Here is a 115,343-nt window from a genome sequence, read left to right on the forward strand (position 1 = left end):
GTCATCGGCATTTGAAAGTGCGCAAGATTCACAGATGCGATAAGCCCTTCGCCAACCACTGGCCGATCCGCACACAACACAATGAAAGGTTACTATCGCCGGCCAGGCATCCTCAGCAAGGAGCATCCACGAAATGCCGTTCACCACCCCCCGCAAGATCCTGTTTGGCGATTGCGACCCTGCCGGGATCGTCTATACACCACGCATCAGTTACTTCGTCATCGAGGCGATCCACGAGTTTCTCTCCCATCGACTGGGCGGCGAAGGTCTGCGCAAGCTGTTCGCAATGGGGGTCATGCCGCCGGCGCGAGCATTGTCCATCGAGTTCCTCGCGCCGATGGCCTGGGATGATCTGATCCATGTGCAAGTCAGCAGCGGGCCGCTGGGGAGCACGTCGTTCAGTTTCGCCGTGGAGGCGCGCGGCGCCGGCGGCGAGGTGTGTTTCCGCGCCAGCATGACCCAGGTATGCGTCTGCCCCGAGAGCAAACAACCGGTTGCGCTACCCGATGCGCTGCGCGAGGCACTGCGCAACGACTAAGGCGAATCGCGCGAATATATTTTTTAGCAACAGACAAACGTTTCAGCATCAAACGGATATAAAGTCCAAACGTGACTGGTTATTCAGTTGCGTTTTTCCCTTCAAATGAGGTTGTGGCCACTGGTTGCTTCTGGAGAAAGCTGTTAGCTTTCGCCCCGCTGCGCAATCAAACAAGCAGGCCTGCAACGCGCCGCTTGCGCTCACCTGAATAAATAACGGGTGAGCGAACAGGGAACGATAATAAAAATCCTAGGGAGGGATAATCGGATGAATCTCTACATCCGTCTGTTGCTGGCTGTCCTGCGTGGCTTCCTCAAGCCGCCTATGGCTCTGACCGACACGTTGCAGCGCACGCTGCGGGTCTGGCCGAACGATATAGACATCAATAAACATATGAACAATGGCCGTTACATGACGATTGCCGATTTGTTCATGTTGGAACTTTGCCTGCGTGCGAAAATTCTCATTCCGGCTTTTAAGTTGGGCTGGAAACCCATGCTCGGCGGCAATCTGGTTGTCTATAAAAAGCAACTTTCCATGTTCGAACAGTACACCGCCGACTTCAGTATCTGCTGCCTCGACGAAAACTGGACGTACTTCCAGTACACCTTCTTCAATCGCGCCGGTGAAGTGGTGGTGACTGGCTATTCCAAGGGCGCTTGGGTCGGCCGTAAAGGGTTGGTCGCCAACGCGGTGATCGCCGAAAAGCTCAAGGTCGAACCCACTACCGCGCCGATGCCCGAAGCCATCAGGAAATGGCTTGAGGCTGAGGCCCACGTGCTCGGCAAGGCTTGAACCAGGCCGCGTCGCGGCCCCCTTGGCAAACACCTGATACCCACGTCATCCGTCCAATGCTCCACGGCCCCAGGCCTCTGGCCTGGCGCCGCGCGCGGCAGGCTTTGCCGTGCCCGGTATTCGCGCCTGCCCCACGTCGATCCATGAATGAGTAGGGAAACACCTCATGCCGAACACATTGTTGTTGATGCTGGCCTTTTTCGCGGCCTTCCTGCTGGTCGCCGAGCTGTTCCGGCGCTACCGCCTGGTGGGCCTGACCTTCTTCGTCCTGTCGCTGCCGGCGTTGCTGGTGCCGAACGCCAACCTGTTCATGCGCATCAAGACCATCAGCGTGCTGCTGCCGATGTGCTTCCTGGCCTATGCCCGGTACCGACCGAGGATCGAGGGCTTCATCTACAAGCTGATCTACGTGGTGATCGTGCTGAACATCATCGAAGCTTCGGTGATCGACTGGCAAACCGGCAACGTCCTCAACATCGTCGCCGCCGTGGGCCTGATCCTGTGCCTGCCGTACTCGCGCCAGCACTGGGAGATCTCTGGCCGCCACAGTGACTTCGTGGTGCGCGTCCCGGCCTACTGGCCCTTCCTGTACACCACCTGGAACCTGTGCTTCCTGTACTCGGCGCGGATCACCACCTTCGGCTACGCACTGCCGCTGTTGCTGGCGCCGGTGGCCTACGCCTTGCTCCTGCGCCGCACCGACCTGTACTTCCAGGCCCGCGCCTACACCTTCGGCTTCTACCTGTTCGTGCGCACCATCGCCGGCGACACCCCGCTGATGAACCTGCCGGCCTTCGACCTGACGACCTGGTACAGCCCCGACGCCGCGCTCGCCTGGAGCGTGGTCAACGTGATTTTCACAGGCGTCTGCCTGTACAGCTACGGCGCAAGCCGCAAGAAGAACAAAGCGATCGAACAAGGAGTTTGAAGCATGTTGGAAGTTATCCTGCTGGCGTTTTTCATCACCGCCAGCCCGGTGATCCTGTTGATGAGCAAGACCCGCGCCGAGCCATTGAAGCATGTGTACATCGGCCTGTATTACGTGAAGTTCGTGCCGTTGCTGCTGTCGTTGTACGCGATCAACCTCAGCGCCAGTTTCCTGGCCTGGAAGTGGGTGCAGCTGAAATGGCTGCTGCCTCGCTACTTTGGCTACCGCCACTACAACCGCGACTCCATCTCGATGGAGAGCACGCCGATCCCGGGCACTGACTACCACATGGGCTACATCCCCAGGAAACTGCCCGCCGAACTGGTCTATCGCTGGAGAAAAGACAAGGTCTACCACAACTACATCCAGTCGATCATCAAGGCCAACCGCGACTACTACAAAGTACCGCTGGGCCAGTTCCCGCAACCGACGGCGATTTCCGACGAGGACCTGAAAGTCTTCCTGATGTCGTCGCAGATCACCCACTACCTGCAGACGGTCGATGGTGTGTCGACCTTCGACATGCGTGATTTCACCCGCGAGATCCGCCTGTCCAGCTCGGTGTTCGACGTGGCCAGCATTTCCATCGCCCAGGACTTCGCCACCGACAGTATGCGCATCACCCTGCGCGACGGCTTCAGCGTCGGCCCGGGCGAGCCGCACTGGGACCTGGCCAAGGTGTACTTCATGTCGAACACCATGGTGTTCTTCATTCTCGGCGCGCACCTGCACCATCACCTGTTCTTCGCCGAAATGGGCGCGGCGTTCCTGTTCAACCTGGTGCCCAAGGGCTCCAACTTCCACAAGCTGATGGACCCGCACACTGCCTATATCCTGATGCTCAACCACCAGTTCAAGGAATCGCCGCTGTCGCTGCGTGAAACCACCGGTATCGCCGACAAGTTCCTCTACAGCTGCATCGGCTACTACTCGGCGCAGACCTTCTACAAGGTCGGCTATGAAAACGCCCTGAACATGTACAACAAGCGTGAAACCGAAGACCAGGCACTGACCCAGAAATTCGAGATCAAGTTCGCCATCCCGTTCGACCAGTACCTCAATGGCCAGCACGCACTCAACGCCCAGTACCGCGACTACTACGCGGCGGTGCTGAAGTTCGTCACGGCCAGTTACGACGACCTGCTGCGCGACGGCTCCGAACCCTACATCAACAACTGGGTCGCCGAGCTGTGCCGCTATGTCAACCTGCCGTGCCAGGCCAATGACAAGGCCTTCAACATCGAAGTGATCGCCACCTATATCTGGTACGTGTCGTTCGTCCACTCCCTGGAGCACTACCAGTTCCACAAGTACAAGATGAACTACTGCCTGCTGACCCGGCTGCCGTTCGCCGTCGCCAAGCACCTGCCGCCAGAGCAGGTGTTCAGCCAGTACGACATCTGGAAGTCCAAGCACATCGTGCACACCTTCGGCAAGAACCACCTCAATGCTGGTGTATCCGAAAGCTATGCCGACCTGGACTACAAGTTCCGCGACTTGCCGTTGATCGACAAGCAGGCGCAACTGAAGAAGGACGTACTCGCGCTACTGGAGAAACACCAGACGCCAAACGAGGCGATCGCCTTGTCCATTCGTTACTGAGCCTGGGCGAGGAAGGCCGGCGACGAAGGGCTCTGTTCAGTTTTTGCGGAAAGGAGTACAAATGTGCTCCATGGACAATTTATCCCCCAAACGCCGCGCCATCCTCGAATTCATCCGTGAGCGCATCACCGATCAAGGCCAGCCACCGTCGCTGGCCGACATCGCCGAGCGCTTCGGTTTTGCCTCGCGCAGCGTGGCGCGCAAGCACATCACTGCCCTGAGCCAGGGTGGCTTCATCGATGTCACGCCCAACCAGGCGCGGGGTATCCGCCTGGCCGAGCCGCTGCGTCGGCCCGAGATCCTCGAAGTGCCGGTGCTCGGCCAGGTCGCCGCCGGTGCGCCGATCGGGCCCGACCTCGACATCCACGAGCAGTTGCTGCTCGACCCCAGCCTGTTCCGGCGTACCCCCGACTACCTGCTCAAGGTGCGCGGCGACTCGATGGTCGACGACGGCATCTTCGACGGTGACCTGGTCGGCATTCGCCAGCAGGGCGAGGCCCGCGACGGGCAGATCGTGGTCGCCCGGCTCGACGGCGAGGTGACCATCAAGCGCCTGCAGCGCACCCGCGACGGCTATCGCCTGCTGCCGCGTAACCCGGCCTATGCCCCCATCGATGTGAGCCCCGAGCGCGAGTTCTTCATTGAAGGCGTGTTCTGCGGCTTGCTGAGGCGTGACTGATGGGCGCGGTGGTCGAACTCGACCGGCTGCTCGATCAGCGCCAGGTATGGCGCGGGCGGCAGGCCCAGGCGCGCCCGCAGGGCCTGCAGCCCACCGGGCATGCCGCCCTCGATGATCGGCTGCCGGAAGGCGGCTGGCCGGCGGCGTCGCTCAGCGAGCTGCTGCTGGCCAGCCCCGGCTGCGGTGAGTTGCAGTTGCTCTGGCCTACGCTTGCCCGGCTCAGCGGGGAAGGGCAGCGGGTGGTGCTGGTGGCGCCGCCGTTCATCCCTTATGCACCGGCCTGGCAGGCTGCCGGGGTCGACCTGCGCTGGCTGGTGCAGGTCGACGCCGAGGCCGGCGATGCCCTGTGGGCGGCCGAACAATGCCTGCGCTCGGGCAGTTGCGCCGCGGTGTTGTGCTGGCCGGAGCGTGCCGATGATCGGGCGCTGCGGCGTTTGCAAGTGGCCGCGGAAACCGGCAACGCGCTGGCGTTCGCCTGTCGCTCGCGACAGGCCGCGCTGAATCCTTCGCCCGCCGCCCTGCGCATCGCCCTCGACCTGCGCCCGGCACAGTGGCGCGTGCTCAAGTGCCGGGGCGGCCTGCCACCTGCCGCACCCATCGCCTGCCCAGGGCAGGAGTGATGCGCCATGCTCTGGGCCTGCATCCTGTTACCCCAGCTGGCGCTGGACACTGCCCTGCGCGAGCGCGACGACCCCGAGGCGCCGCTGGTGCTGCTTGGCGGGCCGCCCCAGCGCCGGGTGCTGCGGGCGGTCAACCCGGCGGCCAGTGCGCTGGGCCTGCGCGCCGGCCAGGCCCTGACCGCCGCCCGCGCCCTGGCCGACGGTTTCGCTTGCGTCGAGGTCGAGCCGGCGCGTATCGAGCAGTTGCAGCAGTTGCTCGCGGCCTGGGCCTACCGTTTCAGTGCCCAGGTCAGCCTGCACTATCCCCGTGCGTTGCTGCTGGAGGTGGGCTCGAGCCTGCAACTATTCGGCCCGTGGCCGTCGTTCGAGGCGCGCCTGCGCCAGGAACTGGCGGCACTCGGCTTGCGTCAGCGCATCGTGCTGGCCAGCAACCCGGTGGCGGCGAGAATGCTCGCCAATGGCCATGATGGCCTGGCGCTGACCTGCCCGCAGGCGACCCGCGCCGCCTTGCTCGAGATGCCCGTCGAGCGTGTCGGCCTGCCCGGCGAGGCAGCCGAAGCCTTCGCCCGCATGGGCCTGCGCCGCCTCGGGCAAGTGCTGGCGCTGCCCCGTGATGCCCTGGCCAGGCGTTTCAGCGCCCAGGTGCAGTTGCACCTGGACCAACTGCTCGGCCTGCGTAGCCTGGGACTGGATTTCTACCAGCCGCCCGACCGTTTCGAGGCGCGGCTGGAGCTGAACTTCGACGTCGAGTCGCACCAGGCGCTGCTGTTCCCCCTGCGTCGTCTTATCCACGACCTGGCGGCTTTCCTCGCCGGGCGTGACTGTGGCGTGCAGCGGTTCGAGTTGCACCTTGAGCATGCCGAAGGCGCCGACACCGTGCTCAAGGTCGGCCTGCTGGCCGCCGAGCGCGACGCCTCACTCTTGTTCGAGCTTGCCCGTGGCCGCCTGGAGCCGCTGCGCATCCCGGCGCCGGTGCGCAACCTGCGGCTGCTGGCCGCCGACCTGCCACCGTTCTTGCCCCAGCGCCAGGCGCTGTTCGACCCGCGTGCGCAGCAGGCCCAGCCCTGGGACCAACTGCGCGAGCGCCTGCGCGCGCGGCTGGGCGATGACGCGGTCAAGGGCTTGCGCGCCGAGGCCGATCATCGCCCCGAGTGCGCCTGGCAAGGGGGGGAGCAGGGCGGGCAGGGCCATTTGGTGATGGCCCCCGGTCGGCGCCCCGGCTGGCTGCTGCCGGTGCCTCAGGCGCTGTCCGAGACCGGCCTGCAACTGCTCGGGCAGGCCGAGCGTATCGAGTCCGGCTGGTGGGACGGTGGTGATGTGCGGCGCGACTACTACCGCATCGAAACCCGTGATGGCCTGCATGGCTGGGCCTTCCGCGACCTCGCGGCCCCTGGACCGTTGTGGCTGCAAGGCTGGTTCGCATGAGCGCCCCGGGCTACGCCGAGCTGCACTGCCTGTCGAACTTCAGCTTCCAGCGTGGCGCCTCCAGTGCCGACGAGCTGTTCCGCCGCGCCCGCGAGCAGGGTTACCAGGCCCTGGCGATCACCGACGAATGCACCCTGGCGGGCATCGTCCGGGCCTGGCAGGCGGCGAAGCAGCATCAGGTGCGGCTGATCGTCGGTAGCGAGGTGAGGGTGCATCAGGGACCGAAGCTGGTCCTGCTGGCACAGGACCTGGCCGGCTACCAGAGCCTCTGCGCCTTGATCACCCGCGCCCGGCGGCGTTCGCAGAAGGGCAGCTATCAGTTGCTCGTCGAGGACCTGGAGGCCCATCACCAGGGCTTGCTGGCGCTGTGGGTGGCCGAGCCGGGCGACAGCGCCGGGGCCTGGTTGCAGTCCCTGTTCGCCGGGCGCCTGTGGCTGGCGCTGCACCTGCACCGCGGGGCCGACGACGCCCAGCGCCTGGCCTACCTGCGCGCGCTAGGGGCGCGGCTGGATCTTCCGCTGGTGGCCTGCGGCGATGTGCACATGCACGTGCGCGGACGGCGGGCGCTGCAGGACTGCATGACCGCCATCCGCGAACATTGCGCGGTCGCTGAGGCGGGGCGGTACCTGTTCGCCAATGGCGAGCGTCACCTGAGGTCGCTTGTGCAGTTGCGCGAGCTGTACCCCGACGATCTGCTCGCGCAGACCACACAGGTCGCGGCGCGCTGCACGTTCGATCTGTCGCAGTTGCAATACCGATACCCGCGTGAGCTGGTGCCCGAGGGGCAGACCCCGGCCAGCTGGCTGCGCGAGTTGTGCCGGCGAGGGCTGCCCGAGCGTTGGCCCCAGGGCCCGAGCGACAAGGTGCGCACGGTGCTGGAGCGGGAGCTGGCGCTGATCGAGGAACTGGGCTACGAAAGCTACTTCCTCACCGTCCACGACATCGTCGCCTTCGCCCGCCGCCAGCGCATCCTCTGCCAGGGGCGCGGCTCGGCGGCCAACTCGGTGGTGTGTTTCGTTCTCGGCATCACCGAACTCGACCCGATGGAACACCGCCTGCTGTTCGAACGCTTCCTTTCCCGCGAGCGCAACGAGCCGCCGGACATCGACGTGGATTTCGAGCATGAGCGTCGCGAAGAGGTGATCCAGTACGTGTTCCAGCGCTACGGTCGGCACCGTGCGGCGCTCACCGCGGTGGTCAGCAGCTACCACGCCGCCGGCGCGGTGCGCGATGTGGCGCGGGTGCTCGGCCTCCCTCCCGACCAGGTGGACGCCCTGGCCAAGTGCTGTGGGCGCTGGAGCGACCGCATCCCGGATGCCGCTCGCCTGGCCGAGGCCGGGTTCGATGCGCACAGCCCGTCGCTGCGGCGCATCCTGGTGCTGGCGGGGGAGCTGATCGGCTTTCCCCGGCACCTGTCGCAACACCCGGGGGGCTTCGTCATTTCCGAGCAGCCGCTGGACCAGCTGGTGCCGGTAGAGAACGCGGCGATGGCCGAGCGCACGGTGATCCAGTGGGACAAGGACGACCTGGACATGGTCGGCCTGCTCAAGGTCGACGTGTTGGCGCTGGGCATGCTCAGCGCGCTGCGCCGCTGCTTCGACCTGATCGCCCGGCACCGGGGGCGCGAGTACACCCTGGCCACCCTGCCCAAGGAAGACCCGGCCACCTACGCCATGATCGGCCGGGCCGAGACCATGGGCGTGTTCCAGATCGAGTCGCGGGCGCAGATGGCCATGCTGCCCCGGCTCAAGCCGGTGAAGTTCTACGACCTGGTGATCGAGGTGGCCATCGTCCGTCCGGGGCCGATCCAGGGCGACATGGTTCATCCATATTTACGCCGCAGGTTGAAGCAGGAGCCGGTCACCTACCCATCGGAAAAGCTCAAGGCCGTTTTCGAGCGCACCCTGGGCGTGCCGCTGTTCCAGGAGCAGGTGATGGAGCTGGCCATGGTCGCCGCCGACTACAGCCCCGGCGAGGCCGACCAGCTGCGTCGCAGCATGGCCGCCTGGAAGCGCCATGGCGGCCTGGAGCCGCACCGCGAGCGGCTGATCGCGGGCATGCTGCGCAATGGCTACGAGCTGGCCTTTGCCGAGCGTATCTTCGAGCAGATCAAGGGCTTTGGCAGCTACGGCTTCCCCGAGTCCCACGCCGCCAGCTTTGCCCTTTTGTGCTACGCCAGCAGCTGGCTCAAGTGCCATGAGCCGGCAATCTTCACCTGTGCGCTGGTCAACAGCTGGCCAATGGGCTTCTACAGCCCCGACCAGTTGCTGCAGGAGGCGCGCCGCCAGGGCATCGAGGTGCGCCCGGTGGATGTGTTCCATAGCGAGTGGGATTGCACTCTGGAGGCACAGGGCGAGAACGAACTGGCCATCCGCCTGGGTCTGCGCCAGATCCGCGGCTTCAGCGAAGACGATGCCCGGCGCCTGGAGCAGGCGAGGGCGCAACGCCCCTGGCGGGATGTCGAGGACCTGTGCCTGCGCGCCGGGCTCGATAGCCGGGCCCGAGCGCGCCTGGCCGACGCCGGGGCATTGCGCGGGCTGGCCGGCGACCGCCACCAGGCGTGCTGGCAGGTGGCGGCGGTGCAGGCGCAACTGCCGTTGTTCGCCGAGGTTGAATCGACGCTCGAACAGGCGGTGGCCTTGCCTGCACCAAGCATTGCCGAAGACCTGGCCGCCGACTACGGCACCCTGGGCACCACCCTCGGGCCGCACCCCCTGACCCTGTTGCGGACACGCTTGCGCGCGCTGGGGTGTCGCAGTTCAAGGGAACTGGCAGGGGTCGAGCATGGCGACAGCATCGCCGTCGCCGGCATCGTGGTCGGGCGTCAGCGCCCGCAGACCGCCAGTGGCGTGACCTTCGTCACCCTCGAGGACGAGCATGGCATGGTCAACGTGGTGGTCTGGCGCGACCTGGCCGAGCGCCAACGGCGCGAGCTGGTAGGTTCGAAGTTGCTCAAGGTGAACGGGCGGCTGGAGCAGGAGAGCGGGGTGCGGCACCTGATCGCCCGGCGCCTGGAAGACATCAGCCCATTGTTGCAGGGGCTGGATGTGCGCAGCCGGGACTTTCACTAGTGTGGCGCTTGGCTTCGGATCGGCGCGATTACCGCGGGGACAACTGTCTTGTGTAGCTTGTAATGGCCTCATCGCTGGCAAGCCAGCTCCCACAGGGTGGACGGCGTTTGGCTTGAAGGCGGCGCGGTCGGTGTGGGAGCCGGCTTGCCGGCGATAGGGCCGCAGCGCGGCCCCTCGTGCAGGCAGCTCAGACCATCGCCAGTCGCTGCTTGCGTGTCGGAGCCGGGAACGCCTGCTCGATGGCTTGCAGGTCCTCTTCGGCAAGCACCAGGTCGGCCGCCGCCGCATTCAAGCGCACATGCTGCGGATCCACCGCCTTGGGAATCGCGATCACCCCATCATTGCGCGTGACCCAGGCCAGGCTCACCTGGGCCGGCGTGGCCCCATGGCGCTCGGCGATCTGCGTCATCACCGGGTGACGCAGCAAGCGCCCGGCCTGGGCCAACGGGCAGTAGGCCATGATCGGCAAACCCTGCTCGCGGCTCCACGGCAGCAGGTCGAACTCGATGCCACGCTCGGCCGGGTTGTACAGCACCTGGTTGGTGGCGCAGGCGCTGTTATCCAGTTCGCGCAGGTCGTCGAGGTCGAAATTGGACACGCCCCAGCGGCGGATCTTGCCCTGCTCGATCAGCAGCTCGAAGGCTTCCACCGTCTCGTCCAGCGGGTACTGGCCGCGCCAGTGCAGCAGGTACAGGTCGATGCAGTCGGTGCCCAGGCGCTGGAGGCTGCGCTCGCAGGCGGCCGGCACACCGCGTCGGCTGGCATTGTGCGGATAGACCTTGCTGACCAGGAACACCTGGTCGCGACGCCCGGCGATGGCCTGGCCGACCACCTGTTCGGCGCCGCCCTCGGCGTACATCTCAGCAGTGTCGATCAGGCCCAGGCCCAGGTCGATACCTTGTTGCAGGGCCGCCACCTCGGCGCCCCTGCGGCCCGGGTCTTCGCCCATGTACCAGGTGCCCTGGCCGATGGCCGGAACACGGGAGCCCGCCAGATTCACGTAACGCATGTCACCTCCTGTGGATGGGTATGGGTCAGCAGCACATCGAGCAGCGCCTCGGCGGCCTTGGACAGCTTGTGATCACCCAGGGCGATCACACCGATGCGCCGCTCCACGGTGGGATCGACCAGCGGCACGCAACGGGCGCCGAGTTCCTGCATCTGCTCGATGCACAGCGCCGGCACCGCGCTGACTCCCAGGCCACTGGCGACCATGCGGCCGATGGTCGACAGTTGATGGCTCTCGAAGGCCACCGCCAGCTTGCCATGGTTGGCGGCCAGGTGCTGTTCGAGCAGCAGGCGCACCGCCGATGGGCGCTGCAGGGCGATGAAGTCCTCGGCCAGCAGCTCCTGCCAGCGCACCTGGGGCTGCTGGGCAAGGGGTGAGTCGGCCGGCACTACGGCGACGAAGCGGTCCATGTACAACGGGTGGAAGCGCAGCGCCTCGCTGCTTTCAGGCTCGAAGCCGATGCCCAGTTCGACGCGGCGATGGCGCACCAGTTCCAGCACCTGCTCGTTGATCACGTCGTGCACGGTGACATTGACCTTGGGGTAGCGCTGGCGAAATACCTTCAGCGACCGTGGCAGCAGGTTGCCGGCGAACGCCGGCATTGCCGCCACCGACACCCGCCCCAGTTGCAAGGTGAAGCGCTGGCGCAGCATCTCCTCGGTATCGTCCCAGTCGGCGAGCAGGCGCCTGGCCAGGGGCAGCAGCACCTCGCCCTCGGGGGTCAGGCTGACGCTGCGGGTGGTGCGGGTGAGCAGGGCGCCGCCGAGGTTGTCCTCCAGGGCCTTGATGGTCAGGCTCAGGGCCGGTTGCGACACGTGCAGGTGCTCGCCGGCCTGGGCGAAGCTCTGGTACTTGGCCACGGTGACGAAGGCCCGCAGCTGCTTGACGTTCATGAGGGGCTGACCCTTTGTTTTGGAAAAGTTATCAATCGATGACGAAAACAAAATTAACAAATCAGTCGACTACAGTGAAGATGACCGTACGGTTCCAACAACTACAAAAGGCGACTGAGCATGGCCGGACTGGACAAGCGTGTAGCAACTTACGAAGAGGCCCTGGCGGGCCTGACCGACGACATGACCGTGCTGGCCGGCGGCTTTGGCCTGTGCGGCATCCCCGAGAACCTCATCGCCGAAATCAAGCGCCGTGGCGTCAAGGGCCTGACCGTGGTCTCCAACAACTGCGGCGTCGATGGCTTCGGCCTGGGCGTGCTGCTCGAGGACCGGCAGATCCGCAAGATGATCGCCTCCTACGTCGGCGAGAACGCCGAGTTCGAACGCCAGCTGCTCAGCGGCGAACTCGAAGTGGAGCTCACCCCGCAAGGCACCCTGGCCGAGAAAATGCGCGCCGGCGGCGCCGGCATCCCGGCCTTCTTCACCGCCACCGGCTACGGCACCCCGGTCGCCGAAGGCAAGGAAGTACGCGAGTTCAACGGCCGCAAGTACATCCTCGAAGAGTCCATCACCGGCGACTTCGCCATCGTCAAAGGCTGGAAGGCCGACCACTACGGCAACGTGGTGTACCGCAACACCGCGCAGAACTTCAACCCGCTGGCCGCCACCGCCGGCAAGATCACCGTGGTCGAGGTCGAAGAGATCGTCGAGCCCGGCGTGCTGCTGCCCAGCGAGATCCACACCCCGGGCATCTATGTCGACCGGGTCATCGTCGGCACCTTCGAGAAGCGCATCGAAAAGCGCACCGTCAAGGCCTGAGCGCCGCCCTCAAGAACAACAAAGAGATCCTGACCATGGCATTGACCCGCGAACAAATGGCGCAACGCGTCGCCCGTGAACTCAAGGACGGCTACTACGTCAACCTCGGCATCGGCATCCCCACCCTGGTGGCCAACTACGTGCCCGACGGCATGGAAGTGATGCTGCAGTCGGAGAACGGCCTGCTGGGCATGGGCGAGTTCCCCACCGAAGCCACCATCGACGCCGACATGATCAACGCCGGCAAGCAGACCGTCACCGCCCGCCGTGGCGCGTCGATCTTCGATTCGGCGCAGTCCTTCGCCATGATCCGTGGCGGCCATGTCGACCTCACCGTGCTCGGTGCCTTCGAAGTGGACGTGGAGGGCAACATCGCCTCGTGGATGATCCCCGGCAAGCTGGTCAAGGGCATGGGCGGCGCCATGGACCTGGTGGCCGGCGCCGACAACATCATCGTCACCATGACCCATGCCTCCAAGGACGGCGAGTCCAAGCTGCTGCCCAAGTGCAGCCTGCCGCTGACCGGTGCCGGCTGCATCCGCAAGGTGCTGACCGACCTGGCCTACCTGGAGATCGAAAACGGCGCCTTCATCCTGCGCGAGACCGCGCCGGGCGTGAGTGTCGAGGAGATCGTCGCGAAGACTGCCGGCAAGCTGATCGTGCCGGACGATGTCAAGGAAATGACCTTCTAATCAACATCCCCCTGAGGGGGCTTGTGGGAGCGCGCTTGCCCCGCGATGACGTCAGCCCAGGTGCCACGATCGCCTGGTCGGGCGCTGTCGCGGGGCGAGCCCGTTCCACGCTTGCGTTGCCACAGGGCTTTGCCTTGTCTGTTGCAAAATCCACCAATAAAACCAAAAAAGGAAAACATCGTGGCCGCTGATATCCAAGACAGCCGCTCCGCCCGCTTTGCCCTGCGCTGCTCCAACTGGGCCGAACGCTGGTTCCCCGATTCCTGGGTGTTCGCCGCCCTGGCCGTGATGCTGGTGGCCCTCGGCGCCCTGGCCATGGGCGGCAAGCCCACCGACACCGCCAAGGCCTTCGGTGATGGCTTCTGGAGCCTGATCCCGTTCACCATGCAGATGGCCTTCGTGGTCATCGGCGGCTATGTGGTGGCCAGCTCGCCACCCGCCGCCCGGCTGATCGACCGCCTGGCGCGCCTGCCGAAGAACGGCCGCTCGGCGGTGTGCTGGGTGGCGCTGATCTCGATGCTCGCCTCCTTGCTCAACTGGGGCCTGTCGCTGGTGTTCGGCGGCCTGCTGGTGCGCGCCCTGGCGCGCCGCACCGACCTGAAGATGGACTACCGCGCTGCCGGCGCCGCCGCCTACCTGGGCCTGGGCGCGGTGTGGGCGCTGGGCCTGTCGTCGTCGGCCGCGCAGTTGCAGGCCAACCCGGCCAGCCTGCCGCCGTCGATCCTGTCGATCACCGGGGTGATCCCGTTCACCGAGACCATCTTCCTCTGGCAGTCCGGGGTGATGCTCGCCGCGCTGGTGATCGTCTCGCTGATCGTCGCCTATGCCACCGCGCCTGGCCCGAACAGCGCCCGCAGCGCGCAGGACTGTGGTGTCGACCCCAGCTTCAGCGCACCGCCTTCGCCCCAGCGCACGCGCCCGGGTGAATGGCTGGAATACAGCCCGATCCTGATCCTGCTGCTGGTGGCCCTGGCCGCCGGCTGGCTGTACCAGGAGTTCGCCACCAAGCCGGCGATCACCGCGATTTCCGGGCTGAACACCTACAACCTGCTGTTCATCATGCTCGGCGCCTTGCTGCACTGGCGCCCGCGCAGCTTCCTCGATGCCGTGGCCCGCGCCGTGCCGACCACCACCGGGGTGCTGATCCAGTTCCCGCTGTACGGCTCGATCGCCGCCATCCTCACCCAGGTCAAGGGCGCGGACGCCCAGACCCTGGCCCACCATATCTCGCTGTTCTTCACCCAGATCGCCACCCATGACACCTACGCCTTGCTGATGGGCGTTTACTCGGCGGTGCTCGGCTTCTTCATTCCGTCCGGCGGTGGCAAGTGGATCATCGAGGCGCCGTACGTGATGCTGGTGGCCAACGACCTGCAATACCACCTGGGCTGGGCGGTGCAGATCTACAACGCCGCCGAGGCGCTGCCGAACCTGATCAACCCGTTCTACATGCTGCCGCTGCTGGGAGTGTTGGGGCTCAAGGCGCGTGACCTGATCGGCTTCTCGTTCGTGCAGTTGTTGGTGCATGTGCCCCTGGTACTGGTGTTGCTGTGGGCACTGGGCACCACGTTGCAATATGTCCCGCCTGTAATGCCCTGATCAGGCAGACCCATCAGATGCCTGCCTGGGAGGGCGTCTGAAGGGCTGCACAAGCACCATGGATCGGCGCTTGTGCAGCTTCCTACCGGAATCTCCGAAAAAGCTGAGTGATGGCAAATTGACGTCAATATGCCGGCCACTTACTATGCCCGCCACTTCGCTTTGATCACCAGGGACAGGTATGCCGGTACGTCGTCACTCAGCGCGCAATTATGCGCGCTTCGCATTTGTCGCAACGCTGTGCAGCCCTTTGGCCTGGGCCGTTTCACCGGGTGACCAGGACCTGATCCGCGAGCGCCAGAACCGCCTGCTCGAAGAGCAGCAACGGCGCCTCGAGGAACTGCGCAACCTGCCCGGCGAAAGCGCGCAACCTACCCAGCAGCAACGGCCTGAAGACACCCGCTGCTTCGATATCCACACCATCGAGCTCAAGGGCGCCGACAGCCTGTCCGCCGCCGATCGCGACAGCTTGCTGAAGCCTTTCATCGACCAGTGCCTGGGCGTCACCCAGCTCAATGCCTTGCTCAAGGCGATCACCGACCATTACCTGGGCCGTGGCCTGGTCACCAGCCGTGCCTACCTGCCGCAGCAGGACCTGTCCTCGGGCCACCTGCAGGTGCTGGTGGTGGAAGGGCGCCTGGAAGGGCTGCGCCCGGACCCGGCCAGCGGCCTGAGCGAGCGCGAGCTGGCCATGGTTTTCCCCGGCGAAGTCGAACAGCGCCTGAACCTGCGCGAAGTCGAGCAGATGGTCGACCAGCTCAACCGCCTGCCATCGAACAAGGCGCAGATGGAGCTGACCCCCGGCAAGGCCGTCGGCGGCAGCGAGGTGCTGGTGCGCAATACCCAGCAGAAACCCTGGCGCGCCTCGCTGTCGCGCAACAACGAAGGCCAGCGCAGCACCGGTGAGCAGATGCTCAACCTCGGCTTGGAATGGGACAGCCCGCTGGGCCTGGCCGACCAGTTGGTGCTGCGCGGTGGCCACGACGTGGTCAGCGACCACACCCAGGGTTCGAAGAACGGCGTGCTGTATTACAACCTGCCGTGGGGCTGGTGGAACTTCACCTACAGCTACAGCGAGAGCGAATACCGCTCCCTGGCCCAGGCCAACGGCTTCGCCTTCAAGCAGACCGGCGACAGCCAGAACCACCAGCTGCGCGCCGAGCGCGTGGTGCATCGCGATGCCACCAGCAAGACCTCGCTCAATGCCGGCATGGCCCACCTGCGCACCAACAACTACATCGAGGACAGCCGCCTGGAGGGCAGCAGCAACCGCCTGAGCGAGGCGCAGTTCGGCATCAACCACGGCCGCCGCTTGGGCAATGCCTTCGTCAACATCGACCTGGGTACCCAGCAGGGCACCGGCGCCTTCGACGCCCAGGACAACGCCCACCCGCGCCCGGGCCAACCGGTGGCGCGCTACCGCAAGTACAGCGCCACCGTCAGCTATGTACAGGGTTTTGAAGTGCTCGGCGAGCGCCTGAGCTTCACCAGCCTGGCCACCGGCCAGCGCAGCGAAGACGTATTGTTCAGCCCGCAGCGCATCAGCCTTGGCGGGCTGTCGTCGGTACGCGGCCTGAAGGACCAGTCGCTGTCCGGCGACAGCGGCGGCTACTGGCGCAACGACTTGCGCTGGACCCGCCCGGTGAGCTGGCCGCTGCTGCAGCCGCTGGTGGCCGAGTACGGCCTGGGCCTGGGCTACGACCTGGGCGTGATCCGCAACGACCGCTACAACGGCCAGTACCACGGTCGCGCCAGCAGCCACTCGCTGGAGCTGTTCGCCCGCGGCCAGCATATGGCCGCCAGCGTGACCTTCGCCCACAGCCTGGAACGCCCCGACGTGCTGACCGAAAAGGAACGCCCGGTGTATTTCCGCCTCGACTTCCTCATCTGACTCACCCGGTTCATCCCCGCCTTACCCACGAGATTTCACATGGACGTCCGTCTATTCGCCTTCCTGGCCCGCCAACGCTCGGCCCTAATTCAGCCCCGTGAACGCTTTTGCGGCCTGCCCAAGCGCGGCCTGGCGTTCCTGCTGGCCAACGCCATGTTCTGGCAGCCGCTGTGGGCCCAGGCCACCGAAGGTGTGGTGGTCAGCGGACCGGGCACCAGCCTCGGCCAGGCAGGCAACGGCGTGCCCATCGTCAACATTGCCGCGCCCAACGGCAGCGGCCTGTCGCACAACCAGTTCAGCGACTACAACGTCGGCCAGCAGGGGCTGATCCTCAACAACGCCACCGACCGTACCCAGGCCACCCAGCTGGGCGGGATCATCCTCGGTAACCCGAACCTGCGGGGGACGGCGGCCAACGTCATCCTCAACGAGGTCAACGGCGCCAACGCCAGCCAGCTGCGCGGCTATACCGAAGTGGCCGGGCGCGGGGCGCATGTCATCGTCGCCAACCCCCACGGCATCACCTGCGATGGCTGCGGCTTCATCAACACGCCACAGGCCACGCTCAGTACCGGCAAGCCGGTGCTCGAGAACGGCCAACTGAGCCGTTACCAGGTCGACCAGGGCCATATCGCCATCGAAGGGGCGGGGCTCAACGCCAGCAACGTCGACAGCTTTGAACTGATTGCCCGCAGCACGAAGATCAATGCCGAGATCCAGGCGCGCAACCTGGCCATCGTCGCCGGGCGCAACGATGTCGATGCGCGCACCCTGGCGGCCACGGCGCGCCAGGACGACGGCAGCGCGAAGCCGAGCCTGGCCATCGACTCCAGCGCGTTGGGCGGCATGTATGCCGGCGCGGTCAGGCTGGTGGGCACCGAGGCCGGGGTCGGCGTACGCCTGGACGGGCGGATGATCGCCAGCGGCGGCGATATACAGCTCGAGGCCAACGGCCAGTTGCGCATGGCCCAGGCCAGCGCCACCGGCGATGTACGCCTGCAGGCAGCGGCTATCGATGCGCAGGGCCCGGTGCATGCCGGCCAGCAATTGCAGCTGGACAGCCGCGGCGAGCTGGTTAACCGCCAGGGGCTGACTGCCGGGGGCCAGGTACAGTTGAACGCTGGCGGCCAACTGAGCAACCTTGGCGGTATCCAGGCGGGTATCAACATCGATGGCGAGCGCGTGGCCGATGCCGACCTGAAGATCAGCGCCGGTGCCGTGGACAACCGCAACCAGCGCCTGATCGCCAGCGGCGACCTTGCGCTCTCCACCGGCACCCGCCTGGACAACCAGGGCGGCAGCCTCAGTGCCGGGCGCGACCTCAGCGTCAACGCCACGACCCTGGACAACCGCCAGCAGGGCAAAGTGCTCGCCGACGGGCGCATGACCCTCACCGGTGGCCAGTTGCTCAACGGCGACCGTGGCCAGATCACCAGCCAGGGTGCGCTGAACGCCACCTGGGCCCATCTGGACAACCAGGCCGGCGAACTGTCCAGCCTCGATACCCTGGCCCTGAACCTCGGCAGCCTGGACAACCGCACTGGCAAGGTCCTGGCCAATCGCGGCATCACCGTCACCAGCCAGGGCCTGGTCGACAACCGCACCGGGCGGATCGCCAGCCAGGCCACCCTCGACCTGACCGCCCAGGCCCTGAACAACGGCCAGGGCGGCCATATCAGCGGCAACCAGGCTGTCAGTGTCAACGTGGCCCGGCTCGACCAGCACGGCGGCCACCTGAGCAGCGTCACCGCGCTGACCCTGGACCTGAACCATGGCCGGCTGGACAACCGCGACGGCAAGATCGCCGCCAACCAGCTACAGCTGCGGCAGATGGCCGATATCGACAACCAGCGCGGCGAGATCTTCGGCAAGGGCGCCTTCACCCTGGCTGGCCGCAGCCTCGACAACACGGGCGGCAAGTTCTACAGCGAACAGGGCCTGACCGTGCGCCTCGACCAGTTGCTCGACAACCTCGATGGCCTGGTGTCGGCTGATGGCCTGGATATCCGGGCCCTGACCCTGAACAACCAGGGCGGCGTGGTCACCAGCAAGTCGGGCCTGGCATTGGTCACGGGCGCAGCCATCGACAACCGCCACGGCGAGATTTCCAGCACCGGCCTCGGCCAGGTAACGGCAGGTAGCCTCGACAACCGTGAAGGTACGATCACTGGTGGGGCGCTGGCGCTGACGGTCGCTCAGGCCCTGGACAATCGCCAAGGCGTGCTGGCTGCCGACAAGGCGCTGACGTTGAACGCCGCCAGCCTCGACAACCGCGAGCAAGGCAAGCTGCTCAGCGACGGCACGCTCACCGCCAAGGTCACCGGGCTGCTGGACAACCAGGCCAAGGGTCTGCTCAACGGCGTGGGCGCTACGCGCATTGAAGCAGGGCAGTTGGACAACCGCGGTGGCCGCCTGGTGGGCAAGGACCTGTTGACCCTGCAGGGCCAGCGTTGGGACAACCGCGGCGGCAAGATCGAGGCCGACGGCGCACTGACACTGACCATCGACCACCTCGACAACCGCGACCAGGGCCTGGTCAGCGGCCAGGCCTGGGCCCGTTTCAGCGGCAGCGAGCTGTTCAATCAGCTCGGCATCTTTGGCGCCAAGGGCAACCTCGGCCTGGTCGCCACGCACCTGGACAACAGTGGCGGCAGTCTGACCAGCGGCGGCGATCTCGATGGCCAGGTCACGCGCCTGGAGCAGCTGGGCGGCAAGCTGTCCGCCGACGGCACGTTGACCCTCAAGGGCAACACACTGGTCAACCGCCAGGGCGCCGTGGTCGGCGCCGGGCAGGGTATGCGCCTGACCGTGGCCAGCGTCGACAACCGCGGCGGCGAATTGTCCGCGGCCAAGGCGCTCAGCCTCACCGGGCAGCGCCTGGACAACACCGGTGGTCAGGTCCTGGCCGACACCGACCTGGCGCTGACGGTGGCCGAGGTCATCAACCAGGCCCAGGGCCTGTTGCGCGGCAAGGGCCAACTGACCCTCGACGGCCAGACCCTGGACAACCGCGCCGGGCGTGTTTCCGCCGGGCAGGGCGCACGCCTGCGCCTGGAGCAGGCGCTGGACAACGGCAAGGGCCTGCTGACCAGCGAAGGCGACCTCGACATCGGCGCCGCCAGCCTGGACAACAGCGACGCCGAACTGAGCAGCGCCGGCAAACTGACCCTGGCCACCACCGGCAAGGTCGACAACCAGCGCGGCTCGATCACCGCCGACGGCGCCCTCGACCTGCGCAGTGCCAGCCTCGACAACCGGGCCGGCGAGGTCGGCGCCCAGGGGGCCATCGACATCGTCACCGGCACCCTCGACAACCGTGACAGCGGCCATGTGGTCGGCAACGACCGCATGACCCTCAAGGCCGGCCAGGTCAACAACGCGGGCAGCGACAGCCGCATCGACAGCGATGGCGCCATGCAACTGACCGCCAGCGGTCTTGACCAGCAGGCCGGACGCCTGCTGAGCAAGGCCTCGATCACCCTCGACCTGGGCCAGGGCGCGCTGGTCAACCACGGCCTGATCAAGGCCCCGGTGCTGGTACTGCACAACCTCGGCCGCGTCGACAACCAGAACGGCGAAATCACCAGCCCGCAAGGCTTCACCCTGGCGGCCAATACCCTGGACAACCGCCAGGGCAAGCTGCTCAGCGAGCAGGCCTTGACGGTGCGTATCGCCCAGGCGCTGGACAACACCAAGGGCCTGGTCTCGGCCAAGGGCCTGGACCTGCATGCCGCCAGCCTCGACAACCGCGAGGGCACCGTCAGCAGCCGCGCCGGCCTGGTGCTGACCGTCGACGGTCGCCTGGACAACCGACAGGGCACCCTGGTGGGCGACACCGCTCTCAACCTTGTTGCCGGGACGCTGGACAACAGCAAGGGCAAGGTCTCGGGCAAAGGCCAGGGCGAGGTCCAGGCCGACACCCTGCTCAACAACGCCGGTTCGCTGATCAGCCTCGAGCAACTGCGGATCAAGGGCGCTGAGCTGGACAACCGCGAGGCGGGCCTGCTCGGCAGCAATGGCGCGCTGACCCTGGAGGTCGACCGCATCGACAACCGTGGCGGCGAGATCACCGGCAAGGCCGCTGTCGCGGTCACCGGCACCTCGCTGGACAACAGCGACGGCGGCCTGCTGGTGGCCGGCACCGGCATGACCCTGGCGTTGCAATCGCTGCTCAACCGCAACAAGGCGCGCCTCGAGGCCCAGACCGGCCTGACCCTGACCGGGCTGACCCTGGACAACGACGGTGGCCGCCTGACCAGCCAGCGCGACATGACCCTGACCTTGACCGGCGCGGCGCTCAACCGCCTCGGCCTGATCAGCGCCGAGGGCCAGCTGGTGCTGGCCGCGCACAGCCTGGACAACAGCACCGGCAAACTGGACAGCGCCGGCAGCCTGAAACTGACCACGGGCGGCGCGCTGCTCAACCAGGGCGGCGAGCTGCTCGGCGACAGCGACATCACCCTGGCCAGCGCCAGCCTGGACAACACCGACAAGGGTGTTATTGCCAGCAAGGGCGCGCAAGCCATCACCACCGGCCACCTGGACAACAGCCGCCAGGGCAGCATCAGCAGCAATCGCACCCTCGACGTGCATGCCGGCCAGCTCGACAACCGCGACGGTGGCCGCGTGGGCAGCCGCGAAGCACTCACCGCCACGGTCACCGGCCTCGACCAGCAGGGCGGCAAGCTGTTCAGCGATACCTCGGTGAAGCTCGACCTGGGCCACGGCCACCTGGACAACCGTGGCGGCCTGATCAATGCGCCGTCGCTGCAGCTGGACAACCTCAAGACCGTGGCCAACCAGGGCGGCGAGATGTCCAGCGCCCAGGCCTTCACCGTCGCTGCCGAGCAACTGGACAACGGCAACGGCCGCCTGCTCAGCGACCAGCGCCTGCTGCTGCGGGTCAGCCAGCGCCTGGACAACCTCAAGGGCCTGATCGGCGGCCAGTCGCTGGAGATTCATGCCGGCGCGCTGAGCAACCGCGACGGCGGCCGCATCGAAGCCAAGGACGCGCTCGCCCTCACCAGCAAGGGCCTGGACAATCACGCCGGCAAGTTGCTCGGTAGCAGCCTCGCGCTGGACCTGGGTGGCGCCGACCTGGACAACGGCGCCGGCCTGATCACCACCGCCGGGCCGCTGACCCTGGTCAACCTGGCCAAACTGAACAACCAGGGCGGCGAGATTTCCACCGCCCAGGCCCTGCAGCTGGACGTCAGCGAGCTGGACAACCGTGACGGCAAGCTGATCAGCGAACAGACGCTGGCCATCACCAGCGGCGCCATCGACAACCGCAACGGCCTGGTCTCGGGCTGGCAGGGCCTGAGCGTGACCGGCCAAAGCCTGGACAACCGCCAGCAGGGCACCCTGTCGAGCCGCTCGGGCGCCGTGCAGGCGAGCGTGACCGGCGCGCTGCGCAACAGCGACGGCGGCGCGCTGGTCGCCCAGCAACGCCTGGACGTCAAGGCCGCCAGCCTGGACAACAGCGCCAAGGGCATCCTCTCCAGCGGCGGCGGCCAGCAGCTGACCATCACGGCAGCACTGGACAACCAGGACGGTGGCCTGATCGATGCCGGGGAAAAACTGCTCATCAGCAGCGGCTCCTTCGACAACCACGGCGGCCGCGTGGCCACCCGCCAGGACCTGGGCCTGACCGCCGCGAGCCTGAACAACAACGACGGCAGCCTCGCCGCCCAGGGCACCCTGACCCTCGACCTGCTCGGCGAGCTGCTCAACCGCCAGGGCAAGCTGTTCGCCGGCAAGGATCTGCTGATCCAGCGTGCCGGCCTGGTGGACAACCAAGCTGGCCAGATCGCTAGCCAGGGCCTGCTCAAGGTGCTGGCCGCCAGCCTCGACAACAGCCAGCGCGGCACCTTGGCCGCCACAGGTTTGCTCACGCTCGACAGCCGCGGCGCGCTCAACAACTCAGGCGATGGCCTGATCTACAGCCAGCAGGGCGACATAAGCCTGCAGGCGGCCAGCCTGAACAACGCCAAAGGCAGCGTGCAGGCCAAGGGCGCGATCAGCGTGCAGGCCACCGGCCTGCTCGACAACCAGGGCGGCAAGCTGATCGCCCAGGATGGCGCGCTGACCGTGAACGCCGACACCCTCGACAACCGCGGCGGCATCCTCGCCAGCCTCAAGCAGGCGCTGGGCGTGCGCACCACCGGCGTGCTGCGCAATGGCAGCGATGCCGCTGGCCAGCGCGGCATTCTGCAGGCGCTGAGCTTGGACGTGCAGAGCGCCAGCCTCGACAACCACGGCGGACGCATCGCCGCGCTGGGCGGTGATGCGCTGATCCGTACCGGGCAGCTGGACAACCGCGATGGCGGCATCTCCGCCAGTAGCCTGCTCAAAGTCACCGGCGCCAGCTTGCTCAACGGCGGCGATGCGCGCGGCGAGATGGTCGGCCAGCGTATCGAACTGGGGCTGAGCGGGGCGCTGGACAACCGCGGCGGCATTATCGAAAGCGCCAGCACCCTGGCCATCACGGCGGCCAGCCTGGACAACCAGGGCGGGCAATTGCGTGCATTGGGCAACAGCGGCACAACACGATTCCAGATCGGCGGGCTGCTGGACAACCGCAACGGGGCCCTGGAAACCGCCAACACCGATCTTGCCCTGGTCATAGGCGATCTGCTGAATGCCGGGGGCAGCATCATTCACCTCGGCAATGGCGATTTCGGTGTCAGTAGCCAGCAGGTCATGGCGGCGGGAGGCCGCCTGTTGACGCACGGCACCTTGAATCTCAGTGCCGACAGCTGGGTCAACAGCAGCGTGCTGCAAGCCGGCACGCTCAACCTCGATGTCAAAAACTTCACCCAGACCTCGAGTGGGCAACTGCTGGCGACGAAGGCGTTGCTGGGCAAGGGCGGCAACTGGCTCAATGATGGGTTGATTGCCAGCGATGGCACGCTGAGCCTGACCTTGGGCGGTGCCTATTCGGGCAATGGCCGACTGACCAGCCTGGGGAACATGACCCTGTCTGCGGCGCAGATGAGCCTGGGCACCGCCACAAGCATTGCGGGTGGCGACAGCATCGTTGTCAACGTCGGCAAGCAAATGAGCAACCTTGGGCGCTTGTCGGCGGTCAACGATCTGACGATCAACGCCGGCAGCCTGTCCAACTACGGGGCATTGGCCGCGTCGCGCAACCTGAACTTGCTCGCCCAGTCCGTCCACAACGACCAGGCAGCTGACGGAAGTCGAGGCTTCCTGTTCAGTGGCCGGGACATGTCCATCCTCTCGGCAGATTTCAGCAACCGTTATGCGGACGTCTACAGCCTGGGCCATCTGCTGGTGGCCGGCGTCGCCCCAGGCAGTTCAGCAACAACCCTCCTGAACAGCTCCGGCACTATCGAGGCGGCCGGTGACATCAATCTGCAGGCATCCAGCGTCGTCAACAAACGCGATAAGTTCAGCGCCAGCCACCAGATCACCGATGGCTACATGACCATCTACTGCGTCCAGCATTGCAAGGGATCGCGGTGGGTGAAGGGGCCGGTGCATGTCTACAAGACCTTCGAGACCGTGATTCACGAGGACTCGCCCACGGCAACGTTGGTTTCCGGGCGTGACCTGACCATTGGCGCAGGCAGTGTGCTCAATTCTCGAAGCGTCATCTCGGCGGCCAACGATCTCTCCATTACTGCCGGCAGCATTGACAACGAGGGTGAGCGTTCCAGATCGGGAACCGTTGCAAGGGAAGTGGGGCCTGGGGTCAGGGTTTCCACGGGCTACTTCTTCCAGTTGATCAACGAAGTAAATGCCTACAACCAAGCCCACCCACGTTCCGGGCCGTTCGACGAAACCGCCTTCAACAAACTGGTCGCGAAGTTTGACCCCGGGGTGTTCGACGGCATCAATGCAGAACCCGAGGTCAAGCCGGATCAGAAATTCATCGTCCCGGCGGTCATCCAGGCCGCCGGGACGGCCAAGCTCACTGCCGCAGGCAGCATCAGCAATATCGTTGTGAACAGGGCGGCAGCGGCTACCAGCAATCGCTCGTTCGATACCCAGGTATCCAGCTTGACGCAGCCCACGGTGGTCAATCTGAACGCGCAGTTGCCACCTGATCTGGCCCAGCGACAGGTAGATCCCACCAAACTGCCAGGCTTCAGCCTGCCGGCTGGGCAGAATGGCCTGTTCCGCTTGAGTGGCAAGGGCCGCGATGCGGCAACCGGGCTCAATCAGGGCTGGTCATTGGGCAACGCCACCGTCGGCACACATGAGCGCGAGCGGCTGGCCAGCTCCCGACTGGGCACGATCCAGGCAGTGGATGCAGCCACGTCCAGGGTGAGCGAGCAGGCAATCGATCGGATTGCCCATCAGCGTGTCGAGTCGGCGGCCAAAGCCAGTGCCATCGGGGTCAATGCGCCCGTGGCCGAAGCTGTGGATAGCGACGTTCGAAAGCCATACCCAGGTGCGCAGGCACTTGAATTGAGCGCGCAGGATGCCGGAGTCAGTGCCCCACCACGGATACCGGGCATCACCCGCCTGCCCGACAGCCAATATACGAACAAGCCGCACAAGTACCTGATTGAAACCAATCCGCTGCTAACCGACCTCAAGCAGTTCATGAGCTCCGACTACTTGCTCGGCAATCTGGGTTATGACCCGGACAAGAGCTGGAAGCGCCTTGGTGACGGCTTCTACGAGCAGCGCCTGATCCAGCAGGCGGTGGTGGCGCGTACCGGCCAGCAGTTTATCGATGGCCAGACCTCCGGCGAGCAGTTGTACAAGCACCTGATGGACAATGCCATCCGCAGCAAGGATGCCCTCGGCCTGAATGTTGGCGTAGGCCTGAGCTCTGCCCAGGTGGCTGCGTTGACGCACGACATCGTCTGGCTCGAAGCACGCGAGATCGATGGGGAACAGGTACTTGCGCCGGTGCTGTACCTGGCCCATGCCAACGGCCGCCTGGCACCTGACGGGGCTTTGATCGCCGGGCAGGATGTCCAACTGATAGCCGGGAAAAACCTCACCAACATTGGCACGCTGCGAGCCTCACGCAACCTCAGTGCCACTGCCGGTAAGGACTTGACGAACAGCGGCCTGATCCAGGCAGGCGGGCATCTGGACCTGCTGGCCGGCAACAGCCTGGTCAACAGCGCCGGCGGCATAGTCGCTGGACGTGACATCAGCCTGACGGCCGTCAATGGTGACCTGATCAACCGACGGGACCTCACGCGCACGGATATCGTTTACGGCAGCGTGCGTGAGCAGAGGGATCATCTTGAAAGCGCCGCGCGTATCGAAGCCGGCAACAGTCTCACCCTCAAGGCCGGGCAGAACATCAACAACGTCGGCAGCGTGATCCAGAGCGGCGGCGACTTGTCGCTCAGTGCCGGTCGTGATGTGAGCCTGCTGTCAGTCGAAGAACGTCAAGGTTTCTACACCGATCGCCAGCGCAGCAACACGGTGCAGCAACACGGCGCTACGATCACCGCCGGCCGCGATATGAGCCTCGTCGCCGGCCGCGATCTCACCGCCGTGGCCAGCCAGACCGACGCGGGCCGCAACCTCACCCTGGCCGCAGGCGAAGACCTGAACCTGAGCTCCGCCGCAAACGAAGCCCACAGCTTCAGCCGCAGCAAAAAGGTCACCCAGTCCAATGATCAGGTCACCCAGGTGTCGACCACGGTCAAGGCCGGTGGCGACGTCTCACTGTCCGCGGGCCAGGACATGGCCATCGTCGCCAGCCAGGTCAAGGGCAAGGGCGCTGTCGACATCGACGCCGAGCGCGACCTGACCATCGCCTCCGGCCAGAACGAAAGCGCCTCTTACTACCAGAAGAAGAACAAGGGCTCGTTCGGTCGCGGTAGCTCCAAGCAGCAAGAGAGCTACCACAGCACCAACGTCGCCTCGGTGATCGATGCCGGCGGCGACCTGACCGTCAACGTCAGCAAGAAGGCCGATGGTGGCATCGCCCTGGACGGTGGCCGCGATGTCGCGGTGATTGGCAGCCAACTCAAGGCCGGTGGTGATGTCATGCTCGGTGCCACTGGCGATGTGGCGGTACTGTCCGGTGTCGAGGAGCACGGCGAGTACAGCAAGAAGAGCAAGTCCGGTTTTCTTGGCCTGTCGAAAAGCGGCAAGAGCCAGTTGCAGACCCACGCCACGCAGGTGGGCAGCGAACTGGATGCCGGCAACGACATCGTTGTTGCGGCTGGCAGCGATGTGCGCCTGCGCGCCAGCGAGGCGAATGCCGGCAAGGACGTCGAATTGCGCGCGGGGTTGATGGATAAAGCGGGTGACATCAACCTGGTGTCGGCCAACGACACGGCCTACAGCCACAGCGACTCGTACAAGAAAAAGATCGGCATGTCGGTTGCCCCCGGCATCGTCGTCGTCCCGTCCGTTTCGCTGGCCTCCGCCAAGAAGGCTGGCCAGGAAGCACGCAGCAGCACCAGCGTCGGCAGCCAGGTCCTGGCCGTGCGTGATGCCGCGCTCCAGGCCGAGCGTGATATCAACGTGCTCGGCAGCGGTGTCAATGCCGGCCGCAATGTCAGCTTGAACGCGGGACGTGATGTCAACGTGGCCGCCGCCGAGAACCAGAGCGACAGCAAGACCTGGTCGAAAACCTCGAAGATCGGTTTGAGTGCCAGTGCCGACGACAACGGGATCAAGGTGTTCGCGGGCGTCGAGAAGGAATTGGCCAAGGATCGCCTGCGCGAACAGTTGGCCTCTGCCAGCCAGATCAAGGCTGGACAGGACCTGGACGTCAACGCGGGGCGTGATATCAATCAGACCGGCTCGGACTTGATGGCAGGCCACGATATCAGCCTGGGCGCGGGCCGCGACATCAACATCGACGCGGCGCGTGAAACCCGAATCCACGAGCAGGAGCGGGAGTATGCGACCCAGGGTGCCGGGGCCTCGATCAACCATAACTTTGGGCGCACCAAGGACGCGGTGAGTAACGCCGGCAAGGGCGAGAATGGCGTGAGCAAGGTCACCAGCACCCTGCAGGCCATCGACGGCATCAACCAGTTCCTTGCCGGGCCAACCGGCGACCTCAAGATCGGCAACAGCTCGCAGAAGAACCAGCAGACCAGCATCGAGCAAAGCAACCGTGGCTCCAGCCTGGAGGCCGGCAACGATATCAAGCTGCAGGCCGGCAACGACGTCAATGTCAAAGGCAGCCAGGTGCAGGCCGGGCGGGACATCGACGTCAAGGGGCGTGACATCAATATCGATGTCGCCCACGGCAGCAGCACCCAGAAGACCCGCGAGTCGCAGAACTGGGCCGGCATTCACGGTGGTACCAGTGGCGGCATCAAGGTTGGCATCGGCGCCAGCCATGGCGCTGCGGGTGCCGATGGCACCCAGGGCAACTCGACGCCGAGCCAGCTCGACGCGGGGCGCGATATCAAGCTCGACGCCAGCCATGACCTGAACATCGTCGGTTCGCAGGTCAAGGCCGGGCGTGACATCGACTTGGCCGCAGGCAATGACCTGAACATCCGCGCCGCGCAGAACGACTCGCACTACGAACAGAACCGTCGCAGCGGCGGTGGTGAAGTCGGGTTGGCGTTCGGCTCGGAAGGGGTGGGGATCTACGCCAGCGTCAACCTGGGCAAGGGCCAGCTGGAACGCGACGCACAGCGACACCAGGAAGCCTACGTCTACGCAGGCGACCAGCTGAAGTTCACCAGCGGCAAGGACACCAACATCAAAGGCGCCCAGGTACGCGGCGACGAAGTCATCGGCCGTGTGGGCGGCGACCTGAATGTGGCCTCGGCCATCGATACCGGCAAGGTCAAGGGCAAAGAGTTCGACCTGAGCGCCACCGTTACGGTAGGCCCGGGCTCGGGTATCAGCGGCTCGGTCGGCAAAGGCAAGACCACGGGCGAAACCGAGTGGGTGGAAAACCAGACCCGCATCACCGCTCGGGACAAGGTCGACATCCGCACGGAAAACCACACCCAGCTCGATGGTGCCCTGATCGCCTCCGACAACGGCAACCTCAAGCTCGATACCGGCACGCTGGGCCACAGTGATATCGCCGGCAAGGACCAGGAACGCGGCTATTACCTGAACGTCGGTGGTACCTGGAAAAAAGGGACTGCAGCAACACAGCAGGACAGCAGCCAGACGGGCAAGGGTGACAAAGGCGAGAACGGCTGGAGCGTCAGTGGCTGGAAGTACGAGAAGGACCGCGAGCAGATCGTCCGTGCCACCGTGGGGGCGGGTGATATCACTGTGCGCGAGGATGCGGAGACGGGGAAGGACTCCACTGTCGGGTTGAATCGGGATCTGGACAAGGCTTACGAGATCACGCGGGATCATGAGTCGCGCACTGATCTTTATGCGACTGGATCCTCTACCCAAGCGGTGATGAATCCCGTCCAGACGCTGCAGCAGTGGAAAGACAGCGCGGCAAAGTATGGGGAGAACAGTGAAGAGGCTCTTAACAAACTAGGTGACGTGTTCCTTGCGACCGCGGCGCTGGCTGTTGGCACTAACCCTGATTCAGTGAATTTCGGGTTAGCTACGCGCGAGATTTATCGTCAACTGGGCAGTCGCTACGAAAAGACGCGCTCGAACGTCGTCAGGTCGCTGCTCGGTCGTATTGCTGGCAATCAGAACAGCGAGGCGTTCGATACCGTTGCCCAACGCCTGACCGAGGTGGCCGGCGAGGACCCGGCCAGGGTGGCGAAGATCCTCAATGACATGGCGAAACTGAACGGGCAGAAACCTGGGCAGCAGAATTTCGTCCCGGTGGCCTATGCCGGTTATGTGTTGATGGGGGCACTGGCTACTGCCCTGGGTGTTAGCCAACTTGCACCAGAGCGTCAGGCAGAAATGCAGGCTGCAGTTTCGAGTGCGATTGATTCGATTGAGGCAAACGTCAGCGATTACAACCAGCGAGCGCGGATGGTCAGGCTCATGGTCGAGGTTGTCCTCGAAGAGCAAGGGCTGCCGATCCATGTGCTTGATCCGAGGCTCAAGCAGTACGAGGGCTCGCGGATTGAGGGGGAGGGGAGGAACCCTAGTAGTGGCGGGTATGGTGAAGGTGGGCAGGTCGTCACGACGCCACATACCGGTGGAAGCCAGCTTGATGGGCTAACGGCTAGCGGAAATTATGAGACTCCAGGGCACCAGTTGAACCCAGGGGCGATTTTTAATGAGACTTCACCACAGTCGGGAAATGAGTCGAAAAAATTTGGAGATGCTGCGATCCAGCCGTACACAGAAGGACAGCTGATCAGTCATGCTGGACGTGCTGTTACAAAGCACCCAGAATATTTTGGATTTGACTCGACCGAGGCACTTAGAAAGACTTATAGATCAGATGCTCAGCTAAATGAGGTGGGCAGTGCGGCTGTAGACGAAATACTCAAAGGGGGCGCTAGGAGTACGGGGGCGGGAGGTCGCTACCCCGCAGGTTGGGTGACTTATACGTTGCCAGACGGTAGAGCCGCAAGTTGGGGTATCGATGGTAAGTTTATTGGGTTTAGAGGAGTGAGGCCGTGACCGGTTTGGTGTTTGAGAAAGTGGGTGATGTAAATAGTGATTTTCCTTATCTGTGCGTCTACAAGGAGGGAGGTGGCGGGCCGTTTATGGAAATTTCCGTAAATTCAACTAGGGAGTTAGTGTTTGTGTTCTATTCAAATGCTAATGATGTTTCACTCACTGTCGAGGAATGGCGGGAGATCTGCGTGCGAGGAGAGAGGTTTCATCCGGAGGCATTAGAGAATGGTGATTAAACTAGCGAAGGATGAAAAATAAGGACGTGGCAGAAAAGGGAGAAGGGGAAAAAGGGGGCGGGGAAAAAGACGAAAAAGGGGGACATATGGGCCTGTCCCGTGACAACGGACGCCAAGTGCTGGGAACTGGGCGTGTCGAAATTAGAGTATGGAAAGAAATCTTTCCCCTTTATGCCTATATCACTGCGCGCGAGGATGCGGAGACGGGGAAGGACTCCACTGTCGGGTTGAATCGGGATCTGGACAAGGCCTACGAGATCACGCGGGACCATGAGTCGCGCACCGATCTGTACTTGAGTGACTCTTCGGTTAACGGCGCAATCCATCCTGTAGAGACGCTGAGCGGATGGACGAATGAGCTGCGCAACTATGACAAGGCCGCACTCAAGAACTACGAGCAGGTTGGAAATGCTGTCAATGTCCTGGTCAACCGATTTGAACGCTTGCAAGGCCGTCAGCTGGATGCCAATGCAGTAGCCGTTGGCGGGGTGAAGCTCGCAGAGGACACCTATGAAGCCTTGCTGATGGCGAACTTCAAGCCCGATGAAGCCAAGGCGCTGATGCGCACCTCGAGCTTCAGCAAGAGGTGCTGGCACGACTGAATCAGATCGAGCATGTGTTCGATAAACATCAGGAGTCCACGAAAGAGCTTGTACGTGTGCTGGGGGAGCTTGATCCCTCGCATATCAGTGAGTTACGTGGTCCGGTCCAGATGGCGCTCAGCTATGCCTCGCTCATCAATGAGTATCTGGAGTCGGACCCAGAGCGAGGTCAGAAAGTGGCTTTGGCGCTGGCGATGATCCAGGGGCCCAAGGCAGTCATGCAGCTAGCGGTATCGACAGCCATTGGGCAGACGGAGCTTGGTCAAGACCTCAATGAACAGTACGACCGTGCCATGACCCGAGTCGGCACGATGCTTGCCGAGCACATGGAAGGCGGCGGTGTTGTTCTGAATGAGAAATCTGAGAGCGACAAGTTCCTGGTGGGGGGCGGCAAGCTCATCAGCAGCATGATTCTGGGGGTTGCTTCGGGGCGCAAAGGGGGTGGTGGGAATGAGGCCAATAAGCCTGCGACTACTCCTGTGGAGTTGCCAGGGGGCGGGAAGGGTGTCATAGATGGTGCAAAAGCGACAAGCGAAGCTGTCACTCAGGTTCCTGGCCGGGTACAGTCTCGGATAAATATTGCCAATGGTCGCACGGAAACCACTCCGCTCCGTGAGACCGGTAAGCCAGTATCTGCGGGCTTCGATCATGTGCTGATAGGTCATTTCGACGTAGAAGTCTCCAACTCCCGTTCTGTGTTTACTATTAGTCCAAATGAGTTGAAGAGAGTTCTTCAGAGTGGTTCAGTAGTTAAATCACCAGTTACTGCGTTACCAGATGGTCAGTTTGTAAGGACTGTTGATACGGGCAGAGTCATTGGCACTACTACACTAAAAGATGGAGGTATTCCTACTTCAGTGATAAAAGTGTTTACCGATAGGGCTGGCAATCTGATAACCACCTTCCCAGTTAAGGCGATAAATTGATGCGATCTCTTCCTGTGCAAGTGTGGCGTGAACTTCAGTTGGCTGTGATGCCACTTAGTGAAGAATCATCACTAAAAGATGTTCTTGTGGTGATTCTTTCGTGGCTTAGGGGTAATTATAAGTGGTTTACTGTTGAGCCATTTTCTATCTACGGGTTCGATGAGTTTTTACATGTAAATGAAGATATAATGCCTGTTGATTACTCGTCGTTTTTACCCAGTGATATAGGGCACTTCAAAAAAGTCGTCTTGAAATATCAGGCTAAGGAGGCTGAATCTATTGCGCGGTTTCTACGCGACACAATGGAGGCGTTGATAACTATCGAAATTGATAAGCAATGCCCTAGGTGTGAATCCGATGGGATGCGCGTTTTTATAGGTAGACATAACGGCCTGTTGGCTTGTCAGTGTAACGTTTGTGGAAACTCCCATTACATAGACGGCTCTAAGGTAGAAGTTGGTGGGTTAGAGTTTGCAAGTGAGGTCATTTTGCGAGGTGCTGGTCTGATTTGATTGTGTAAAATGGACTATGACAGCTCTACTCTAAAAGTCCCCATTAAAGACCACTATGATCACCAGAAAAGGGATAGATTTATTTTTCTATTCTAATTGCTACCTTTTTATGGCCAAGACGGCGACGAAGCTTGAGAAGTCAGTGAGCACGTCTAGCGCTGCAAGCGGAGCAAGTCGAAATTAGAGTGTGAAAAATAAATCTGTCCCCTTTTTCGAATAAGGAAGGTTTGACAGAGGCTGCTAGAGCGCTCACAAAACATGCTTCTGGTCAGCGAGATACTGGAACGTTCCCAAAACTCTCAGGTGGAATTGAAAAGCAAAATACAACTGCACTTGGAATCATTGATGAGATCCTCAAGAATCCGAACTCAACATTCTCTAATTTGAGTCGCGGTGGGTTAGAGGTTCGAACGCCTGATGGGAGAGGTTTGCGCTACAATAGTGATGGTTCATTCTCAGGATTTTTGGACCCTAAGGTACAACCATGAAGCTTGAAAGTAATTTGGAATTTGAGGTTTTGGGATTTAGTGATTCTCGCTATGAGAAACTGACGGTCGAAGTTAAATATAAAGGTGAATCTATTGCTCAAATTAATCAAGATAAAGGAATGGAGCTTCTAGAGATAGAGGTTTTTGCTGACTTAAATAGCGCGATTTTGAAAGTTCCATTTTCTGGCTTCTTGGGGGCAATGAATCTGGCGAGGGGCTTTATTGTCGAATCGGGATAATAATTTCAATTCAGTCGAAAACCTCTATCTATAATTTGGTGCAAAGGTATTGCTTCAGATATTGAACCGATAATTACCCAGCAGGTGGGTAGGCGTGGCTGGACCAAAGAGTCCCTTGAAGCCGTGATCGAAAATCCAAGTAAGACGGTTACGGAAAAGGGGTGGATCTATTTTTCCTGCTCTAATTTCGATCTCTTTAGACGAGCGTGTCTAGCGGTTACGTAAGGAAGTAAATTTAGAGTGTGGGAAATAAATTTGTCCCCTTTATGTTTCTAGGAAAAAATTGGGTAGATTTATTTTTCTACTCTAATTTCAGTCTTTGCATGACCAAGGCGACGTTGAAGCCCGCTGCTTAAGATGTCGGTGAGGAAGTCATGTGGTGGAAGCCGGGGGCGTGAAAATTAGAGTATGGAAAATAAATCTATCCCCTTTTTTGTGGTCCCCTTTTTTGTGGTCCCCTTTTTCGTGAGCGCCACCGTCACGGTAGGCCCGGGCTCGGGTATCAGCGGCTCGGTCGGCAAAGGCAAGACCACGGGCGAGACCGAGTGGGTGGAAAACCAGACCCGCATCACCGCTCGGGACAAGGTCGACATCCGTACCGAAACCACACCCAGCTCGATGGTGCCTTGATCGCCGCTGACAACGGCAACCTCAAGCTCGACACCGGCACGCTGGGCCACAGTGATATCGCCGGCAAGGACCAGGAGCGCGGCTATTACCTGAACGTAGGTGGTACCTGGAAAAAAGGGACTGCCGCAACACAGCAGGACAGCAGCCAGACGGGTAAGGGTGACAAAGGCGAGAACGGCTGGAGCGTCAGTGGCTGGAAGTACGAGAAGGACCGCGAGCAGATCGTCCGTGCCACCGTGGGGGCGGGTGATATCACGGTGCGCAAGGATGCGGAGACGGGGAAGGACTCCACTGTCGGGTTGAATTGGGATCTGGACAAGGCTTACGAGATCACGCGGGATCATGAGTCGCGCACCGATCTGTACTTGAGTGACTCTTCGGTTAACGGCGCAATCCATCCTGTAGAGACGCTGAGCGGATGGACAAATGAGCTGCGTAACTATGACGAGTCCGCACTCAAGAACTACGAGCAGGTTGGAAATGCCGTCAATGTCTTGGTCAACCGATTCGAACGCTTGCAAGGCCGTCAGCTGGATGCCAATGCGGTAGCCGTTGGCGGGGTGAAGCTCGCAGAGGACACCTATGAAGCCTTGCTGATGGCGAACTTCAAGCCCGATGAAGCCAAGGCGCTGATGCGCACCCCGAGCTTCCAGCAAGAGGTGCTGGCACGACTGAATCAGATCGAACATGTGTTCGATAAACATCAGGAGTCCACGAAAGAGCTTGTACGTGTGCTGGGGGAGCTTGATCCCTCGCATATAGTGAGTCACGTGGTCCGGTCCAGATGGCGCTCAGCTATGCCTCGCTCATCAATGAGTACTTGGAGTCGGACCCAGAGCGAGGTCAGAAAGTGGCTTTGGCGCTGGCGATGATCCAGGTGCCCAAGGCAGTCATGCAGCTAGCGGTATCGACAGCCATTGGGCAGACGGAGCTTGGTCAAGACCTCAATGAACAGTACGACCGTGCCATGACCCGAGTCGGCACGATGCTTGCCGAGCACATGGAAGGCGGCGGTGTTGTCCTGAATGGGGAATCTGAGAGCGACAAATTCCTGGTGGGGGGCGGCTAGCTCATCAGCAGCATGATTCTGGGGGTTGCTTCGGGGCGCAAAGGGGGTGGTGGGAATGAGGCCAAAAAGCCTGCGACTACTCCTGTAGAGTTGCCAGGGGGCGGGAAGGGTGTCATAGATGGTGCGAAGGGGATTTCTTCAGTTATTGAGCCGAAAATTGCCCAGCAGATGGGGAAGCGCGGCTGGACCACCGAATCTCTTGAAGCCGTGATCGCAAATCCAAGTAAGACGGTTGTGACTAAAGATACTAGGTTCGACCCGGTTTCAGGCACGCGTCTCAATGATCCGGCAACTGGATATATAGCAAAAGATGGTTCTTACGTTGTGCGGAATGACAGGGCAGGTGCAATCGTGCAGGTGTCAGATAAGAATGATAAAAATTGGGTAGCCCCTTGGGATTAGTGATGCAGGAGTTCATGTTTGTGGGTGTGGGGCCAGAACCTACTAGGATGTGGGGTGATACACCTCTATTCAATTTAGAAGATGGCGGTAAGTTGCTAGATTTTTGTGAGGTGCACGATGCGGCTGTGCTCGGAGTCGAGGGATTTAAAATTGTGGGCGATAAACGAATTCCTGACTTGGATTGTATCGCAGACTTTTCTTCCTTGGCGGTATCCGCTGGAAAGAGATTTCCTGCTGCGTCGAGAGAGTCAGCCAGGTATTTTCTTGATACGATTTCAGGTTCTGATGTTCTTCTGGAGTTCGTTATAGTTAGAGTTTGATGGTGCAAATGCGCAGGCTAGTTGAGCCGGATGTTATAGGTGGAGGTACGCAGAGGGGTAGAAGAGGGGCAGATTTATTTGTCTACTCTAAACTTTACTTTTGCATGGCCAAGATGACGGTGAAGTCCGCTGCTTAAGGTGTCGGTAGGACGCCGAGTGCTAGGCGCGGGGTGCGTTAAAATTATTGTATGGAAATAAATTTGCCCCCTTATGCTCCCGGGTTTTTTGATCTAATCAAATCAGTAATCAAGGGCTTTGAAATGTGAAATTTATTGATATGGAACGGCAGTTAAATCAAAATTTTTCACCAAGTGATAGGCCATCCCCGTTGAGCGATTGGTATGTGTCTGTGCGCGAAATTTCCATTGTTGAATTGAGTGTTGGTGACATATGTCATGCACTGAGGCAGAAGGTTTTTGTTGCTGAAGTTTTACCTGTGGCAATATCAATGTTAAGCGAGGATGTTCTTGCTGGTGATAGATATGATGGAGAGTTGATCTGCGCGCTAATCGATGCTTTTAAAAATGATTGGGGCGCCAGATCGGATTTTGGTGAAAAAGTAATAAACGTCCTTGCCGATATCGATTGTTTGATGAAGGATTCGGAGCTTCTGGCGGAAGTGAGGAAATTTCGAGCTCTGCTGCGTGACCAAGGAGACGCAAAGCCTCGTGCTTGAATAAAAAGTAAAAAAAAGGGGCAAAAAGAGCAAAAAAACGAAAAAGGGGACAGATTTGAATGGCACTTACTTAGCCATCAACCCTTTGATCTATAAGAAAAAAATGAAGAAAGGCTGGCCTTGGTCTACGGTGATAGTTGCGAACACACACCATTAAGCCAAGGACGCAGCCCAGAATGGATCGTAGACGTCAAATCCTTCAGCATCAACAGCAGCGCTTTCGCCACCATGCTTCGACCAGTGACGCCCAGGTATTTTTCAATCTCCTCATGGCCCCCGAACTACTGGAACATGTCGAGTCCTCGTTGCCAGCGCATCGAGAGCGCCTGTTTCCACCCACCGAAACGCTCTCGATGTTCCTGACTCAAGCAATGAGTGCTGACCGCTCCTGCCAGCACGCCGTCAATGACTTTTCCATCAAGCGATCCTGCAACGGTGTGAAGCCCAGCAGCACTCGTACAGGCGCTTTCTGCAAAGCGAGACAACGCTTACCGGTGGAGATGGTGTCAACACTGGTGCGTCACACGGCGTCATCGATCAGCGATCATGCCCCCTCGTCGTGGCGTTGGATGGGGCGGCCCGTACGTCTTGTCGATGGAACAACCGTTTCGATGCCCGACACAGCAGCCAATCAGGTTGCTTATCCCCAATCACGGGGCCAGAAGATTGGCCTGGGTTTCCCACTCTGCCGAATGGTTGGCATCGTTTGTCTATCCAGTGGCGCCGTTCTGGATGCAGCACTGGGCCGTTTCAGGGGCAAAGGCGGCGATGAACAAACCTTGCTCAGGTCAATGCTCAATGTGCTGAAAACAGGCGATATTCTGTTGGGCGATGCCTATTACGCCACTTACTTTCTGTTGTGTGAGCTGCAACGAAGGGGGGTCGATGGCGTGTTCGAGCAGTACGGAGCCAGACGGCGCAGTACGGATTTTGCTTTGGGGCAACGTCTCGGTCCGGAAGACCATTTGATCGAGCTGAAAAGGCCTGGGTGCAGGCCGCCATGGATGAGCATGGCGCAGTATGAGCAGGCGCCGGAGAGGCTGACGGTGAGAGAGTTGAAGGCCGGTGGAAAGATCCTGGTGACAACGTTGCAATGCCCAAAACAAACACCCAAGTCAGCCCTCAGTCGCTCTACAAAGGACGCTGGCATGTCGAACTGGATTTGCGAAACCTGAAGGCAACATTGGGATTGGGGAAACTGAGCTGCAAAACCCCTGGAATGGCCGTCAAGGAGCTATGGGTCTATCTGCTGGCGCACAATCTGATCCGAATGCTCATGTCACAATCGGCATTAATGGCCGATTGCTTGCCCCGCGAACTGAGTTTCAAGCACAGCCTCCAGCTATGGCTGGCGCTACGACAGCGCAGCTACGGTGATGGAGAGGTTCGGTTGGCAGATTTGCTGATGTTGATTGCTCAAAGGCGTGTGGGCAACCGGCCTGGTCGTGTCGAGCCTCGGGCCATAAAACGAAGGCCTCAGGCCTACCCCTTGCTGACCAAGCCGCGTCGATGAGCAAGGGCTGAGATCAGAAAATATGGGCATCCGAAGCATGTTAAGTAAGTGCCATTCGGGACAGATTTATTTTTCCCACTCTAATTTCTGCCTTCGCATGGCCAAGACGACGATGAGCCTTGATGCTTAAGATGTCAGTGAGGACGTCTAGCGCTGGAAGCGGTGCAAGTCGAAATTAGAGTTTGAAGAATAAATCTGTCCACTTTTTTGTCATATGTTAAGTTTGATGGGAATAACTCTAGGGGTGCGGCAAAATTTGGGTTTGTTGGGGTAAATTCTGACGGAAAAATAACAACAATACATGTTAGAAGTGGTAAGGATATTTGGAAAACCCTGAACGGTAGTGCTACGGATAAGGTTGTAAGGGAGGTTCTGGAATGATAGCTGAAGCTCAGGTGGTAAAGTGGCCTTGCGAAACTGAAGGTGAGGTTCTACTACGTCTCGGACGATGGGAGATTTTATGTTTTGGGTATTGCAGTTTGTCAGCAGAAGTAGAAAGCGGCAAGGTTTACAAGGTTGACATTACGCCAAATGTCATGGGTGATTATGATGTGGTAAGGCTGGAAGGTGGAAGTGAGCATGGTTTTTGTTCACTAAATGGATATGCTTATTTATTGAAGAGAAAGCTTTCTAAGGGTGGGCTTGAGATTGAGGGGGTTGTGTTTAATGATGATGTGTTTAAAAATGAATTTTTTATTTGGATGGTTGTGATGTTGGTTGGGTGGTGGATAGGTTGGAAGTTGAGTTTTTAGAGCGGATTATGTAGTTTTTAGGTAAAAGGATATTTATTTTCTCTGTATTTACATGGCCAAGACGACGTTAAAGCCGCTGTTTAAGATGTCGGTGAGGAAATCACGTGCTGGAATCCGGGGGCGTCAAAACTAGAGTATGGAAAATAAATATGTCCCCTTTTGGGAGCCCTTAGGCACCTGGCAAAACGTGACCTGTCAGGTACGGTGACACCCTTGATAACAGTGGCAAGAAGAGAACACCAACCGAGCAAGAGCTGAGTTGGTTCTTGGGATACGTGCAAAGTAAATCGGGTTGAGTTTGTGGTGGTGAACGATGAGGTAAAAAATGATTGACTGCATTACTAAAGAGCGAGTTCAGGTTCTTATTGATCCTCGTTATGGGCCTTATATAAGGATTTTTTCCTTTCAGGACAGTGGGGCGCTCAGGGATCTGTTTGATGATGAGCTCAATGTGCTCTATTGGCTGGGGCCGTGCCCAGACCTTAGTGTTCATGGTGGGACCGAGTACTATTTTGGTATCGTTGCTGATCCGATCAAGCTTCAAGAGCTGCTCGATAGTATCGAATTGTAGGTGGTTTTCGAGATGTTTGTATAACGAAGGTGGTTATGATTGATACAATAATCGGTGAAAGAATTCAAGTTTGTTTGGATCCGGAGCAGGGGCCTTTCGTACATATTGCAGGGCTTGAAGACTGCAAGAGATTGGAGTATTTATTGGATGCTGAGTATTTTGTCCCTTATCTGAAGATGAAGTCGCCGGGTTTTTCGGCGACTGGGGGAGTCTACTACTTCGGTACTGTTGCTGACCCGCTAAAGCTCCAGGTGCTTCTGGATGGTATATGATTGCTAAATATATAGCTGAGTTGGTGCGAAAAGGAGCAGTTTTATTTGATTTGCTCTGCTCTTTGCTGTTGCATGGAGCGAGACGACGGCTATGGGCTGCTCCGTTAGTTAAAGCAATATCCTTGCTCGGCTTCAAGAGCTTCGAGGTGGTATCAAACTGCCCGGTTTAAATCCGTGATTAGAGAGTAATATGGAAAAGAGTGAGTTGATTCGTGCTTTGATTCAAGCGGGAAGGGCAGATGATCTTCTCGCTTTCGTCGAGGGGGAGTCGGTGTACCTGACCGATGCTTCACAAGGGGTACCCGAATCACCTGCGCTGAGACGAATCTGGGTGCTTGTTGTGACGCATCTCAGATTTGTCGCCAAGTATGGAGCAGTGGCGGAGCATCAGGTCGCCGGTGGCCAAGTATTGTCACCTTACCCCGCAGAGTTCCAGCTATGGTTGGCATCAGGCGCGCCGGGTATAGCACTCGAGGATTTGCGGGCCTATGTCAGCGAGCATCCACTGGGTTGATGGAACTGTAGTAGTTGAAAAAGCGGGGGCAATATTGTTTTGCTACATTGCTGATTCACTAGAGTTTCAGGCGCTTCTGGACGGCATGGCGTGTGCCGATAGATAAAAATTCGGAAAATCAGGATGCCAAAATTCTTGTGTAGGTGTGGGTGCGTCATGAACTTGTCGCATGGCTGGTCAGATCATGAGATGACACTAATACCTGAGTCAGTTATCGAACAGGTTGCAGAGCGCTTGGATGTAGAGTCAATGTCTTCGGAGCAGTTTTACGAGGCGATTGAAATAACTGCCATCACAGTTTACCGTTGCCCCCAATGCCAGCGATTGCACTTGGAGGAAGGTGCAAATAGTTTCACGACTTATGCTGTGGAGCAGATAATTGATTAGGGTCTGTACGAAATGTGTCTGCGTGAAGGCCAGACAAAGAGAAAAGGGGGGAGGAAGCGCAGTGTACTGGAGTATATGAGCATTCCGAGCGTTTCAATGCATTATGGGCGAGTCCAGATAGATTTCGTACAGCGCCTAAGTTGTATGGGTAGGGCTCAGGTAAGCGGGTTGGGCGGAAAGTGGATGATCTACATAACCTACTCTGATTTCGGATTTTTACAGTGCCTAGCAAAAAAGAGGGCAGATTTATTTTCCTACTCTAATTTCTGTCTTTGTATGGTCGAGACGACATTGAAACCCGTTGCTTAAGATATTTGTGAGGAAATCACGTGCTGGAAGCCGGGGCGTCAAAATTAGAGTATGGAAAATAAATCTGTCCCCTTTTTGCTGCAGAAAATGATTGGTATTGGCTCAGGTGCGCGGGGTATTGTGTATGGGTCGTATGGACCTGGTCAGCCTGGACATGTGTTCAATGTCGTAAACCAGAATGGTACTATCAGATTCTTAGATGGGCAGACAGGCAAGGTTGCTGATCTCAGTAAGTTCACATCGTTTAAGTTTTTGAGGACCAACTAGTGATAAGTTTTGAAGAATCCCTGGAGATGGTTGTTAATCATTTGAGTAAGTCTCCAGTGCCGCTAGTTATAACATATTCTGAAGGGTTTCCTGATGGATGGCTATTTTGCTTCAACTCTAAACAGTATGTTGAGACAGGTGATTTTTCATTTCAACTGGTTGGGAATGGGCCGATTTTTGTTGATAAAGATACTGGCGAACTGCATTTTTTTGGCACGGCATTGCCGCCAAAGGAGTATGTGGAAGAGTACTCTCTGAGGAAGCGTGATAAGAAATAATATAGGTAATTGGTGCAAAAGGGGCTGTACTTCCCAAAGGTTTTTCAAGTACAGATGATTTTGCACGCTTTGGCGCGGATGCTCGAGATGGTTTGGCCCGTGCTGGCTATGGCAATGTAGAGCCAATTCTTCAAGGAAGTGCTGTAACTGGCCAGAGCTTTAAAACTGGCAAGCATTTGACGTTGGTAGGGTGAGTGATTTTGATATTGCCTTGGCTGGCTCAGAGCTTCTACAACGTGCCCGATCCCTGGGGATAGGTTTGAGGAGTGGCGGAACCCGTACAGGGCCGTTGAGTTCGAGAGACTTGCAGGCACTCGGTCTAAAGGATTTGTCGAGTAAGCTTAGCGCCCAGGCTGGGCGTGATGTTAATTTCATGATTTATGACTCTGCGGCAACAGCCTCGAGTCATGCACCGAGTGTGAGCTTACCAAAATGACTGTTGCGTATGATCTATATGGTGTGAGGAATTTAGGTATTCTCTCGGCGAAAGTTAATGTAGAACGAGCCTTGGGGGAAGCTTTCGAGGAAAGGGAAAGTTTTTATCAGGGAGGTATTTATTATATGTTGGGTGGGGGTGATGCAGAGAATTTTGTTCTAAAGCTGAATGTTGATCCTTTTGATAGTGATGCTGTAGAGCAAAATTATTCGGACTATACGGTCCTGCTTTATATAAATGCTACAGATCGCTCATCTGCTTTGGAGAGAGTTATGAGGCAGGCGGGGTTTAAGCTGCTTAGGCATGAAGTGTTTTAAGGATCTCCATGGTTATTTAACAGCAAAGGACCAGCAAGGTGTAGATATATTTTTCTACTCTAAATTCTATCTTTGCATAAGAGAGAGGAAGAGAAAAGGAAGAAAAGATGGGCAGATTTATTTTCTTGCTCTAACTTCTGTCTTTGCATGGCTGGGGCGAAATTGAAGCCCGTTGTTTAAGGTATCTGTGAGGAAGTTACGTGCTGGAAGTCGGGGCGTCAAAATTAGAGTGTGGAAAATAAATCTGTCCCCTTTATGTTCTTTTTCAAAAAAGGCCTGAAACGCTTGCGTGAAACAGGAAACATGTGATGGATACGAAGTTTTTGATTGTGAGCCCACTTCGTGACAGTTTGCCTCCACGGGAGGACGTGCTTACCCAGGCATGGGGAGAGCTGCCGGTCTCATATGTACTGGATGAAGCAGATCTGAACGAAGCCTCTTATATGGACGTCAAGGTGAACAAGTGGGAGGTGAACCCTATTTGGAGCGAGCGCTACGGCCTAGAGCCGTTGATTGGGGTCGAGTTTCTCAAAGGAGAGAGCTTGAAGGCCTACTTGCAAGAGACCGACCTTGCTCCGGCGGTTGACGTGCGAACACAGAGGCTGATTGTTGTCACATTGGATGAGGAAGGCCGCAGCGAAATCGATGGACTTTTAACGAAAGCGCTTGTTCGGGTGCTCGCCAAGAGTGGTCAGTGCTACCTGGTTGCGGAAGACCTGACCCCAGTCGATGAGCATTATTTTTTGTCGCTACCCTCAGCAGGGGCGCTCAAACGACAGCTGGAACAAGGCTATTGAGCACCTGCCTCACTTTACTTTATCGGGTCGTCAAAGCCAGGGCGCCCGGCTGTGTCTAGTCCTGAAGTAGGTTTACACCCGTTCAGGTAGGCCGACAGGGCTCAAAACGCCCGATGCACCGCATCGGGCGTTTTGTTTTTCAGCGCCATATGGGGCCGTTCTGTGTTCAACCGAGACAGCTTCGCAGGCGATTTTGCCGTGGCAGCCTCACCGTTCTGGTTTTTTGTATCTGGAGCAAGGATAAGAATCGGAATTTCCTTATTCCTTGTAGTCCATTTCCGGGGTGCGTGTGGGCACCCCGTGTGCGCCGAGTGCCAACGTCTCGGTCTGTCAACCCGCGTACAGCTGCCACCCTCTTGTTTGACAGCAAAGTTTGGCGGCTCCATTTCACACGTTGGAGTCAAGACATGCTGAAGATTGTCCCCGACCCACCTTCCCCCAAGACCACGCCCACTTCCTCGAAGACACCCTGGTACGCGCCATCGAGTACGCCTTCTGCGCGCTCACGGTGGCGAACCAGGCCGTGCAGCTCAAGCCCAGGTCGCCCGGCGCGATCCTGATGCTGGCCGCCGCCCACGAGATGGAAGCAGTGCGCACGTTGCTCGAATCTGCCCTGACCCAGGTACAGCACTCGGCCCAAGCGCCGGGCGAGCCCCGCACGCTGCACTAGCCGACGACGTTTCAGGGAGATCAATCATGACCACAGACGATGGCAAGACCCAGCTCACACCGGGCAAGACCCGCTTCTACCAGGGCGAGGGCAAGGATGCCCAACCGCTGTTCTGCATCGAGCCTGGCATCCCTTGCCAGCATGCCCGCGAACAGGCGTCGGAGCTGATGGACTACGTGCGGCACCTGACCTTGGTCGGGGTGATGGATGAAGACCCGCGAATGGTCTGGGCCGCGCACTACCTCAGTGCCTTGGCCAAGGCGCTGATGGATGATGCGGAGCTGGGGATGGCGCATTAGCCCACGGATTTCCGCGTCCGCCGGCAGGTGCGGCGCAAGGCCGTTCCCTGCCGGCTTATTCTTCTGCCTGGCGTGACAGATATACCGGCGGCACCTGGTCTACCAGCCAGACACCGTTGTCGGCTTGATAGAACACCGCTCCCGCTGCGCACATGGCCCGCGTATCGACCGTGAGCAGCACCGGCTGGCCATAGCGCTTGCCCACCGTCAACGCAGTCTGCGGATCCTCGCTCAGGTGCACATGGTGACGGCTGCCCGGGATCAGGCCCTGTGTTTCGATGGAGGCCAGGAAGCGGCTGGCTGTGCCGTGATAGAGCAGGGCGGGTGGCGCCTTGGCGACGTGTCGCACTTCGACCTGGGCGCTGCTGTGGCCTTGGGCGGCGCGGATGCGGCGGCCATCGTCGGAGAGGGTGAAACGGCGCTTGTCATTGGTCTCGACCACTTCATGCAAGGTGTGCAGGTCGAAGGTATGACCTTGGCGGCCGGCGCCGTGGATCAGCGCGTCGACATTGGCCCAGCCGTCGCGGTCGAGGGTCAGGTCGATGGATTCGGGGGCGTGGCGCAGGACGTAGCTGAGGAACTTGCTGAGGGCGTCGCGTTGTTTCTGGTTCACTGGAAAGGTCCTTTTCCATGGCTTCTGGTCGTTTGGGTCGGGGGCATTCTCCGGGTTTGGGATGGGCTTCTCAAGTGTGTGCAATGACCTGTGGAAGCGAACCTCCACAGGTGCGTTTGTTACATCAACCCTGACGCAAAGCGTCGAGCAGCGTCTTCAGTTTGTCGCGGCCCTCGGCATCCAGCCCGAACACCGGTCGCCGTGGCTCGCCTACCGGTAGCCCGGTCATCTCAAGGCCAGCCTTGATGGTCGCGGGCAAGCCGCCCTTGAGGATGAAGTCGAGCAACGGCAACTGGCGGTAGAACAGCGCCTTGGCCTGTTCCAGCTCACCAGCCTGCACCGCTTGGTACAGTCGCAGGTTCAGTTCGGGAATCAGGTTGGCCGCCGCCGTGCACCAGCCCGTGGCCCCGGCCACGAAGGCCTCCAGTGCCAGTGGGTTGCAGCCGTTGTAGAACGGCACCTGGCCCTCGCCGAGCAGTTGCAGCTTGTGCATGCGCTGGATGTCGCCGGTGCTCTCCTTGACCATGGTCACGTTGTCCACCTCGCGGACAATACGCAGGATCAGTTCCACCGGCATGTCGGTGCCGCTGGTGGCCGGGTTGTTGTAGAGCATGATCGGCAGATCGATGGCCGCGCCGATGGCGCGGTAGTGCTGGACGATCTCGGCTTCGCTGAGTTTCCAGTAGGCCGCCGGTAGCACCATCACCGCGTCGGCGCCGTGCTGCTGGGCGAAGCGGGCGCGGCGCACGGCGCCGGCGGTGGTCAGGTCGGAGACGCTGACGATGCTCGGCACGCGCTTGCCGATGCGCTCCAGGCTGTACTGGGCGACCTGCTGCCATTCGCTGTCGCTCAGATAAGCCCCTTCGCCGGTGCTGCCCAGCGGGGCGATGGCGTGGACGCCGCCTGCGATCAGGCGGTCGATGGACTGGCCCAGCGCGGGCAGGTCGAGCTGCTCGCCGTCGGCGCTGAACGGGGTGATGGTGTAGCCGATGATGCCGTGAAATTGATTAGTCATTGTGCAAGGCTCCGCAAGCAAGGCGTAAAGGGGTCAGTTCAGGCAATCGGCGTGGCTGCGCAGGGCCTGCCGGGCGTAGTAGTTGAAGGCGGCGCCATGGCGCTTGGGCCGGTCGATCCAGTCGTGGGCGTCGCGGCCCAGCTCCGGGGCGATCGGCTTGATGGTGCCGGCGGCCATCGCCAGCAGTTGCAGGCGCGCGGCGCGCTCAATCAGCTGGGCATAGACGCAGGCCTGCTCGATGCTGGTACCGGTGGACAACTGGCCGTGGTGCGAGAGCAGGATGGCGCGCTTGTCGCCCAGGGCGGCGCTGATGATCTCGCCTTCTTCGTTACCCACTGGCACGCCCGGCCACGCTTCGAGGAATGCACAGTCTTCGTACAGCGGGCAGAGGTCCATGTGCGAGACCTGCAGCGGCACTTCCAGCATCGACAGCGCGGCGACGTGGGTAGGGTGGGTGTGGATGATGCAGTTGACGTCGGGGCGGGCGCGGTACACCCAGCTGTGGAAGCGGTTGGCCGGGTTGGGCATGCCTTCGCCTTCCAGCACTTCGAGGTCTTCGTTGACCAACAGCAGGTTGCTGGCGGTGATTTCGTCGAAACCCAGGCCCAGTTGCTGGGTGTAGAAGGTGCCCGGTTGCTCGCCACGGGCGCTGATCTGCCCGGCCAGGCCCGAGTCGTGGCCGTTATCGAAGAGAATTCGGCAGGTCAGGGCCAGCTTTTCGCGCACAGTCCACGTATTATCGGCAAGCGAGCCTTGCATCTGTGTCAGTGCCTTTTGCACCAGCTGGTCTTTGCTGAGGGTAAGGGTATTGGCCATGGGGATCTTTCCTCTGTGGCGTGATGACGGATGTCAGGGTTGGCTCGCCCCCGAGCTTTGGACGGTGAGGGGGCGAACCATCAGATGACACAAATAATCCTATATGACACAAAGTGTCATGCGCAAGTGCGTTTGTTCGGGAAACCCGCGTCACATGTCTATCCGACTGAAACTGCTGAGAAAGAAACTGGGCATCACCCTCGAGCTGCTGGCCGATAAGTCCGGCCTGACCAAAAGCTACCTGTCCAAGGTCGAGCGCGGCCTCAACACGCCGTCGATCGCCGCCGCGCTGAAGCTGGCGCGGGCATTGAACGTCAATGTCGAGGAGCTGTTCGATGGCGAGCACGACGGCCAGGCGCGCTACAGTCTGGTGCGCCGCAGTGAGCGCCAGGCGTTGGTGGGTGGTGGCGAGGGGCCGGGGTATGCGGTGCTGACCTCGCAGGTCGGCCAGCGCAACCTGTTGCCGTTTCTGATCCAGCCGCCGACCGAGTTCAGCGACCCGACCTTCAAGGAACACGAGGGCGAGGAGTTCCTGTTCGTCCACGAGGGGCAGGTGGAGGTGGACTTTATGAGCGAGCGGGTGCTGCTGGAGGCCGGCGATGCCCTGCATTTCAACGCCCAGACCCCGCACCGCCTACGTTCGGTCGGCGAGCGCCAGGCGCAGTTGCTGGTGGTGGTGCAAGGCGGCGAAGGATGAGGGCGGGGCGATGATCGAGGTCTCGCGGTTCTGGCGCGATCCGGCATTGCCCTTTGTCGAAGCCCGGCGCGTGGGGGACGGGCGGCAGGTGTGCTACGCCGCCCATTCCCACGAGAGTTTCTCCATTGGCGTGATCACACGTGGGCGCAGCACTTACCAGACCGGCAATACCCGGTACGAGGTGGCGGCGGGGACCACGGTGCTGATGAACCCCGGCGCGGTGCATGCCTGCAACCCTATCCAGGGCGAGCCTTGGTCTTATCTGATGCTGTTCGTCGACATGCCGTGGTTGCAAGCCAGAGGTTTCATGCTGCCGGCGGCCACCTCGAGCACTTCACCCGACTTGTATGGACGCCTGCTGGCGTTGTTCGCCGGGTTGTTCGAGCCGCAAAGCGATGACCGTGAAGCGCAACTGGAGGCGTTCTTCGAGGTATTGCCGTATTGCCTGGATGCCACTGCCGCTCGTCGTCCGATGCAGCACCCGCGTCTGGAGATGGCTGCCGCCTTCATCCGCGCCCATCGCCTGGATCCGTTGACACTGGAGGACATCTGCGTTGCGGCAGGCTTGTCACGGGGCTACCTGATCCGTGCATTCGGCAAACGTTTCGGGCTATCGCCGCACGCCTACCTGCTTGACCAGCGGGTGCAGCACGCCCGGGCGCAGTTGCGGGCAGGCAGGCCAATCGCCGAAGTAGCGTTGGAAGCCGGCTTCGCCGACCAGGCGCACCTGCAACGGGCGTTCAAGCGACATCTGGCGACGACGCCGGGGCACTATCGTGAGGCAAGCGCCTCACACCATCAGATAGACCGCACTGGCCACTAACAGTAGCGCCAATCCCCGGTTGAACAGGCGCATCCGCCTCGGCTCCCCCAGGTACTGGCGAATCACGCTCCCCGCCCAAGCCCAACTGGCCACCGAAACAAAGCAGATCGGCGCATAGATCCAGGTGAACAGCCACAACAGTTGCTGCTCGCCTGCGGTATAGGCGCCGATTCCGGCCACGGCCGCCAGCCAGGCCTTGGGACTGAGCCACTGCATGGCCGCTCCCTGCCAGGCGCCGGGCGCCCGCTGCGAGTCGTCGGCGCCTAGCCCGCCATCGTCGCTGGCCAGTTTCCATGCCATGTAGAGCAGAAACAGCACGCCGCCCCAATGCAGCAGTCGCGCCAATAGCGGCCAGCGCGAGAGCAACTCGTGAACGCCCAGGCCCACCAGTACCAGCAACAGGCAGAAGCCCAGGGTGGCGCCGGCGGCATGTCCGATGCTGGCGCGCAGGCCGTGGCGCGCGCCGCTGCCTAGGGCGACGATATTGACCGGGCCTGGGGAGATGGAGGCGGCCAGGGCGAAGGCCGCCATGGACAGGGTCAGGCTCATCGGGCGTTTCCTTGTGTGAGTGGTGGAGCGGCTATCCTGGCTTGGGCGGCGGGGGCGGGTATTGAACAAAAATGCCCATCGAGATCTGTTACAGCTTTTGTAATAGTTTTGCGCTATCAGATATTTCTGCTTCGATTGTAGGATCGCCTTCCCTATTTTCTATCAAGGTCTATATGAGCACCTTCGCGGAGCCCCCCAGTCCCTGGCCGTCCCGGCCTTCCTTCCTCCGTCCTCGTGACGCATCCCCTGTGAGTACCCGCTAATGGAATGGCTAGCCGACCCCACGGCCTGGCTGGGCCTGTTGACGCTTATCGTCCTCGAGCTGGTGCTGGGTATCGACAACCTGGTGTTCATCGCCATCCTCGCCGACAAACTGCCGCCGCACCAGCGCGACCGCGCTCGGGTAATTGGCCTGTCGCTGGCGCTGATCATGCGCCTGGGCCTGTTGGCCAGTATTTCGTGGATGGTGACCCTCACCGCACCGTTGATCGAGCTGTTCGGCAAGACCTTCTCCGGCCGTGACCTGATCATGCTGTTCGGTGGTGTGTTCCTGTTGTTCAAGGCCACCATGGAACTGCACGAACGTCTCGAGGGCCATGTCGCCCAGACCGGCGGCGTCACCCGTCATGCCGCGTTCTGGCCGATCGTGGCGCAGATCGTCGTGCTTGACGCGGTGTTCTCGCTGGATGCGGTGATCACGGCCGTGGGCATGGTCGAGCAGTTGTCGGTGATGATGATCGCGGTGATCTTCTCCATCGGCATCATGATCGTCGCCAGCAAGCCGTTGACCCGTTTCGTCAACGCCCACCCAACAGTGATCATGCTGTGCCTGGGCTTCCTGATGATGATCGGCTTCAGCCTTACCGCCGAAGGCCTGGGCTTCCATATCCCCAAAGGCTACCTGTACGCGGCCATCGGCTTCTCGTTGCTGATCGAGCTGTTCAACCAGCTGGCCCGTGCCCGTCGCAAGCGCAGCGTGCAGCAGCACCGTCCGTTGCGTGAGCGTACCGCCCATGCCGTGCTGCGCCTTATGGGCGGGCGCCGGGTGGAGGCCGACGAGGTGGGCGAGGAAATCGCCGACCTGGTCGAGGGTGGCGAAGAACAGGTGGTGTTCGACCGTCGTGAGCGGGTGATGATCAGCGGTGTGCTGAACCTGGCCGAGCGACCGATCCGCACGGTGATGACAGCGCGGGCCAAGGTCGATGCCATCGACCTGTCGCAGCCAGCCGATAGCATCACCCAGGCGCTGGTCAACTCACCGTATTCGCGCCTGCCGCTGATCCGTGACGGTCGTATCGAGGAACCGCTGGGCTTCGTGCATAAGAAGGAGCTGCTCAAGGAGCTGCTGTCCGGCAGTCAGCCCGACCTGGAAGCCCTGGCCCGTGCGCCGCTGAATCTGCTGGAGAGCTTCAGCATCCTCAACGCCCTGGAGCAGATGCGCGGGCAGTCGACGCACATTGCCTTCGTGGTCAACGAGTTCGGTGACTTCACCGGCGTGTTGACCATGACCGACATTCTCGAGTCGATTGCCGGCGAGCTGCCGGACGCGAGCGAGGTCGAAGGGCCGGGGGTGATCGAGGAGGCGGATGGTTTCGTCGTCAGCGGCGCCTTGAACCTGGCCCAGGTCCAGGCGCGCACCGGTTTTGCCGCCCGTGCCACCGAGGACTACCAGACCCTGGCCGGCCTGGTGATGAGCCTGCTGGATCGCTTGCCGGTGGTGGGCGATCACCTGGCCTGGAATGGCTGGACCATGACCGTGGTGGCGGTGGAGGAGCGCCGGGTGCGCCAGGTACGCCTTACACCGAACGCCGACGCTGGCGCAGCAGGTGCTTGAAGCCTTCGAGCACCAGCACCAGTACGGCGGCCCAGATCGGCAGGTAGGTCAGCCACTGGTCGGGGCCTATGGTCTCGCCCAGCAACAGGGCCACGCCCACCAGCAGCACCGGCTCGACGTAACTGAGTAGGCCGAACAGGCTGAACGGCAGCAAACGGCTGGCCAGCACGTAGGCGATCAGGGCACAGGCGCTGATCGCCCCGAGCAGCGGGATCAGGCCGTACAGGCCCGGATGCTCGGCCAGGTCGGTTGCCGACAGCGGGCCCTGGATGACGAAGTACAGGGCCCAAGGCAGTAACAGGCACATGTCGCACCACAGGCCGCCCAGGTGGTCGGTGCGGCAACGCCGCCTCAGTACGAAGTAGATCGGATAGCCGATCATCACCAGCAGGGTTTCCCAGGCAAAACTGCCATGCTGGTACAACTCATGGCCGACCCCGAGCACCGCGAAGCTCACCGCGACCTTCTGCAGGCGCGACAGGCGCTCGCCGTAGACCAGTCGCCCGGTCAGCACCATGGCCAGCGGCAACAGGAAGTAGCCCATCGACACCTCCAGGCTGCGCCCGTGCAGCGGCGCCCAGAGGAACAACCACAACTGCACGCCCATCAACCACGAGGTGCCGATCATGCCGAGCAACAGCAACGGTGTGCGGCGCACCCGCCCGAGCAGCTCGCCGACCCGTTTCCAGTCCCTGGACGCCAGCATGAACAGTGTCAGGCAGGGCAGGGTCAGCAGGGTGCGCCAGCCGAAGATCTCCTCACCGTCCAGTGGTTTGAGGAAAGAGGTATAGAAGTACATCACGGCGAACAGACAGGACGCCATGACCGACGAAAGAATGCCTTTTGACACGAATGCCTCGGTAAACGGGAGGTGAGCGGGTGATTCAGCCGCGCATGATCTCAGGGGTACTGCCTTGCGGCAACTGCGAGCTGCCCGGGCGGGCGGCCAGGGCCAGTAGCAGCTCGTTGGCAGGCATGGGCCGGGCGAACAGATAGCCTTGCTGGAAGTCCACGCCATGGCGCGCCAGGTAGTCGCGCTGCACCTCGGTTTCCACACCTTCGGCGACGATGCCCAGGGCCAGCTTGCCCGACAGCTCGATGATGGTGTCGAGAATGTGCAGGGACAGTGCGTCACCACCGATCATGGCGACGAAGCTCTGGTCGATTTTCAGGTAGTCGACGTTGAACTGGCGCAGGTAGTTGAGGCTGGATTGGCCAGTGCCGAAATCGTCCAGGGCGATCATCACGCCCATGGCGTGGAGTTTTTCGAACAGCTCAAGGGTAATCGGCGTCGGTTCGATCAGCTTGCGCTCGGTGAGCTCCAGGGTGAGGACCACGCGCCCGGGCGGGAAGTGCTGGAGGAAGGTCTGGCAGTCGTCGAGCAGACCCAGGTCGCGGCAGTGGTCTGCGGTGATGTTGACGCCAATGTGAAAGCCGTCCTCCAGCAGGGCCGCATGTGGGGCCAGAGCCTGGGCCGTGTGCAGCATCAGGGAGCGGGTCATGGCGACGATCTGGCCGCTGTGCTCGGCGTAGGGAATGAACAGGTCGGGACGCACCAGGCCTTCGCGGGGGTGCTGCCAGCGCATCAGCACCTCGACCCCAGCCCAGCGGTAGTCGCCCTTGCGCACCACAGGTTGGAAATACGGCACGAACTCGTCGGCGTCCAGGGCGCGGTCCAGCTCGTTACGCGATGAACTGGCGCGGCGGATCTGCCAGCGGCAGGCCGCCCCGGCCACCACGCCCAGCATCAGCAACAGACTCAGCAGGGCGGGGTAGCGAGAGCGCATCAGTGCTGCCCGCTTGCCCTCGCTGTAGCCGGTATGCACATGGAAGGGATAACGGGTAGAGGCATACTGGATGGCGGCGATGGCCGCGGTTGGCGGGTCGCCGTCGTGAACCTGACCATCGCTGCCCATCCAATGATTGCCGACATGCAACTTAACCAGGTTGCCGGCACCGATCAGGCGCAGCGCGGTGAGCAGGTGGCGGCCATCCACCGTGGTGATCGCGCCTCGGTCGTTATGTTCCGGTTGGTTGACCCGGTAGGCCAGCAGGGCCTGTCCCGGGGTGACCGAGTTGCCGTTCATCAACCACAGCTGCCCGCTGGTGTAGTCGCTGGCTTTTACCGGTTCGTCGAAGTCACCGTACAGCGAGGTGCAATACAGCCGGTGGTGATCGAACAGGTTGGTCGAACGCACGAAGGCGTTACGGGTAAGCTCGATGCGCAGCTCGAGTTGCACCTGGTCGCAGGGTTGCCCGGCTTTTGGCAACAGCCGATGGGCGGCCGCGTCCAGGCTGTCCAGAATATCTTCGATATGGCGGGCGACTTCTTTGGCCGTGGCGCGGCTGTTTGCCTGCAGCTCCTGTTCGGTCTGCCAGCGCATCACCGCCAGCCCGCACAGCAGCGGCAACACGCCCACGCCCCAGGGCAGCAGGGTGCGCCAACTCCAGCGGGAGGGGCGTTTGGCGGTCAGGGGCATACGGGGGCGAACCTTCTGCGAGCTGAGTTGATGATGCAGAGAATAGCCGTTTGTCGGATCAACCTGAGAACTAAAACGCGACAAACAAATTTACGCACTGTAGAATCGGTTTACGAATACAACAATAAGGTTCTCCGCCTCCCGGGGAATCAAGCCCGCCGAGAATGGGTCCATATGACATACCATGGGTTCAAGCTGATCATTGGTGACTTCCTGGCCCGCAGCGTGCGCGGGATCCCGTGTTCACCACCACGCCATCTCCACATCGCAAGCCTGTAATCAACCGTTTTTCGCTGCAGATGAGGACACGAACATGGCAGATATCTTCGAAAACCCGATGGGCCTGGAAGGCTTCGAATTCATCGAGCTCGCCTCGCCGACCCCTGGCGTGCTGGAGCCGGTATTCCAGATACTCGGTTTCACCAAAGTGGCTACCCACCGCTCCAAGGATGTCCACCTGTATCGCCAGGGCGGCATCAACCTGATCCTGAACAACGAACCCAAGAGCGCCGCCTCTTACTTCGCCGCCGAGCATGGTCCTTCGGTTTGCGGCATGGCCTTCCGCGTGCGCAACGCCCATGAAGCCTATGCCCGCGCCCTGGAACTGGGAGCTCAGCCGGTGGAGATCGAGACCGGCCCGATGGAGCTGCGCCTGCCGGCGATCAAGGGTATCGGTGGCGCGCCGCTGTACCTGATCGACCGTTACGAAGAAGGCAGCTCGATCTACGACATCGACTTCAAGTTCATCGAAGGCGTGGACCGCAACCCGGTCGGCGCGGGCCTGAAGATCATCGACCACCTCACCCACAACGTCTATCGCGGGCGCATGGCCTACTGGGCCGGTTTCTACGAGAAGCTGTTCAACTTCCGCGAGATCCGTTACTTCGACATCAAGGGCGAGTACACCGGCCTGACCTCCAAGGCCATGACCGCGCCGGACGGCATGATCCGCATTCCGCTCAACGAAGAATCGTCCAAAGGGGCGGGGCAGATCGAAGAGTTCCTGATGCAGTTCAACGGTGAAGGCATCCAGCACGTGGCCTTCCTCACCGACGACCTGCTCAAGACTTGGGATGCCCTCAAGGGCTTTGGCATGCGCTTCATGACCGCGCCGCCGCAAACCTACTACGAGATGCTCGAGGAGCGCCTGCCAGGGCATGGCGAGCCGGTCGATCAGTTGCAAGCCCGTGGCATCCTGCTGGACGGTGCCTCCGAGGCTGGCGACAAGCGCCTGCTGCTGCAAATCTTCTCGGAGACCCTGCTGGGCCCGGTGTTCTTCGAATTCATCCAGCGCAAGGGTGACGACGGCTTCGGCGAAGGCAACTTCAAGGCGCTGTTCGAGTCGATCGAGCGTGACCAGGTGCGTCGTGGTGTGTTGAGCGTCGAGTAACACCTGTCGTGAGGTCGCGGGGCAGCCCGCTCCCAGGTCGTCAAGACTGAAGGAGCGGGCTGCCCCGCGATGCTTTTGCAAACGCTACCGGTTTTTCAGAAAGCGAATGACGGCCTCTGCAACCCCGGCGCTGGATGCTGGGTTCTGCCCAGTGATCAAGCTGCCGTCCTCTACCACGTATGCCGCCCACGGGTCATCCGCCTTGCTGTACTCGCCACCGCGAGCGCCCAGCTCGTTCTCGGTCAGGAACGGCACCTCCTTGTCCAGTTCGGCCAGTTTCTCCTCGATGTTGGAGAAGCCGGTAACTCTGCGCCCCTTGAGCAGCAGGCTGTTGTCGCTGAGCTTGATATTGAGCAGGCCCACCACGCCATGGCATACCGCGGCAACCGCGCCGCCCCGTTCATGGATACGCCGCGCCAGCTCCTGCAGCGGCTGGTTGTCGGGGAAGTCCCACATCACGCCGTGGCCACCGGTGTAGTAGATCGCGCTGTACTGGTCGGCCTTGACCTGGCCGGGGCTCATGGTGGCGCCAAGGCGGTTCATGAACGCCTTGTCGTTGTACCACTGCCAGTCCAGCTCCGGCGCCATCTGCAGGCTGTGGGGGTCGATCGGCACATAGCCACCCGCCGGGCTGACATAGTCGACGGTAAAACCCGCTTTTTGCACCTCGTCGACAAAGTGCACGGCCTCACCCAGCCACAACCCTGTGGCGCGCTTGATATCGGGATACTTGGCGGTATTGGTCAGTACGACCAGGAGCTTCTTGTTCATGTGCGCATGCCCGTCGAATCCATGAGAAAACGTTTGGCCAGCAAGATCAAAAGCCATTTGAGCATAGACCCCGCCACGCAATGCGCCATGGGAACGGGGGCTGTGCTAGGCTGCTGCAAAATCGATGCATTACCGGGGAAACGCCATGGAACAGGACACCTCCACATTCATGCAGGCCGCCATCGACGAAGCCCGCAAAGGGCTCGAGGAGGGCGGTATTCCGATAGGCTCGGTACTGGTGCATGAGGGCAGGATCATCGGTCGTGGGCACAATCGCCGTGTGCAACAGGGCAGTGCCATCCTGCATGGCGAGATGGATGCCCTGGAGAGTGCCGGCCGGCAGCCGGCTCGGGTTTATCAGGAGGCTACCCTCTATACCACCTTGTCGCCCTGCGCCATGTGCAGTGGCGCCATTCTGCTTTATGGCATCAAGCACGTGGTCATAGGCGAGAACGTCACCTTCATGGGCGAAGAGCAGTTGCTCGGTGAACGGGGCGTACGCCTGGAGGTGCATGACGATGAAACCTGCAAAGCGCTGATGCGCCAGTTCATCGAAGCCAACCCCGAGCTGTGGAACGAAGATATTGGCCACTGACCTGCACGCCCAGGGGGCGGATATCCAGGTAATCCACCTGGCGCCTCCGGCCCCCCCGTTGCTCGGGGTGGACTCGCCGATCGCCTGCTTCGACTGGAGCATGACGCCACTGGGTGATCTGACGTCCTGGCCGCCCACTTTACGCATCGCTGTCGACATGCTGCTGCTATCGCCGTTTCCCTGTACGTTGGTCTGGGGCGCGGCGCTGACGGTCATACACAACGATGCCTACCGAGTAATGCTGGGTCTCGAGAGCGACCGCCAGGGGCATGCTTTCGACGCACTCTGGGAACAGCATTGGGAGAGTATGGGAACGTTCGTGTTCAAGGTGCTGGAGGGACAGGGCAGCCTGGTCGAGGATATGCCATTGCCCGTGCATCGAGGGGGCGCCACGACGACAGCCTGGGTCACGGGGTGCTTTTCTCCCATCCGCAATGATCAGGGCATGGTCGCCGGTTTTCTGCACGCCTTGATCGAGACCACGACGAGTGTCGAGGCCAGCCGTGAATGGCGTGAACAGGCCCAGTCCTTCGAGGGGCGCCTGACGCGCTACCTCGCTGACCCTGAACATACCTGGCAGTTGTCGCCCGACGTGATGCTGATGCTCGACGCCGACCTGCGCGTGCGCACGGCCAATCCTGCCTGGCAACGACTGCTGGGCTGGGGTGAGGCATCGCAACTGCGAGCGACCTTGCCTGAACTGTTCCACCCTGTCGATCGCACTGAAGTGCGTCTGGTGTTGATGGCGCTTGTGCAGGGGCGCGACACGGCGCCCTTCGAGGGGCGGGTTCGTCACAGCGATGGCCATTATCGCTGGTTCCGTTGGGTCGGCATCGCCAACCAGGCATTGCCGGCGCTGGTGGGGCGGGATATCACCGAAGACCGCGATGCTGTCCAGCGTCTGGCCGAGGCGGCGGTGCGTGAAAGCCAACGTATGGAGAGCGTGGTGAAGGTGGCGGGCGGGCTTGCGCACGAAATGAACAATGTACTGTCTGGTGTCGGCAGCAGCCTGGAGCTGCTCGAGCGACGCATCGCCCAGGGGCGAATGGAGCGTGTGGAGGAATATGTAAAGATGGCCCGGGAATGTGCCCAGCGAGCCATCGGACTGACCCAGAACCTGCTTGCGTTCGCTCGTAGCCAACCCCTGTCGCCCAACCCGCTGAACATCAACCGCTTGTTGCAGGAGGCGCTGCCGATGCTGCGCCAGACTTTGGGCACAGAGATGCGCCTGGACGTGCAACTGGACGTGGCGCCCTGGCCGTTGCAGGTCGACCCGGACCCGTTGCGCAATGCCCTCCTGCACTTGTGCAGCAATGCCCGCGATGCCTGCCTGGGCAATGGCAATCTGACGATTCGTACCGCCAACGAGCGGCTGGCGATGGCCAGTGCGGGGCCGGTAGCCTTGCCGCCGGGGGACTATGTCACCTTGCAGGTAGAAGATGATGGCCATGGCATGAGTCGCGAAGATGTGGCAAGAGCGTTCGAGCCGTTTTTCACCACCAAGCCCCTGGGGCAGGGCGCCGGCTTGGGGCTGCCCATGGTCCACGGCTTCGTGCAGCAGTCGGGTGGCCAGGTGTGGATCGAGTCGATGCCGGAGAAGGGTACCCGGGTCGTGTTGATGTTTCCGCGCGCTCTGGGGCCGTTGCCCGAGCGCGCGTACCTGGATGTGCTGTCGCAACAGGCTTGGGGTCAGCGGTTGTTGCTGGTCGATGATGAAGACAACTTGCGCGGCTTGATGAAGGAAGCGCTGGTCGATTGTGGCTTCGAGGTATGTGAGGCGGCCGATGCCAACAGTGCGCTGGGACAGTTCAGGCATGGCGCCCCGTTCGACCTGGTGGTCACGGATATCGGTCTGCCCGGGGGCTTCAGCGGCCGTCAGATGGCCAAGGCGCTGCGCATGATCAAACCAGAGCAGAAGATTCTGTTCATCACCGGTTACACCAGCGACCCGGTGGAGCAGGCGTTGCTCGACGAGCCGGGTACGGCGTTGATGTTCAAGCCGTTCTCGCTGCAAACGCTGGTCGAGCAGGTCCAGCGCATGCTGCAAGCCTGATTCCGGGGTCAGAGCCCCTGCTGCAGGTATGGATCATCCGGGTTCTGCCGCTCCAGCTCGGCGAGCAGGACCTGGACATTCTGCAATTGGCCGGTTTCCTTCCAGTACTCGATCAGCAACACCCGGGCCCGGCGATTGGCGGGTTGGCGGTTGAGCACGGTCTCCAGCTGCTTCTGCGCGGCATCGAGCTGTTCCAGCTCATGCAGGGTGATGGCCAAGGTATAGCGATAATCGTTGTTTTCCGGTTCCAGCTCGACAGCCCGGGAGAGGGCGAGCAGGGCGTATTCCTGCTGTTCATGGCGGGTCAGCCACAGCCCCAGTTCGTATTGCAGGAAGGCGGAATCCGGGCGCAGTGCCAGGGCCTTGGCAAGTACTTCGCGGGAGGCATCGTGCAGGCCCTGTCGCTCCAGCAGGCGCACTTGGGTGGCCAGGGCGTCCAGACCTTCGGGGGCCACGGCCAGGCTGCGCTGCAAGGCCCTGGAGGCTGCGTCGTAGGCTTGCTCATGCATGTACAGCCGGGCCAGGTGGACCTGAGCAGCAGCGTCGTCGGGCTGTTGTTCCAGGGTCTGCTCATAGTGTTCCAGGGCATCCTGCAAGGGCCCGAAGTACAGGCCGATGGCATCGGGATCGAGGCCCAGCAGGGCGTCTACCGCGGCGAAGCGCACGCTTTGTTCGTCATCCTCCAACAGTGGGCCCAGCACCAGGCTGCGCTGAGCGTCCGGCAGCAGGCGCTGGATGCTGGCGATGGCGGCGCGGCGTACCAGCGGGTCGGTGTGTTCGAGGTCTTGCCTGGCCTGCTTCAGCGCCTGTGGCGATGGGTAGTTGGGCAGTTCGGCATACAGCGCGGCGCGACGGATCGGTGGCAGGTCGTCGCGCTGTAGTTGCTGATAAAGGACGCGGGCGGCGCCCGGCAGGCCATCGTGTGCCTGACGCAGCGCCTTGGCGTAGCTGTGGGGCGGTAGGCTGGGCGGTGCGGGTTGCCGGTCACGCCACAGGTAACTGATCGCGGCGGGCAGTACAAGCAGGAGCAGCAGGGCGATCAGCAGAAGGTGACGTCTGGGCATCTCACGGTCCGTAATGGCGGTATGGCAGAGCTTGGGGCAGGCGGGTGGTAATTGCAACGCTCAGCCCCACAGCGACCGGGTGCTGGGCGGTGGTTGTACAGCGCCCATCAGATCGGGCGCGAGCACATCCCGTCTTTTCTGCAAAGTTCCCTGGCGGTCCTGCCGTTGTCCCCACTTCCCATGTCAGCCCGCCTACCCGCGATCCTTTAGCGTTCCGAGCATTTCCGACTGGCTAAAGCAGGATGCTTACCAATGCTCTTCAGCGAACTCATGGCAGTGCTCTCCACCCGTGCAATCCGACTCCTGCGCGAGGAGGCCGACCTGATCGTCGAGGGCGATGACGGCACCCTCGATGACGCGCTGTGGGACGCACTGGCGGCTCACAAGCCAGCGCTGCTGGAGATGCTCGCGGGACTGGAGGACGGTTGGCTGAGTCCGGCGTTTCGCATCACCCCCGACATGTTGCCCCTGGCCGGGCTCGATCAGGCTGCCATCGACCGTATCGTCGCCACCGTGCCTGGGGGCGCGGCGAATCTGCAGGACATCTACCCGTTGGCGCCGCTGCAGGAGGGCATGCTCTACCACCACCTCACGGCCGCGGAGGGCGACCCCTATGTGCTGCAGGCCCAGCTGCGCTTCGCCAGCCCGGCGCACCTGCAGGCGTTCGCCGAGGCGCTCGACTGGGTGATCCAGCGCCATGACATCCTGCGCACGGCACTGGCCTGGGAATACCTGGACCAGCCGCTGCAGGTGGTGTGGCGCAAGGCGCCGCTGGCGTGCGAGGCAGTCGGGATCCTGGACAGTGACGAGCCGCTGGAGCAACTGCGCGCCCGTTTCGACTCGCGCCATTACCGCATGGACCTGGCCCAGGCCCCCTTGCTGCGCCTGGTGCATGGCCAGGGTCGCGATGGCCGGGTGCAGGGCTTGCTGCTGTTCCACCACACAGTTATGGATCACACCGGCCTGGACATCGTGCGCCGGGAGATCCACGCCTATCTCGCCGGTGACAGCGAGCGACTGCCAGCCCCGGTACCGTTCCGTGATCTGCTGGCCAGGAGCCGCCAGGCGCAGGACGAACAGGCCCACGAAGCGTTCTTTGGCGCCATGCTGGCCGATATCGACGCACCGACCCTGGCCTTCGGCGTCCAGGAGGTGGCCGGCCAGCCCATGGAGGAAGCCCGGATCACCCTGGCGCCCGGCCTCAGCCAACGTCTGCGCGCCCAGGCCCGGTCGCTCGGGGTCAGCCCGGCCAGCATCATGCATCTGGGGCTGGCGCGTCTGTTGGGGGCGTGGTCCGGGCGCGAGTCGGTGGTGTTCGGCAGCGTGCTGCTGGGGCGCATGGCGGCGGGCGAGGGCGGCGAACACGCCCTCGGGATGTTCATCAATACCTTGCCGCTGCGTGTCGATCTGCAGGGGCAGGGTGTGCGGGATGCACTGTTGCTGACCCACCGCCAGCTGACGACATTGCTCGACCATGAACAGGCGCCGCTGGCCCTGGCTCAGCGTTGCAGCGCTGTGGTGGCGCCGATGCCACTGTTCAACAGCATGCTCAACTATCGCCACAGCGCCGCAGGCGACGCCGCTGCGGTTATCGCGGTAGCTCCGGGCATCGATGTGGTCGGCACCGAGGAGCGCACCAACTATCCCTTCAACCTGGCGGTCGATGACCTGGGTGAAGACCTGCGCCTGACGGTCCAGGCCCTCGCCGAATGGGGTGCCGAACGACTTTGCGGGCAACTGCGACAGGTGTTCGAGGGGCTGGTGGAGGCGCTCGAGCGCACCCCCGATCTGCCCGTGCTGGCGCTGCCGGTGCTGCCGCCCGAGGAGCGTCATCGACTGCTGACCGGCTGCAACAATACGGCCACCGAACACGACCTCGATCAGCCGCTGCACGCATTGTTCGAGCGCCAGGCGCTGCTGCATCCGCAGGCGGTGGCCGTGGAGGCGGAAGGTGAACGGTTGTCCTATCGCCAGCTCAACGAACAGGCCAACCGCCTGGCCCATCATTTGATCGCGCTGGGTGTGCGCCCCGACGACCGGGTGGCGATCTGCCTCGAGCGTGGCCCGTCGATGGTGGTCGGCCTGCTGGCCATCCTCAAGGCCGGTGGCGCCTATGTGCCGGTGGACCCAAGCTACCCCGCCGAGCGCATCCGCCACATGCTCGCCGACAGCGCGCCGCTGGCGGTGCTGGTGCATGCCGCCACCCGCGAGGTGCCAGGCCAGTTGGCCGTGCCGCGGGTCGACCTTGACCGACCTGACTGGGAAACCCTGCCAGCGACCGATCCCCGGGTGTCGGAACTGACCCCGCGGCATCTGGCCTATGTAATCTACACCTCCGGTTCCACCGGCCAGCCCAAGGGGGTGATGGTCGAGCACCGCAGCGTGGTCAACCTGGTGCAGTGGAGTGCCGGGCTATGTCCAGCGACTGCGGACGGCGCGGTGTTGCACAAGACCCCGATCAGTTTCGACGCCTCGGTGTGGGAGCTGTTCTGGCCGCTGGGCAGCGGCCTGCGCCTGGTGCTGGCGCGGCCGGACGGCCAGCGTGACGCGGACTATGTGGCGCGGCGGATCATCGAGTCCAGGGTCAGCGTGGTGCAGTTCGTGCCGGCGCTGCTGCAACAGTTCCTCGAGCAGGCGCGCAGCGCGCAGTGCAGCAGCCTCACCGACATCGTCTGCGGCGGTGGCGAGCTGACCGAAGCCCTGGTGCGCCAGGTACGCGAGCGCCTGCCGCAGGTGCGCCTGCACAACGTCTACGGCCCCACCGAAACCACGGTCGATTGCAGCGTCTGCACCCTGGAGCCCGATCAGCCCGTGCCGGAAGGCGCGCTGCCGATAGGCCGGCCGATCGACAACACTCGCCTGTACGTACTGGACGGCGCGGACCAGCCGCTGCCCTGGGGCGTGGCCGGGCACCTGCACATCGGTGGCGTGGGGGTAGCGCGTGGCTACCTGGGCTTGGCCGAGCAACAGGCCGAACGCTTCATCGACAGCCCGTTCGTGCGCGGCGAGCGCCTGTACCGCAGCGGTGACCTGGTGCGCCAGCGCGCTGACGGTTCGTTGCAGTTCCTCGGTCGCAACGACCACCAGGTCAAGCTGCGCGGCCTGCGTATCGAACCGGGCGAGATCGAAGCCTGCCTGAACCGCGTGGACGGCGTGCGCGAGGCGCTGGTGCTGGTCCACGAACACCCGCACAGCGGCCAGCGGCTGGTGGCCTACCACACTGGCCAGGATCACGCCGCGCAGTACCTGCGCGAGCGTCTGCTGGAGCAGCTGCCGGAATACATGGTGCCGGCACTGTTCATCCACCTCGATGGCATGCCGCTGACGCCCAACGGCAAGGTCGACCGCAAGGCCCTGCCGACCCCCGAAGCGCCGGTGCGCCAGTACCAGGCGCCCCAGGGCCCGATCGAGACTGCCCTGGCGACGATCTGGGCGGACCTGCTGGGTGTCGGGCCAGTGGGGCGTGACGACAACTTCTTCGAGTTGGGCGGCCATTCGCTGCTGGCGGTACGCTTGGTGGAGCGCATGCGCCAGCAGGCGCTGGCGGCCGATGTGCGGGTGCTGTTCAGCCAGCCCACGCTGGCCGCGTTGGCGGCGTCTGTGGGTGGCCAGGCCGCCGTCGAGGTGCCGGCCAACCGTATCCCGGCAGGCTGCACGCGGATCACCGCGGACATGCTGCCCCTGGCCGGCCTCGACCAGGACGCCATCGACACACTGGCGCGGCAGATCCCCGGTGGCGCGGCCAATATCCAGGACATCTACGGTCTGGCGCCGTTGCAGCAGGGCATTCTCTATCATCACCTGGCCAGCGAAGGCGCCGACCCCTATGTGGTGCAGGCGCGTTTCGCCTTTGCCGGGCAGGCCGAGCTGGACGCCTTCGTCGCCGCGCTGAACCAGGTCATCGCCCGTCACGATATCCTGCGCACCAGCCTGCATTGGCAGGGCCTTGACGAGGCGGTGCAGGTGGTCTGGCGCGAGGCGCCGCTGCTGCTGAGCCCGGCGCTGGAAACGCCACGGCTCGACCTCGGCCAGGCACCCTTGCTGCGCCTGAGCAGCCAGCGCCAGGCCGGACGCCTGGAGGCGACCCTGCTGCTGCATCATATTCTTGTCGACCACACCGCCGTGGAGCAGCTGATGCTCGAGGTGGGGGCACTACTGCAAGGCTCCGCAGAGCTGCCGGCCAGTATCCCGTATCGCAACTACGTGGCCCAGGCACGCCTTGGCGCGGACCCTCAGGCCGACGAAGCACTGTTCCGCGAGCTGCTGGGCGATATCGACGAACCGACCGAAGCATTCGGCCTGCGCGAGGCGATGGCCGAGGTACATTCGCTGGGTGAAAGCCGCTGGCCATTGGAGCCGGCGCTGGTCGCACGCCTGCGCGGGCAGGCCAGGGCGCTGGGGGTCAGTGTCGCCAGCCTGGTACACCAGGCCTGGGGCCAGGTGCTGGCGCAGATGTCCGGACGCGAAGAGGTGGTGTTCGGCACCGTGCTGCTCGGTCGCCTGCAGGGCGGCGAGGGCGCCGACCGGGCGCTGGGCATGTTCATCAATACCTTGCCGCTGCGAGTCAGCGTGGGGGCTGCAGGCGTGGCCGAGGGCGTGCGCCTGACCCACCAGCGTCTGGCGCGCCTGCTGGCCCATGAACAGGCCTCCCTGGCCCTGGCCCAGCGCTGCAGCGGCGTGCCGGCCTCGCAGGCGCTGTTCAGCAGCCTGCTGAACTATCGCCACAGTGCTGGCCAGCCTGCGCAGGGGCCGGTCTGGGCGGGGATCGAACTGCTGGCCGCGCAGGAGCGCAGCAACTACCCGCTGGTGGTCAGCGTCGATGACTATGGGGATGATTTGCGGTTGACGGTGCAGGCCGTGGCGTCGGTTGATGGCGAGCGCGTGTGCCGCTTGCTGCAGTGGGCCTTGACGCAGTTGGTCACGGCGCTGGAACAGGCGCCGCAGGTCGCGCTGCACAGCCTGCATGGGTTGCCCACGGTCGAGCGCGATTGCGTGCTGGGTCGCTTCAATGCCACGGCACGCGACTACCCGCGCGACCTGGCCGCCCACCGGCTGTTCGAAGCCCACGCCACGAGCACGCCCGAGGCACTCGCGGTGATCCACGGTGAACACCAGTGGAGCTATGCCCAGCTCGATGACCAGGCCAATCGCCTGGCAGTCTACCTGCTCGAGCAGGGCATGCGTGCCGGTGATCGCGTGGCCTTGCTGCTGCCACGCTCCTTCGACCTGTTGGCGTCCCAGTTGGCGGTGAGCAAGTGTGCGGCAGTGTTCGTGCCGCTGGACGGCAATGCCCCGGTCGAACGTCAGGCGTTCATGGTCGCCGACAGCGGGGCGGCGTTGCTGCTCACCCACAGCGACCAGCCCGAAGTGGCGGGCGCGCGCCGGATCGAACTCGACCGGCTCGACCTGAGCACCTATGCGGCTGCGCCGCTGGGGTTGGCGGTGGACGCCGGCAGCGCGGCGTACATCATGTACACCTCCGGCTCCACCGGCACGCCGAAGGGCGTGCAGGTGCCGCACCGGGCTATCGTGCGCCTGGTGATCAACAACGGTTTTGCCGACTTCAACCACCAGGACCGGGTGGCGTTCGCCTCCAACCCGGCGTTCGACGCCAGCACCCTGGAAGTCTGGGCGCCGCTGCTCAACGGCGGCGCGGTGGTAGTGATCGACCAGGACACGGTGCTGTCGCGCCAGGGCCTGCGCGAAGTGCTGCTGGATCAGGGCGTCACCGTGCTGTGGCTGACCGCAGGCCTGTTCCACCAGTTCGCTGACGACCTGCTGCCGGCGTTGCGTGGCCTGCGTTACCTGATGGTCGGTGGCGACGTGCTGGACCCGGCAGTGATCGCCCGGGTGCTGCGCGATGGCGCGCCGCAACACCTGCTCAATGGCTACGGCCCGACCGAGGCCACCACCTTCAGCACCACCCACGAAATCACTGCGGTGGGTGAGGGCAGCATTCCCATCGGCAAACCGATCGGCAACAGCCGCTGCTACGTGCTCGATGCCCGCCAGCAACTGCTGCCGGTAGGAGCGGTGGGCGAGCTGTACATCGCTGGCGACGGCGTGGCCCTGGGTTACCTGGGCCAGCCAGAGCTGACGGCCGAGCGCTTCCTGCCCGATCCGTTCAACGGCGGCACCATGTACCGCAGTGGTGACCTGGTCAGTTGGCAGGCCGACGGCACCCTGCGTTACCTGGGCCGTGCCGACCAGCAAATCAAGCTGCGCGGCTTCCGCATCGAACTGGGCGAAATCGAGGCGCGCCTGGGCGAATGCCCGGGCGTGCGCGACGCGGCGTTGATCGTGCGCGAAGACGCGCCGGGAGACAAACGCCTGGTGGCGTACTTCACCGGCGAGATCCCGGCCATCGGCGAACTGCACGAGCGTCTGCAAGGTGTGCTGCCGGACTACATGCTGCCGTCGGCTTATGTGCGACTTGAAGCCTTGCCATTGACCGCCAACGGCAAGCTCGACCGCCGTGCGCTGCCGCAGCCGGGCAGCGAAGCCGTGGTCAGCCGCGCCTTCGAGGCGCCGCAGGGCGAGGTGGAGACGGCACTGGCCACGATCTGGGCCGAGGTGCTCAAGGTCGAGCAGATCGGTCGCCAAGATCACTTCTTCGAACTGGGCGGCCACTCGCTGCTGGCGGTGAGCCTGGTCGAGCGCATGCGCAAGGCCGGCCTGGCTGCCGATGTGCGCGTGCTGTTCGCCCAGCCGACCCTAGCCGCGCTGGCGGCGGCGGTGGGCTCTGGACGAGAGGTGGCCGTACCCGAAAACCGTGTCCCCCACGATGCGATCCGGATTACGCCAGAGATGCTCAGCCTGATCGAACTGGACCAGGCCAGCATCGACCGCATCGTCGCCAGCGTGCCGGGCGGCGCTGCCAATGTGCAGGAGATCTACCCGCTGGCGCCGTTGCAGGCGGGCATCCTCTATCACCACCTGAGCGCCGAGCAGGGCGACCCGTACCTGCTGCAGTCGCGCCTGGCCTTTGACAGCCTCGAGCGCCTGCGTAGCTGGGCAGCGGCCTTGCAACAGGTCATCGACCGCCACGACATCCTGCGCACTTCGGTGGTCTGGGAAGGCCTGGCGGAACCAGTGCAGGTGGTCTGGCGCCAGGCCAACCTGGCGGTAAGCGAAGTCACCGGCCTGGGTGAGGAGTTCGTGATCGAGCAGTTGCTGGCGCGTTTCGATGCCCGCCAGCAGCGTCTGGACCTGACCCGGGCGCCCTTGCTGCGGCTGGTCTATGCCGAGGATCCGCGCCAGGGCGAGTGGGTGGCGCTGTTGCAGTTCCACCACCTGACCCTCGACCACGCCGCCATGGCCGTGGTCGGCGAGGAGATGCAGGCGCTGCTGGATGGGCGTGGCGCCACGCTGCCTGCCGCGGTGCCGTATCGCAATTATGTCGCCCAGGTCTGCCTGGGCGCCGATCAGGCCAGCCATGAGGCGTTCTTCCGCGCCCAGTTGGGGGATGTCGACGAACCGACCCTGCCCTTTGGCCTGGCCGATGTGCAGGGCGATGGCGGGCGGGTCGAGCATGCCGCCCTGATGCTGCCTGACGCCCTGGCCCAAGGCCTGCGCGAGCAGGCCCGGCAGCGCGGCGTCAGCGCCGCGAGCCTGGTGCATCTGGCCTGGGCCCGGGTGGTGGGCGTGCTGGCAGGGCGTCGCGATGTGGTGTTCGGCACCGTATTGATGGGCCGCCTGCAAGCCGGCGAGGGCGCCGACCGCGCCCTGGGCATGTTCATCAACACCCTGCCACTGCGGGTGGACACCGCGCTGCCGCTGGAGCAGGCCGTGCGCGTCACTCATCAGCGCTTGTCGGCCCTGCTCGGTCACGAGCATGCGCCCTTGGCGCTGGCCCAGCGTTGCAGTGGGGTGGCAGCCTCGTCGCCACTGTTCAGCGCTTTGCTCAACTACCGGCACAGCGCCGAGGCAGCGGCCCGGGACGGTGAAGGTATCTGGCAGGGTGTGCGCCTGCTGGGCGGCGAGGAGCGCAGCAACTACCCGCTGACCCTGAGCGTCGATGACCTGGGCGAGGGTTTCTCGCTGAGCGTGCTGGCCGCCGAGGGGTTGCCCGCGGCGCAGGTCGGCACGTGGATGGTCAATACGCTAGGCCAGCTGTTGCAGGCGCTGGAGCGGGCGCCGGGCCAGGGACTCGATCATCTGCCGATGCTGGATGACGAGGCTTTGCGCCAGATTGTGGAGGGCTTCAACGCCACTGCCGTCAATTATCCGCAAGGGCACACCGTGCATGCGCTGGTCGAGGCCCAGGCGCCCGAGGCGCTGGCCGTGGTGCAGGGCGAGGAGGGCTTGAGCTATGGCGAGTTGAACCTGCGCGCCAATCGCCTGGCTCATCACCTGATCGAGCGTGGCGTGGTGCTGGGCGACCGCGTTGCGCTGTGCCTGCCGCGCGGTCCGCAGCGGCTGGTGGCGATGCTGGCCGTGCTCAAGGCCGGCGCGGCCTATGTGCCGGTCGATCCGGGCTATCCGGCGGAGCGCATTGCCTATTTGCTCAGTGACAGCGCGCCGACGCTGGTGCTGGTCGAATCGAGTACTGAGTCGCTGGTGGGCGAGGTGGCCAAGGTTGTGCTGGATGGCGATGACTGGGCTCATGAAGCCGACAGCAACCCTGTCGTCACCGGTCTGGATGCGGACCAGCTGGCCTATGTGATCTACACCTCCGGTTCCACCGGCCAGCCCAAGGGGGTGATGGTCGAGCATCGCACCTTGGCCAACCTGGTCCACTGGCATTGCCAGGCCTTCGATCTGGGCGCCGGCAGCCACACCTCCAGTGTCGCCGGCTTCGGCTTCGACGCCATGGCCTGGGAGGCCTGGCCGGCGCTGTGCGCCGGGGCGGTGCTACACCTGCCGCCGGCGCAGATCGGCGGTGAACATGTCGATGAGCTGCTCGACTGGTGGCTGCAGCAGCCGCTGCAGGTCAGCTTCCTGCCGACCCCGGTGGCCGAGCAGGCGCTGCGCCGCGAACGCCAGCACCCGACCCTGCGCACCTTACTGGTCGGTGGTGATCGCTTGCGCCAGTTCGACCGCGATCCGGGCTTCGTGCTGGTCAACAACTACGGCCCGACCGAGACCACGGTGGTCGCGACGTCCGGTCAACTGCAACCGGGCGGCGCACTGCATATCGGCAAGCCGACCGCCAATACCCGTGTCTATGTGCTGGATGAGCAGCACCAGCCGGTGCCGGTCGGTGTGACCGGCGAGCTGTACATCGGTGGCGCGCAGGTCGCCCGTGGCTACTTCAACCGCCCCGACCTTACCGCCGAGCGTTTCCTCGACGACCCGTTCGCCGCAGGCCGGATGTACCGTACCGGCGACCTGGTGCGCTGGAACGCCGACGGCACCCTGGACTACCAGGGGCGCAACGACGACCAGGTGAAGATCCGCGGCGTGCGGGTCGAACTGGGCGAGATCGAGGCCGCGCTCAAGGCCCAGCCGGGCATCGCCGATGCCGTGGTGCTGGTACGCGACGAGCGCCTGCTGGCGTGGTTTACCGAAGCGGCAACGGTCGATATCGAGCGCCTGCGCGAGGGCTTGCAGGCCAGCCTGCCGGCGCATCTGCTGCCGCAAGCCTTGGTGCGCCTGAACGCACTGCCACTGACCAGCCACGGCAAGCTAGACCGCAAGGCGCTGCCGCAACCGGCCATGCTTGCCGCTCAGGACTACGTTATGCCGCAAGGTCCTGTGGAAACCGCCATCGCCGCGCTCTGGGCCGAGGTGCTGGGTATCGAGCAGGTTGGTCGCCACGACAACTTCTTCGAACTGGGCGGCCACTCGCTGCTGGCGGTGACCCTCACCGCGCGCCTGCGCCAGGCCGGCCTGCAGGCCGACGTGCGCACCCTGTTCGGCCAGCCGACGGTGGCGGCGCTGGCGGCGACCCTGGGCCAGGGCCATCAGGTCGAGGTCCCGGCCAACCGGATCCCGGCCGGCTGCACCCGGATCACCCCGGACATGCTGCCCCTGGTGGAGCTGGAACCGGCCGCCATCGAGCGCATCGTCGCCACGGTGCCGGGCGGCGCGGCCAACGTGCAGGACATCTACCCGTTGGCGCCGTTGCAGGAGGGCATCCTCTACCACCACCTCAGCTCGCCGGAGCGCGACCCCTATGTGCTGCAATCGGCCATAGCCTTCGACAGCCTGGCGCGGCTCGAAGCCTTCGCCGGTGCGCTGCGCCGGGCCATTGCCCGCTACGACGTGCTGCGTACCGCCGTGCTCTGGGAGGGCCTGGCGCAACCGCTGCAGGTGGTTTGGCGCGAGGCGCCGTTGCTGGTCGCACCGCTCGAAGGGCAGGACCTGCAACGCCTGGACCTGAGCCAGGCACCGCTGATTCGCCTGCTGTACAGCGCCGATGCCGGCAGCCAACGGGTCGAGGCACTGCTGCAGTTCCACCATATCGTCCTCGACCACACCGCCCTGGAGATCATCGGCGCGGAACTGCTGGGCTACCTGCAAGGCACCACGGCACCGCTGCAGGCCCCGGTGCCTTACCGCAACTACGTGGCCCAGGCGCGCCTGGGCGTGAGCCAGGCCGAGCACGAGGCGTTCTTCCGTGAACTGCTGGGTGATATCGACGAGCCGACGCTGCCCTATGGCCTGAGCGACGTGCAGGGCGATGGCCAGGCTATCGAGGAAGCCCAGCTGTGGCTCGACGAGACGCTGGCCGCGCGGCTGCGCCAGCAGGCCCGGCAACTGGGCACCAGCCCCGCGAGCCTGTTCCACCTGGCCTTCGCCCGCCTGCTGGCCGCCACCAGTGGCCGCGACAGCGTGGTGTTCGGCACCGTGCTGCTGGGCCGGCTGGAGGCCGGCGAGGGTGCCGAGCGGGCGCTGGGCATGTTCATCAATACCCTGCCGCTGCGCCTGGACCTGCAGGGCGCGGCCCTGCCCGAAGCGGTGCGCCAGACCCAGCAGCGCCTGAGCGCATTGCTGGTCCACGAGCACGCGTCGCTGGCCTTGGCCCAGCGTTGCAGCGGCGTACCGGCGCCGGCGCCGCTGTTCAGCGCCATGCTCAACTACCGCCACGGCCAGGAGGCCAGCGAAGCCCGGCGCCTGGACTGGCAGGGCATCGAGTTCCTCGACGGCCAGGAGCGCAGCAACTACCCGCTGAGCCTCAGCGTGGACGACATGGGCCAAGGGTTCCGCCTGGTGGCCATGACCCCGGCGGCGGTTGGCGCCCAGCGGGTCTGCGGGCAGCTGCGGCAGGTACTGCTGGCGTTGGTCGAAGGCCTGGAGGCACAAGCCGGGCAGACGGTGCTACAACTGCCGGTGCTGCAGGACGAGGAACGCGCCTACCTGTTGCAGGGCTGCAACGCCACGGCGCGGGCCAATGATTCCGAGCAGCCGATCCAGGCGCTGTTCGAGCGGCAGGCAGCACGCGTCCCCGAAGCGATTGCCGTGCATGCTGAAGCGGGGCAACTGAGCTACCGCGAGCTCAACGCCCAGGCCAACCGCCTGGCGCATCACCTGATCGCGCTGGGCGTGCAGCCCGATGACCGGGTGGCGATCTGCGTCGAGCGCGGCCTGTCATTGGTGATCGGCCTGCTGGCGATCCTCAAGGCCGGTGGCGCCTATGTACCGCTCGACCCGGACTATCCGGCTGAGCGCCTCGGCCACATGCTCGCCGACAGCCAGCCGCGGGCATTGCTGGTGCAACAGGCGACCCGCGCCCTGGTGGGTTCGTCGGCGACGTTGGTCGACCTCGATCAGTCGACTTGGGGCGACCTGCCGGACAGCAATCCGCAGGTGCCTGGCCTGATTTCGCAGCACCTGGCTTACGTGATCTACACCTCTGGCTCTACTGGCGTGCCCAAGGGGGTGATGGTCGAGCACCGCAACGTGGTCAACCTGGTGCATTGGAGCGCCGGGCTGTTCCCGAGCGAAGGCGCGGTGCTGCACAAGACCCCGGTGAGCTTCGACGCCTCGGTGTGGGAGCTGTTCTGGCCGCTGTGCAGCGGGCTGCGCCTGGTGCTGGCGCGTCCGGATGGCCAGCGCGACCCGCAGTACCTGGTGGGGCTGATCGAACGGCAGCAGGTGAAGGTGGTGCAGTTCGTGCCGGCCTTGCTGCAGCAATTCCTCGACGAGGACGCCAGCGCCGCCTGCGCCAGCCTTACCGACATCGTCTGCGGTGGTGGCGAGCTGACCGAAGCCCTGGCCCGCCAGGTACGCGAGCGCTTGCCGCAGGTGTCCCTGCACAACGTCTATGGCCCGACCGAAACCACGGTCGACTGCAGCGTCTGGACCCTGAAAGCGCGGGATCCGCTGCCGTCCGGCGCGCTGCCGATCGGCCGGCCGATCGACAACACCCGCCTGTACGTCCTCGACGCCCACGACCAGCCCGTACCGTTCGGCGTTGCCGGTCAGTTGCACATCGGCGGGGCCGGAGTGACGCGAGGCTACCTGGGCTTGCCGGAACAACAGGCCGAGCGTTTCATCGCCAGCCCGTTCGTCGACGGTGAGCGTCTGTACCGCAGCGGCGACCTGGTACGCCAGCGCCAGGACGGCGTGCTGGAGTTCCTCGGCCGCACCGATCACCAAATCAAGCTGCGCGGCCTGCGTATCGAACCGGGCGAGATCGAGACCTGCCTGAACCGGATCGCGGGTGTGCGTGAGGCGCTGGTGCTGGTGCATGAGCATCCGCACAGCGGTGCGCGCCTGGTCGCCTATCACCGAGGTGAACCGCAACAGGCCGACGTGCTGCGCCGGGCCTTGCTGGCACAGCTGCCGGAGTACATGGTGCCGGCGCTGTTCATCCATCTCGACAATTGGCCACTGACCCCGAACGGCAAGCTGGAGCGCAAGGCATTGCCGCTGCCGGATCTGCAGGCGGGCGGCTACGAAGCGCCACAGGGCGACACGGAAACCCTGCTGGCCGAGATCTGGGCGCAGTTGCTGGGTGTCGAGCGCGTAGGGCGTCACGACAACTTCTTCGAACTGGGCGGCCATTCGCTGCTGGCCGTAAGCCTGACCGCACGGCTGCGCCAAGTCGGCCTGCAAGCCGATGTGCGCACGCTGTTCGGCCAGCCGACGGTGGCGGCGCTGGCTACCACCCTGGGGCACAGCCGCCAGGTGCCGGTTGCGGCCAACCTGATCCCGGCCAATTGCACCCGCATCACCCCGGACATGCTGCCCCTGGTGACGTTGGAGCAGGCCGCCATCGAACGCATCGTCGCCACGGTGCCGGGCGGTGCGGCCAACGTGCAGGACATCTACCCGCTGGCACCGTTGCAGGAAGGCATCCTCTACCTGCACCTGAGCAGCGCGGACGCCGACCCGTATGCCTTGCGCGCGCAATTGCGCTTTGACAGCCCGGCGCGCCTGCAGGCGTTCGCCGAGGCCCTGGAGCGGGTCATCGCCCGGCATGACATCCTGCGCACCGCGGTGCTCTGGGAAGGCCTGGCGCAACCGGTGCAGGTGGTCTGGCGCCGAGCGCCGCTGCAACTGGCAGCGCTCGACGCGCAGCACCTGGCACGCCTGGACCTGGGCCAGGCGCCGCTGATCAGGCTGCTGCACCGCGCCCTGCCGGGCAGCCAGCGGATCGAGGCGGTGCTGCAGTTCCACCATATCGTGCTCGACCACATCGCCATGCAGGCGGTGCAGGCCGAGCTGCGCGGCTATCTGTCGGGCAACGACGAGCCGCTGCCGCCGTCGGTGCCGTACCGCAATTACGTGGTGCAGGCGCGCCAGGGCGTCAGCGAGGCCGAGCATGAAGCGTTCTTCCGCGCCCGCCTGGGCGATATCGACGAGCCGAGCCTGCCGTTCGGCCTGCGCGAGGTGCAAGGCGAGGGGCTGGCCCTCGATGAGGCAGAGGTCGAGTTCGAAGGGGCCCGCTATGGCCGCCTGCGTGACCAGGCCCGCCAGCTGGGGGTGAGCACCGCGAGCCTGGTGCATCTGGCCTGGGCGCGCTTGCTGGGCAGTGCCTGCGGCAAGGACCAGGTGGTGTTCGGTACCGTGCTGTTGGGCCGTCTGCAGGGCGGCGAGGGCAGCGAACGGGCGCTGGGCATGTTCATCAACACCTTGCCGCTGCGGGTCGAGCTGGGTGGGCTCGGCGTGCGCGAAGGCGTGCTGGCCACGCACCGCGAGCTTTCGGCGCTGTTGCTCCACGAGCACGCCTCGCTGGCCCTGGCCCAGCGCTGCAGCCAGGTGGCGGCGCCGCTGCCGCTGTTCAGCGCTTTGCTCAACTACCGCCAGAGCAGCCGGGCCGCGCCGCAGGCGCAAGCCTGGGAAGGTATCGAGGCGCTGGGCAGCGAGGGGCGCACCAACTATCCACTGAGCCTGAACGTGGATGATTTCGGCGACGGCCTGCGCCTGGGCGTGCAGGTGTCTGCCCAGGTCGGCGCGCAAAGAGTCTGCGCGCAGATGCTGCAGGTGCTCGACGGTCTGCTGCTGGCGCTTGAACAGCACCCCGAGGAGCAACTGGAGCGCCTACCCGTGCTGAGCACCGATGAACGGCGCCAGGTGCTGGGCGATTTCAACGACACGACCCAGGCCTACGACCTCGACCAGACCCTGCACGGGATGGTCGAGGCCCAGGTGCGGCGCACCCCTGATGCCGTGGCGGTAAAGGCAGAGGAGGGCGAGCTGAGCTATCGCCAGCTGGATGACCAGGCCAACCGCCTGGCCCATCACCTGATCGCCCTGGGCGTGAAGCCCGACGACCGCGTGGCGATCTGCGTCGAGCGGGGCCTGGCGATGGTGGTCGGCCTGCTGGCCATCCTCAAGGCCGGCGGCGCCTATGTGCCGGTGGACCCGGAGTACCCGGCCGAGCGCATCCGCCACATGCTTGGCGACAGCGCCCCGCTGGCGGTGCTGGTGCATGCGGCCACGCGCCATGTGCCGCAGGCCGGCGCGGTGCCGGTGATCGACCTCGACCTGCCGACCTGGCTGGAGCAACCGGCACAGGCGCCGCTGGTGGCCGGATTGACCCCGCGCCACCTGGCCTACGTGATCTACACCTCCGGCTCCACCGGCCTGCCCAAGGGGGTGATGAACGAGCACGCCGGGGTGGTCAACCGCCTGCTGTGGATGCAGGACGCCTATCGCCTGGGTGCCGACGACGTGGTGCTGCAGAAGACCCCGTTCAGTTTCGACGTGTCGGTGTGGGAGTTCCTCTGGCCGCTGCAGACCGGGGCACGGCTGGTGATGGCGCGCCCTGGCGGGCACCGCGCCCCCGAGTACCTGCGCGAGGTGATCCGCGCCGAGCAGGTCAGCACCTTGCACTTCGTGCCGTCGATGCTCGATGTGTTCCTCGCCCATGGCGATGTCCTGCCGCACCGCCTCAAGCGCGTGCTGTGCAGTGGCGAAGCCTTGCCGGGTAGCCTGGTGCGGCGCTTCCAGGCACAACTGCCGACGGTCGAGCTGCACAACCTGTACGGCCCGACCGAAGCGGCGGTGGACGTCAGTGCCTGGCACTGTGTGACGGCGCCGGACAACACGCCGATCGGCAAGCCGATCGCCAATACCACGCTGTACGTGCTTGATGCCCACGGCCAGCCCGTGCCGCGGGGCGTGGCCGGCGAGCTGTACATCGGCGGCGTTCAGGTGGCGCGTGGCTACCTCAACCGCGAGCAACTGACGGCCGAGCGCTTCCTCGACGACCCGTTCGGCACCCGCCCGGGCGGGCGTCTGTACCGCACCGGCGACCTGGCGCGGCACCTGGCCGACGGCAACCTGGAGTACCTGGGGCGCAACGACGACCAGGTGAAGCTGCGTGGCCTGCGCATCGAGCTGGGCGAAATCCAGGCTTGCCTGACCCGTGTCGAAGGGGTCAAGGAAGCCGTGGTGCTGGCTCGCGAGCAGCGCCTGCTGGCCTACTACACCGGTACACGGCAGGCGCCGGAGGCCTTGCGCGCGGCACTGCTCGGCCAATTGCCGGAGTTCATGGTGCCTGCCTCGTTCACCTACCTCGAGGCGCTGCCGCTGAGCCCCAACGGCAAGCTGGACCGCAAGGCGCTGCCGCAGCCAGAGGCGCCGCAGCAGGTCTACGAGGCGCCGCAAGGCGAGGTCGAGACGCTGTTGGCGCACCTCTGGCGTGAGTTGCTGGGTGTCGAACAGGTCGGTCGCCACGACAACTTCTTCGAGCTCGGCGGCCATTCGCTGCTGGCCGTGACCCTGACCGCGCGCATGCGCCAGGCGGGCCTGGCGGCGGATGTGAGGGTGCTGTTCGGCCAGCCGACCCTGGCGGCGCTGGCGGCGGCGGTGGGCGGCGAAGTGATGGTGGAAGTGCCGGCCAATCGCATCCCGGCCGACTGCCAGCGCATCACCGTCGATATGCTGCCACTGGCGAAACTGGACCAGGCGGCGCTCGACCAGGTCGTGCGGCAGATCCCCGGCGGCGCGGCGAATGTCCAGGACCTCTATGCCCTGGCGCCGTTGCAGCAGGGCATTCTCTACCACCACCTGGCCAGCGCCGAGGTCGACCCCTATGTGCTGCAACTGGGCTTCGCCTTCGCTGGCCAGGCCGAGCTGGACGCCTTCGTCGCCGCGCTGAACCAGGTCATCGCCCGTCACGACATCCTGCGCACCAGCGTGCATTGGCAGGGGCTCGATGAGGCCGTGCAGGTGGTCTGGCGCGAAGCGCGCCTGGACATCCAGCCGGCACTGGACAGCGTGCGCCTGGACCTGGGGCGCGCGCCCCTGATGCACCTGAGCAGCAGTGTGGAGCATGGCCGCCTGCAGGCGACCCTGCTGCTGCACCATATCCTCCTCGACCACGCCGCCATGGAGCTGCTGGTGGCGGAGGTCGGCGATGTGCTGCTGGGTCGCGAGGCTCAGGGCGACAGCGTGCCGTACCGTAACTATGTGGCCCATGCGCGACTGCGCGACGACAGTCAGGCGCAGGAGGCGATGTTCCGCCAGCTGCTGGGCGATATCGATGCGCCGACCGAGGTATTCGGCCTGCGTGACGCGCTGGGCGATGGCAGCCATGTGCTCGATCATCGCCAGTACCTGGACGACAGCCTGGCGCAACGCTTGCGCGGTCAGGCGCGGGCGCTGGGGATCAGTGTCGCCAGCCTGGTGCACCAGGCCTGGGGGCAGGTGCTGGCGCAGTTGTCCGGCCGCGAGGAGGTGGTCTTCGGCACCGTGCTGCTCGGCCGCCTGCAAGGCGGCGAGGGTGCCGAACGGGCGCTGGGCATGTTCATCAACACCCTGCCGTTGCGGGTCAGCGTGGGTGACATGGACGTGGTCGAGGGCGTGCGCCTGACCCATCAGCGCCTGGCGCGGCTGCTGGCCCATGAGCAGGCCTCCCTGGCCCTGGCCCAGCGCTGCAGCGGTGTACCGGCCTCACAGGCTTTGTTCACCAGCCTGCTGAACTACCGCCACAGTGCGGCTGGCGGCACGGAGCAGGCCCAGGCCTGGCAGGGGATCGAACTGCTGGCCGCCCATGAGCGCAGCAACTACCCGCTGGTGGTCAGCGTCGACGACCTGGGGGATGGCTTCGCCCTCACCGTGCAAGCGGTGTCGGCTGTGGACGGCGGCTTGGTCTGCCAGCTGTTGCAGGAGGCCCTGGCGCGCTTGGTCGAGGCGCTGGCGGATACGCCGGCAACGCCACTGAGCCGGCTGCATGGCTTGCCGGCAGCCGAGCGCGAGCGGGTGCTGCGCCAATTCAACGTCACCGCGCGCGATTATCCACGCGATCTGCCCGTGCATGTGTTGTTCGAGGCGCACGCCAAGGCCAGCCCGGACGCACTGGCGGTGGCCCATGGCACAAGGCGCTGGAGTTACCAGGCCCTCGACCGGCAGGCCAATCGGCTGGCCGGGTATCTGCTGGAACTGGGCGTGCGTGCCGGTGATCGCGTGGCCTTGCTGCTGCCACGCTCCTTCGACCTGTTGGCGGCCCAACTGGCGGTGAGCAAGTGCGCGGCAGTGTTCGTGCCGCTGGACGGCAATGCCCCGGTCGAACGTCAGGCGTTCATGGTCGGTGACAGCGGAGCGGCGTTGCTGCTGACCCACAGCGACCAGCCCGAAGTGGCGGGCGCGCGCCGGGTCGAACTCGACCGGCTCGACCTGAGCACCTATGCCGCTGCGCCGCTGGGCCTGGCGGTGGACGCCGGCAGCGCGGCGTACATCATGTACACCTCCGGCTCCACCGGTACGCCGAAGGGCGTGCAGGTGCCGCACCGCGCCATCGTGCGGTTGGTGGTCAACAACGGCTTCGCCGATTTCAACAACCAGGACCGCGTGGCTTTCGCCTCCAACCCGGCGTTCGACGCCAGCACCCTGGAGGTCTGGGCGCCGTTGCTCAACGGCGGCGCGGTGGTGGTGATCGACCAGGACCAGGTGCTGTCGCGCCAGGGCCTGCGCGAGGTGCTGCTGGAGCAGGGCGTGACGGTGCTGTGGCTGACCGCAGGCCTGTTCCACCAGTTCGCTGACGACCTGCTGCCAGCGTTGCGTGGCCTGCGTTACCTGATGGTCGGTGGCGATGTGCTGGACCCGGCGGTGATCGCCCGGGTGCTGCGCGATGGCGCGCCGCAACACCTGCTCAATGGCTACGGCCCGACCGAGGCCACCACCTTCAGCACCACCCACGAAATCACCGCGGTGGGTGAGGGCAGCATTCCCATCGGCAAACCGATCGGCAACAGCCGCTGCTACGTGCTCGATGCCCGCCAGCAACTGCTGCCGGTAGGGGCGGTGGGCGAGTTGTACATCGCCGGCGACGGCGTGGCCCTGGGTTACCTGGGCCAGCCGGAGCTGACGGCCGAGCGCTTCCTGCCGGATCCGTTCAATGGCGGCACGATGTACCGCAGTGGCGACCTGGTCAGCTGGCAGGCCGACGGCACCTTGCGTTACCTGGGCCGTGCCGACCAGCAAATCAAGCTGCGCGGCTTCCGCATCGAACTGGGCGAAATCGAGGCGCGCCTGGGCGAATGCCCGGGCGTGCGCGACGCGGCGGTGATCGTGCGCGAAGACGCGCCGGGGGACAAACGCCTGGTGGCGTACTTCACCGGCGAGACCCCGGCCATCGGCGAACTGCACGAGCGTCTGCAAGGTGTGCTGCCGGACTACATGCTGCCGTCGGCTTATGTGCGACTTGAAGCCTTGCCATTGACCGCCAACGGCAAGCTCGACCGCCGTGCGCTGCCGCAGCCAGGCAGCGAGGCCGTGGTCAGCCGCGGCTTCGAGGCGCCGCAGGGCGAGGTGGAGACGGCACTGGCCGCGATCTGGGCCGAAGTGCTCAAGGTCGAGCAGATCGGTCGCCACGACCACTTCTTTGAGCTGGGCGGCCACTCGCTGCTGGCGGTGAGCCTGGTCGAGCGCATGCGCAAGGCCGGGCTGGCTGCCGACGTGCGCGTGCTGTTCGCCCAGCCGACCCTGGCCGCGCTGGCCGCGGCAGTGGGCTCTGGACGAGAGGTGGCCGTACCCGAGAACCGTGTCCCCCACGATGCGACCCGCATCACGCCAGAGATGCTCAGCCTGATCGAACTGGACCAGGCCAGCATCGACCGCATCGTCGCCAGCGTGTCGGGTGGCGCCGCCAACGTGCAGGAGATCTACCCGCTGGCGCCATTGCAGGAAGGCATCCTCTATCACCACCTGAGCGCGGAGCAGGGTGACCCCTATCTGCTGCAGACCCGCCTGGCCTTCGACAGCCTGGAACGGCTGCAAGCCTGTGCCGGTGCCTTGCAACAGGTTATCGACCGCCACGACATCCTGCGCACTTCGGTGGTCTGGGAAGGTTTGGCGGAGCCGGTGCAGGTGGTCTGGCGCCAGGCCCGCCTGGCGGTCAGCGAGGTCACTGGGCTGGGCGAGGAGGCGGTGATCGAGCGCCTGCACGATCATTTCGACGCACGCTCGCAGCGCCTGGACCTGACCCAGGCGCCACTGCTGCGCCTGACCTACGCCATGGACCCGGCCGGGCAGCGCGTGGTCGCGGTGCTGCACTTCCATCACCTGGCCCTGGACCACACTGCGATGGAGGTCATTGTCCATGAAATGCAGGCGTTGCTGTCCGTTCGCCAGCACCTGCTGAGCGCACCCGTGCCGTACCGCACCTACGTGGCCCAGGTACGCCTGGGCGCCGCCGAGGCGGGGCACGAGGCGTTCTTCCGCGACATGCTCGGCGATGTCGACGAGCCGACCCTGCCCATGGGCCTGGCCGATGTACAGGGCGACGGGCGTGATATCGAGGAAGCCCGCGTGCCACTGGACCCAGCCTTGTCGCGCCGGGTGCGCGAACAGGCGCGGGCGCAGGGTGTCAGCGCCGCGAGCCTGATGCACCTGGCCTGGGCCCGCGTGGTCGGCGTGCTGGCGGGGCGTCACGACGTGGTGTTCGGCACCGTGCTGATGGGCCGCCTGCAGGGCGGCGAGGGCGCCGACCGTGCGTTGGGCGTGTTCATCAATACCTTGCCGTTGCGCATCGACACGGCCAAGGGGGCCAGTGACGCGGTACGGCTCACCCACCAGCGGTTGTCGGCGCTGCTTGGGCATGAACACGCGTCGCTGGCCCTGGCCCAGCGTTGCAGTGGCGTGGCCGCCTCGTCGCCGTTGTTCAGTGCTTTGCTCAACTACCGTCACAGTCCGCTTGATGCAGCTGCAGTGGATAGCGATAGCTTCCAGGGCATGCACCAGTTGGGCGGCGAGGAACGCAGCAACTACCCACTTACCCTGAGCGTGGACGACCACGGCGAAGGCTTCACCCTGAGCGTGCTGGCCCTGTTGGGGATCGGCGCCGAGCGAGTCGCGGGCTGGATGAACGCGGCTGTGGCCGGGCTGATCCTGGCGTTGGAGCAAGGTGGCGCGGTGCAGGTCGACACATTGCCCATCCTCGATCACACAGCGCTGGGCCAAGTGCTCGAAGGCTTCAATGCCACGGCTGCGAGCTACCCGCTGGGGCACACCGTTCACGCGCTGGTCGAGGCCCAGGCGCCCGAGGCGCTGGCCGTGGTGCAGGGCGAGGAGGGCTTGAGCTATGGCGAGTTGAACCTGCGCGCCAATCGCCTGGCCCATTACCTGATCAAGCGTGGCGTGGCGCTGGGCGACCGTGTCGCGCTGTGCCTGCCGCGCGGTCCGCAGCGGCTGGTGGCGATGCTGGCCGTGCTCAAGGCCGGCGCGGCCTATGTGCCGGTCGATCCGGGCTATCCGGCGGAGCGCATTGCCTATCTGCTCAGTGACAGTGCGCCGACGCTGGTGCTGGTCGAATCGGACACTGAGTCGCTGGTGGGCGAGGTGGCCAAGGCCGCACTGGACAGCGATGAGTGGCTGGACCAAGCCGATGACAATCCGGTTGTCCAGGGCCTGGACGAGCATCAACTGGCCTATGTGATCTACACCTCCGGTTCCACCGGTCAGCCCAAGGGGGTAATGGTCGAGCATCGCACCTTGGCCAACCTGGTCCACTGGCATTGCCAGGCCTTCGACCTGGGCGCCGGCAGCCACACCTCCAGCGTCGCCGGCTTCGGCTTCGACGCCATGGCCTGGGAGGCCTGGCCGGCGCTGTGCGCCGGGGCGGTGCTGCACCTGCCGCCGGCGCAGATCGGCGGTGAACATGTCGATGAGCTGCTCGACTGGTGGCTGCAGCAGCCGCTGCAGGTCAGCTTCCTGCCGACCCCGGTGGCCGAGCAGGCGCTGCGCCGCGAACGCCAGCACCCGACCCTGCGCACGCTGCTGGTCGGTGGTGATCGCCTGCGCCAGTTCGACCGCGATCCGGGCTTCGTGCTGGTCAACAACTACGGCCCGACCGAGACCACGGTGGTCGCGACGTCCGGTCAACTTCAGCCAGGCGGCGCGTTGCATATCGGCAAGCCGACCGCCAATACCCGCGTCTATGTGCTGGATGCGCAGCGCCAACCGGTGCCGGTCGGCGTGACCGGCGAGCTGTACATCGGTGGCGCGCAGGTCGCCCGTGGCTACTTCAACCGCCCCGACCTTACCGCCGAGCGTTTCCTCGACGACCCGTTCGCCGCTGGCCGGATGTACCGCACCGGCGACTTGGTGCGCTGGAACGCCGACGGCACCCTGGACTACCAGGGGCGCAACGATGACCAGGTGAAGATCCGCGGTGTGCGGGTCGAACTGGGCGAGATCGAGGCCGCGCTCAAGGCCCAGCCGGGCATCGCCGATGCCGTGGTGCTGGTACGTAACGAGCGTTTGCTGGCGTGGTTCACCGAAACCGCGGTGGTCGATCTCGACACCTTGCGCCAAGGGTTGCAAGCCAGCCTTCCAGGGCACTTGATACCGCAGGCCTTCGTCCGCCTGGACGCGCTGCCACTGACCAGCCACGGCAAGCTGGACCGCAAGGCGCTGCCGGATCCCGATCCCTCGGCCCTGGTTCGCCAAGCCTATGTCGCGCCTAGCGGTGCTTCCGAGGTGGCAATAGCCGCGATCTGGGCCGAAGTGCTGGGTATCGAGCAGGTCGGTCGCCACGACAACTTCTTCGAACTCGGCGGCCACTCGCTGCTGGCGGTGACCCTCACCGCGCGCCTGCGCCAGGCCGGCCTGCAGGCCGACGTGCGCACCCTGTTCGGCCAGCCGACGGTGGCGGCGCTGGCGGCGACCCTGGGCCAGGGCCATCAGGTCGAGGTCCCGGCCAACCGGATCCCGGCCGGCTGCACCCGGATCACCCCGGACATGCTGCCCCTGGTGGAGCTGGAACCGGCCGCCATCGAGCGCATCGTCGCCACGGTGCCGGGCGGCGCGGCCAACGTGCAGGACATCTACCCGCTGGCGCCGTTGCAGGAGGGCATCCTCTACCACCACCTCAGCTCGCCGGAGCACGACCCCTACGTGCTGGCCTCGCGCATGGCGTTCGCCAGCCACGAACGCCTGCGCGCCTTCGTCGATGCCCTGGGCAAGGTGATCGCCCGCCACGACGTGCTACGCACCTCGGTGCTGTGGGACGGCCTGCCGCAGGCGGTGCAGGTGGTGTGGCGCCAGGCCGCTCTGGCGGTGTTCGAGGTGGCGGATGAAGCCGCGGTGCCTTACGCCCTGGCCCTGGAACAGGCCCCTTTGGTGCGTCTGTATCACTGGCCGGACGCGCAAGGTCCAGGGTTGCTGGCCGCGTTGCAGTTCCACCATATCGTCCTCGACCATACCGCCCTGGATGTACTGGGCCGCGAGTTGGTCGGTTACCTGCAGGGCGAGGTGGTGCCCGCCGGGCAGGGCGCGCCGTACCGCAACTACGTGGCCCAGGCGCGCCTGGGCGTGAGCCAGGCCGAGCACGAGGCGTTCTTCCGCGAGCAACTGGGCGATATCGACGAGCCGACCTTGCCTTACGGCCTGGGCGACGTGCAGGTCGATGGCCAGGGCATCGAAGAGGCCCAGCTATGGCTGGACGCGGCCCTGTGCGCAGACCTGCGGCAACAGGCCCGGCAGTTGGGCGTCAGCGTCGCCAGCCTGTTCCACCTGGCCTACGGCCGTCTGCTGGCCGCCACCAGCGGCCGCGACAGCGTGGTGTTCGGCACCGTGCTGCTGGGCCGACTGGAGGCTGGCGAGGGCGCCGAACAGGCCTTGGGCATGTTCATCAACACCCTGCCGCTGCGCCTGGACCTGCAGGCCGCGACCCTGCAGGAGGCGGTGCATCAGACCCAGCAGCGCCTCAGCGCCTTGCTCGCCCACGAACACGCTTCGCTGGCCCTGGCCCAGCGCTGCAGCGGCGTACCGGCACCGGCGCCACTGTTCAGCGCGATGCTCAACTACCGTCACGGCTCCCAGGCGGACGAGGCCCAGCGCCTGGCGCTGCAGGGTATCGAGACCCTGCAGAGCAACGAGCGCAGCAACTATCCGCTGAGCCTGAGCGTGGACGACATCGGTGCAAGCTTCCGTTTGGTGGCCCTGGCCCCGGCGGCGGTCGGCGCCGCGCGGGTCTGCGAGCAGCTGCGGCAGGTGCTGCAGGCCATGGTCGAAGCGCTGGCACGCGAGCCACGCCACGCGTTGCTGCAACTGCCGGTACTGTCGCTCGATGAGCGCCGTCAGCTGCTGCACGACTGCAACCGCACGGCGCGGCCTCACGACCTGACTCAGACCCTCCAGGCGCTGTTCGAGGCCCAGGCCCTGCGTACGCCCGAGGCCGTGGCCATCTGCGCGGAGCAGGGTGAGCTGAGTTATATCCAGCTCAATGCCGAGGCCAACCGCCTGGCGCATCACCTGATCACACTGGGCGTGCAGCCCGATGACCGGGTGGCGATCTGCGTCGAGCGCGGCATGCCGCTGCTGGTCGGCCTGCTGGCGATCCTCAAGGCCGGTGGCGCCTACGTGCCGCTCGACCCGGACTATCCGGCCGAGCGCCTCGGCCACATGCTTGCCGACAGCCAGCCGCGGGCGCTGTTGGTGCATCAGGCCACCCGGGCCCTGGTGGGTTCGTCGGCGACGTTGGTCGACCTCGATCAGCCGACTTGGGGCGACCTGCCGGACAGCAATCCGCAGGTGCCTGGCCTGACCTCGGAGCACCTGGCCTATGTGATCTATACCTCCGGCTCTACTGGCGTGCCCAAGGGGGTGATGGTCGAGCACCGCAACGTGGTCAACCTGGTGCACTGGAGCGCCGGGCTGTTCCCGAGCGAAGGCGCGGTGCTGCACAAGACCCCGGTGAGCTTCGACGCTTCGGTGTGGGAGCTGTTCTGGCCGCTGTGCAACGGGCTGCGCCTGGTGCTGGCGCGCCCGGATGGCCAGCGCGACCCGCATTACCTGGCCGAGCTGATCGAGCGGCAACAAGTCGGCGTCGTGCAGTTCGTGCCGGCGTTGCTGCAGCAATTCCTCGACGAGGACGCCAGCGCCGCCTGCGCCAGCCTTACCGACATCGTCTGCGGTGGTGGCGAGCTGACCGAAGCCCTGGCCCGCCAGGTACGCGAGCGCTTGCCGCAGGTGTACCTGCACAACGTCTATGGCCCGACCGAAACCACGGTCGACTGCAGCGTCTGGACCCTGAAAGCGCGGGATCCGCTGCCGTCCGGAGCGCTGCCGATCGGCCGGCCGATCGACAACACCCGCCTGTACGTCCTCGACGCCCATGACCAGCCCGTGCCGTTCGGCGTTGCCGGTCAGTTGCACATCGGCGGGGCCGGGGTGACGCGGGGCTACCTGGGCTTGCCGGAGCAACAGGCCGAGCGTTTCATCGCCAGCCCGTTCGTTGGCGGTGAGCGTCTGTACCGCAGTGGCGACCTGGTGCGCCAGCGCCAGGACGGCGTGCTGGAGTTCCTCGGCCGCACCGACCACCAGATCAAGCTGCGCGGCCTGCGTATCGAGCCGGGCGAGATCGAAGCCTGCCTCACCCATGTGGCCGGGGTGCGCGAAGCCGTGGTGCTGGTGCATGACGCCCAGCCGGCCGGCCCGCGCCTGGTGGCCTATGTCACCGGCGAAGTGCCGCCGGCCGAGGCCCTGCGTGAGGCGTTGCTCGGGCAGCTGCCGGAATACATGGTGCCCGCATTGTTCATTCCGCTGCCGGCCCTGCCGCTGACCGCCAACGGCAAGCTCGACCGCAAGGCGCTGCCGGCAATTGACCTGCCGACCCGCGACTACGAGGCGCCAGCCGGCGATACCGAACAGCTGCTGGCGCGGATCTGGAGCGAGCTGCTGGGCGTGGAGCGGGTAGGGCGCCATGACAACTTCTTCGAACTGGGCGGCCACTCGCTGCTGGCGGTGACCCTCACCTCGCGCCTGCGCGAAGCAGGCCTGGAGGCCGACGTGCGCAGCCTGTTCGAACACCCGACGCTGGCAGGCTATGCCGCCATCACAGACAGAATGGAGATCGTCCTGTGAGCATCAACCAACTACTGGCGACACTGACCGCCAACAATGTCCAGCTGGCCCTCAAGGATGGCCAGCTGGTGGTCCAGGGCAATCGCCAGGCCTTGACCGACGCGGCCTTGGTGGCACGCTTGCGCGAGCACAAGCCGGCGCTGGTCGCCCTGCTGGAGCGCGGCGAATACGTGGCGGCGCGCCAGGGCAGCGTCGAAGTGCCGGAAAACCGCATCCCCGCCGATTGCGAGCGCATCACCTGCGCCATGCTCAGCCTGGCCGAACTCGACCAGGACAGCCTCGACCAGCTGGTCGCGGCCATCCCCGGCGGGGCGGCCAACGTGCAGGACATCTACCCGCTGGTGCCGCTGCAACAGGGCATGCTGTTCCACCACGCCAGTGCCGGCGAGCATGATCCCTATGTGATGCAGGCGCGCTTCGTGTTTGCCGACAGCAGCCGGGTCGAGGCCTTCGCCCAGGCGCTGCAAGGGGTGATCGAACGCCACGACATCCTGCGCACCTCGGTGCATTGGAAGACCCTGGAAACGCCGCTGCAGGTGGTCTGGCGCAAGGCCCGGCTGCGTGTCGTGCAACTGGCTCCCGGCGCATTGCCCGACACCGGCTTCGACCTGACCCAGGCCCCGCTGATCCGCCTGCAGTGCCAGGCGCCGGGGCCCGGCGGGCAGGTCCACGCCACCCTGCAGTTCCACCACGTGGCCATGGACCACAGCGCCCTGGAAGTGGTGCGCCACGAGATGCTCGCCTTCCTGCTCGGCGAGAGTACACATCTGGGCCGGCCGGTGCCGTTTCGCAACCATGTGGCCCAGGCCCTGCTGGGCGTGAGCGAGGCCGAGCACGAGGCGTTCTTCCGCGACATGCTCGGTGCCGTCGACGGGCCGACCCTGGCCTATGGCCTGGGCGATGTGCAGGGCGACGGCGCGGCGCTGAACGAGCACGCCCTGGATCTCGACCTGCCGTTGTGCCGCGACCTGCGCAGCCAGGCGCGCAGCCAGGGGGTGAGCGTCGCCAGCCTGTTCCACCTGGCCTGGGCGCGGGTGCTGGGCGGCCTGACCGGGCGCGAGCAGGTGGTGTTCGGCACCGTGCTGATGGGGCGCCTGCAAGGCGCCGAGGCCACCGACCGGGCGCTGGGCATCTTCATCAATACCTTGCCGCTGCGGGTCGACCTGGATGCCGCCGACCTGGCCACGGCGATCAAGGCCACCCACCAGCGTCTGAGCACGCTGATGCGCCACGAGCATGCGCCCCTGGCCCTGGCCCAGCGCTGCAGCGGCGTGGCGGCGCCGACCCCGCTGTTCAACGCCTTGCTCAACTACCGCCACAGCGCGCCCTCAGGCTCCGAGGCGGTGCGCCGGGCAGGCTGGGCAGGTATCGAGATCGTGCATGCCGCCGAGGCCACCAACTACCCGCTGACCTTGAGTGTCGACGACTTCGGCGAAGCCTTCCGCCTGACCTTGCTGGCCAGCCCAGAAGTGCCGGCGCAACGCGTCTGCGCCTATCTGCAGCAGACCCTGCGCAGCCTGCTTGCAGCCTTGAACCAGGCACCCGCGGTTGCAGTCCGCGCGTTGCCGATGCTGCCGGACGAAGAGCGCGAACACATACTGCAAACCTTCAACCAGACCCCTGGCACCACGGATGCTCATGGGCCGTTGCACCAGCGTATCGAAGCCGTGGCCCAGGCCCATCCGCAGGCCCTGGCCGCCTCCTGCGACGACCAGTCGCTGAGCTACCTGCAGTTGAATCAGCTCGCCAACGCCCTGGCCCATAAGCTGATCGGCCTGGGCGTGCGCCCCGACGACCGGGTGGCGGTGTTCGCCCGGCGCGGCCTGGACACCTTGGTCGGCCTGCTCGCGGTGCTCAAGGCCGGCGCCGCCTACGTGCCGGTGGACCCGGCACACCCCGACGAGCGCGTGCGCTACCTGCTGGATGACAGCGCGCCAGTGGCCGTGCTGACCCAACAAGCGCTGCGCGGCCGCCTGGGCACGCGCGCGGCGCCGGTGCTGGCACTCGACCAGCCGGACTGGCCGGCGCGCCACGATGATCCCCAGGTGAGCGGTCTCGGCCCGGCGCACCTGGCCTATGTGATCTATACCTCAGGCTCCACCGGCCAGCCCAAGGGGGTGATGGTCGAACACCGCAACCTGAACAACCTGGTGGACTGGCACTGCCGCGCGTTCGACCTGTGCCAGGGGCGCCACACCTCGAGCCTGGCCGGCTTCGGTTTCGACGCCATGGCCTGGGAAGTCTGGCCGGCGCTGTGCGCGGGGGCGACCCTGCACCTGGCCCCGTCCAGCGAAGGCCATGAAGACCTCGACGCGCTGCTGGCCTGGTGGCGCGCCCAGCCGCTGGATGTCAGTTTCCTGCCCACGCCGGTGGCCGAGTATGCCTTCAGCCACCAGCTCGAGCACCCGACCCTGCGTACCTTGCTGATCGGCGGCGATCGCCTGCGCCAGTTCAACCGCACCCAGACCTTCGTCGTGGTCAACAACTACGGCCCCACCGAGACCACCGTGGTAGCCAGCTCCGGCGTGGTGGAGGCGGGCGGCGCCCTGCACATCGGTGGAGCTGTCGACAACGCCCGCCTGTATGTGCTCGATGCGTACCTGCAGCCCGTGCCCCTGGGTGTGCCCGGCGAGCTCTACATCGGCGGCGCCGGGGTCGCCCGCGGCTACCTGGACCGCGCGCAACTGACCCGCGAACGCTTCCTCGACGACCCGTTCAGCACGACACCCGGTGCACGCATGTACCGCACCGGCGACCTGGTGCGGTGGCTGGCCGACGGCACCCTCGATTACCTGGGCCGCAACGACGACCAGGTGAAGATTCGCGGCGTGCGCATCGAGCTGGGCGAGATCGAAAGCCGCCTGAACGGCCTGCCGGGCATCGGCGAGGCGGTGGTGGTGGCCCGCGAGGACCAGCCCGGCCAACCACGGCTGGTGGCCTACTTCACCGCCCAGTCGGGCCTGGAACCGGCCCAGCCTGAGCAGTTGCGCGCGCAGTTGCTGGCCCATCTGCCGGAGTACATGGTGCCGGTGGCGTATGTGTCGCTGGACGCACTGCCCCTGACCGCCAACGGCAAGCTCGACCGCCGTGCGCTACCAGCGCCGGAACGCTCGGCCCTGTTCGAGCGTACCTACGTGGCCCCCGAGGGTGAGCTGGAACAGGCCCTGGCCCAGGTGTGGGGCGAGCTGCTGCACGTGGAGCGGGTTGGTCGGCATGACCACTTCTTCTCGCTGGGCGGGCATTCGCTGCTGGCCATGCGCATGGTTTCCCAGGTGCGCTTGCGCCTCGGCGTGGAACTGGCCCTGGCCGACCTGTTCGCCAATCCCGAGCTGGCGGCGGTGGCCCAGGTGCTGGCCGGCGCCGGGCGCAGCGAGCTGCCAGCGCTGGTCGCGGTGTCCCGTGAGCAACCCTTGCCGCTGTCGTTTGCCCAGCAGCGCCTGTGGTTCCTCGCGCAACTGGAAGGCGGCAGCCAGGCCTACAATGTGCCGCTGGCGCTGGGCCTGCGCGGAGCACTGGATGCCGATGCGCTGGAGGCCGCCTTGCTGCGCATCGTCGCGCGCCATGAGAGCCTGCGCAGTCGCTTCGTGCCCTGCGGCGACAGTGCCGAGGTGATCATCGCCGCGACCCCGCAACCCGGCTGGCTGCAGCGCCGGACGCTGGCGCCGCAGGCATTGGCCGTGTACCTGCGCGACGAGGCCGCCGCGCCCTTCGACCTGACAACGGGGCCGTTGCTGCGGGCCAGCCTGCTGCGCCTGGGTGAGGCGCACCATGTGCTGCTGCTCACCCTGCACCATATCGTTGCCGATGGCTGGTCCCTCGGCGTGCTGACCCGCGAATTGAGCGCGCTGTATCCGGCGCTGCGCGAGGGCAGGGACGACCCGTTGCCGGCGCTGGCCATCCAGTACGCCGACTACGCCGTGTGGCAGCGGCGCTGGCTGGCCGGTGAGCAACTGCAACGCCAGGCCGACTATTGGCGCCAGGCCCTGGACGGCGCGCCGACCCTGCTAAGCCTGCCCAGCGACCGGCCACGACCGGCGCGCCAGGATTTCAGTGGCGCCAGCCTGGCGCTGCAGCTGGATGCGCGCCTGGGGGCCGGCCTGCGGGCCCTGGCCCAACGGCACCAGGTGACCCTGTACATGGTTCTGCTCGGCGCCTGGGCCGCCACCCTGGCCCGGCTTTGCGGGCAGTCCGAGGTGGTGGTGGGCTGCCCGGTGGCCGGGCGCGGGCGCGCCGAACTGGAGCCGTTGGTCGGCCTGTTCGTCAATACCCTGGCCCTGCGTATCGATACCGCCGGCGCGCCAAGCACCGAGCGCCTGCTGGCGCAAGTCAAGGCGCGCCTGCTCGACGCCCAGGCGCACCAGGACCTGCCTTTCGAACAGGTGGTGGAGATCGTCCGGCCGGCGCGCAGCCTCGGCCATACCCCGTTGTTCCAGACCACCCTCAACTGGCTGGCCACCGAGGGCGCCGCGCCGACCCTGGCGGGGCTGCAGCTGGAAGGCGTGGCACAGGTCGGCCAGGTGGCCAAGTTCGACCTGTCGCTGAGCATGGGCGAGCAGGGCGAGGCACTGGTCGGCAGCCTCGAGTACGCCACAGCGTTGTTCGACGAAAGCACCGTGCGCCGCTTCGCCGGTTATTTCGACAGTATGCTGCGCGCCATGCTGGCCAATGACCAGGCGCCGCTGGCCGAGGTCGAACTGGTGGGCGAGGCCGAGCGCAAGCGCCTGCTGGACACCTTCAATCGCAGTGCCCTGGCGTTCCCGAACGGGCAGACCGTGCATGGCCTGGTCGAGGCCCAGGCGGTCCGCACACCGCAGGCACTGGCCGCCAGCCAAGACGACATGACCCTGTCCTATGGCGAGTTGAACCAGCGCGCCAACGCACTGGCCCATTACCTGCTCGGGCAGGGTGTCGGCCCCGACGAGCGGGTGGCGGTGGTGGCCCGCCGAGGCCTAGACACCCTGGTGGCGTTGCTGGCGGTGCTCAAGGCCGGCGGCGCCTACGTGCCGGTGGACCCGGCGCACCCGGACGAGCGGCTGCGCTATCTGCTCGAGGACAGCGCCCCGGTGGTGGTGCTGGCGCAGCAGGCATTGCTGGCGCGTCTTGCAGGACTGGGCGTGGCGGCGCAGGCACTGGACAGGCCGCACTGGCCGGAGCGGGTGGACAACCCCGTGGTCCATGGCCTGCAGGCCAGCCACCTGGCCTACGTGATCTACACCTCCGGCTCCACCGGCCAGCCCAAGGGCGTGATGGTCGAGCACCGCACCCTGGCCAACCTGGTGCACTGGCACTGCAAGGCCTTCGAACTCGGCGCCGGGGATCATACCGCCAGTGTCGCCGGCTTCGGTTTCGACGCCATGGCCTGGGAAGTATGGTCGGCCCTGTGCGCCGGGGCGGTGCTGCACTTGCCACCGGCGCAGTTGGGCAACGAGCAGCTCGACGGTCTGCTGGCCTGGTGGCTGGAGCAACCCCTGAAGGTGGCGTTCCTGCCGACCCCGGTCGCCGAGTACGCCTTCGCCCAGGGGCTGCGCCACCCGACCCTGCGCACCTTGCTGATCGGCGGCGACCGCCTGCGCCAGTTCAACAGCGACCCCGGCTTTGTCGTGGTCAACAACTACGGCCCTACCGAGGCGACCGTGGTCGCCACCTCGGGCCTGGTGCTGCCTGGCGGCGTGCTGGACATCGGCCGGCCGATCGCCAATGCCCGCGTGTACCTGCTGGATGAGGCGCGGCAGTTGGTGCCGTGCGGTGTGGCCGGCGAACTCTACGTGGGTGGCGCCGGCGTGGCGCGGGGCTACCTGAATCGCGCAGAGCTGAGCGCCGAGCGCTTCCTCGACGATCCGTTCAGCGAGGTGCCCGGGGCACGCATGTACCGCACCGGCGACCTGGCGCGCTGGAATGCCGACGGTACCCTGGACTACCTGGGGCGCAACGACGACCAGGTGAAAGTGCGCGGCCTGCGCATCGAACTGGGCGAAATCGAGGCGCAGTTGCTCGCCCTGGAGGGTGTCGCCGAAGCCCTGGTGCTGGCCCGCGAGGACCAGCCCGGGCAGCCGCGGCTGGTGGCCTATTACATTGCCGGCGCCGAGGCGCAGCCGGTCGGTACCCTGCGCGCTGCGTTGCAACAGCGCCTGCCGGCCTACATGGTGCCGGCGGCCTGGGTACGGCTGGATGCGTGGCCGTTGACCGCCAATGGCAAGGTCGACCGCAAGGCCCTGCCGTTACCCGAGCGCGAAGCGGACAGCCAGGCCTACGAGGCCCCGGCTGGGGCCTTGGAGGTTGCCCTGGCCGAGCTGTGGTGCGAGTTGCTGCAGTTGGAACGGGTAGGCCGTCAGGACCGCTTCTTCGAACTGGGCGGCCATTCGCTGCTGGCCATGCGCATGGTGGGCCAGGTGCGCTCGCGGCTGGGCCTTGAACTGTCGCTGGGCGAGCTGTTCGCCGACGACCGCCTGCTGGCGGTGGCGGCGACCCTGGCTGAGGATCGCCATGACGTACTGCCGGCCATCGAGCCGGCGCCGCGCGGCCAGTCCCTGCCGCTGTCGTTCGCCCAGCAACGGCTGTGGTTCCTGGCGCAGATGGATGATGCCAGCGCCGCCTACCATATTCCCCTGGGCCTGGCCTTGCGCGGCCCGCTGGACCGTGCCGCCCTGGAGCGGGCGCTGGAGCGCATCGTCGAACGCCACGAGAGCCTGCGCAGCCACTTCACCCAGGCAGGCGCCGAGGCGCGGGTGCGGGTGGCGCCCGGACGGGGCGGCTTCGCCCTGGCCTGGCACGACCTGCGCGGCGCGGCGCAGCAGTTGCCCGAACTGATGCAGGCCGAGGCGTTGCTGCCCTTCGACCTGGCGCACCAGTTGCCGGTGCGCGGCCGCCTGCTGTGCCTGGCGGCGGAGCACCATGTGCTGCTGCTGACCTTGCACCATATCGTTGCCGACGGCTGGTCGATGGGGGTGTTCACCCAGGAGCTGGCGGCGTTGTACCAGGCCTTCAGCGAAGGCCGCGACGACCCGTTGCCGGCACTGGCGATCCAGTACGGCGACTACGCCCTGTGGCAGCGTCGCTGGCTGAGTGGTGACGCCTTGCAGCGCCAGGGCGACTACTGGAGCCAGGCCCTGGCCGGCGCGCCGGTGCTGCTGACCCTGCCCACCGACCGGCCGCGACCGGCCCGTCAGGACTACCTCGGCGACCGCGTCGAAGTGCGCCTGGACCGGCGCCTGAGCGAAGACCTGCGGGCGCTGTCCCTGCGCCATGGGGTCACTCCCTTCATGCTTTTCGCCGGCGCCTGGGCGGTACTGCTGGCGCGCCTGTCCGGCCAGGCCGAGGTGGTGATCGGCACCCCGGTGGCCAATCGCCGGCAGGCCGAGGTCGAGGGGCTGATCGGCTTGTTCGTCAACTCCCTGGCGCTACGCATCGATACCGCCGGCAGCCCCGATGTCGGCGCGCTGCTGGCCCGGGTCAAGGCCTGCGTGAGCCAGGCCCAGGACCATCAGGACCTGCCCTTCGAACAGGTAGTGGAACGCTTGCACCCGCCGCGCAGCCTGGCCCACACACCGCTGTACCAGGTATCGCTGGCGTGGAACGGCGTGCCGGGCGAGGCCCTGCGCCTGGGTGAGCTGCAGCTGGAGGCGCTGGGCGGCGCGCAGACCTTCGCCAAGTTCGACCTGACCCTGAGCCTGGGCGAGACCGCCGATGGCTACGGCGGCGCCCTGGAGTTCGCCACCGCGCTGTTCGACCGGGCGACCATCGAGCGGCACCTGGGTTACCTGGAGCAACTGCTGTGGGCAATGGCGGGCAGCGACCAGGCCGTGCCGGCGAAGGTCGAGCTGCTCGGCGCCGCCGAGCGTCGCCAGGAACTGGTGGCCTGCAACGCCAGCGAGCGGATCGGCGGCCTGCAGCAACCACTGCATGCGCTGTTCGAGGCGCAGGTGACGCGTACGCCGCAGGCCATCGCGGTGCAGGCCGAGGACGGGCAACTGACCTACGCCGAACTGAATGCAGCGGCCAACCGCTTGGCGCACCGCCTGATCGAACAGGGTGTGGTCGCCGACAGCCGGGTCGCCGTGTGCCTGGCGCGGGGGCCAGGGTTGCTGGTCGGGTTGCTGGCGGTGCTCAAGGCCGGTGGCGCCTATGTGCCGCTGGATCCGGGCTACCCGGATGAGCGCCTGGCGTACATGCTCGAAGACAGCGCGCCGCTGGCGTTGCTGGTGGATGCCGCCAGCAACCGGCGCTTCAGCGACAGCCCGGTGGCGCGGTTGGACCTCGACCAGCCGGACTGGACCGAGCAGTCGCCGGACAATCCGCAGGTACCTGGTCTTGGCGCCCGCCACCTGGCCTACGTGATCTACACCTCCGGCTCCACCGGCACGCCGAAAGGGGTGATGGTCGAGCACCGCAGCCTGTGCAACCTGGTGCACTGGAGTTCGCGGCTGATCGCCCCGAGCGCCGCAGGCGCGCTGCTGCACAAGACCCCGGTGAGCTTCGATGCGTCGGTTTGGGAGCTGTTCTGGCCGTTGTGTGCTGGCCTGCGCCTGGTGCTGGCGCGCCCGGATGGCCAGCGCGACCCGGACTACCTGGCGGCGCTGATCCAGCGCCAGCGGGTCAGCGTGGTGCAGTTCGTCCCCGCGCTGCTGCAGCAGTTCCTCGCCCTGGAGGCCAGCGCGGCCTGCGCCAGCCTCACCGATGTGGTCTGTGGCGGTGGCGAGCTGACTTCGGCGTTGCTGCGCCAGTTGCGCGAGCGCCTGCCGCAGGTGCGGCTGCACAACGTCTACGGCCCTACCGAGGCCACCGTCGACTGCAGCGTCTGGACCCTCGAGCCCCAACAGCCCGTGCCCGAAGGGGCGCCACCGATCGGTCGGCCGATCGCCAACACCCGACTGTATGTGCTCGACAGCCATGGCCTGCCGGTACCGCAAGGCGTGGTGGGCGAGCTGTACATCGGTGGTGTCGGTGTGGCGCGTGGCTATCTGGGCCTGCCGGTGCTGGAGGCAGAACGTTTCGGGGCCAGCCCGTTCGTGGTCGATGAGCGCCTGTATCGCAGCGGCGACCTGGTGCGTCGTCGCGCCGATGGCGAGCTGGAGTTCCTTGGCCGCAACGATTTCCAGGTGAAACTGCACGGTCTGCGTATCGAGCTGGGCGAGATCGAGGCCTGCCTGGCCAGCCATCCGCATGTGCGCGAAGTGGCGGTGCTGCTGCGCGGCGAGCGCCTGGTCGCCTGGTTCACGGCCGACGATGGCGCGCCGGGCGTGGCGGCATTGCGCAAGCATGCCCAGGCACGTTTGCCGGACTACATGGTGCCGTCGGCCTATGTGGCACTGCCGGCCATGCCATTGACGGCCAATGGCAAGCTCGACCGCCAGCGGCTGCCCGACCCCGGTGCCGACGCGGTGCTCAGCCGTGCCTACGAGGCGCCGCAAGGCGAGGCCGAGCGCCATCTGGCGGCGCTATGGGCCGAGTTGCTCAACGTGCCGAGGGTAGGGCGCCAGGACCATTTCTTCGAGCTCGGTGGCCACTCGCTGCTGGCCGTGACCCTGATCGCCCGCTTGCGCGCCGAGGGCCTGGACGCGGACATCCGCGTGCTGTTCGCTGAACCGACCCTGGCCGCCGTGGCCGCGACCCTGGGCCAGCATGGCGGGAGCCGGGTGCCGGCCAACCGCATCGGCCCCGATTGCCGGCGCATCACGCCGGACTTGCTGCCGTTGGTGGCGCTGGAACAGTCGCACATCGAGCGGATTGTTGACCAGGTGCCTGGCGGTGCCGCCAATGTGCAAGATATCTACCCGCTGGGGCCGTTGCAGGCGGGGATTCTCTATCACCACCTGGCCAGCGAGGGTGACGACCCCTACCTGCTGCAGGCGCGTTTCGCGGTGACCGACCAGGCTCGGTTGGAGGCGTTGCGCCAGGCGCTGGACCAGGTGATTGCCCGGCACGACATCCTGCGCTCTTCGTTGTACTGGGACGGTCTAGCGCAGCCGGTGCAGGTGGTATGGCGCCAGGCGGCGTTGCCCATGCAGGAGCTGGCCGTGGATGAGCCGATCAGCTTGCGCCTGGACCTGACCCGCGCGCCGCTGCTGCGCCTGGTGCACAGCGAGGACCCGAGCAGCGGGCGTATCACCGCCACCTTGCTGTTCCACCACCTGGTAATGGACCACGTGGCCCAGGATGTGTTGCGCGCCGAATTGCAGGCCTGCCTGCTCGGCGAGCAGCTGCGCTTGCCGCCGCCGGTGCCGTACCGCAACTACATCGCCCAAGTGCTGCGGGGAGCCGGCGAGGCCGAGCATGAGGCGTACTTCCGCGAGCAGTTGGGCGATATCGACGAGCCAACCCTGGCCTACGGTCCGCATCCGCTGGCCCACGCCGACGCCGTGGCCGAAGCCCAGCACTGGCTCGACGACGGGCTGGCGCGGCAGGCCCGCGAACAGGCGCGGCTGCTGGGTGTCGGCGCGGCCAGCCTGATGCACCTGGCCTGGGGCCTGGTGTTGGGGCAGTTGTCGGGGCGTGACAGCGTGGTGTTCGGCACCGTGCTGCTCGGTCGCCTGCAGGGTGGTGAAGGCATGGAGCGGGCCTTGGGCGTGTTCATCAACACCTTGCCGCTGCGCCTGGACGTGGGCCGCCTGCCGGTGCGCGAGGCGCTGCTGGACACCCATCGCCGGCTGACCGGGCTGTTGGTGCATGAGCATGCGCAACTGGCCCTGGCCCAACGCTGCAGTGCGCTGCCGCCCGGCGCGCCGCTGTTCAGCGCCTTGCTCAACTACCGCCACAGTGCCGCCGCGCTGGCCCATGACACTGCCAGTGGGCGTGCCTGGCTGGGCATCGAGCTGCTGCATGCGCAGGAACGCAGCAACTACCCGCTGGCCCTGAGCATCGACGACCTCGGGGAGCGCTTCAGCCTGACCGCGCAGTGCGCGGCGGGCCTGGACGCCCGGCGTCTGTGCGGTTACTTCGAGCAGGCTCTCGCACACCTGGTCGAGGCCCTGTCGCATGATCCCGAGCAAGGCCTGGAGCGGCTGGACATCGTGCCGGCCGAGGAGCGTCGTCGATTGCTCGGCTACAACGCCACGCAGCGCGACTACCCCAGGTCGGTGCCCGTGCAGCGCCTGTTCGAGCAACAGGTGGCGCGCCATCCATTGGCGCTGGCGGCGCTGCATGATGAGCGTCAGCTGAGTTACGCCGAGCTCAATGAGCAGGCCAACCGCCTGGCGCACTGGCTGATCGGCGAGGGGGTGGCGGCCGGCGATCATGTGGCGATCCTGCTGCCACGCTCGCTGCCTTTGCTGGTCGCGCAGTTGGCCGTGCTCAAGTGTTCGGCGATCTACGTGCCGCTGGACATCAACGCCCCGGCCGAGCGCCAGGCGTTCATGGTCAAGGACTGCCAGGCGGTAATGCTGCTGACCCTCGGCAGCCTGGCGGTGGATTGCGAGGCGCGACGCATCGACCTGGACTGCCTGACGCTGGACGAGCAGCCCGCGCACAACCCGGGCCTGACCCTGGAGACCGACGCGGTGGCCTACGTGATGTACACCTCCGGCTCCACCGGCACACCGAAAGGCGTGCGGGTGACTCATCGCGGCATCGCCCGGCTGGTGCTGAACAACGGTTATGCCGACTTCAACGCCACGGACCGTTTCGCCTTCGTCGCCAACCCGGCGTTCGACGCCGCGACCATGGATGTCTGGGGCGGCCTGCTCAACGGCGGCCAGGTGCTGGTGATCGACCACCAGACCCTGGTCGAGCCGGCGCAGTTCGCCGCCGCCCTGCGCCAGGGCGGCGCCAGCGTGATGTTCGTCACCACGGCGCTGTTCAACCAGTATGTGCAGCTGATCCCCGAAGCCCTGGCCGGGCTGCGCATCCTGCTGTGCGGCGGCGAGCGCGGCGAGCCTGCCAGCTTCCGCGCCTTGTTGGCCCGGGCGCCGCAGTTGCGCCTGGTGCACTGCTACGGGCCTACCGAGACCACCACCTTCGCCACCGCCAGCACGGTGCGGGCGGTAGTCGACGGCGCCGAGCATGTGCCGATCGGCGGCCCGATCGGCAACACCACGGCCTATGTCCTCGATTGCCACGGGCGCTTGCTGCCCGAAGGCGTCACCGGCGAGCTGTACATCGGTGGCGACGGCGTCGCCCTCGGCTACCTGAATCGTCCGCAGTTGACCGCCGAACGCTTCCTCGACGATCCGTTCGCCGCATCTGCCGGGGCGAGGTTGTACCGCACCGGTGACCTGGCCCGCTGGCGCGAGGATGGCCAGCTGGAATGCCTGGGCCGCACCGACGACCAGGTGAAGATCCGTGGTTTCCGCATCGAGCTGGGCGAGATCGAGCAGCACCTGGCCCAGTGCCCGGGACTGGAGGAGGCCGTGGTCATGGCCTTGCGCCTGGAACAGGGGCCGTTGCGCCTGGTGGCGTGGTACACCCGTACCGACATGGACCTGGACGGTGCGGCACTGCGCGCTTTCCTGCGCGATCGGTTGCCGGAGTACATGTTGCCGGCGGCGTTCGTCGCACTCGAGGCGCTGCCGTTGACCAACAATGGCAAGGTCGACCGGCGGGCGTTGCCGCTGCCGGGCGCGCAAGACCTTGCCGTGGCGGTGTTCGAGGCGGCGGTTACGCCTGTGGAGCAGGCGTTGGCCGCGCTGTGGGCGCAGGTGCTGGAGGTCGAGCGGGTGGGGCGGCATGACAGCTTCTTCGAGCTGGGCGGGCATTCGCTGTCGGCGATTCGCCTGGTGGGCGAGATGCGCCAGGCCGGCCTGCACACGACCCTGGCCCAGCTGTTCCAGCACCCGACCATTGCCGCCCTGGCGCCGTTGCTCGACGAGGTGGCGGCCGAGGATGAGGCGCAAGGCCTGGTCACGGTGCGTGCCGCAGGCAGCCAGCCAGCACTGTTCCTGATCCATGAGTTCAGTGGCCTGGACCTGTATTTCCCGGTCCTGGGGCGGCATATCGAAGGTGATTTCCCGGTCTATGGGCTGGCCGGCGTCGCCGTCGGGCAGGCGCAACTGAATACCATGGAGTGCCTGGCGGCGCGCCTGGTGCGGCAGATTCGCGCCGTGCAGCCACACGGACCGTATCGCCTGGCCGGCTGGTCGTTCGGCGGTGTGCTGGCCTACGAGGTAGCGGCGCAATTGCTGGGCGCGGACGAGCCGGTGGCCTTCGTCGGCCTGGTCGACACCTACGTGCCGCGCCTGAGCGACCAGGGCAAGGCGCGCTGGCAAGGGCCGCACCTGGTGCAAGCGCAGTTGCTGCTGCATTGCCGCGTGCACTGGCAGGCGCAGGGCGAGGCGGGGGCTATGCAACTGGCCGAGATCGAGGCGTTGCAGCCGGGCGCATTGCCCTTCGAGGCGCTGCTTGCCCTCTGCCGTGAGCGACAGTTGCTGGTGCCGGGCCTGGCCCAGGCCAGCGATGGACAGTTGCGCCACTTCTTCGAGCGTCACCTGGCCCATGGCCATGCCCTGGCTCACTATCGCCTGGCGCCGTTGCCGGTGCCACTGCACCTGTTCATCGCCGAACAGCGCAGCGCCGGTATCGTCACCGACAGCCCGAGCCTGGGCTGGGCCGAGGCCTTGCCTGGGCAGGAGCTGAAGTGCCAGAGCGTGCCGGGCGATCACCAGAGCATGGTGCAGGACCCGCAAGCCGCCGTGCTCGGCCAGACCATCGCCCAGGCAATGCAGGCCGCGTCGGCGCTCGCGCCGGCGGCGCACCAGCCGCTACTGGCGATCCAGAGTGGCGTGCCGGGCCATGTGCCGGTGTTCTGCGTGCCGGGCGCCGGCGACAGCGTGACCAGCTTCATCGGCCTGGCCGAGGCGCTGGGGCCGGATTGGCCGGTGCATGGCCTGCAGGCGCGTGGCCTGGCTGCGGGTGAAGTGCCCCATTGCTCGGTCGAGGTGGCCGCGGCGTGCCATGTCCAGGCCATCGAGGCGTTGTACCCCGAAGGGCCGTTGAACCTGGTCGGGCACTCGTTCGGTGGCTGGGTGGCCCATGCCATGGCGATACGCCTGCAGGCCAAGGGGCGCGAGGTGCGCTCCCTGACCCTGATCGACAGCGAGGCGCCGGGCGCGGGGGGCAGTTGCGGCAAGCCGTACACCTTTACCCAAGCGTTGCAGCGGCTTGTCGAGTCGTTGCAACTGTCCACCGGCAAGACGTTGGACATCGAGCCTATAGCCTTCGCCGAAACCGACGATCAGGAGCAACTGCGCCAGTTGCACGCGGCGATGGTACGGGTCGGCCTGATGCCGTCGCGCTCTTCGCCACAGGCACTTGAAGGCGTGGTGCGTACCTTCGCCACGGCGCTGCGTACGGTGTATCGCCCCGAGGGTCGCTTCAACGGTTTGGCGCGGCTGGTGCTGGTGGCCGATCCGGGCCTGGACGCCGCCGGCAACCAGGGCGAGCAACAAGCCATGGAAGACGGCTGGCGTGAATGGCTGTCGCAGCTGGAGGTATGGCAGGGGCCGGGCAACCACTTCAGCATCCTCAAGGTGCCGGATGTGTTCAGCCTGGCCGCCTGGTGGCATGACGGGCAGGCCCTGTATCACAGCAGGGTGAAGCAGTAACACCGTCGTGGGCGTGGGTGTGCTGCGCGATGGCATCGCCTCGGTTGATGCTGTCGCAGGGCAAGCCCGCGCCCACGGGACCTCATCGGATTGTGGAAGAACGGTTTTATGGAAAAGACGAAGTTTCGCAAGATCACCCTCGGCGTCGCCGTGGCCCTGGTCGCCGGCATCGTGCTCTACGCGGTACAGGCCCCGGCCAAGCCGCCGCAGTACATCACCGCCACGGTCGAGCGTGGCGATATCGAAAACGCGGTGCTGGCCACCGGCACCCTGGAAGGTATCCGCCAGGTGGACGTCGGTGCCCAGGTTTCGGGGCAGCTCAAGTCGCTCAAGGTCAAGCTTGGCGACAAGGTCGTCGAAGGCCAGTGGCTGGCCGAAATCGACCCGCTGGTGCCGCGCAACTCGCTGCGTCAGGCCGAGGTCGACGCCGAGAAGCTGCAGGCCGAGCGGCGCTCGGTGCAGGCCAAGCTCAAGCAGGCCAAGCGGGTCTACGAACGCTACGACGTGCTCCAGGCCGACGAGTCGATCTCACGCCAGGACTTCGAGAACGCCGAGTCCGAATTCGAGGTGCAGCAGGCCAACCTGCGCTCGCTGGACGCACAGATCAAGAGCGCCCAGGTGCAGATCGATACGGCGCGGGTCAACCTCGGCTACACCCGCATCGTCGCGCCGATCGATGGCCATGTGGTGGGTATCGTCACCCAGGAAGGGCAGACGGTGATCTCCAACCAGCTGGCGCCGGTAATCCTCAAGCTCGCCGACCTCGACACCATGACCATCAAGGCCCAGGTGTCCGAAGCCGATGTGATTCATATCAGCCCCGGCCAGCAGGTGTACTTCACCATCCTTGGTGACGACAAACGTTACTACGCCAAGTTGCGCGGCACCGAGCCCGCGCCGCAGAACTACCTGGAAAGCAGCGACAAGAGCGGCGGCGCCGCCAAGCAGGCCAGCGCGGTGTTCTACAACGCGCTGTTCGAGGTGCCCAACCCTGAGCACCGGTTGCGCATCTCGATGACCGCCCAGGTGCGTATCGTCCTCGACACCGCCCTGGGCGTGCTCACCGTGCCGGTGGCGGCGCTGGGGCCGCGCGACGCCGACGGCAGCTTCCCGGTGCGGGTGCTCGACGGCAAGGGCTTCGCCCAGGTACGCAAGGTTCAGGCGGGGATCAACAACAACGTCAAGGTGCAGGTCAAGGACGGCCTGGCCGAAGGCGACCGCGTGGTGATCGGCGAGCCGGTGTCGGGCGAGGCGGGAGCGTGAGCATGAACATGAACGTGGAACTGTCGCCGGCGCGGGCGGTGTCGGCGCTCGAGGACCAGCCGCTGCTGCGCCTGGACGGAGTCAGCCGCAGCTTCATGGCGGGCGACCGCGAGTTCCTGGCGCTCAAGGGCATCGACCTGAAGATCCATGCCGGCGAGCTGGTGGCGATCATCGGCGCCTCGGGTTCGGGCAAGTCGACGCTGATGAACATCCTCGGTTGCCTGGACCATGCCAGCGCCGGCAGCTATCAGGTCAGCGGCCAGGAAACCCGCGATCTCGACGACGACGCCCTGGCCGCGCTGCGCCGTGACCACTTCGGTTTCATTTTCCAGCGCTATCACTTATTGCCGCACCTGGATGCCCTGCGCAACGTCGAGATCCCGGCGGTGTATGCCGGCGTGCCCCAGGCCGGGCGCCATGCCCGGGCGCGGGAACTGCTGGGCCGCCTGGGCCTGGGCGGACACCTGGCGCACCGGCCCAGCCAGCTGTCGGGGGGCCAGCAGCAGCGGGTCAGTATCTGCCGGGCGCTGATGAACGGCGGCGAGGTGATCCTCGCCGACGAGCCGACCGGAGCGCTCGATACCGCCAGCGGCAAGGAAGTGATGAACATCCTGCTGGAACTGCACGGCGCCGGGCACACGGTGATCCTGGTGACCCACGACCCCAAGGTCGCCGCCCATGCCGAGCGGATCATCGAGGTCAGCGACGGGCAGATCGTCAGTGACCGGCGTACCCGCACCGAGCCCCCTGCGCCGAGCGCCGAGGCGACGCCGGCCCGCGAACAGGCGCCACGGCGGCTGGTGGCCAGCCTCGGGTTGTTCCGCGAGGCCTTCAAGATGGCCTGGATCGCCCTGGTCTCGCACCGCATGCGCACCTTGCTGACCATGCTCGGGATCATCATCGGCATCACTTCCGTGGTGTCGATCTCGGCCATCGGCGAGGGCGCCAAGGGCTACGTGCTCAAGGATATCCAGGCGATCGGCAGCAACACCATCGACATCTACTCCGGCACCAGTTTCGGCGACAGCCGGGCCAAGGCCATCGAGACCTTGGTGCCGGCCGACGTGACTGCGCTCAACGAACTCTACTACGTCGACAGCGCCACCCCGGTGATAGGCCAGAGTTCGCTGGTGCGCTATCGCAACATCGACGCCGACGTACAGCTCAACGGCGTCAGCGAGCAGTACTTCCAGGTGCGCAACATCCCCCTGGCCGCGGGGATCGTGTTCAGCGCAGACGATGCCCGGCGCCAGGCCCAGGTGGTAGTGATCGACCACAATACGCGCAAGCGCCTGTTCGGCGACGGCGTCAACCCGCTGGGGCAGGTGATCCTGGTCGGCAACTTGCCATGCACGGTAATTGGCGTGACCGCCGAGAACAAAAACCTGTTCGTCGCCGGCAACACCCTGAACGTATGGATGCCCTACGAGACCGCCGCCGGACGTGTGCTTGGCCAACGCCACCTGGACAGCATCAGCGTGCGGATCAAGGACGGCATGCCGAGCAAGCGGGTGGAGGAGGAGGTCAACAAACTGATGCTGCAGCGCCACGGCACCAAGGATTTCTTTACCAACAACCTCGACAGCATCATGCAGACCGTGCAGAAGACCAGCCGCTCGCTGACCTTGCTGTTGTCGCTGATCGCAGTGATTTCGTTGGTGGTGGGGGGGATCGGGGTGATGAACATCATGCTGGTGTCGGTTACCGAGCGCACCCGCGAGATCGGCATCCGCATGGCGGTAGGGGCGCGGCAGTCGGATATCCGCCAGCAGTTCCTGGTGGAGGCGGTGATGGTCTGCCTTATTGGTGGGGTGATCGGGATCGGGCTGTCCTATGGGATCGGCTATCTGTTCGCGCTTTTCGTCAAACAGTGGGAGATGGTGTTTTCACTGGGGTCGGTGGTCACGGCGTTCGTCTGCTCGACCTTGATCGGCATCGTGTTCGGCTTCGTGCCGGCGCGCAACGCGGCGCGGCTGGACCCTATCGAGGCGCTGGCGCGGGACTAAGCCTGAAGGCGAGCGCTATATGCATGGCGCTCGCTCTCAGGAGTCCTGCGGGACTAGGCCTCGGCATACATCCAGCGCATCAGCGAGTGGCGTCCGCTGATGCCCAGCTTGATCGCCGCCCGGCGCAGGTAGCTCTCCACCGTATTGACCTTGAGCCGCAGATGCTCGGCCTGCTGCGGCGCCGTGCGCCCGGCCAGCAAGCCTTCGCACACCTGCATTTCGCGCTCGGACAGGCGGATGCCGGTCTGACGCAGGCGCTCGAGAAAACGTTGTTCGAGGCTGTCGGGGTCCGCGGGTACTGGCGCGGCAGGCTGCAGGGCATTGATGTGTTTTTCCAGCATGGGCAGCAGCAAGGGCGAAATGTCCTCCAGCCGGCTGCGATCGGTTGCTGAGAAGCCAGCGCGGGTGTCGGCCCGCAATACGGTGATTTCGTAGCGGAAACCATCCTTGCGCCGGGCCAGGTGCAGGCGCGCCGGGTCGTCGAAGCCGTCACCCGTATCGCCGGCGCTGAACACCGTCTCGCTGATCAAGGTCGCGTCTGGCTGGCTGGCGCAAGCCGGGGCGATGCGCAGCTGGCGAATATGCGTGGCGTCGATGGTCAGGTGGGTCTGGATCAGGTCGTGCAGGTGCCGGGGGAAATGGCGGCTGCCGGTACTGGCTATGACTTTGCCGATCTGCGGAAAGAGCAGGTGCGAATTCATCGTGTCATCCATGATAGGCGGTGGAACGGAGGCCCTTGCGCCAGCAACCAGCATCCTTGACTGTCGGCCGGGCCATTGGGCTGCTAGCTATCCTAGTACAACGAATCAGTGACGGTTAAATGAAGCGGCAATAATGGCATAACAATATCATTGGTGATGCCAGACGTGTGTCCAGGCACGACTCGGGTATGATGCGCATCCCATCCAACAACGAGACCGCCCCATGTCCCTGAGCGCTGAACAGATCGGCGAATTCCGCTCTTTCTCCGAGCAACTGGCCGATGCCGCCGCGGCGGCGATCCAGCCGTACTTTCGTGCCAGCCTGGATGTCGAGGACAAGGGGGGGCGCCTGTACGATCCGGTGACCATCGCCGACAAGGCCGCCGAAGAGGCGATGCGCGCGCTGATCCAGGCCCGCTATCCCACCCACGGCATACTGGGTGAAGAGCAGGGCGCGGCACTGGGCAGCAGCCCTTTGACCTGGGTGCTCGACCCGATCGATGGCACCCGCGCCTTCATCACCGGCTTGCCGCTGTGGGGCACGCTGATTGCTCTCAACGACGGCACGCGCCCGGTGCTCGGGGTGATGAACCAGCCGTTCACCGGCGAACGCTTCATCGGCACCGCGCACGGCGCCTGGCGCAATGACACGCCGCTGAAGACCCGCGCCTGCGCCGACCTGGCGTCGGCCACGCTGATGTGCACCACCCCCGACATGTTCGACACCCCGGTGCGCAAGGCGGCGTTCGAGGCGGTCGCCGGCAAGGCCCGGCTGATGCGTTATGGCGGTGATTGCTATGCCTACTGCATGCTCGCGTCCGGATTCGTCGATGTGATCGTCGAGGCCAGCCTGCAGCCCTACGACGTGCAGGCGTTGATGCCGATCATCGAAGGCGCCGGCGGCGTCATTACCAGCTGGGATGGCGGTTCGGCCCAGGACGGTGGCTGCGTGGTGGCTTGTGGGGATCCGGCGTTGCATGCGCAAGTGCTGGCGATGCTGCGCCACGCTGCCTGATCGACCCCGAACGAGGCGCTCGCCGTGGATTCAATTACCCAAGCAGTGCTCGGCGGCGCCCTGCAGGGCGCCGTGCTGGGCCGTATCCAGGGCCGCCGCTCGCTGATCTACGGCGCCGCCCTCGGGACATTGCCCGACCTGGATGTGGTGATCCGCTACGCCGACCCAGTGTCGCAGATGACCTTCCACCGTGGTTTTTCCCATTCGATCTTCGTCCTGACCGGCCTGGCCCTGTTGCTGGCCTGGCTGGTCGCCTGGCGTTGGCCAGGCCGAGGCTATACCCCTGGCAGGCTGTTCCTGGCCTTCTGGCTGGCGCTGGTCACCCACCCGGTGCTCGACGCCTTCACCGTTTATGGCACCCAGCTGTTCTGGCCTTTGCACCTGACGCCGGAGAGCTGGGCAGCGGTGTTCATCATCGACCCGGTGTATACCGTGCCGTTGCTGCTGGCGGTGGGCTATGCGGCGATCAGGGGCCTGAAGGGCAGGGCGACCGCGATGCTGTGCCTGGCACTGGGGTTCAGCACGCTGTACCTGGGCTTCGGCCTGGCCGGGCGCATGGCCGCCGAGCAACGTTTCCACCTGGCCTTGCAGGCGCAGGGGATCGAGGCCAGTGAGGTCCGCGCGGTGCCTATCGCCTTCAACAGCCTGATCTGGCGGGTGCTGGCGAAAACCCCGGATGGCGGCTACTACGAGGGCGTGAGCAGCGGGTTCGATCGCGAGCCGCCGGAAATGCTGCGCCAGTCGCTTAACCTGGACGCGGCCAAGGTACTGGCGGGCGCGCCGTTACACGAACGTCTGCGCTGGTTCACCGACGACTGGCTGCGCTACGACATCATCGGCGACTCGCTGGTGGTCACCGATCTGCGCATGGGCATGCCAGGCAACTATAGTTTCCGCTTCGAGATGGCTCGGCGTGACGCCGCAGGGCAATGGACGGTGATCCAGCCCAGGGGCTGGGTCGGTGGCGGTGCTGCCTCGTTGTTCGATGGCGAGCGGCTGAGCTTGATCTGGCGGCGTATCCTCGACCAGCAACCGCCGCTGCCACTGGCCGTGTGGGCGGGGCATTTGTAGGCCGCAAAAAAAGCCCGCCGGGTGGCGGGCTACAAGGGCTTAGGGAGCAACACACAACAAATTCGGGGGTCAGGCGACCAAGGTCTGGTCGAGCAAGCGGCCGGCCAAGGTCTCGGCGCAGCGGCGGCTGGTCAGTGGGCCGCTGATGGCTTCGCCATTGCGTATCAGGTACCAGCAGGCCAAGAGACCCTGTTGGCGCAGGCTGCTGGGGACTGCGCTACCGACAACGGACATGATCTGGATCGGGGTCATGGTGGATCTCCTCTCGAACATGGCCCTACCTTAACCAGGCGCCTTCGGGGTTTGAAATCAATGTCCTCGATAGTGGTCATTGCTTTTATCAACTATGCCGCTTACCAGCGCGGCGGGCCGTAGTACACCGGCGGTGGGCCGTAATAGCGGCGGTAGACCGGGGGCGGGGTGGGCACATAGCGCTCGACGACGTAGGGCTGGTAATACACCGGCGGTGGCGGCGCCTGCACGTAGACCGGTGGCGGTGGATAGTAGGCCGGCTGGCGTTCGACGTAGACAGTGCGGTCATGGCCGCCCGATACGGCCGCCCCGACCACCGCGCCCACCACGGCCGCGCCGATCACCGGCCCCGGGCCGTACCAGCCACCACCATGGGCCGAGGCTTGCCCGCTGATGGCCAGCGCGCCGACCAGCAGGGCGATTCCGGGGATGAAACGCTTCATGGTGACACCTCGCAAGACAACCCCACGTTCGGGGCCTGTCTACTATGACCGCAGCCTCGGTCAACTGCGCCCCGGCAAAGGGTAAAGGTTGTGTAAGGGGCGACCGGCGGTGGGGTCTGGTACGCTGGCGCAATCGATTCAGCCATGACAGAGGAACCGCGATGAGTCATTCACCGAGCAGGGACACCGTGTTGTGCATTTCCCTGGCCGGGCGCCCCGGTACGTTCGGCGTGCGCTTCCACAACCATCTGTATCAGCAGTTGGGCCTGGACTATTACTACAAGGCCATGACCACCCAGGATCTGCCGGCCGCCGTGGCTGGCATCCGCGCCCTGGGCATCCGTGGCTGCGGGGTGTCGATGCCGTACAAGGAAGCCTGCCTGGCGCTGGTGGACGAGGTCGACCTGTCCGCAGCGGCCATCGACTCGGTGAACACCCTGGTCAATACCGCAGGCCATCTGAAGGCCTACAACACCGACTACCTGGCGGTACGCCAACTGCTGGCCGAGCGGCGGGTCGATCCGGCGACCGGCTTCGCCCTGCGCGGCAGCGGTGGCATGGCCAAGGCGGTGGCCAGCGCGCTGCGCGACGCAGGCTTTGGCGACGGCATCATCGTCGCCCGCAACGAGCAGGCCGGGCGGCAATTGGCGGATGTCTGCGGCTATCGCTGGCTGCCCGAGCTGGAGGACCGCTGCCCGCCGATGTTGATCAACGTCACGCCGATCGGCATGGCTGGTGGCCCGGAGGCCGATCAGCTGGCCTTCGCCGAAACCGCCATCGCGGCGGCAGAGTGGGTGTTCGATGTGGTTGCCCTGCCGGCGCGCACGCCGCTGATTCGCGCCGCCGAAGCGTTGGGCAAGTCGGTGATCACTGGCCTCGACGTTATTGCGCTACAGGCGCTGGAGCAGTTCGTGTTGTACACCGGGGTTCGGCCGACAGCCGAGCAGGTGGCGGCGGCCGTGGCGTATGCCCGTGAAGGCTGATTGGGTGTAGAGGGGCGCCGCTGCGCGCCGCATCGCCGGCAAGCCGGCTCCCACACTGGCCGCGTCGCCTTCGAGCGAAGCGCAATCTCTGTGGGTGCTGGCTGCTGGCGTGGGGCTTTCAGAACACCCGTTGATCCTTCTCATCCAACTGCTGGTCAACCAGCGCCCGGCCATGGGCCAGGGACACGTGCTGGGCGTTCTCCAGGTCGGCGAAGAATTTCATCGGCATCGATAGTCGCCTGCTGCTGTGGCCCCTGGGGTCGGTGATCACGCAGCCTGCGGCATAGGGCAGGGGAGAGTTTGGGTGGGGCATCACGCTGGCGGTGATGGTGTGGTCGCGGTATTCACAGTGAAGGGTTTGCATCGTCCTTACCTCGCTGTGGCTTGGAACAGGAGTTACTTCCATATACCACAGCGAGGGGCCGGGAGTTCCCGGCCCGACGAGCGCGACCGGTGGGTATCAGCCCTTGAGTTCGGTCGGCTGGATGACCTCGACCCAGTAGCCGTCCGGGTCTTTGACGAAGGCCAGGTGGTTCATGCGGCCATCCTGCAGGCGCTTCTGGAACGGGACGTCCAGCGCCTCGAAACGGGCGCAGGCAACACGTACGTCCGGCACCGAGATACAGATGTGGCCGAAACCGCGCGGGTCGGTGTTGCCATTGTGGTAGGCGAACTCAGGGTCGTTCTCGGTGCCGTGGTTGTGGGTCAGCTCGAGTACGCCGGGGATCGATTTCATCCACTGATGGCGCTCGGCGTCATCGGCAGGAATCTGCGCCGGATCGACCAGGGCCAGGAAATACAGGCTGAAAGCCGCTTCCGGGAAGTCGCGTTTGTCCACCAGACGGAAGCCCAGGACGCGGGTGTAGAAGTCCAGGGACTTCTCGATGTCCTTGACCCGCAGCATGGTGTGGTTGAACACGAATTGGGCGGTGGCGGCATCGGGTTGCGCGGTAACGCCGGGGAGGGTTTGCAGATCGTGCAGGCTCATGGGTACTCCGGAATCAGGGCCTTGAATAGGTTTGCCATGATACGGAAGTCAACCAGCAGCGCAAATGAAAGCGCCCCGCACGAGTGCGGGGCGCCGAAATTAGAGGCCCGCATGTGCGGGCGCGTGATGGGGTCGCTAGTCCTTTAGCTGGTTTGATACTGAGCCTGCGGGTGTGAAAAAAGTGTGAAGCGGGTGTCGAGGTTTCATCAGCGCACCCAACTTTCCACCGTCTGCGCCCCGTATTGTTCCTTCCAGGCTTTCAACCCGCGGTGGTTGCCGCCCTTGGTCTCGATCCGCTCGCCAGTGTGGGGGTTCTGGTAGACCTTCACCACCCGTGGCCGACGCTGCTGCTTGACTGGCCCTGGGGCACGGTTCACTGCCTTGGGATCAAGAATGGCGATGATATCGCGCAGGCTCTTGTCATAGCTTTTCATCAGGCCGACTAGTTTCTGCTCGAATTCGATTTCGCGTTTAAGGCCGGCATCCTTTTTCAGCGCTTCCAGTTGTGCCATCTGTTCCTTGAGCGCTTTTTCGGCAGCACGAAACTCTGCAAGTCTGGACACTGTCATCACTCCTGTAAGTCTGCCGTGGCGGGACGTGACGAACATGAAACCAGACTGAACGCCGGCCACGTGGATGGGTAAAGCTGTTCGCTAAGCGAGAGTGTAGTAGTCGCTTGCGAGTGGGTAAACAGTAAACTTTCTATCAATTAGTCGGGAACTTTGCCGATTTTTTACGCGTTATTCGAAAAGACCCCGCCAACCACCTTAGACCATGGTCCCATGGCTCAGGCTAGAGCCCTTGGCGGAAAATTATGGATGATGGTCGAAGTGTATTCGTTCATCGCGTAGTGCCGGTGCAGATGACTGCCCGGATGGTTTTTCGCCTTTCTTCTGGATGTTCCTTCGCATGTTTGCCCCTTTCCCCCTCGCCCCCGGGCGCCGAGTTGCCGGCCTGTTCTTCCTGTGTGCCGGTGTCAACGCCCAGGCCGCCGGTTTTCTTGAAGACAGCAGTGCCAAGGTCGAAGCACGCAATGTCTATTTCAACCGGGACTTTCGTGACGGCCACACCACTTCCAAGCAAGGCGCGTCGAAGCGCGAAGAGTGGGCGCAGGGCTTTATTCTCAATGTTCAGTCCGGTTATACCCAGGGACCGGTCGGGTTCGGCGTGGATGCGCTGGGGATGCTTGGTTTCAAGCTCGATTCCAGCCCCGCCGACAGTAATAGCGGCCTGTTGCCGTCGTCCGGGCACGACCCGCGCCACTCCGCCGACCAGTACGCCAAGATGGGCGTCGCCGGCAAGGTGAAAGTATCTGAGACGGTGTTCAAGTACGGTTCGATGATGCCGGACGTGCCGCTGCTCAAGTACAACGACGGGCGTCTGCTGCCGACCATGTTCCATGGCGCCTGGTTGACCTCCGAGGAAGTGCGCGACCTCAAGTTCACCCTGGCACGTCTGAACCAGTACACCGCGCGGGACTCCACCGACCGCCAGGACATCCGCGTGCATTGCAAGAACAAGCGCTATGCCTGCGATATCGAGGCCGATCATTTCGACCTGGCCGGCGTCGACTACCGCTTCAACGACCGCGTCAGCGCCCAGTACCAGGTGTCCAAGCTGGAAAACATCTACCGCCAGCACTTCCTCGGGCTGGTCGCCAGCCAGCCACTGGAAGTCGGCACGCTGTCGGCGGACCTGCGGGTGATCAAGAGTGACGACATCGGCAATGCCCGTGCCGGGCGCATCGACCACCGCGCCTTCAGCGGCATGCTTGGCTACAGCCTGGGTGGGCACAAGCTCAGCGCCGGCTGGCAGCGCATGTACGGCGACAGCGCCATGCCGTACCTCGACGGCACCAACCCCTACCTGGTCAACTATGCCCAGGTCAACGACTTCGCCGCCGCCCAGGAGCGCTCCTGGCAGGTGCGCTACGACTATGATTTCAAGGCTCTGGGCGTGCCCGGCCTGACCTTCTTCACCCGCTACATCAATGGCGACAATGTGAAGGTCCCTGGCAGCAACGCCGAAGGCAAGGAATGGGAACGCGACAGCGAGCTGAAGTACCAGGTGCAGAGCGGCACCTTCAAGGACGTCAGCGTGCGCCTGCGCAACTCCACCTACCGCAGCAACTACGAGAAGTGGGCGCGTGACATGGACGAAACCCGGGTCATTGTCAGCTACAACTTCTCGATCTTCTGACCCGCTTTGCCAAACGGCCGGTGGTCGGTCGACAATGACCACCGGCAACCAGGCAGGGCAGGCGATGAAACAGCTTCTACTGATCGGCATTGGACCGGGCGATCCTCGCCAGGTCACCTACGAGGCGGTGGAGGCGCTGCGGCGCGCCACGGTGTTCTTCGTGCTCGACAAGGGCAGCGACAAGGACGAACTGGTGCGCCTGCGCCGGGCCATTCTCGAGCGCTACCTGCCCGAGGGCGGTTACCGCCTGGTGCAGGTCGAGGACCCGCGCCGGGACGGCCAGGCGCCGGATTATGTCGGCGCCGTGCAGGACTGGCACGCCCAGCGCGCCGCATTGTACGCCCGGCTGATCGAGGATGAGCTGGGCAGCGATGATGTCGGCGCGTTCCTGCTCTGGGGCGAGCCGGCGTTGTACGACAGCACCCTGCGAATTCTCGACCTGGTCCGCGAACGCGGCCTGGCGCTGGCCTTGCAGGTGATTCCCGGCATCAGCAGCATCCAGGCATTGGCCGCCCGTCACCAGATCCCGCTAAACCGTATCGGCGAGCCGTTGACCGTGCTACCGGGCCGACGCCTGGGCGAACAGGCGCGGATCGACAATGTGCTGGTGATGCTCGACGGCCAGTGCGCATTCGCCGCTCTGGATGATCCGCAACTGGTGATTTACTGGGGCGCCTACCTGGGAACGCCGGACGAGCTGCTGGTGAGCGGGCCGCTGCAGGCGGTGAAGGCGCGCATCCTCGAGTTGCGCGATGAGGCGCGGCGGCGCAAGGGGTGGATCATGGATACCTATCTGCTGCGCAGGGAGGGGTAGTGGTTGGTGGTTGGCGGGAGAGTTGCAACGCCTGTGAGATCGAGCGCTGTAGATCCATCGTCAGACCCATCAAGGCCGCTGTGGCACCACCGAACTGCCAAAACTGCTGCCCATGCGCGTCGAGGTCGCTGCCGGTGTCGCCAAGCCCATCTGGTTCGGTGCCCTGCGCTGCATCTGCTTGACCGGGTCGAGCTGATCGCGCAGGCCCTTGGCGGCGCGCGGATCGGTCCCTTGCAACTGTCGGGTCAGACAGTCGTAGGCCAGCGCCCGCGACTGCCCGACCTGCACGTCGATGCAGCCCTTGGGCGGTTCGGCCAGCGCCGGCAGGGCGCAGGCCAGCAGCAGTGGCAAAGTGTTCAGCGGCAGTCGAACCATGGTGCTTCTCCGTGCAGTCGTTCCTTGCGCCAGTCTATTCGCTGCTGGCCTAGGGCGGGGTGAAGCTTTGATTGCCGAAGCCTGTCACCACAGCGTCATACACAGGCCCCAGGATGACGTTTCCCCGGCGACGGCGGCCAGCAAGGAGGCCTGATCTCCCGTGCGTGCATTGCTTGTGGCCGGCGCGCTGATACTGGCCTGGTTGGTGGCGGCGCCAGGGGCGCGTGGCCAGCCGTTACTGACCTTCGACATACCGGCGCAGGCGCTGGACCGGGCGCTGGACAGCTTCGGCCGGCAGAGTGGCCTGGCGGTGCTGGTCGACCAGGCGTTGCTCGCCGGCCAGCGCTCCAGCCCGCTGCGCGGCCGCTACACGGCGCGCGAGGGTTTGCAGCGCTTGTTGCAAGGAACCGGTCTGCAGGCGCATCACGGCAGCGGTGGATTCACCCTGCAACCGTTGCGCCTGCGCACAACGCCTGGGCGTGGACGCAGTGAAGGCCCGGCGTCGGGTAGTTATGCGGTGGCATTGCAACATGCGGTGGAGCGCGCCCTGTGCGCTTGGCCGTCGACCCGCCCGGGCAGCTACCGGGCGGCCGTGCAGGTCTGGATCGATGCCAGCGGGCAACTGGTGCAGAGCCGGCTGCTGGCCTCCACGGGCGACTTCGCCCGCGATGCCGCGCTGGTCGAGCGCCTGCGGGCGGTACGCCTGGAGCAGGCGCCGCCGACTTCACTGGCACAGCCGCTGACCCTGTTGCTGCGCCCGGAACCTATGGATTGCCCTCTTTCGCAAGGAGCTGCGGCGGCATGAACAAACCTCGGGACAGTGCGCTGGTCAAGCTGTTTCTGACCTCCTACGACACCTTCAGGGTCCGCCTGAGGCGCCGGCTCGGCTCGGATGACCTGGCCAACGACGTGCTACAGGAAACCTACTTGCGGGTGGATCGCATGGACGCCGCGCACGACCTGCACAAACCCGGTGCCTACCTGTACCGCATGGCCTTGAACATTGCCGCCGACCGCCGCGAGGCCGATGCCCGGCTGCTCACTGGCGCCGAGATCGAAACGCTGCTGCAGGTGGCCGAGGACCAGGACCCGGCTCGCATCGTCGGCGGCCAGCGCGAGATCCAGAATCTGCTGGGCGCGCTCTACGAGCTGCCAGCCCGGCGCCGGCGGATTTTCATCGCCGCGCGGCTGGAGGAGGCCTCGCACCAGGAAATCTCCCAGCGTTTCGGCATTTCCACACGCACCGTGGAAAAGGAACTCAAGGCGGCACTGGGGCATTGCGCGATGCGTCTGGACAGAAAAGTGTTTCAGCGCTTCGGTCCCGGCGCGGGAAAACCGTCTTGAACGATAGTCGACCTCTTCATGTGAGCACCATGCCCCAGATTCCGCCCGATCCCGACTTGCAGCGCCAGGCCCAGGGCTGGCTGTTGCGGCTGACCTCCGGCCAGGCCACCCAGGCTGATGCCCGGGCCCTGCGCCAGTGGTGCGCACGCAGCCCCGCGCACGCCGAGGCCTTCGCCCAGGCGCGTCAGCTCTGGTGTTTGCTCGGGCCTGCGGCGCAGCAGGCCAGCCAGGCGCCATCGGCGCCGCTGCTCGGGCGTCGGGCGCTGCTGGGCGGGGCGCTGGCCGCGTCGCTGGCGGTGGTTGCCTGGCGTGGCGGCTGGCTGGACGAGGCCATGGCGCCGCCTGCGGCGTTCGCCACCCAGGTGGATGAGCAGCAACGGGTGGAGCTGGCGCCAGGGATCAAGCTGGAACTGAACGTGCGCACGCGCGTCAGCCGCGAGGCACAGGGTATCGCCCTGCTGGCGGGCGAGATCGAAGTGCATGCCCGCCAGCCCATGCAGGTGCGGGCGCAGGAGGGGGTGATCAGTACCGAGCAGGCCCGGTTCAATGTGCGCGAGGACGACGACGGCGTGTGCGTCACCTGCCTGAGTGGCGAGCTGCGCATCTTTGCCCAGGGCCGGCTCGAGGCGCTGCCGGCCGGCCGCCAGTTGCGTTATGGCGCGCAAGGGGTCGGCGTGCCCGAGGCCTTCGACATTGGCCAGGTGACGGCCTGGCGCGAGCGCATGCTGGTGTTCCGTGATGCACCATTGACCCAGGTAATCGACGAGATCAACCGCTACCGCCCCGGGCGCCTGGTACTGCTCAACCCGTCACTGGGGCGCCGCCGGGTGCAGGCGCGGTTCAGTTTCGATCAGTTGCGCCAGGCCGCCGAACTGATCCGCGTCGCCTATGGCGCACGCTGCCTGGAATTGCCCGGCGGGGTAGTGCTGGTCAGTTGAATGGCCCCAGCACCTGGCGGTAATGTTCCTCGCCCTGGGGACCGCGCCGGTTCAGGCGCACCTCGAGCCCGACGGGGTTGTCGTCGGCCTCGCTGGCCGGGGAGCGCCAGCCGCCCTTGGCCTGCCAGGTGCGCAGGCTGAATGCGCTGACGTTGTCCAGCACCGCCACCGCGGCTTTCGGCGCGGGCAATGGGAAGCCTTCGCGCAGTGGCGCGGCGGCGCGGTACAAGGTACTGCCGCGCACATACCATCGCACCCGCTGCAGGCCGCTGCCAGACACGGCACCGGCGCGCACCAGCTCCAGGCGCTCGGCGCGGGCACGCATGGCGGGTAGCAATGGCTTGCCCGGCGGCTCGTGGCCGGGCAACACCGGCTCGACCAGTTCCACCGTGGCACGCAAGGCCAGGTCGCGCTCCAGCTGCTGCAGCACACGCATCACCGCCTGATGCTCATCGCTGGCCTGGCGCAGATGCTGGTCGGCGCGGCTGACGCTGTCCAGGCCACGCCAGGCGATCAGGCTGACCACCGCCATCAGCAGGATGGCGATCATCACTTCGATCAGGGTAAAACCGCGTTGGCGGGTCATGGCTGGCTCACCCGCACCTGCCCGGCGGCGTTGCGCGCCAGTTCCAGGCGTAGCGTGCCGCTGTGCAGGCGCAGGGTCAGGGGGGCGCCGATCCACTCGCCATCGAGCCATACCGCGCCACGGGGCTCGGCCTGCACCTTCACCGCCTCGGCCTGCCAGCGCCGCGGCTTGAGTGGTCCCTCCGCCAGCACCTGGCCATCGGCGCGCACGAAGCGGTAGCCGTCGCGGTCGCTCTGCCAGCGCAGCGGCTGACCGTCGGCCTGGGCTTCGCTTTGCGCCAGCTCCAGCAAGCGCGCCAGGCGCTCGCCGTCCGCGCGCAACTGCTTGCCCGGATCGGGGCGGATGTTCAGGCTTATGGCGGCGCTGGCGATGCCGACGATCACCAGCACCACCATCAGTTCGATCAGGGTGAAACCACGTTGTCCGTTCACGGGGCGCTCCTTGTCCTGGCAAGGCAGCTTGCCCGAGCAAGATGATCGGCGTGTGAAACAAAACCGTGAGAATCAACCGGTATGCTTGGGCGCAGGCACACAAGGAGCGCGTGACCATGCGTATCGTTCGTCCCGACTTGTCACTCGGGCTGTTGTTGCAGGCGCTGGGGCTGCTGGTCGCCATGGCCGGGCTGGCGACCTGGGGGCAGTTGTTGTGGCCGCCAGCGGCGGGGCAGGCCACGGCCCGGGCGGCCGACGCCCCGGTAGTGGCCGAAACAGCAGCCGGGCGATGGTTTGCCGATATTCCCCTGCAGGTGCAGATCCAGGTCAGCGGAGTGATGGCCGGCAGCCACGGCGCCGTGGCCATCGTCAGCCTTGACGGCGGCCCGGCACGCGCCGTGCGCAGTGGCGAGGAACTGGCTCGCGGGGTGCGCCTGGTGGCCATCGAGGGGCGCGGCCTGGTGATCGAGCGCGGCGGCCAGCGCAGCCGCGTCGAGGTGCCGGTACTGGCCCAGACGGCGTTTCCGGGCGAGGCGCCTCAGCCTTCGGCGAACTGACGCAGGCGCTCGCCGTCGAGACGATAGCGGATCCACTCGTCCTGCGGCTCGGCGCCCAGAGACTGGTAGAAACCGATGGCCGGTTCGTTCCAGTCCAGCACGCTCCACTCCATTCGCCCACAGCCGTTTTCGACAGCTTCGCGGGCGATATGCCGCAGCAGCTTGCGCCCCGCGCCGTCACCGCGCTGCTGCGGGGTGACGTAGAGATCCTCCAGGTAGATACCGTTGCGCCCCAGCCAGGTGGAGTAGCTGTAGAAATACACGGCGAAGCCGATCGCCTGGCCGTCGCGTTCGCAAATCAGGCTGCGCACCGTGCTGCCTGCGTCGAACAAGCTGCGTTCGATGTCGGCGAGGGTCGCCACCACTTCGTCGCGGGCGCGTTCGTATTCGGCCAGTTCGGTGATGAAGGCCAGGATCTGGGCTGCGTCGGCCAGGGCTGCGGGGCGGATGGTCACGGGCATGGTGGGGCTTCCTTGTACGGGATAGGGTGCGAAGGTTTCAGTAGTGTCAGGTAGGACGAGGGGAGGCCGCCAGGTGTCTGGCGGAAGATTTGCCGCGCTTTGCTGCGACGATGGCGTGGAAGCACGCAAGTGAGTGAAACAGAAATGTGTATTTATTCAATTTCGCGCAACTGTACCGGTCATTTCCTACAAGCCTCCGCTACCGTGGCATTTCGATAATCAGAAAAGCCGGAAACCGCCGCCATGCTTGCCTCGCTCGATCTGCTCAGCGCGTTCGTCCTGTTCGCCTTCGTCTCTTCCATTACCCCCGGTCCGAACAACACCATGCTGCTGGCCTCGGGGGTCAACTTCGGTGTGCGCCGCACTATTCCCCATGCGCTGGGCATCAGTGTCGGGTTCATGGTGATGGTGCTGGCGGTGGGCCTCGGGCTGGGCGAGGTGTTCAAGGCCTGGCCACCGTTGTACAGC

73 protein-coding genes and 3 pseudogenes (1 of these 76 cut by a window edge) are annotated in these 115,343 nt (G+C 64.6%); 56 read left to right on the top strand and 20 right to left on the bottom strand.

From position 1 onward, the window contains the following. The first annotated feature begins 133 nt into the window (after positions 1 to 133). The 8 genes from KSS90_RS11580 (at position 134) to KSS90_RS11615 (ending at position 9,658) form a co-directional block, all read left to right on the top strand. Positions 134 to 538 (top strand): acyl-CoA thioesterase, encoded by a 405-nt coding sequence (locus KSS90_RS11580; protein ID WP_217869494.1) that lies wholly within the window; start codon positions 134 to 136, stop codon positions 536 to 538. Positions 539 to 805: 267 nt separating this feature from the next. After that, positions 806 to 1,333 carry a thioesterase family protein gene (locus tag KSS90_RS11585; protein WP_217869495.1) on the top strand — a complete coding sequence of 176 codons (528 nt, stop codon included), beginning with the start codon at positions 806 to 808 and terminating at the stop codon, positions 1,331 to 1,333. A 166-nt stretch (positions 1,334 to 1,499) separates the two neighbouring features. Further along, complete coding sequence (locus KSS90_RS11590) at positions 1,500 to 2,261, top strand: hypothetical protein (RefSeq protein ID WP_217869496.1); 762 nt, start codon at positions 1,500 to 1,502, stop codon at positions 2,259 to 2,261. 3 nt (positions 2,262 to 2,264) lie between these two features. Further along, positions 2,265 to 3,863 (top strand): hypothetical protein, encoded by a 1,599-nt coding sequence (locus KSS90_RS11595; RefSeq protein ID WP_217869497.1) that lies wholly within the window; start codon positions 2,265 to 2,267, stop codon positions 3,861 to 3,863. A gap of 70 nt (positions 3,864 to 3,933) precedes the next feature. Further along, entirely contained in the window at positions 3,934 to 4,542 is a 609-nt protein-coding gene (gene lexA, locus KSS90_RS11600; protein WP_111532881.1) for a transcriptional repressor LexA, read from the top strand. After that, entirely contained in the window at positions 4,542 to 5,162 is a 621-nt protein-coding gene (gene imuA / locus KSS90_RS11605; RefSeq protein WP_217869499.1) for a translesion DNA synthesis-associated protein ImuA, read from the top strand. The genes lexA and imuA overlap by 1 nt, the downstream gene beginning before the upstream one ends. A 6-nt stretch (positions 5,163 to 5,168) precedes the next feature. Next, the gene (locus KSS90_RS11610) at positions 5,169 to 6,587 is read left to right on the top strand and encodes a Y-family DNA polymerase (RefSeq protein WP_217869500.1); all 1,419 of its coding nucleotides are present in this window, start codon (positions 5,169 to 5,171) and stop codon (positions 6,585 to 6,587) included. Then, positions 6,584 to 9,658 (top strand): error-prone DNA polymerase, encoded by a 3,075-nt coding sequence (locus KSS90_RS11615; RefSeq protein ID WP_217869501.1) that lies wholly within the window; start codon positions 6,584 to 6,586, stop codon positions 9,656 to 9,658. The genes KSS90_RS11610 and KSS90_RS11615 overlap by 4 nt, the downstream gene beginning before the upstream one ends. A gap of 187 nt (positions 9,659 to 9,845) precedes the next feature. Here the strand turns inward: KSS90_RS11615 and KSS90_RS11620 are convergent, their stop codons facing one another. Together KSS90_RS11620 and KSS90_RS11625 are read right to left on the bottom strand one after the other, a co-directional pair. Continuing rightward, positions 9,846 to 10,667: an aldo/keto reductase gene (locus KSS90_RS11620; RefSeq protein ID WP_217869502.1), complete on the bottom strand. Its 822-nt coding sequence runs from the start codon at positions 10,665 to 10,667 to the stop codon at positions 9,846 to 9,848. Continuing rightward, a complete protein-coding gene (locus KSS90_RS11625) occupies positions 10,655 to 11,560 on the bottom strand; it encodes a LysR family transcriptional regulator (RefSeq protein ID WP_038706217.1) in 906 nt (301 codons plus the stop codon). The genes KSS90_RS11620 and KSS90_RS11625 overlap by 13 nt, the downstream gene beginning before the upstream one ends. Positions 11,561 to 11,680: 120 nt before the next feature. Here KSS90_RS11625 and KSS90_RS11630 point away from each other — a divergent pair, with 120 nt between their 5' ends. The 28 genes and pseudogenes from KSS90_RS11630 to KSS90_RS11760 all read left to right on the top strand — a co-directional run bounded on the left by KSS90_RS11630 (position 11,681) and on the right by KSS90_RS11760 (position 43,516). Next, entirely contained in the window at positions 11,681 to 12,379 is a 699-nt protein-coding gene (locus tag KSS90_RS11630) for a CoA transferase subunit A (protein WP_023632552.1), read from the top strand. Positions 12,380 to 12,414: 35 nt separating this feature from the next. Continuing rightward, entirely contained in the window at positions 12,415 to 13,071 is a 657-nt protein-coding gene (locus KSS90_RS11635) for a CoA transferase subunit B (protein ID WP_217869503.1), read from the top strand. Positions 13,072 to 13,251: 180 nt separating this feature from the next. After that, entirely contained in the window at positions 13,252 to 14,670 is a 1,419-nt protein-coding gene (locus KSS90_RS11640; protein WP_094012630.1) for a short-chain fatty acid transporter, read from the top strand. A 181-nt stretch (positions 14,671 to 14,851) separates the two neighbouring features. Continuing rightward, positions 14,852 to 16,561, top strand: a complete 1,710-nt coding sequence (locus tag KSS90_RS11645; RefSeq protein WP_217869504.1) for a ShlB/FhaC/HecB family hemolysin secretion/activation protein — start codon at positions 14,852 to 14,854, stop codon at positions 16,559 to 16,561. A gap of 39 nt (positions 16,562 to 16,600) precedes the next feature. Next, positions 16,601 to 30,037: a hemagglutinin repeat-containing protein gene (locus KSS90_RS11650; RefSeq protein ID WP_217869505.1), complete on the top strand. Its 13,437-nt coding sequence runs from the start codon at positions 16,601 to 16,603 to the stop codon at positions 30,035 to 30,037. Continuing rightward, on the top strand, positions 30,034 to 30,270 hold the full coding sequence (locus tag KSS90_RS11655; RefSeq protein ID WP_217869506.1) for a hypothetical protein: 237 nt from the start codon (positions 30,034 to 30,036) through the stop codon (positions 30,268 to 30,270). Before KSS90_RS11650 ends, KSS90_RS11655 begins: the two co-directional genes overlap by 4 nt. Positions 30,271 to 30,281: 11 nt before the next feature. Further along, entirely contained in the window at positions 30,282 to 30,872 is a 591-nt protein-coding gene (locus KSS90_RS11660; protein WP_217869507.1) for a hypothetical protein, read from the top strand. Continuing rightward, a complete protein-coding gene (locus KSS90_RS25715) occupies positions 30,857 to 31,798 on the top strand; it encodes a hypothetical protein (RefSeq protein ID WP_217869508.1) in 942 nt (313 codons plus the stop codon). Before KSS90_RS11660 ends, KSS90_RS25715 begins: the two co-directional genes overlap by 16 nt. Beyond that, entirely contained in the window at positions 31,798 to 32,310 is a 513-nt protein-coding gene (locus tag KSS90_RS11670; RefSeq protein ID WP_217869509.1) for a hypothetical protein, read from the top strand. The genes KSS90_RS25715 and KSS90_RS11670 overlap by 1 nt, the downstream gene beginning before the upstream one ends. 227 nt (positions 32,311 to 32,537) lie before the next feature. Next, positions 32,538 to 32,798 carry a tRNase toxin domain-containing protein gene (locus KSS90_RS26040; protein ID WP_496198583.1) on the top strand — a complete coding sequence of 87 codons (261 nt, stop codon included), beginning with the start codon at positions 32,538 to 32,540 and terminating at the stop codon, positions 32,796 to 32,798. Continuing rightward, entirely contained in the window at positions 32,795 to 33,037 is a 243-nt protein-coding gene (locus KSS90_RS11675) for a hypothetical protein (protein WP_217869510.1), read from the top strand. The genes KSS90_RS26040 and KSS90_RS11675 overlap by 4 nt, the downstream gene beginning before the upstream one ends. 459 nt (positions 33,038 to 33,496) lie before the next feature. Beyond that, a pseudogene (locus KSS90_RS25880) lies at positions 33,497 to 34,051 on the top strand (hemagglutinin repeat-containing protein); the annotation flags it as partial. Between the two features lie 466 nt (positions 34,052 to 34,517). Then, positions 34,518 to 34,736, top strand: coding sequence for a hypothetical protein (locus KSS90_RS11690; RefSeq protein ID WP_217869512.1), 219 nt, complete (start codon positions 34,518 to 34,520; stop codon positions 34,734 to 34,736). 12 nt (positions 34,737 to 34,748) lie between these two features. Beyond that, complete coding sequence (locus KSS90_RS11695) at positions 34,749 to 35,138, top strand: colicin E5-related ribonuclease (protein ID WP_225933155.1); 390 nt, start codon at positions 34,749 to 34,751, stop codon at positions 35,136 to 35,138. 2 nt (positions 35,139 to 35,140) lie between these two features. Then, positions 35,141 to 35,458: a hypothetical protein gene (locus KSS90_RS11700; RefSeq protein WP_217869513.1), complete on the top strand. Its 318-nt coding sequence runs from the start codon at positions 35,141 to 35,143 to the stop codon at positions 35,456 to 35,458. Positions 35,459 to 35,720: 262 nt separating this feature from the next. Then, the gene (locus tag KSS90_RS11705; RefSeq protein ID WP_217869514.1) at positions 35,721 to 36,134 is read left to right on the top strand and encodes a contact-dependent growth inhibition system immunity protein; all 414 of its coding nucleotides are present in this window, start codon (positions 35,721 to 35,723) and stop codon (positions 36,132 to 36,134) included. A 176-nt stretch (positions 36,135 to 36,310) separates the two neighbouring features. After that, positions 36,311 to 37,647 (top strand): annotated as a pseudogene (locus KSS90_RS11710) (IS4 family transposase). Positions 37,648 to 38,024: 377 nt separating this feature from the next. Then, complete coding sequence (locus tag KSS90_RS11715) at positions 38,025 to 38,399, top strand: UCP019853 family protein (RefSeq protein WP_217869515.1); 375 nt, start codon at positions 38,025 to 38,027, stop codon at positions 38,397 to 38,399. Between the two features lie 325 nt (positions 38,400 to 38,724). Continuing rightward, complete coding sequence (locus tag KSS90_RS11720; RefSeq protein WP_217869516.1) at positions 38,725 to 38,970, top strand: hypothetical protein; 246 nt, start codon at positions 38,725 to 38,727, stop codon at positions 38,968 to 38,970. Positions 38,971 to 39,005: 35 nt separating this feature from the next. Continuing rightward, positions 39,006 to 39,242, top strand: a complete 237-nt coding sequence (locus KSS90_RS11725; protein ID WP_217869517.1) for a hypothetical protein — start codon at positions 39,006 to 39,008, stop codon at positions 39,240 to 39,242. 190 nt (positions 39,243 to 39,432) lie between these two features. Continuing rightward, entirely contained in the window at positions 39,433 to 39,756 is a 324-nt protein-coding gene (locus KSS90_RS11730; RefSeq protein WP_217869518.1) for a hypothetical protein, read from the top strand. A 123-nt stretch (positions 39,757 to 39,879) separates the two neighbouring features. Then, a complete protein-coding gene (locus KSS90_RS26045) occupies positions 39,880 to 40,143 on the top strand; it encodes a DUF8617 domain-containing protein (protein WP_496198584.1) in 264 nt (87 codons plus the stop codon). 396 nt (positions 40,144 to 40,539) lie between these two features. Further along, complete coding sequence (locus KSS90_RS25750) at positions 40,540 to 40,719, top strand: toxin glutamine deamidase domain-containing protein (RefSeq protein ID WP_225933182.1); 180 nt, start codon at positions 40,540 to 40,542, stop codon at positions 40,717 to 40,719. After that, positions 40,719 to 40,997: a YrhB domain-containing protein gene (locus tag KSS90_RS11740; RefSeq protein WP_217869520.1), complete on the top strand. Its 279-nt coding sequence runs from the start codon at positions 40,719 to 40,721 to the stop codon at positions 40,995 to 40,997. Before KSS90_RS25750 ends, KSS90_RS11740 begins: the two co-directional genes overlap by 1 nt. A gap of 432 nt (positions 40,998 to 41,429) precedes the next feature. Continuing rightward, complete coding sequence (locus tag KSS90_RS11745) at positions 41,430 to 41,750, top strand: hypothetical protein (protein ID WP_217869521.1); 321 nt, start codon at positions 41,430 to 41,432, stop codon at positions 41,748 to 41,750. Between the two features lie 308 nt (positions 41,751 to 42,058). Then, entirely contained in the window at positions 42,059 to 42,547 is a 489-nt protein-coding gene (locus KSS90_RS11750) for a hypothetical protein (RefSeq protein WP_217869522.1), read from the top strand. 407 nt (positions 42,548 to 42,954) lie between these two features. Further along, positions 42,955 to 43,217, top strand: a pseudogene (locus KSS90_RS11755) (hypothetical protein). Between the two features lie 26 nt (positions 43,218 to 43,243). After that, positions 43,244 to 43,516, top strand: coding sequence for a DUF3077 domain-containing protein (locus tag KSS90_RS11760; RefSeq protein ID WP_046855464.1), 273 nt, complete (start codon positions 43,244 to 43,246; stop codon positions 43,514 to 43,516). A gap of 55 nt (positions 43,517 to 43,571) precedes the next feature. Here KSS90_RS11760 and KSS90_RS11765 read toward each other — a convergent pair whose 3' ends face one another. From KSS90_RS11765 to KSS90_RS11775, 3 genes are all read right to left on the bottom strand, one after another. After that, positions 43,572 to 44,129 carry an RNA 2'-phosphotransferase gene (locus KSS90_RS11765; protein ID WP_217869523.1) on the bottom strand — a complete coding sequence of 186 codons (558 nt, stop codon included), beginning with the start codon at positions 44,127 to 44,129 and terminating at the stop codon, positions 43,572 to 43,574. A gap of 124 nt (positions 44,130 to 44,253) precedes the next feature. Beyond that, positions 44,254 to 45,144, bottom strand: coding sequence for a dihydrodipicolinate synthase family protein (locus KSS90_RS11770; RefSeq protein ID WP_217869524.1), 891 nt, complete (start codon positions 45,142 to 45,144; stop codon positions 44,254 to 44,256). 33 nt (positions 45,145 to 45,177) lie between these two features. After that, positions 45,178 to 45,960: an aldolase gene (locus tag KSS90_RS11775; protein ID WP_217869525.1), complete on the bottom strand. Its 783-nt coding sequence runs from the start codon at positions 45,958 to 45,960 to the stop codon at positions 45,178 to 45,180. A 154-nt stretch (positions 45,961 to 46,114) separates the two neighbouring features. Here KSS90_RS11775 and KSS90_RS11780 point away from each other — a divergent pair, with 154 nt between their 5' ends. Both KSS90_RS11780 and KSS90_RS11785 read left to right on the top strand, forming a co-directional pair. Beyond that, entirely contained in the window at positions 46,115 to 46,657 is a 543-nt protein-coding gene (locus tag KSS90_RS11780) for a helix-turn-helix domain-containing protein (RefSeq protein ID WP_217869526.1), read from the top strand. A 10-nt stretch (positions 46,658 to 46,667) separates the two neighbouring features. Continuing rightward, positions 46,668 to 47,480, top strand: coding sequence for an AraC family transcriptional regulator (locus KSS90_RS11785; RefSeq protein WP_217869527.1), 813 nt, complete (start codon positions 46,668 to 46,670; stop codon positions 47,478 to 47,480). Here KSS90_RS11785 and KSS90_RS11790 read toward each other — a convergent pair. Beyond that, positions 47,448 to 48,029 (bottom strand): LysE family translocator, encoded by a 582-nt coding sequence (locus KSS90_RS11790; RefSeq protein WP_217869528.1) that lies wholly within the window; start codon positions 48,027 to 48,029, stop codon positions 47,448 to 47,450. The two genes, KSS90_RS11785 and KSS90_RS11790, sit on opposite strands and share 33 nt — an antisense overlap. Positions 48,030 to 48,291: 262 nt before the next feature. On the opposite strand from KSS90_RS11790, the gene KSS90_RS11795 reads away from it, so the two are divergent. Continuing rightward, positions 48,292 to 49,863, top strand: a complete 1,572-nt coding sequence (locus tag KSS90_RS11795; protein ID WP_217869529.1) for a TerC family protein — start codon at positions 48,292 to 48,294, stop codon at positions 49,861 to 49,863. Here the strand turns inward: KSS90_RS11795 and rarD are convergent. Both rarD and KSS90_RS11805 read right to left on the bottom strand, forming a co-directional pair. Further along, positions 49,826 to 50,713, bottom strand: a complete 888-nt coding sequence (rarD, locus tag KSS90_RS11800; protein ID WP_217869530.1) for an EamA family transporter RarD — start codon at positions 50,711 to 50,713, stop codon at positions 49,826 to 49,828. The genes KSS90_RS11795 and rarD overlap by 38 nt on opposite strands. 34 nt (positions 50,714 to 50,747) lie before the next feature. Next, positions 50,748 to 52,343 (bottom strand): EAL domain-containing protein, encoded by a 1,596-nt coding sequence (locus tag KSS90_RS11805; RefSeq protein ID WP_217869531.1) that lies wholly within the window; start codon positions 52,341 to 52,343, stop codon positions 50,748 to 50,750. Positions 52,344 to 52,656: 313 nt separating this feature from the next. Here KSS90_RS11805 and hppD point away from each other — a divergent pair, with 313 nt between their 5' ends. Continuing rightward, positions 52,657 to 53,733 (top strand): 4-hydroxyphenylpyruvate dioxygenase, encoded by a 1,077-nt coding sequence (gene hppD / locus KSS90_RS11810; RefSeq protein ID WP_217869532.1) that lies wholly within the window; start codon positions 52,657 to 52,659, stop codon positions 53,731 to 53,733. A gap of 84 nt (positions 53,734 to 53,817) precedes the next feature. Here hppD and KSS90_RS11815 read toward each other — a convergent pair whose 3' ends face one another. Then, entirely contained in the window at positions 53,818 to 54,504 is a 687-nt protein-coding gene (locus tag KSS90_RS11815; protein WP_217869533.1) for a type 1 glutamine amidotransferase domain-containing protein, read from the bottom strand. A 145-nt stretch (positions 54,505 to 54,649) separates the two neighbouring features. Here KSS90_RS11815 and KSS90_RS11820 point away from each other — a divergent pair, with 145 nt between their 5' ends. Together KSS90_RS11820 and KSS90_RS11825 are read left to right on the top strand one after the other, a co-directional pair. Next, positions 54,650 to 55,099, top strand: a complete 450-nt coding sequence (locus tag KSS90_RS11820) for a nucleoside deaminase (RefSeq protein ID WP_225933156.1) — start codon at positions 54,650 to 54,652, stop codon at positions 55,097 to 55,099. Then, complete coding sequence (locus tag KSS90_RS11825) at positions 55,089 to 57,152, top strand: hybrid sensor histidine kinase/response regulator (RefSeq protein ID WP_225933157.1); 2,064 nt, start codon at positions 55,089 to 55,091, stop codon at positions 57,150 to 57,152. Before KSS90_RS11820 ends, KSS90_RS11825 begins: the two co-directional genes overlap by 11 nt. An 8-nt stretch (positions 57,153 to 57,160) precedes the next feature. Here KSS90_RS11825 and KSS90_RS11830 read toward each other — a convergent pair whose 3' ends face one another. Continuing rightward, positions 57,161 to 58,216: a tetratricopeptide repeat protein gene (locus tag KSS90_RS11830; RefSeq protein ID WP_217869534.1), complete on the bottom strand. Its 1,056-nt coding sequence runs from the start codon at positions 58,214 to 58,216 to the stop codon at positions 57,161 to 57,163. Between the two features lie 252 nt (positions 58,217 to 58,468). Here KSS90_RS11830 and KSS90_RS11835 point away from each other — a divergent pair, with 252 nt between their 5' ends. The 4 genes from KSS90_RS11835 (at position 58,469) to KSS90_RS11850 (ending at position 101,717) form a co-directional block, all read left to right on the top strand. Next, positions 58,469 to 83,917, top strand: a complete 25,449-nt coding sequence (locus tag KSS90_RS11835; protein WP_217869535.1) for a non-ribosomal peptide synthase/polyketide synthase — start codon at positions 58,469 to 58,471, stop codon at positions 83,915 to 83,917. Beyond that, on the top strand, positions 83,914 to 98,448 hold the full coding sequence (locus KSS90_RS11840) for a non-ribosomal peptide synthetase (RefSeq protein ID WP_217869536.1): 14,535 nt from the start codon (positions 83,914 to 83,916) through the stop codon (positions 98,446 to 98,448). Before KSS90_RS11835 ends, KSS90_RS11840 begins: the two co-directional genes overlap by 4 nt. 108 nt (positions 98,449 to 98,556) lie before the next feature. After that, complete coding sequence (macA, locus tag KSS90_RS11845) at positions 98,557 to 99,711, top strand: macrolide transporter subunit MacA (protein WP_217869537.1); 1,155 nt, start codon at positions 98,557 to 98,559, stop codon at positions 99,709 to 99,711. A 2-nt stretch (positions 99,712 to 99,713) separates the two neighbouring features. Further along, positions 99,714 to 101,717, top strand: a complete 2,004-nt coding sequence (locus tag KSS90_RS11850; RefSeq protein WP_217869538.1) for a MacB family efflux pump subunit — start codon at positions 99,714 to 99,716, stop codon at positions 101,715 to 101,717. Between the two features lie 53 nt (positions 101,718 to 101,770). Here KSS90_RS11850 and KSS90_RS11855 read toward each other — a convergent pair whose 3' ends face one another. Then, positions 101,771 to 102,418, bottom strand: coding sequence for a helix-turn-helix transcriptional regulator (locus tag KSS90_RS11855; RefSeq protein WP_217869539.1), 648 nt, complete (start codon positions 102,416 to 102,418; stop codon positions 101,771 to 101,773). Between the two features lie 223 nt (positions 102,419 to 102,641). Here KSS90_RS11855 and hisN point away from each other — a divergent pair, with 223 nt between their 5' ends. Then, positions 102,642 to 103,433, top strand: coding sequence for a histidinol-phosphatase (gene hisN, locus KSS90_RS11860; RefSeq protein WP_217869540.1), 792 nt, complete (start codon positions 102,642 to 102,644; stop codon positions 103,431 to 103,433). A gap of 24 nt (positions 103,434 to 103,457) precedes the next feature. After that, positions 103,458 to 104,504 (top strand): metal-dependent hydrolase, encoded by a 1,047-nt coding sequence (locus tag KSS90_RS11865; protein ID WP_217869541.1) that lies wholly within the window; start codon positions 103,458 to 103,460, stop codon positions 104,502 to 104,504. Positions 104,505 to 104,573: 69 nt separating this feature from the next. On the opposite strand, the gene KSS90_RS11870 is transcribed toward KSS90_RS11865, so the two are convergent. Together KSS90_RS11870 and KSS90_RS11875 are read right to left on the bottom strand one after the other, a co-directional pair. Beyond that, positions 104,574 to 104,756, bottom strand: coding sequence for a hypothetical protein (locus KSS90_RS11870; RefSeq protein WP_217869542.1), 183 nt, complete (start codon positions 104,754 to 104,756; stop codon positions 104,574 to 104,576). 101 nt (positions 104,757 to 104,857) lie between these two features. After that, positions 104,858 to 105,199, bottom strand: a complete 342-nt coding sequence (locus KSS90_RS11875; RefSeq protein ID WP_217869543.1) for a hypothetical protein — start codon at positions 105,197 to 105,199, stop codon at positions 104,858 to 104,860. Positions 105,200 to 105,360: 161 nt separating this feature from the next. On the opposite strand from KSS90_RS11875, the gene KSS90_RS11880 reads away from it, so the two are divergent. After that, the gene (locus KSS90_RS11880) at positions 105,361 to 106,182 is read left to right on the top strand and encodes a shikimate 5-dehydrogenase (protein ID WP_217869544.1); all 822 of its coding nucleotides are present in this window, start codon (positions 105,361 to 105,363) and stop codon (positions 106,180 to 106,182) included. Between the two features lie 118 nt (positions 106,183 to 106,300). On the opposite strand, the gene KSS90_RS11885 is transcribed toward KSS90_RS11880, so the two are convergent. The 3 genes from KSS90_RS11885 to KSS90_RS11895 form a co-directional block, all read right to left on the bottom strand. Further along, positions 106,301 to 106,546, bottom strand: coding sequence for a hypothetical protein (locus tag KSS90_RS11885; protein ID WP_217869545.1), 246 nt, complete (start codon positions 106,544 to 106,546; stop codon positions 106,301 to 106,303). 96 nt (positions 106,547 to 106,642) lie between these two features. Then, entirely contained in the window at positions 106,643 to 107,170 is a 528-nt protein-coding gene (gene gloA, locus KSS90_RS11890; RefSeq protein ID WP_217869546.1) for a lactoylglutathione lyase, read from the bottom strand. A 206-nt stretch (positions 107,171 to 107,376) separates the two neighbouring features. Continuing rightward, complete coding sequence (locus KSS90_RS11895) at positions 107,377 to 107,733, bottom strand: histone-like nucleoid-structuring protein, MvaT/MvaU family (RefSeq protein ID WP_217869768.1); 357 nt, start codon at positions 107,731 to 107,733, stop codon at positions 107,377 to 107,379. A gap of 346 nt (positions 107,734 to 108,079) precedes the next feature. Between KSS90_RS11895 and KSS90_RS11900 the strand changes: the two genes are divergently transcribed. Both KSS90_RS11900 and cobF read left to right on the top strand, forming a co-directional pair. Continuing rightward, positions 108,080 to 109,369 carry an OprD family porin gene (locus tag KSS90_RS11900; protein ID WP_217869547.1) on the top strand — a complete coding sequence of 430 codons (1,290 nt, stop codon included), beginning with the start codon at positions 108,080 to 108,082 and terminating at the stop codon, positions 109,367 to 109,369. A gap of 64 nt (positions 109,370 to 109,433) precedes the next feature. Beyond that, complete coding sequence (cobF, locus tag KSS90_RS11905) at positions 109,434 to 110,183, top strand: precorrin-6A synthase (deacetylating) (protein WP_217869548.1); 750 nt, start codon at positions 109,434 to 109,436, stop codon at positions 110,181 to 110,183. A gap of 69 nt (positions 110,184 to 110,252) precedes the next feature. Here cobF and KSS90_RS11910 read toward each other — a convergent pair whose 3' ends face one another. Next, entirely contained in the window at positions 110,253 to 110,558 is a 306-nt protein-coding gene (locus KSS90_RS11910) for a hypothetical protein (RefSeq protein WP_217869549.1), read from the bottom strand. A 160-nt stretch (positions 110,559 to 110,718) separates the two neighbouring features. Here KSS90_RS11910 and KSS90_RS11915 point away from each other — a divergent pair, with 160 nt between their 5' ends. Genes KSS90_RS11915 through KSS90_RS11925 form a run of 3 tightly spaced genes read left to right on the top strand, consistent with a single transcriptional unit; the run spans position 110,719 to position 112,840 of the window. Continuing rightward, positions 110,719 to 111,363, top strand: coding sequence for a secretin and TonB N-terminal domain-containing protein (locus KSS90_RS11915; RefSeq protein ID WP_225933158.1), 645 nt, complete (start codon positions 110,719 to 110,721; stop codon positions 111,361 to 111,363). Beyond that, positions 111,360 to 111,902: an RNA polymerase sigma factor gene (locus KSS90_RS11920; protein WP_217869550.1), complete on the top strand. Its 543-nt coding sequence runs from the start codon at positions 111,360 to 111,362 to the stop codon at positions 111,900 to 111,902. Before KSS90_RS11915 ends, KSS90_RS11920 begins: the two co-directional genes overlap by 4 nt. 29 nt (positions 111,903 to 111,931) lie before the next feature. Then, positions 111,932 to 112,840: a FecR family protein gene (locus KSS90_RS11925; RefSeq protein WP_217869551.1), complete on the top strand. Its 909-nt coding sequence runs from the start codon at positions 111,932 to 111,934 to the stop codon at positions 112,838 to 112,840. Here the strand turns inward: KSS90_RS11925 and KSS90_RS11930 are convergent. Together KSS90_RS11930 and gspH are read right to left on the bottom strand one after the other, a co-directional pair. Next, the gene (locus KSS90_RS11930) at positions 112,833 to 113,426 is read right to left on the bottom strand and encodes a type II secretion system protein GspJ (RefSeq protein ID WP_046855434.1); all 594 of its coding nucleotides are present in this window, start codon (positions 113,424 to 113,426) and stop codon (positions 112,833 to 112,835) included. The genes KSS90_RS11925 and KSS90_RS11930 overlap by 8 nt on opposite strands. Further along, positions 113,423 to 113,857: a type II secretion system minor pseudopilin GspH gene (gene gspH, locus KSS90_RS11935; RefSeq protein ID WP_217869552.1), complete on the bottom strand. Its 435-nt coding sequence runs from the start codon at positions 113,855 to 113,857 to the stop codon at positions 113,423 to 113,425. Before gspH ends, KSS90_RS11930 begins: the two co-directional genes overlap by 4 nt. A 116-nt stretch (positions 113,858 to 113,973) precedes the next feature. Here gspH and KSS90_RS11940 point away from each other — a divergent pair, with 116 nt between their 5' ends. After that, entirely contained in the window at positions 113,974 to 114,414 is a 441-nt protein-coding gene (locus KSS90_RS11940) for a general secretion pathway protein GspC (RefSeq protein WP_217869553.1), read from the top strand. Here KSS90_RS11940 and KSS90_RS11945 read toward each other — a convergent pair. Further along, positions 114,396 to 114,875, bottom strand: a complete 480-nt coding sequence (locus tag KSS90_RS11945) for a GNAT family N-acetyltransferase (RefSeq protein WP_217869554.1) — start codon at positions 114,873 to 114,875, stop codon at positions 114,396 to 114,398. The two genes, KSS90_RS11940 and KSS90_RS11945, sit on opposite strands and share 19 nt — an antisense overlap. A 243-nt stretch (positions 114,876 to 115,118) precedes the next feature. On the opposite strand from KSS90_RS11945, the gene KSS90_RS11950 reads away from it, so the two are divergent. Beyond that, positions 115,119 to 115,343: the start of a LysE family translocator gene (locus KSS90_RS11950; protein WP_217869555.1), read on the top strand. It continues 396 nt past the right edge of the window; 225 of the gene's 621 nt are visible here — the first part of the coding sequence; it begins with the start codon at positions 115,119 to 115,121; its stop codon lies beyond the right edge, outside the window.

Origin of the sequence: Pseudomonas maumuensis (assembly GCF_019139675.1) — a bacterium.
Classification (GTDB): Bacteria; Pseudomonadota; Gammaproteobacteria; order Pseudomonadales; family Pseudomonadaceae; genus Aquipseudomonas; species Aquipseudomonas maumuensis.

Bases quoted from the DNA above. Each gene is read 5' to 3' on its own strand.
- KSS90_RS11580 (WP_217869494.1), top strand. From the start codon at position 134: ATGCCGTTCACCACCCCCCGCAAGATCCTGTTTGGCGATTGCGACCCT.
- KSS90_RS11585 (WP_217869495.1), top strand. From the start codon at position 806: ATGAATCTCTACATCCGTCTGTTGCTGGCTGTCCTGCGTGGCTTCCTC.
- KSS90_RS11590 (WP_217869496.1), top strand. From the start codon at position 1,500: ATGCCGAACACATTGTTGTTGATGCTGGCCTTTTTCGCGGCCTTCCTG.
- KSS90_RS11595 (WP_217869497.1), top strand. From the start codon at position 2,265: ATGTTGGAAGTTATCCTGCTGGCGTTTTTCATCACCGCCAGCCCGGTG.
- lexA (WP_111532881.1), top strand. From the start codon at position 3,934: ATGGACAATTTATCCCCCAAACGCCGCGCCATCCTCGAATTCATCCGT.
- imuA (WP_217869499.1), top strand. From the start codon at position 4,542: ATGGGCGCGGTGGTCGAACTCGACCGGCTGCTCGATCAGCGCCAGGTA.
- KSS90_RS11610 (WP_217869500.1), top strand. From the start codon at position 5,169: ATGCTCTGGGCCTGCATCCTGTTACCCCAGCTGGCGCTGGACACTGCC.
- KSS90_RS11615 (WP_217869501.1), top strand. From the start codon at position 6,584: ATGAGCGCCCCGGGCTACGCCGAGCTGCACTGCCTGTCGAACTTCAGC.
- KSS90_RS11620 (WP_217869502.1), bottom strand. From the start codon at position 10,667: ATGCGTTACGTGAATCTGGCGGGCTCCCGTGTTCCGGCCATCGGCCAG.
- KSS90_RS11625 (WP_038706217.1), bottom strand. From the start codon at position 11,560: ATGAACGTCAAGCAGCTGCGGGCCTTCGTCACCGTGGCCAAGTACCAG.
- KSS90_RS11630 (WP_023632552.1), top strand. From the start codon at position 11,681: ATGGCCGGACTGGACAAGCGTGTAGCAACTTACGAAGAGGCCCTGGCG.
- KSS90_RS11635 (WP_217869503.1), top strand. From the start codon at position 12,415: ATGGCATTGACCCGCGAACAAATGGCGCAACGCGTCGCCCGTGAACTC.
- KSS90_RS11645 (WP_217869504.1), top strand. From the start codon at position 14,852: ATGCCGGTACGTCGTCACTCAGCGCGCAATTATGCGCGCTTCGCATTT.
- KSS90_RS11650 (WP_217869505.1), top strand. From the start codon at position 16,601: ATGGACGTCCGTCTATTCGCCTTCCTGGCCCGCCAACGCTCGGCCCTA.
- KSS90_RS11660 (WP_217869507.1), top strand. From the start codon at position 30,282: ATGAAAAATAAGGACGTGGCAGAAAAGGGAGAAGGGGAAAAAGGGGGC.
- KSS90_RS11670 (WP_217869509.1), top strand. From the start codon at position 31,798: ATGCGATCTCTTCCTGTGCAAGTGTGGCGTGAACTTCAGTTGGCTGTG.
- KSS90_RS11675 (WP_217869510.1), top strand. From the start codon at position 32,795: ATGAAGCTTGAAAGTAATTTGGAATTTGAGGTTTTGGGATTTAGTGAT.
- KSS90_RS11695 (WP_225933155.1), top strand. From the start codon at position 34,749: ATGATTCTGGGGGTTGCTTCGGGGCGCAAAGGGGGTGGTGGGAATGAG.
- KSS90_RS11700 (WP_217869513.1), top strand. From the start codon at position 35,141: ATGCAGGAGTTCATGTTTGTGGGTGTGGGGCCAGAACCTACTAGGATG.
- KSS90_RS11715 (WP_217869515.1), top strand. From the start codon at position 38,025: ATGATAGCTGAAGCTCAGGTGGTAAAGTGGCCTTGCGAAACTGAAGGT.
- KSS90_RS11720 (WP_217869516.1), top strand. From the start codon at position 38,725: ATGATTGACTGCATTACTAAAGAGCGAGTTCAGGTTCTTATTGATCCT.
- KSS90_RS11725 (WP_217869517.1), top strand. From the start codon at position 39,006: ATGATTGATACAATAATCGGTGAAAGAATTCAAGTTTGTTTGGATCCG.
- KSS90_RS11730 (WP_217869518.1), top strand. From the start codon at position 39,433: ATGGAAAAGAGTGAGTTGATTCGTGCTTTGATTCAAGCGGGAAGGGCA.
- KSS90_RS26045 (WP_496198584.1), top strand. From the start codon at position 39,880: ATGCCAAAATTCTTGTGTAGGTGTGGGTGCGTCATGAACTTGTCGCAT.
- KSS90_RS25750 (WP_225933182.1), top strand. From the start codon at position 40,540: ATGATTGGTATTGGCTCAGGTGCGCGGGGTATTGTGTATGGGTCGTAT.
- KSS90_RS11745 (WP_217869521.1), top strand. From the start codon at position 41,430: ATGACTGTTGCGTATGATCTATATGGTGTGAGGAATTTAGGTATTCTC.
- KSS90_RS11750 (WP_217869522.1), top strand. From the start codon at position 42,059: ATGGATACGAAGTTTTTGATTGTGAGCCCACTTCGTGACAGTTTGCCT.
- KSS90_RS11760 (WP_046855464.1), top strand. From the start codon at position 43,244: ATGACCACAGACGATGGCAAGACCCAGCTCACACCGGGCAAGACCCGC.
- KSS90_RS11770 (WP_217869524.1), bottom strand. From the start codon at position 45,144: ATGACTAATCAATTTCACGGCATCATCGGCTACACCATCACCCCGTTC.
- KSS90_RS11775 (WP_217869525.1), bottom strand. From the start codon at position 45,960: ATGGCCAATACCCTTACCCTCAGCAAAGACCAGCTGGTGCAAAAGGCA.
- KSS90_RS11780 (WP_217869526.1), top strand. From the start codon at position 46,115: ATGTCTATCCGACTGAAACTGCTGAGAAAGAAACTGGGCATCACCCTC.
- KSS90_RS11785 (WP_217869527.1), top strand. From the start codon at position 46,668: ATGATCGAGGTCTCGCGGTTCTGGCGCGATCCGGCATTGCCCTTTGTC.
- KSS90_RS11790 (WP_217869528.1), bottom strand. From the start codon at position 48,029: ATGAGCCTGACCCTGTCCATGGCGGCCTTCGCCCTGGCCGCCTCCATC.
- KSS90_RS11795 (WP_217869529.1), top strand. From the start codon at position 48,292: ATGGAATGGCTAGCCGACCCCACGGCCTGGCTGGGCCTGTTGACGCTT.
- KSS90_RS11805 (WP_217869531.1), bottom strand. From the start codon at position 52,343: ATGCCCCTGACCGCCAAACGCCCCTCCCGCTGGAGTTGGCGCACCCTG.
- hppD (WP_217869532.1), top strand. From the start codon at position 52,657: ATGGCAGATATCTTCGAAAACCCGATGGGCCTGGAAGGCTTCGAATTC.
- KSS90_RS11815 (WP_217869533.1), bottom strand. From the start codon at position 54,504: ATGAACAAGAAGCTCCTGGTCGTACTGACCAATACCGCCAAGTATCCC.
- KSS90_RS11820 (WP_225933156.1), top strand. From the start codon at position 54,650: ATGGAACAGGACACCTCCACATTCATGCAGGCCGCCATCGACGAAGCC.
- KSS90_RS11830 (WP_217869534.1), bottom strand. From the start codon at position 58,216: ATGCCCAGACGTCACCTTCTGCTGATCGCCCTGCTGCTCCTGCTTGTA.
- KSS90_RS11835 (WP_217869535.1), top strand. From the start codon at position 58,469: ATGCTCTTCAGCGAACTCATGGCAGTGCTCTCCACCCGTGCAATCCGA.
- macA (WP_217869537.1), top strand. From the start codon at position 98,557: ATGGAAAAGACGAAGTTTCGCAAGATCACCCTCGGCGTCGCCGTGGCC.
- KSS90_RS11850 (WP_217869538.1), top strand. From the start codon at position 99,714: ATGAACATGAACGTGGAACTGTCGCCGGCGCGGGCGGTGTCGGCGCTC.
- KSS90_RS11855 (WP_217869539.1), bottom strand. From the start codon at position 102,418: ATGAATTCGCACCTGCTCTTTCCGCAGATCGGCAAAGTCATAGCCAGT.
- hisN (WP_217869540.1), top strand. From the start codon at position 102,642: ATGTCCCTGAGCGCTGAACAGATCGGCGAATTCCGCTCTTTCTCCGAG.
- KSS90_RS11870 (WP_217869542.1), bottom strand. From the start codon at position 104,756: ATGACCCCGATCCAGATCATGTCCGTTGTCGGTAGCGCAGTCCCCAGC.
- KSS90_RS11875 (WP_217869543.1), bottom strand. From the start codon at position 105,199: ATGAAGCGTTTCATCCCCGGAATCGCCCTGCTGGTCGGCGCGCTGGCC.
- KSS90_RS11880 (WP_217869544.1), top strand. From the start codon at position 105,361: ATGAGTCATTCACCGAGCAGGGACACCGTGTTGTGCATTTCCCTGGCC.
- KSS90_RS11885 (WP_217869545.1), bottom strand. From the start codon at position 106,546: ATGCAAACCCTTCACTGTGAATACCGCGACCACACCATCACCGCCAGC.
- gloA (WP_217869546.1), bottom strand. From the start codon at position 107,170: ATGAGCCTGCACGATCTGCAAACCCTCCCCGGCGTTACCGCGCAACCC.
- KSS90_RS11900 (WP_217869547.1), top strand. From the start codon at position 108,080: ATGTTTGCCCCTTTCCCCCTCGCCCCCGGGCGCCGAGTTGCCGGCCTG.
- cobF (WP_217869548.1), top strand. From the start codon at position 109,434: ATGAAACAGCTTCTACTGATCGGCATTGGACCGGGCGATCCTCGCCAG.
- KSS90_RS11910 (WP_217869549.1), bottom strand. From the start codon at position 110,558: ATGGTTCGACTGCCGCTGAACACTTTGCCACTGCTGCTGGCCTGCGCC.
- KSS90_RS11920 (WP_217869550.1), top strand. From the start codon at position 111,360: ATGAACAAACCTCGGGACAGTGCGCTGGTCAAGCTGTTTCTGACCTCC.
- KSS90_RS11925 (WP_217869551.1), top strand. From the start codon at position 111,932: ATGCCCCAGATTCCGCCCGATCCCGACTTGCAGCGCCAGGCCCAGGGC.
- KSS90_RS11930 (WP_046855434.1), bottom strand. From the start codon at position 113,426: ATGACCCGCCAACGCGGTTTTACCCTGATCGAAGTGATGATCGCCATC.
- KSS90_RS11940 (WP_217869553.1), top strand. From the start codon at position 113,974: ATGCGTATCGTTCGTCCCGACTTGTCACTCGGGCTGTTGTTGCAGGCG.
- KSS90_RS11945 (WP_217869554.1), bottom strand. From the start codon at position 114,875: ATGCCCGTGACCATCCGCCCCGCAGCCCTGGCCGACGCAGCCCAGATC.